We start from the raw sequence: 115,343 nt of genomic DNA on the forward strand, positions 1-115,343 counted from the left end.
CTGCACCAGCGCGCTGGACCCAGCGAACGGCGTGATAGCTCAGCCCACGCCCGTTCTGCTGCGGTGGGTCTTGCAGGTGGGGAGAAACGCGCCGCTTTCACGACCACCGGCCAGGGAAATGGGTCTCCTTGCCGTTTGCTCCCGGCACCGCACAGCAGAATGTGGCTCGAGGCGATGGATGTCCAGAGGCTGCGCCCGGCTGTTTGCCCTGCCTGCCGGCCGCCTGCTCCGGCGTCACGATGTAACTGCTGATGGCCGCACGCCGGGTGGGCCTTCTCCGGCGTATGGTGATCTCTGCGCTGCGGCGCGCCAGAGCCGGAGCAGCAGTCGAGGATCACGGCGAAGTGCGGGCCATTGGCCGCCACTCAGCGATGGTTTCGCGCCAGCCCTTGTCGGCTGCAATCCCAGCCCCCGGCAGCCGGCTATCGTAGCAGACGAGCGTCTCGTTCAGACGGTCCGGACTCGAAATCCCAGAACCCGGCGGCGCGTTCTCCTGCGGAGCCGTGGCCGCTGTAGTAGAACAGCGCCACGTCCTCCGCCTGGCTGCCCCAGATGGCCCGCCAGGCCAACTAAACTCTGGCGTGACCTGCCTGCTGACCAGCAGGCGCGTAAACGGTCGCCGGCGCCGGTCACACGCGCGGCCAGCAGCGTGATGCTGGCTGACATCGTTGACGCAGCCGTTGAGCGGGTTGACTAGCGCCGGGTAAGCGTCAATGCCGGCAAAGAGCGTAAAATGGTGCGGGTCATGACGGTCTCCTCAGATGCTGACTCCAGGGCGTTTGGCCGCTGGAGGCGTCCTGCTGCGCGATCCAGCCGAAGAGAGCGCCGTCGGCTCTCGCCACGCTGACCGGCTACCAGATCATGCTGTCTCGTGTCAGTGGCGCTGGCGATGGTGACACAGGTGCGGCTGGCACTCGGTCCACAGAGCCGCCTGCCGGCCCGCCGCATCCCGCAGATAGACCGTGGTCTGGGTGAAGATCACGTTTGACCTGCGGTAAACAGGCTGGCGGTTCGACGATCTCCGCGGCGTCCTGCGCCAGCGCCGCCGACCGCTCATTCAGCATGCGCCTGAGCTTGCCAGTCTGGCTCGTGCCAGCGGTGGTCCAGGCCTAGTTCTTCGTCGCCGTCGCCGTTGTCGGGCCCCTGCATGAAGCCCCAGGGCATATACCCAACTGCCTGCTTCTCGTCCAGCAGCCTTTGGTAGCTTCCTTGCGCATCTGCAACTGCTGCGGTCTTGCTGGTTGGGGCTGGCTTGATGCCGACCTCCTCGATGAGCAAAGCGGTTTGCCCAGCCGCCCGCATGGTCGTTGCCATCTCTATTGGCAGCCGCGTTCTCCTGGTCAGATCTGTCGCCGGGTTGTCGTCGCCATGATAGGCGTGATTGGTGATGAAGTCCACATTCCGGCGTATCGCAGCCGCTCCCTGCAAGGCCGTTGTCGCCATGTGCGCGTGACGTGCGGCTGATCATACCGGTGGTGATCGAAGTGTTGCCGCCGTCCCACTGGCGCATCTTGCCGCTTTCATGCTGCATGAAGTCCACCAGCGTTTCCTGACGGCCGATGTTGTATCCTTCTGCCGCGCGATTCGGCTTTCCGCTCGTTGCCGATGTTGTGTCAGGATGCGCGGCTGTTGCGGATGGTCGGTCCTGCGTTGGCCTGCACGAAGGGCCGGTAGTTGACCTTGTAGCCCCTCGTGGAACCAATCCACGCTGAGGAGCTTCCGGCCTCTGCCGATCGGTTGATGTGGAACCCGCCGTCCGGATCCCGCTTGTCGCCCGCACGCGCAAATTCAAGATCGTCGTACAGATTGTAGGGGCGACGATCAGGACATGTCGCTGAAGCGTTTCTCCATCAGATCGAGCAGCGGACGATCAGGCGTCGCGTCTCTTCGACCGAAACCTGCGCGGCGGAAGATGCGCACCACGCGCGCCATCTCCTGGTTGCCTGGTAGCCGATCGGCTGCTTGGCCCCACGCACCGGATCGGACAGGCCGTAATGGGCCAACCCAAGCAGGCTGGGACGCTGACGAAGCGGAACCTGCGGCCGCCCACGGCAAAGTGCCGCCCAACGACGCACAAAGGGTCGCCGCGTTCTCTCGATGCTGACCGGCTCCAGGATGAAGACCAGCGACGTATCGCCATCCAGCACGATGGTTTGCACGGTTCGCTGGTAACCAGGCCGAAATCTCGATCCAGGGCGCCAGGCGCCAGGTCGTCGAACGTAGCGACCGTCCACCGCGCTGTACGCCACCGGAGGTATTCCCTGGCCGGCACAGCGGCAGGACGAGGTTTGCAGCCAGGAGAGGGCTGGCCGCGCCGGCCAGGCCGGGATATGCGCCGCCATCCGGCCTGGAATTGCTCCCACTTCACGCCAACCACCTTGCCCTGGACGTGCAACCGCCAGCAGCGCCGCAAGTCGCCCGCAAGCCGCTCAGCAATCTGTCCCAGAGTACGGCGGGCGCACGCCGCGCGGTCCGCATACAACGGTTCTCAGGCAGATAGTAGGTGGAGTCCGCCAACAGCCGGTCGTCGGACTGGCGCAGCGCCGGGTTGAGGCTTCGCGGCAATTCCTCCCACGTGATGCCGGCGACGGCCGGAGCTGGCTGTCGCCCGCCAGCAGTTCAGCGTGCCGGCACAACCGGTCAGCGGTCGGCCAGGTACTGCGCCGTTTGTGCGGGCTGCATGGGGTCGGCGCCTTGGCGTATCCCTGTCGCCGATCAGACGGATGGCTGCCGCCCACTGGCTCGTCGAAGGCGCTGATGACGCGCGGCCGGCAGCACGCGGCTGGGGTTGGATGCCGCGTGGGGCGCAACGGCTCACGGCTTTGCGCCGCCAATTGCCCGATGGCGTCCACGATCCAAATGCGCGCTGCCGCGGTTGTCCGACTGAAGTGGCGGAAGGAGACCAAGTCGCCATGTCCCACCTCGCGCCAGGCAGGCCTGCTACGAAGCTGTCCCGATTCAGGTGTTATTGAGCCAGTCAGCGAGCGCCAGTATCTATCTTGCGTCAGCGGCTGCAGCCCGAACTCCGGCGGTGGGACAAAGAGCCAGCCCTGGTCGCTGCTCTGTGGGGTATTTGTGCATGAAGGTCAGGCCGGCCTCGGTCAGGATCACACCTGGATTCACGGCCCGTCACCGGCGGATGCCGGTCACGACGGCCAGGTGGTTCCGGCGCTGGACACAGCGGTCGGCGCGACTCCACTGAGAGCGCGGGCCAGCCGGTACTCGTGAAAGCCCAGGTAGGTGTAACTGGCCCGGGTGCGCGGAGAATTTCGGGTAATTCCGGCGGTGACAAAGCTGCCCGCGCCAAGTTGAAGCCCACGGCCTCCGATGCGTGTGCTCGATCAGCCTGTCGCAGCCGACCTGGAAGGCATCGTAGGCCGCAGCCGTGCGCCAATTCCGCGGGATCTTGCTGGAAATCCCTGGACGCTGGGCTGCACTGGCTCGTTCAGGCTGATCCAGGCGTCAATTTGCAGCCGGCCATTCTCTTCTTCGCGGCCCCAAATTATCGTTCAGGGATGTGTCTGGCGAAATCGTTTCCCCGACTTTCCGGATCGCCTTTGTCCGATTCAGCCAGTCGTCGAGCGGATCTTCGACCTGGCCGCCTGGCCCTGGCACAGCGTAGTCCATACGACCGATGATGGACCGGTTTCGGCCATGCGGCGCAGTTGATCCACCTGGATCCCAGGATGGATCAGCATTACCGGCGGCTGGATGTCGCCGATGGCCTCGGGAACAGGTCTCCTTGTGTTCACCGATCCCGAAGCTGTGCAGGTAAAATCCCAGTTTATTGGTCATGATCTCACTCTCCCAGCTAAACTTGCGCACTGAACGGCGGAATGCTCTGCACGGCTTCGATGGTCTGCGTCAGTTTGCCGTCCAGCATCAGGGAGTTGTCCCAACAGTTCTACGGAAGACCAGGAGCCTGCCACCCACGCGGATGCTGAGCAAGTAGTCGGGGAGCGGTTCGTCGTTGGCGAGGACGCCGGTGCGCATCCACTGAACATCTCTTTGGTGTACCGCGCGCAGCGGCGTCTGATTTTGGGATACCGCCTGTCCCTGTTCGCCGCCGGGAGCCATCCGCTCTGCCGCCGATCGGCGGCAAGACAAACTGAGCCGCTCTTTCATCCAAAGGCATGCGCCAGGAATTTGACGCACAGAAGTCGTCCATGATCGTACATCCCGGTTTGTCGGCCCGGTTGCGCATCGTAGGGATAGGCCGGCGGATGGTTCTCGCCGTAGTTGTGATGCGCAAGAAGGCGTGCGCGTCAAATGTCCCGATTCATGCTGGCGATAGCATTACCGCGGTGTCGAAGCCTGGCCGGTCCAGCACCTGGATGCCTGGACTGCCGGCGTCGAAGACGCGCACGGCCGCGCGCTCCAGTTTTGCCCGGAAGGTTCTGCCCAACCGACGGATCGTTCCAGGTTGCGCCATCGCGATCGCCCTCGGCTCTGCTGAAAATCTGCACATAAACGGCGGCTGGCTGGGTCGTGCGCGAAACCGCTGCCAGCCAGGGCCTTGCGCAGCGCCTCGACATACGTGGCAGCATCCACGTTGTCGTCAATCGCTTTGCCGATGCGCACCACGGGCATGATGCCGGCGCGGAAGCAGGCGCGCGCTGCGCGCTCGGCCTGCAGCTCGTCCAGCGCGTGAATCAACGTCCAGGTGACGCGAATCGTCTTGAGACGCCCAATCGTGCGTTCGATGAACTCGTCGCGCAAATCGGTGTGAAAGTGCAGGCCGAGGCCGTTGTCGTTGGGCGGCCGCGGGTAGGTGCGCAGTCGCGCCACGTTGTCTGCCGTCAGGCTGACAGTCGGCGGCCGCGTGGTTGCGGGCGGGTTGCGCGGCGGCTGCGGCGGCGTCCCCCCTGCCTCGACCTTCACCGTTGCGGGGAAGTCATGACGGCTGCCGTCGGGCAGGAAAACGCGCAACAGGTAGGTGGTAGTCGCCGTCGGCGCAACGGTGTGCGATTCATGCGCTGTGCCGCCCTGCACTTCCAGAAAAACCTTGCCTACCCCTTTCACGTCCCAACGGAGCGTGGCCGATTCGCCTGGCTTGATCGCGCTCGGCTCAGCCCGGAACTGCACGGTCGCGCCTGCGGGCAGCGGGTTGGCGGGCGGCGGCGGCTGTGGAGGCTGCTGCGGCGGCGGAGGAGGTGGCGGCGGCGGTGCGCCAGTCCCTGCGGCTTTGCGCGTGCGCTGGAAAACCACGTAGAACGAATGATGGAAGACTGAATTCCACAACTCGCCGTTGGCGGCGCGCTCATCTGGATGCGCGCTGTGCAGATTGACCACGCGGTCGCTTTTGTCCGCGGCGTTGGCGCTCTGCCCGGCGATCCAGATCGAGAGCACCTGGCCCTTATCCACGGGGATGTTGCCGGCCGGCTCATTGGCGCCTTTGTCCAGCGGCTGAGGCCGCGCTTCCTCATGGGGCTGGCGGCCTTCCCATGTCCAGCCGGCCCATGCAGGCGGCCCCGCGACGCGCTGACCGCTTTCGTCCAGCGCCTCGATGTAGACGTGATGGTTGAACTGATTTTCTTCGGGCGTCAGATGATGAACGCCGACGGCGCGCCAGTAGGTCTCGCCGGCCGCAATGTCGGCCGGCTGAATGCGTACGCCGTATTTGGGGTCGGCGTCGTTGAACGGCGCGCCTGTCTGCTTGAGATGGTCAAGAAACCGGGTGTTGTACTGTTTCATCACGTGATTCTCCTCTGCATAAATTGCTCAGCGCCAGCCTCATGGCTGGCTATCATGATCTGCTGGCCTGAAAATAGCCCTGTGCCGCAATCCGCCGATTGCGGCGCCACGGAGGCAAGCCGGCGGCTTGCGCACCAGTTCCATCCACGGTTGTGCGCTGACTTGCTTGCTCCATGGGCCGACACGGATAGCCCTGGGTGCATTTCAGAATGGGGGCGCGTCGGGCGATGGAAATCGCTGCAACCCCTGCATAGCTCACCCTGGCGACTTTGGCAGTAGCCAAAGCGCCGGGAGCTACGCCGCGAGCCTGAAATGCGTCCGGTACGAGATGCAAGCCCCTGCCAGGCTGTCAGGCCCGGTAGGGCCTTTCACCTTGTAGCCCGATCCGTTCACGGTCGGGCGGCGTTGGTTGCGCGCACGCCATGTGGCCTCCAACCCCGCCGGAGGCCAAAGGCCATCCGGCTACGAGGTGCAAGCCCCTCCGGGGCTACGCCCCCAATTTGAAATGCACCCGATAGCCCTCTGACGCTAGACACAGATGCAGCTATTGTGCGCAATCTGTCATCTGGGAAAACGCCGAGCTCCAGGCGTCGGCGCGCGTGCAAGGGGATATAACACAGGATCACTCGGAAAGTCTCTAATGATAAATATCACACACCATCGCGCAGGTTGACTTAGCGGGCGCGCTGTGCTATGGTACGGTATCAGCCGTCCTCTTGGCCGAGAAACGAGCGCAGAGGAGGCGGTCTTTCCCCCAGGCGGAAGCGGAGGTAAGTTGCGTGATGTCTGCTTTGTCTACGATTTCTCACCGTCCGTATGTGATTGGGATTGCCGGGGGTACGGCCTCCGGCAAAACGACCATGACGAACACCATCGTGCGTACGGTGGGTCCCAGTCGGGTGGTCATCATTGCCTACGATTCGTATTACAAGGATTTGAGCCACGTTCCCCTGGCCGAGCGCCTGCAAACAACCAATTTCGATCACCCGGACTCCCTGGACACGCCGCTCTTGGCCGACCACCTGCGCCAATTGCGGCGCGGGGAAGCGGTGCAGGTGCCGATGTACGATTTTGTGTCTTGCACGCGACTGGCGGCGACGCGGTTGGTGGAGCCGTGCGATGTGATCATCGTGGATGGTATTCTGGCCCTGGCGGCCGAGGAATTGCGTGCGCTGTATGACCTGAAGATTTTTGTGGATCTCAGCGCGGATGAACGTTTGCTGCGGCGCATCGAACGCGATGTGGCTGAGCGCGGGCGCACCATCGAATCGGTCATTGCCCAATACCGCCAAACCGTGCGCCCCATGCATGATCAGTTTGTGGAGCCGAGCAAGCGCTTCGCCGATTTTATTGTCTCTGGCGAGACCACGCAGAGCCATGCGCTCGAAACTGTGGCTGGTCATGTGCGCGCCCGCATCCTGAGCGCGCGACTGGATGCTTTGCAGCAAATTGGCGCTGCGCTGCTGGCCGCGGACCCCGCCAGTGTGAAGAATGACATTGTGCGCCTGGCCGCGCAGGAACTGTTGGCCGACACGGTGACACTGCACCAGTACAACGCCAGCCAGGGCGAATTCCTGCCGCCGGCTGAGTTCTCGGCCACCTGGCCGGCTGGCGACGGAGAGATGACCCAGCCCCGGCGCCAGGGTCTCAGCGCCTATGTCATCGGGCATGGTACGGTGGTCGTTCCGGATGCGACGAACGATCTGCAGCCCGAGCTGGTGCAGACGGCCCATTTCCAGGCCAGCGGTACGCACGCGTTTGTGGGGATGCGCCTGCAGCAGGGTGAGACGCCGGTAGGCGTCATTTTCTTCAATTTTCGCCGCCCGCGGCCCTTTGGCCCAGACGACATGGCAATTGCCGGCATCCTGGCGACCTACGCCGCGGCCGCCATCGCCCGTGGTCGTTTGAGCACGCGGGCCTAGGCTGCGCCGCCCGCGGCGCGGGCTGAATCAGCAGAATTCCAAGCGTTCCTGATGCCCTCTACGGTCAAAACCCAATGGGCGTCCACACAGGGCTGCCTGTGCTGATGGAACTGCGGGCGAATGAGAGAACGTTTTGACAGGCGCCGGTTATTCGAGTAAAATTTTGTTGTCTGTGGGCGGCTAGCTCAGTTGGTTAGAGCGCTTCCCTTACAAGGAAGATGTCACAGGTTCGAGTCCTGTGTCGCCCACCTCATAGGGATGCTTACGCGAAGGCCGTCGGTGTTGTTCCGGCGGCGTGTTTATTTGAGCAGGCAGGCGAGGCCAGCCTGCGGCCCAGTTGCACGCTGCGCTGGGAGACTTTGCACTGCGGCCGCAGCCTGAGCCGCTCGATGTCGGTATGGAGGAAGTGTTGGCGGTAGGAGAGGAATTGCGCCGTTTGCCGTCGGCGGATCGTCTGCTGCATGCGTTGGCCGCTGATCTCGCGGCGCAGGCGGGGCACGCACAGGCGCTTATCGCTGTCCGTCAGGTGTTGGACCAGGCGCGCCTGGCGATCCAACAGGGCGCAGCCTGCCCGGCTTTCTCTGTGCTGGTTCAGCAGACTGAAGATCACATGCTCACAGCCACGCGGCCCAGCCTGCTGCCAGTCATCAATGCCACGGGCGTCATCATCCACACCAACCTGGGGCGCGCGCCGTTATGTCAGTCGGCGCGCGCGGCGTTGACGACCCTCACCGCTGGCTACACCAACCTGGAATATGACCTGGCCGCGGGCGCGCGCGGCTCGCGTTACGATCACGCCACACAACTGTTGGCTCGCCTGACAGGGGCCGAGGCGGCCTTGGTGGTCAATAACAATGCTGCGGCCGTTTTTCTTGTCCTCAGCGCGGTGGCAGTGGGCCGCGAGGTTGTTATCTCACGCGGCCAACTGGTCGAGATCGGCGGCGGTTTTCGGATTCCTGATGTGCTGCGCGCCAGCGGCGCGCGCCTGGTCGAAGTAGGCACCACCAATCGCACCCACCTGCGCGATTATGCGCAGGCCGTCACGCTGCAAACCGCCGCGCTCATGCGCGTCCATTTTTCCAACTTTCGCCAGCTTGGCTTTACGGCGGAAGTAGGCCTGGCCGACCTGGTCAGCCTGGCGCACAGCCAGGGCCTGCTCGTGGTGGATGACCTGGGCAGCGGCACGCTCCTGGATACGACGCTGTTTGGCTTGTCGCCTGAACCAACCGTGCAGGCCAGCGTGGCGGCCGGGGCCGACCTCATTACTTTTAGCGGGGACAAGCTGATGGGCGGCCCGCAGGCGGGGTTGATCGTGGGCCGCGCGGAGTTGATCGCGCGCCTGCGCAGCCATCCCCTGGCGCGGGCGCTGCGCGTCGGGAAGATGACGCTGGCCGCGCTCAACGCCACACTGCTGCACTATCTGCGCGGCGATGCGCTGACCGCGCTGCCTGTGTGGCAAATGATCGCCGCACGGCCGGTTGATCTGCGTGCGCGCGTTGAAAGCTGGCTTCAGACGTTGACCGCAATCGGCATCCAGGCCAGCGCCGTCGAGGTCGCGAGCACGGTAGGCGGCGGTTCCCTGCCCGGGGAGACATTGGACAGCGTTGCGTTGGCCGTACCGCTGACGCCCGGCCTGATCGAGAGGCTGCGCCAAGGCAGTCCACCTGTGGTGGCGCGGGTGGCCGGGCAGCAGGCGCTGTTCGATGCGCGCACGGTGCTGGCAGAACAAGATGAAGCCCTGCTCTCAGCCATTGCAAAGGCGTTGCTATCATGAACCATGACTCTGTGTCTGCTGCCGCCGCGCCGCTCACCCTGCATGGGCGAGTGATTCGGGCCGGCCAAGCGGCTGGCGTTGCCCTGGTTTCCCCCGCACCCATCGGGTTCCTGGGCGGCGTTGATCCGGACACCGGCATCATCATCGAGCCGAATCATCCTTTGCGCGGCGAGTGTGTGGCCGGCCGCGTGTTGGTTTTTCCTACGGGCAAAGGCAGCACCGTCGGCTCGTACACGATTTTGCGCCTGTCCAAAGCGGGTAAGGCCCCTGCGGCCATGATCAACCGCGAGAGCGAGGCTATCGTCGCCGTCGGCGCAATCATTGGCGACATACCAATGGTAGATCAAATAGACGTAGACCTGATTTCCAGCGGCGATCGCGTGTGTGTGGACGGCGGCGTCGTGACGATTGAACGGGGCTAAGCGCGTGCGCCTTATCTTTCTCAAGTTGGGCGGTTCGCTCATCACCGATAAACGGACGCCGATGACGCCGCGGCTGGCCGTGATTGAACGCCTGGCGCAGGAATGTGCAACCGCGTTGGCGCAGGCGCCCGATCTAGCCTTGCTCCTCGGCCATGGCAGCGGTTCCTTTGGGCATATCCCCGCGCAGCGCTTTCAGACGCGCGCCGGCGTCACGACGGCGGCCGCGTGGCGCGGTTTCGCCGAGGTATCGCGCGTCGCGGCCCAACTCAACCGTCTGGTGGCGGATGCGTTTGGCGCCGCGGGTGTGCCGGTGTGGAGCCTGGCGCCTTCGGCCAGCGCCCTTTGTCGCGACGGGGAACTGATGACCCTGGCCGACCGTCCCATCACCACGGCGCTGGCGCATGGCCTGGCGCCGTTGATTTACGGTGATGTGGCCCTGGATGAGGCGCGCGGGGGAACCATCGTCTCCACCGAGGAGGTTTTTGCCTGGTTGGCGCGGCGCTTGCGGCCCTCGTTCATCCTGCTGGCAGGTATGGTCAATGGCGTGTATGAACGCGATCCGTTGGCTGACCCGGCGGCGCGGCCGCTGCCGCTCATCACCGCAGCTGGCTTGACGCGTCTGGCTGGCGGGCTGACCGGTTCCCATGCCACCGACGTCACTGGCGGCATGGCCAGCAAGGTGCGAGCCATGAGCGCGCTCGTGCAGGAACTGCCCGGCCTGCAAGTACGCTTTTTCAGCGGCGAACAAGCGGGCGCCTTGCAGGCTTTGCTCTTGCAGCCGCAGAGCGCCATCGGCACCTTGTTGCGCGACCGCTAGTGCGACGTTTCTTCCCGGCGCTTCAATCCTTGCGCGCCCAAGCCGAGCGTGTATAATGATTTGGGCGCGGCGACGTCTTCCGGTCGCTAGATCGTAAGAAAGACTGCCAAACGACCGATCCGATCGTCGGATTGTTGCCCGCAGACCAGTTCCGAGGCAAAAAGTCTTCATGCAATGTAGGCATTGTGGCACCCCCTTACGGCGCGGCGTGGGCGTCTGCCCTGTGTGCGGCACTCCTCAGCCGCGCGCCGCGACGACCGTGCGCTGTCGAGCGTGCGGCAGGCGCAGCCATGCAGCGCTGCAGGTATGTCCGCACTGTGGGCGCAATTTGAAACCCGGGCTGCCAATCTCGTGGCAGATGATGGGATTGGGTATCCTGGGCGTACTCGCCGCAGTTTTTCTGATCAGTCGCGTCAACATCGGCAGCGTCGGCGAGGTTCTGTCGGCGCTTGCGCCCACAACGATCTTCCCCACGTCCACGAATACGCCGGCGCAACCGGCGCCGACATCTTCGCAGGATGCACAGGCCGACGCCACGCCAACCCAGGAGATCGAGGGGACAACGCCAGTCGGGGAGGAGAACACGCCGACCGTTGCGGCGATTACGGTTGTCACCGAAACACAAACGCTGACACCCCCCACGCCGACAGTCACCGCGACGCCTACTGGAACGCCTGCCCCCACCGTGACGCCGACCCCAACAACGCCGGCGACGCCAACAACAATTCCGGCCACGAACACGCCCACGCGTGCGCCGGCGACGCCAACGAAGGTCCCGGCCACGAACACGCCTACGCGTGCGCCTGCGACGCCGACGCCAGTCAGCACCCCGCTGGGCACGGTTAGCTACACCATTCGCGCGGGCGACACTCTGGCTGCCATTGCCCAGCGCTTCGATACCACTGTGGCATCCTTGCTGGCGCTCAATCCTGGTCTCAATCCCAGCCGGTTGCGCGTGGGGCAGGTCATTCTGGTCGCCGGCGCGGCGCCAGGCGCCAGTGAAACCCCTGTTCCCAGGGCAACGCCTACGGTGCGCGCCACCAGCACCGCCAGTGTGCAAATGAGCGCACCCATTCTCACCGGGCCCGCTTCTGGCAGCGCTTACAACGGCGACGATGCCATCATCCTCCTGAACTGGCAATCAGCCGGCGCGCTGCCTGACGCGGTCGCCTATCTCCTGGAGATTGGCTACCGCGTGGGTGGGAATTTTGACTGGCGCGCATCAGAGGTGACAACGACAACCGGCTGGCGCGTCTCAAACCTGCTGTATGGACAGGCTGAGCAAGAAACGGGGCGTCGCTACAGCTGGCGTGTAACCATGGTCAGCGTCACGGTTGACAGCGCCGGTCGCGTGACCGCCATCCAACGCATCAGTCCCGCCAGCGAGACACGCGAGTTTTTATGGAATTAGCTTATGGATAAGAATCTGACACAGGCGCTGGAGTTGATCGAGCACGAACCCGGCGCGTTTTTGAAAAAAGTCTTCGTCGGCCTTTCTGACTTGAGCCGCAGCGAGATGGAACTCTTCGCCGCGGCCTGGGATCAATGGAGCCTGGCGCGGCGCCAGCAGCTGATGGCTGCGCTGTATGACTACGCTCAAGACCACATCGAAGCTGACTACACGGCCATTTTTTCGTGGGCGTTGGGCGATGCTGATCCCGTGGTGCGCTATGCGGCGATTGAAGGGCTCTGGGAAGACGACGACGAGCCTTTAATGCAGCGCTTCATCCACCTCTTGCGGACAGACCCTGATGAGCGGGTGCGCGCGGCGGCTGCCGAAGCCCTGGGACGGTTCGTGTTGCTCGGTGAGTACGAAGAGATTCCGAACGCGGCCGCAGCCTACGCCGTGGAAACCCTCTTGGCTGCGCTGACCGCGGAAACCGAGGCCGACAGCGTTAAGCAGGCGGCGCTTGAGACGATCGGCTTTTCTAGCGATAAGCGCGTGCGTGCATTGATCCGCGATGCCTATGACGATGAGGATGAACTGATGCAGGCCAGCGCCTTGCGCGCGATGGGCAACAGCGCGGACAGCCTTTGGAACCCCTACGTGCGCCGCGAGCTTGAGAGCCACTCATCGGCCAAACGGGCGGCGGCCGCCTACGCCGCGGGCGAGCTTGAGTTGACCACCGCGATTCCACGCCTCCTCATGCTGCTGCAAGACCCTGATGTTGCCACGCGGCGCGCGGCTGTGCACGCCCTGGGCGCGATTGGGGGGCGAACCGCGCGCAAGGCGCTGCAATTGGTCATCAACAGCGACGACGAAGACCTGCGTCCCTATGCGGTCGAGGCGTTGGAGATGCTTGATTTCAACGGCATTGGTGTCGCGGTGCATGATGACGATGAACCGGAAGATGAACGAGACGAGGAGGACGACGAGTTCGACCGTGACTTCGATGACGAGTTCGACCCTGACTTCGATGATGATCTCGATGACGACGATTTCGCTGAGGCCGATTTTGACGAAGACGATGACGATACGCACTAAATGGAGCACATGATGGCAACCACCAATCAGCCTCACCGGCCGCAGCCTTCGTCCGCCGCGCCGGATGCAGCGGCCCGCGTGATTGACCTTCTGAACCAGGGCGCGCGACTCCTGGCAAGCCAGCGCCCCGGCGAGGCCCTTGCCCCGCTGCGTGAGGCGCTGCAGTTAGCGCCAGACAACATTGCGGTCGCGATCAACCTGGGCGGCGCCTACATCATGCAGCGTAAGTACCGCCAGGCTGTGCCGATCTTAGAGCGCGCCGCGGAGTTGGAACCAAACAACGCCATGATTTGGACCAACCTGGGCGCCGCCTACCTCGGACGCCTCGAACTCTCGACGCAGACCACGCAGGATCAGGCTATTGCCGCATTCGAGAAAGCAGTGCAAATTGACCCCGATCTGCACAATGTGCATTACAACCTGGGCCTGATCTACAAGGATCGCGGCGAGATCACGCGCGCCTGCGCACATTTCTATCGGGCGCTGGAAATCAACCCTCAAGATCGCGATGCCCGCCAGTGGTTGAAGCGTTTGCAGGCGGGCGACGAGATGGAGCAACCGCCGATCGGCAATGACTAACTTCACTTCGCACGATCACGCGCCTGCTCCAGAGGCTGCGCCTGAGCCGGCCGGACCGGTCAGCGGCGGCCGGCGCATTTCCGCATCCAACGAGGTGACTGGCTGGGGTGTGCGGCGGTTTCGCAGCAACCCGGCGCGCATGGCCTGGATCGTCATGGTGACGGCGTTTGTGCTTTGCTGCTCGCTGGCCATTGCCGCGCCTCTGGCTGGCCGCAGTTTTCTGCTCTATGCCTCCGATCCCCGCCCGCTAGACCTCAATGTCATTGATGGCGCCGTATTGGTGACCTCCATCAAGACGCGCGATACCCAAGCCGTGGTGTCCCACGCGGTCGTCAGTGAAGACCAGCGTGTGGCAACCGACGAAAAGTCCAGCGCCATTTTGACTTTCTACGCTGATGAACAGGGGCAAGATTCGCTGGCGACCATCACTCTCTACAACAACGCCTCGTTTCTGCTGACCACGGCGCGTGTGCCGCGTTTTGGTTACAGCAGCGAAGCTGACCGCCTGACCCTCTACCTGGAACATGGCCGGATTCGCGTCAGCCCGTCGCGCCGCAGCGAGCGGCCGCTTACTGTCGTGGTGGAGACTCCTCACGGCTCGGCGCGCCTACCCGATGGCAATTATTCGGTTGAAGTGCGTAATGAAGAGACGCAGGTGACCACGCGTGGCGGAGAAGCGACCGTGACCGCCGCCGGCCAGGTCATCGTGGTGCCCGCGGGCGAGCGCACGCGCATCGCCGCCGGTCAGGCGCCTGGCGCGCCCCAATCGGTGGAACAGGACCTGCTGGCGAATGGCAGCTTCTCCACCAGCCTGGATGACTGGACCGTCAAGAGCTTTGTGGATGTGCGCGAAGATGCACAGCAGAATGTTGGCATCGGTTCCGTGGAGTTGATTGCGCGCGATGGCCGCCAGGCTGTTCTCTTCGCACGCCGCGGTCAGGAGGGCGTTCATGCCGAGACGGAAATTCGTCAGAATCTCAACGTAGATGTACGCGATTATGACGCGCTCAATGTCACCTTCTACGTGCAGTTGGTATTCCAGAGCCTGCAAGGCGCGGGAATGCAAAGCTCTGAGTTCCCGTTGGCGGTTCAAATTAGCTACAATGACATTTATGGCACAGAGCGCCTGTGGACTTCTGGTTTTTATTACCTTGATCTCGACGCCACACGACCCTGGCCGCTGCGCAATGTGCAGAAAATTCCGCGCGGCGTCTGGTATGCCTATGAATCGCCCAACCTGATCGAACTTCTCAAAGACACCCGGCCGTCGCACGTCAACTGGATTCGGTTCTACGCCTCTGGCTACAATTTTGAAAGCCTGGTGTCTGAAGCCGAACTGCTGGTGCGTTGAACGCGCATGATGAAGGCTGAACTTGGGCGCCGCGCACGTGGGTGGGCGCCCCTCGCGCTGGCGCTGCTGATCTTCTTCCTCTGCGCCGCCTATCAGCTCGATCTGCCTGGCCTCCACTATGATGAAGCCAAAGAGGCCGGGCTGAATGCCATGCAGCTCTTACGCGGCCAGCCGCTGACCCTCTTTCGCGGCGCAGGGCTGCACCTCTTTGGCCTGACGCTGCCCATCATGGTGCAAGATTACATCGGCGCGCTCAATGTATACCTGGCGCTGCCGTTCCTGGCGCTGGGCGGCGTCAGTGTGCCGGCCCTGCGCAGCTTGCCCATCCTCTGCGCTGGGCTGACGCTGGTTTTCCTTTACGTATTTGCCGCGACCGCGTTCAATCGGCGCACGGCCGGCCTGGCCGTCCTCCTGCTGGCCGTCAACCCGTCGTTTGTCTTTTGGAGCCGCCAGGGCATTCTTGTCACCAATGTCACCGTCACCCTGTTTTTCGCCAGCCTCTGGATCGCCCAACGCTGGCGACAGACGCGTCAAGCGCGCTGGTTGTGGCTGACGGGGTTGCTGTGGGGTCTGGGCGTTTGGGCCAAACTGCTCTTCATCTGGGGTATCGGCGCGATGCTGGCGCTGGCGGCGATTGGTTGGCTGCGGAGCCGTTGGCGGTCGCGCGGTCATAGCCAGCGGCCGAGCCGGCTAGTGGCTGGCGCCGCGCTGGCTTTCCTCGTCGGCGTGTGGCCGCTCCTGCTCTTCAACCTGCAAACCGGCGGCACCGTGGCGAGTATTGTCGGCAACCTCGGCACCTCATACTACGGCGTCAGCAATGCCAATTTCGCGGCCAACCTGACGCAGCGGATCGAACAGCTCGTCATTCTCCTGCAAGGGCATCATTTCTGGTATCTGGGCGAAGTGTACGCCAATCCGGCAGCGCCGTGGGCGCTGGCCGCGCTGCTGGCCGCCGCGGCCCTGGTTGGATTCGAGGTCTATCTGGCATACGAGGCGCCGAAGCCGGGTCAGGACGACCGGTCGGCTCCGGCCTGGCTGCGGCAGCTCAGCAGGTCGGCCCCAACTCAGTGGCGCCGTATGCTTGGCTTGACGCTGCTGACTGCGCTGGTCGTCGTACAGAGCTGTTTCACCGTGTCTGACTTGTTCATCACGCATTTTGCCCTGCTGCTGCCGTTGCTGCCGCTGCTAGGCGCCGCCGCCGCCGACCTGCTGGCGCAGCATGGCCGCCGGCCGGCGCTGCTCGTTTTTGTCGCGCTTCTGGCATGGGGTGGATTCGACGCCTGGGACACCTTACAGTACCACGCCATCCTGGCGCGCAGCGGAGGCTATGCGGCGCACTCGGACGTCACCTATCGGCTTGCCGCGTATCTGGAAGCCGAGGAAATCAATGCGCCGATTGTGTTGGATTGGGGTATTGATGCGCCGGTGGCTTTCCTGACGCAGGGCCGCGTGGCGCCGATCGAAGCTTTTGGCTATGCCCGTCTTGATCGCCCAGACGCTGAGTTTGCCCGTCGCCTGGCACCTTTCGTGGCCGATGCGAACACGGTCTATCTTCTGCACACGCCGGAGTTCACCGTGTTTGAAGGGCGCCGCGAGGAATTGGAGGCCCTGGCCGTCGCGCAAGGGCGCCGCGTTGAATCGCTGGCGCTGTTCCGAGAGCGCAGCGGGCGCCCCGCCCTGGAACTAGTGCGCCTGACCGCCGCACCGTGAGGTGAAGGCGGCGCGAGCAAGCGTTCGACCTTCTGCCTCAGCGATGCGAATCAAATTCCCTGCCGTGCGATCGCTAATCGTGCACGGCCGCATGGGTGCGACGACTGGCGGCGATTTCGGGCGCTTCCTTGAATGCGGTCCACAGAATGCCGAACGATCGCCAGAAGGCAGCCAGGCCCGTGCGCTTGAGTTCAGCCGCGGTCTGGCCCACTTGCGGGTAGCCCAGGGCATCGGGCTGTACGGTTTCCCAATTGCGGAACAGATGGCCCCAATCGCTCTCCAGCGCCTCGGCCATCTTCTTCTTACCCAGGAATGGGTACCAGAAGGAGTCGTGGTAGATTACCGACGCCAGGTAGGACCACGGCGCCAGCACTGTCTTCAATGACCATTCGATCGGCTTCTTCAGCGGTCCCCAGTAAATCTTGTGCTGCATACGCGAGGCAAAGGTCATTTTCTTGAACGGACCGTCGAAGTGCCAGTTTTGCTGCGCAGCCGCCAGGTCGCCCACAATCTCGATGTCACGCGGATCACCGCAGCCCAGCCCCAACTCGTGCGCCAGGCGAATGAACTTGATAGAAAGCGGATCAATGCCCATCAGTTTGGCGGCAATGGCATCAATGGCCACCTGGTCATCGCTCGCCAGAATGACATTCTTGGCGTACGGGATCATGCAGCGTGGGCCAGGCCCGTCGCCGGCAAACGTGCCGTCCATGACCGCAAAGACGCCGCGGTGAATTTTCTTCTGAATCATCAGCAAGTCCACCAGCGTTTCATGGATGACCGGATGCGTCCAGTGACGACGTTCGTTGAGCAGGCCGCCAAAGGCGTTTTTCATCGCGCCCGTGGTGGTCGTGAAGATGTGCGTCTTGACCGTGGGCAGGTGAATGATGTTCTCGCCGATGAATCGTTTGGGAATGTTGAATCCACGCGGATAGACATCGTTGAGCACCAAGAATTGGTTCGCCAGGTCGCCGACCGCGTCGCGCACGTTGATCCACTCCTCACCTTCGTACAGGTGAACGTTGCGCAGATTGTGGGCTTCCACGACGTTGATCTGCTTGTTCTCGCGTTCGCCCATGTGCGCATCAATCACCACGGTGCGGTTGTGACAGGCGTGCATCAGGTTGGGGTCGTAGCCATCCTGCTTCATGGCGCGGATCACGCCTTCAAGCTGCCAGGGAGTGGTGGAACTGCCGGGATAGAAGAAATGCCAGGAGATGTTGACCTTCAGCGCCGTATCGGCGTCCTTCGCAATCACATCCTGGTAGCCAGCCAAGTTCATCAGCCGATGATAGTCAGCCAGGACGGTGGCGGGCGTGGTCGTTAGAATGGCAACTTTACTTTTACTCATGCTTGTTTTCTTCGTCTCTATTCTTTCAACGCGGTATGGATTGGTCTGGTCTGAGCTGAGATGACTGCGTGGGGCCTGTGGAGGGCTTGGCCCAGCGTCCATCATCCATCGTAGGCAGCGCCAGCTGCGGGGAAGGCGCCGCGATTTCAGGCGTTGTGGGCGCGGCTGTGGGCGCCTGCGCGCAGTACGGGCAAATCTGCCAGTTCAGATCAAGCAAGCGGCCGCACGATGGGCAAGGCCGGCGCAGCTGCGTCGTGCAATGTGGGCACAACATCCAGTCTGGCTGTGTCTTGTGCTGGCAGTTGCTGCAGACCGGCTGTTCCTCCATGTCGCGCAGCAGGGCCTCTTCTTCAAGCATGCGCTCATACTGTTCCGCCAACGTGTCACGCGGGCGCAGGAGCAGGTAAAGCCCCAGTCCCACCGGACCAAACAGCACAACGAGCAGCGAAGCCAGGAGCGTGGCAAGAAGGTCACGCGAGCGGGCGCGCATGTCTCGAAATGTCCAGATGACGAGGGCAATCCAGAAGGCCGCCAATAAGGCGCCAAAAACGGCCACCACAGTCTGCAGGACTGTGCCGATAGTATTCAACAAATCAGACGACATTCAACAGTCTCCTCAAGCAATTTCAACTAATCGGGCGATTATACCCTAATCTACCCGTTTGGGCAAAGCCCGCGCGCAAACTGCCTGAAATAACGTCGCATTGGGCGCAGTAGTTACAAATCCACCGCGAACGCGGCGGCGCTCATTTCGTTAGGCCGAGCGTATACGCCCAGGTTCTGTCGTGCGTGGTCGCCAACGCACCCTTGAAAAGAAAGGCTGACCCATGTCTGAGTCTGCAACGGTTGAGTACACCCTTCTGATTCGCAACATGCCCGCCAACGAGCGTCCGCGCGAGCGTTTGCAGCATTACGGCGCCGGCGCGCTGGCCTCATCCGAACTGATTGCCATCCTGCTGCGCGTGGGCACCGAGGGCGAGAGCGTCCTGCACGTGGCGCAGCGCCTGCTCGGCAAGTACGGCGGTTTGCCTGGGCTGGCGCGCGCCAGCTTCGATGAGCTGTGCCAGGAAAAAGCTCTTGGCCCTGCCAAAGTGACCCAGCTCAAGGCGGCGCTGGAGTTAGGCAAGCGGCTGCTCGTCGCATCGCCGTTGGACCGACCCCAGGTGCGCTCACCGGCCGAGGCGGCCGAACTGCTCATGGCGGAGATGAGCCTCCTGGAACAAGAGCAACTGCGCACCATCCTGCTCGATACCCGCAACACCGTGCTCGGCATCCCGGTGATCTACCAAGGCTCGCTCAACTCAGCCGCGGTGCGTATCGGCGAGCTATTTCGCCATGCCATCAAGGCCAATGCGGCGGCCATGATCGTGGCGCACAATCATCCGAGCGGCGACCCGGCGCCTTCGCCGGAGGACGTGCGCGTCACGCGCGCCATCGTAGAGGCGGGCAAACTGCTCGACATTGATGTGCTGGATCATGTGGTCATCGGCCAGCAGCGCTTCGTCAGCATGAAAGAGCGTGGGCTGGGGTTCTAGGCGGCTGGGAACTATTCAGTCGGCGCGCCGTAGCAAGAAATCGCGCCTGATGGGCGTTCCGCCGCGCGTTTACCTACGTAGACGCGCGGCGGAACGCCCTTGCGGCCCGAATTCATTCGGCGGCCGTGGTCGGCGCAGGATGCCTGAGAAGGTGCGGCGGCTGCAAAAGAGCCGGGCTTCTGGGGAGAAACCCGGCTTTTTGTCTTGACTCAGATCCTCAGGTTCAGCGCTTGGCTTCGGCCGAGGTGAACATCTGGCTCAATTGTTTGCGCGCGGGCTCGGTCATGCGCCCGGTTTTTGCCTGGATCTGCTTACGCAGGTAATCCTTGAGATCCTTGGCGAAAATCACCGGCACAGACGCGTCATTCAGTGTCAGCTCTGTCTTGTTTGAGACGAAAACAACCACTGGCTGCGGCTCGATTTCGAGATCAGGCTTGACCTGCTTGATCCACTGCTTCACGCGTCCCACTTCTTCCATCACTTCGCGGGCTGGATTGCCCAAGGCCTCCTGCGAGAAGGCGGTGAACAGCCGCACGATACTGAAAGGCTGTTTCCAGTTGTTCTTGGTGACAGTGATCTTGCCTTCCTGGTCACGCGTGACAAAGACAAACAGGCCGGCCGGGCAGAGCAGCACATTGGGCGCAGGCAAGTGCCAGGCAAAGAACTCATAGCGATCATCGAGGCCCTTCAGGCTGCTGGCAATCACCTCATCGGGCCGCGGTTTGCGCACAAAGCGCCGCATATAGAAAGAACCGACATTGGCGCCCACGAAGCCGAGCAGCAGGCAGGCCAGGGCCACAGGCAGCAGGGCGGTATTGCTCATGAAGGAGATGATGCTGCCTGCCAGCAGCACCACGAGCGCCACGCCGGTCGTCCATTTGCCGATCGTGGCGCGGCGTTGAATGTATTTTTGATTCGTATAGACTTGCATCTGGTGTCATGATCCTTAACGAGTGATGGACAGGCTACGCAGCGTATTTTCCAATGACGAGGCATGCGTTTTGCCCGCCCAATCCAAACGAATTCGACAGCGCCACGCGCACGGGACTAAAGCGGGCGACATTGGGAACGTAATCCAGATCGCACTGGGGATCCGGGGTCTCCAGGTTGATCGTGGGATGAATCAGGTTGTTGACCACGCTGTAGACACAAGCCATCGCTTCGATGGCGCCAGCCGCGCCAAAGGTGTGGCCGATCATGGACTTGGTCGAGCTGATCGCCAGGTCGTAGGCGTGTTCGCCAAACACCTGCTTGATGGCCCGCGTCTCTGTCGGGTCGCCGATGGGCGTCGAGGTGCCGTGGGCGTTGATATAATCAACGTCGCGCGGCTGCAGACCGGCATCGGCCAGGGCTGCGGCCATGGCCCGGGCGGCGCCGGCTCCTTCAGGCTGCGGCGCGGCGACGTGATACGCGTCCGCGCTCGCCGATTGTCCCAGCACTTCCGCATAGATGTGCGCGCCGCGTTTGAGCGCGTGCTCCAAGCGTTCCAACACCATAATGCCAGCGCCTTCGCCGATCACGAAACCGTCACGGTCTGCGTCGAAGGGGCGGCTGGCGCGCTTTGGTTCGTCGTTGCGCAGCGAAATGGCGCGCATCGCGGTGAAGCCGCTGAAGAAGGTATGGCCGATCAGCGCCTCGACGCCGCCCGCCAGCATCACATCGGCTGCGCCGCGGCGAATCATCTCCGTCGCTTCGCCGATGGCCTGTGTGCCGGCCGCGCACGCTGTGACTACGGTCGAGAGCGGGCCTTTGCAGTTGAAGGTCTGGCTGAGGTGAAAGGCAGGCATGTTGGGCAAGGTCGCTGTCACCATGTGCGGCTTCATGCGACCGGGGCCTTGCGTGATCAGCAGGCGGAAGAGATCCTCTGCGATGTCGAAACCACCCAGGCCGGTGCCCATGCAGACGCCCACGTGCGCGGCTTGCTCGTCATCCCAGTGAAGGTTAGCATCGCGCAGGGCTTCGGCGCCGGCGGCCAGCGTAATCTGCGAGCAGCGCGCCATCCGCCTGGCATCTTTCGGCGGCACCCCGGCCGCGATGGGGTCGAAGCCCTTGATTTCGGCCGCAATCTGGCATGGGTACGCGCTGGCATCGAACAGGGTCACACGACCGACGCCGGAACGGCCGGCGACCATGGCTTTCCAGGAGGATGGCGCCGTGCTGCCCAACGGCGTCAGCGCACCGAGGCCGGTGATGACGACGCGCGGGCGCACTTCAGGCTGCTCACCCAAAGAGACCAGCGCGGCTTGCAGGGTCTGGTCATCCACGGGGGGCTGATCGTGCAACTGATCGCTGGGCAAATCATCGGCCAGCAGCCGTAAGAGGGCCGCGCGCACGGGCGCGGAAAGACGGCTCACTTGTTGACGTAACGTCGAACTCATCGGTTTTCCTTCTATGACAGCACTCTAGATGGGATGTTGAGACCCGGTCTCGCGCCGAAACCGGGTCTCTCGAAACTGCATGTGCGCGCAGCAAGCCGCGTGGGGCGCCGGGTTGTCTTGCTGTCCGCGATCATTCCTCGCCCACGATGCGCGCCTGGACGCCGGCGCGAATCGTTTCCAGGGTATTGTTTTCGACCGCCTGTTTGGCCGTACGCAAGGCGCCGCGCACCGCCTTGGCATTGGACCGCCCATGACCTACGAGCAGCAGGCCATCCAAACCCAGCAACGGCGCGGCCCCGTATTCGGTGTAATCGAGCTGGCGAGCAACCTTGCGCAGGCCAGGAACTAGCAGCGCCGCAGGCAGGGCCAGCGCGGCCGCCAGTCCAAGCACCAGGCGCAGCAGAAACTCGGGCACGCTCTGCGCCGTGTAGGCAGCCAGCGCCGCCGTTGGCAGGACGCCCAGCGCCACATTGCGCAGCAGATTGGCCTGCAGTTCACGCCGCACCGACGTGAGCAGCAGCTTGACGATGCCTTCGCCGAACTTGATGATCACATTGCCTGTGAATCCGTCGGTGACGACCACATCGGCCACGCCAGCCACAATGTCTTTGCCTTCCACGTTGCCGACAAAGTTGAGGCCGCTGTCGGCTTTGAGGAGCGGCACGGTTTCCTTGACCAGTTCACTGCCCTTGCCTTCCTCTTCACCGTTGGACACAATCGCGACCCGTGGACGCTCGATATGAAACACCTGCTGCGCATACAGGCTGCCCATCACGGCAAACTGGTGCAGGTACTCCGGCTTGACTTCGGTGTTGGCGCCGATGTCGAGCAACAGGCAGAAACCGGCGCCGCTTGGAAAGAGCGTCGTCAGTGCGGGGCGCTTGATGCCCTTGATGCGACCGAGGACGAACAGCCCCGTCGCCAGCGCGCCGCCAGTGTTGCCGCAGGTCACAAAGGCATCTGCCTCGCCCCGTTTCACCATCGCCGCGCCGACAGCCATCGTCGAGTCGCGCTTGCCGCGCGCCGCCGTGGCCGGATGATCAGTCATTTCAATCACCTGGCTGGCGTGCACCACTGTCAGCGTCAGCCCATCCACCTTGTGCTTCGCCAACTCGCGCCGCGTGATGTCTTCCGGGCCAACCAGGATGATCTCGATCCCAAACTCACGTGCGGCCTGCACCGCGCCAGCGACCGTAACAGCCGGCGCATGGTCGCCGCCCATGACATCGAACGCAATTTTCACGATCTTCTCCTATAACCCGCGTGGACGGCAAAAGGTGCGACGCGGCAACTACAAAGCATAGACGGCCAGGCCCATCGCGCCTGGTCCGGCCAATGCAGCCAGCACCGGTCCGATCTCAATGACTTGCACATCTACCACATGCAGCCGTTGGCGCACATCCAGGTTGAAGCGCTCGGCTTCAGGCGCGCAGCGCGCGTTGACGACGGCCACGCGCACAGGCCGGTCGCCAAAAAGTTCTTGGGCGCGGGTCAGAATGTCCTCCAGCGAGCGCTTGCGCCCGCGCACCCGTGCGATGGGCTGAATCGTGCCGTCGTGCATGAAACGCAGAATCGGCTTCACATCAAGCAGATTGCCAATGCTGGCGCTCAAGCGCGGTACACGGCCGCTGGCTGCGAGATATTTGAGCGTTTCCGTGGTGAAGAAGGTGTGCGTATTCTCGCGCACCGTGGGCAGTTTCGCCATGATGGCGGGCAGGTCTGCGCCTTGCTGCGCCATTTCCGCGGCCACCACGATTTGCCAGCCGCTGTCCATGGAAGCGCCCTTGGCATCCCATACCGTGATCTTGCGATCGCGCACCAGTTCGACAGCCGCGGTGGCCGACGCATAGGTGCCGCTGAGCGCAGCCGAAACGGTAATGCAGAGAATATCATCGTCTGCTGGCAGCACACGGAAGGCGTCGGCGAAATGTCCAGGGGTGGGCTGGGAGGTGGTGGGCAGCTTGTCCGCGGAGAGCAGAATCCGGTAGAATTCCTCGATGGGCAGCTCGACTTTGTTACGATAACTCTTGATGCCTTGCGGCGTGGTCACGTTGACCAGGGCGGGGACCTCGACGATATTCAGACGGGCAATTAACTCGTCAGGCAATGAATTGCTGGAATCACAGACAACACGAACCATGATTGTTTCCTTCGCGGGCAAGAGTGCGAACCTGTCGCCGCGCCATGCGCTGAATTGCGCCGTTCGGTCGGGCGCATACAACTGGCCGAGCAGATTCCCGGGCGACAGCAGCGCTCAGTATACCAAAACTGGCGCGGTTGACAACTTTCTTCTTTCTGGTATAATGGAGCCATACTGTTACGCCCCTGTGGTGGAATTGGCATACACGGCAGGTTGAGGGCCTGTGCCCGGTTGGGCGTGTCCGTTCGAGTCGGACCAGGGGCATACAAAGAGTCGTCACTCATTCAGTGACGACTCTTTTTGTTGTTGGATAACGAGCATCTCCTCACAGAGAAAAAAGGAGATGACCGTTAACAGCTCGGTCATCTCCTGAAGCGTTTGACCCTGCGGAAACGGGCCGGCTTTCGGGGAAGAAGACCGGCCCATGAGCGTTGCTAAGGCAGGCGTAGCGTCTGCCCGGCGTAGATGCGGTTCGCGTCGCGAATACCGTTAGCCTGCATCAGGGCATTGACCGATGTTCCGGTGCGCGCCGCAATGCTGCTCAGGGTGTCGCCTGTCTTGACCGTATAGGCGGGCCGCGGTTCCGCGCCCAGGCCAGGCGTCACCGGCTCGCTCGGCGCCGCGGGCGGTGTGACTTTGACCACCGATCCGCTCGAACTGCCGGCTGCGCTGGCGCCGCATGGCACCTTGAGCACCTGTCCTACGAAGATCACGTTGACATTCTTGATGTGATTCAGGCTGGCGAGCGTCGCTACCGTCGTGTGATATTTCGCCGCGACCGTCGAGAGCGTGTCTCCCTTCTTAACCACATACGTGCAGGAGGCTGTGCTGCTGCCGCCGCCGCTGGCCGTGCACGGCACCATCGAAATCGCATCCAGGTCTGCGTTCAACTCACGGCCGCCGGTGGCCCACTTCTTATGCGCCATCACGAACAGCGTAATGGTGTCGGCCGGGGCGACGAACCTCACGCTGTAGGCGCTGTAACTGCCCGGCGCGGTGCGTAGATAGATGGGGTTAACCGGCACGAACTGCTTGAAATCGAGGTTGGCCCAGTTGGCATCGGCCCCGCTGTTGTAACCCCACAGAATTTCGTAGCGGTACGCATCCTCATCTGAGTTGTCCGTGCGTTCCCGCAGCATGCCAGCCACCGACATCTGGTATGTCTTGCCCTTGGTCAGTCCCTTGACCACCTGGTAGATGCCGGCGTAGCGGTCGGGGTCGGTGCCCGCCGTATGATTCAGGGTGTTGATTTCGATCAGCTGGGCGTGTTTGCCTTCGTATACGACCGGCGTCCAGGTTTCATCGTAGAAACCATAGGCCGCGCGACCGCCGTTGCTGAACGCAGTCCAGGACTTGGCGACGCCGGCGCTGCTGAAGCCGCCTTCGAAGTTGCCATTGGCCACCAGGTTGGCGCCTGAGCACGTCAATGCGGCTGTGCTGCCAGAACTCGCGCTGCCGCCGCTGCTGGACCCAGAGCCGCCGCTGCTGGACCCAGAGCCGCCGGCGCTGACGCCAAAGAGGCTGATGCCGTCCAGGTTGAAGTCCGCTTCGCGGTACGGCGTGCCCCACTTCATCCACACTCGGACGAAGACGGTGATCTTTGTCCCGGTGGCGGCCACCTTCGAGCGATACTCACTGAAGGCGCCAGGCCCCGTGCGTGCGTAGATCGTGTCCCAGGGCAGTTCGATCCAGTTTTTAACCGCGGCCCAGTTGCTGCCGCCGCTGTAATCAAAGCCAACCTGCACGCGGTAGCGCCACGGATCCGGGTCTGTATCATCCGCGCGGATCATGCCGCGGATCGAAAAATCATACGTCTTGCCTTTGCTGACAGCGGCTGTCTGATAAATGCCGGCGTAGCGGTCAGGCTCGGACGAATTCTGCTTGGTGTTGATTTCGATCAACTGAGAATGACCGCCATCCCAAACGGTCTTGCTCCACTGATCGTCATAGAAACCATAGGCGGCGCGGCCTCCGTTGGTGAAACATGACCAGCCCTTGCCGACAGCGCCGCAACCGCCGGCTGAACTAAAGCCGGCTTCGAAGTTGCCATTCTTCAGGGCGTCGGTGCTGGTGGCCGCCTGCGGGCTGGATGAAACCAGGCCAGCACTCAGTACGACAGCCAGAATCAACGCTGCACCGAGAACTCGCTGCTTGATACGCATGAGGTGAACCTCCTCCTTCTCACGTCTGTCTAGGAGCCCGAGCTGTCCCTGGAATCATGATGATCGCAACAACGATGTGGGACAACGTCTCGCGTCGTCGTTTTGGTTACGCCGTTGGTGCCGTGGCGGCCGTTTGAGCGTGGGCGCACACCAAAATGGAAGACGCTTAGACGGGGTAATCAGTTGCGCTGTTATTTAGATTGTACCACAATTGGGTATAATTGACAAAAGCGGATTTCAGAAGCTGCCGCCGCTTGACCTGGAATTGTGCGCGGGGTACAGAGTTTTATGAGGATGTCGGTACGATGGTCGCTTCAAAGTCATGGGTGCTGATGAAGGTCTCCAGATCCTGTTGGGCGCGTGCGGCATAAGCGCGGTAGCGCTGCTGTTTGTGGCGCACGGGCGGGTCGAGCGGCGGCAGCAAGCCGAAATTGGCCTTCATCGGTTGAAAGCCGTCTGCCTCACAGTGGGTGACGTACCAGCAGAGCGATCCCATGACGGTGGTGGGCGGTAGAACGAGCGGCGCTGCGCCTTGAATCAGCCGCGCGGCGTTGAGGCCGGCCAATAACCCTGTGCCGGCATTGCCCACATAGCCTTCCACGCCGGTGATCTGCCCGGCAAAGAACAGATCGGAGCGCCCCTTGAACTGCATCGTCGGCTCCAACAGCCGGGGCGCGTTGATGAACGTGTTGCGGTGCATCATGCCGTAGCGCAGGAACTCAGCTCCAGCCAGGCCGGGAATCAGCCCAAAGACGCGCTTCTGCTCGCCCCAGGTCAAATTCGTTTGGAAGCCGACCAGGTTGTAGAGGGTGCCGGCCAGGTTATCCTGGCGCAGCTGCACAACGGCCCAGGGGCGGCGTCCCGTGTGCGGGTCGGTCAGGCCGATGGGACTCATGGGGCCAAAGGCCAGCGCCTGGCTGCCGCGCCGCGCCAGAATCTCCACAGGCAGGCAGCCCTCGAAGAAATGCTCCGATTTCCACATTTCCTGCTCGAACGTGCGCAGCGTAATGGTTTGCGCGGCGGCCAGCGCCTCCACGAATTCAGCGTACTGCGTCTTGTCCAAGGGGCAGTTGATGTAGTCGCCCGCGGCCGATGCGCTGTTGCCGTAGCGCGCGCCACGGAAAGCCAGGCTCATGTCAATCGAGTCGGCCGCGACGATCGGGCTGAGCGCGTCGTAGAAGTACATGTATTCCTGCCCGATCAGGCGCGCCAGGTCGGCCGACAGGGCGTCGCTCGTCAGCGGCCCGCTGGCCACAATCGTGGGGATGTCAGTCGGGATGGTGGTCATCTCTGCGCGCACCACGGTAATGTGGGGGTGCGCGCTGACCAGCGAAGTCACCAGATCGCCGAATGCCTCGCGGCCGACAGCCAGGGAGCCGCCAGCCGGCACGGCCGTGGCTTGTGCACAGGCCAGGATCAATGACCCCAGCCGGGTCAGCTCAGCCTTCTGGATGCCCGGCGCGCGTTCGGGTTGCACGGAGCCAAGCGAGTTCGAACAGACCAATTCGGCAAAGCGATCGCTGACGTGCGCCGGCGTCTGCTTGATCGGCCGCATCTCATAGAGCGTGACACGTACGCCGCGCTGCGCAGCCTGCCATGCGGCCTCGCTGCCGGCCAATCCGGCGCCAATCACAATCAATTCAGGTTCGCGCACCTTCATCCCATCCAACTCATTGATCCGACTCACTGCGCATCGAAAACGGCGCTGACATCCGCCTGCAGACCTGGACGAAGCGCCGAAGTCAAAGTCTCCTCGCGACCGAACTTGCCGTGTTGTTGGTAGGTCTGGCCCTGTAAGACCAAGACGGTTATGCTCTTGTCCCGGGGGTCCACGATCCAATACTCTGGAATTCCAGCCTGTGCATATTCCAGCCGTTTGGTCAGCAGATCGCGCTGCGGGTCATCGCTGCTAATCACTTCGATCACCAAGTCTGCGCCGGTCCACCACATTTCCTGCCGGCGTGCGTCGGCCGCATCGGCCACGAACAGCAGATCTGGCTCGCGAATCTTGCCGGGCCAGAGACGGAGGCGCAGTGGTGCAAAGCGAATCGTGCCACCATGACGCTGCACGAACGCCAAGAATAGCGCGTAGAGATAACCGACGATGGCTTGATGTTGATCGCTCGGCATCGGGAGCACCTCCAGGCGTCCATGCGAGAATTCTACCATGCGATTGGTGTTGATCGCCAGATAGTCTGTTTCGCTCCATTGACCTTGCGCTGGGTAGAGCAGGGCAACTTCCCACGTGGGTTCCGTCCACGGGTCAGGTTGTACGGTGGTACTGCGCGCAGCTAACATGAGATGCACTCCTTGATCCTGGCATCCGTTCAAGTTTGTCGGCGAGCGTATTGGCCTGCAAACCCATTGATTCCTATTTGGTCGCGTCGTTCCCTGACCTTAATCTGGCTGCATTGTACCATAGGGTTGACTTGATGGTGAAACTCATGTCTTAGGGCTTTCGTCCCTGCCGCCTTAGCTACTTCGAAGGTTGTCCCTTTGAGCCTTGTCCTTAGATCAGCGACTTGCAGTTGCCTGCATCGTTCCAATCCTGAGATACACCTTTTGCGTGGTCACGCGTTGTATTTTCCATGAGTTCATGCTACAATTGTGTGCAGAAAGGAATTCCTCCCATGCTCTTTGGCTATCAAAACCCATCCTTCCTCTGGCCCGACAGCGACCCGCACGCCATCTTCGAGCGCACGCGCGCAGCCGCGCAGAAAGCCGAGGCGGCCGGGTTCGTCTCTTTCTGGTTGATGGATCATCTGATCCAACTGCCCATGGTGGGTGCGGCCGATGAGCCGTTCCTCGAAAGCTGGACCACCCTGGCCGCACTGGCCGCGGTGACCAACCGCATCCGCCTGGGAACGATGGTCAGCTCGATCGGCTATCGCAACCCTGCCTTGTTGGCGAAAATGGTGGCCGGCGTTGACATCATCAGCGGCGGCCGCGCCATCCTGGGCATTGGCGCCGGCTGGTTCCAAACGGAGTATCGGCAGTATGGCTATGAGTTCCCAGAGCAGCCGGCCGTGCGCATCCGCCAGCTCGATGAGGGCATTCAGTTGATCAAGGCGCTGTGGACGCAGCCTCGCGCCACGTTTGCTGGCAAGTATTTCCAGGTCAAAGAAGCCATCCTGGAGCCGAAGCCGGTGCAAAAGCCGTATCCACCGATCCTGGTAGGCGGCGGCGGCGAGCAGTTGACGCTCAAGGTGGCCGCGAAGCAGGCCAACATGGTCAACTGGTTCGGCGCGCCGGACGTCATCAAGCACAAGCTGGAGGTGCTGGCTCGTCACGGCGACGCCGTGGGCCGCGACGTGCGCGAGATTCACATCACCAAGCTCGACAGTGTCCTCATCGGCCGTCAGGAGAAGGACGTACAGCAGAAGCGCATCAAGCTGCACTTGGGCGACCGTCCCTTCCTGGCCGGCACCGTGCGCCAGGTCATTGACCAGATCGCGGCGTTCCAGGCCGTAGGCGTGCAGGAGATGATCCTCAACATCCCACGTAACGACCCGGAGACCTTCGATCTGCTGGGCAGCGAGGTCATCCCCGCGTTTTGAGGGCGCATAAGACCATCCAAACCTACCGATGAACAAGGAAAGAACCCACTATGACCACCCAGCGCTATTCTGTTACGCCGCATCCCATCGAAACCTTGCTTACTTGGGTCAAGTCGGACGAAATTGCCGTCCCCGAAATTCAGCGACCATTCGTCTGGGAAGCCACCAAAGTACGCAATCTGCTCGATTCGCTCTATCGAGGTTACCCAGTTGGTTATCTTATCGTCTGGCGCAACCCTACCATAAAACTCAAAGACGGCACGCCTTCGGCGGGTAAGCGCATTCTAATTGACGGGCAACAGCGTCTTACGGCGCTCATGGCGGCCTTGCTGGGGCGCAAAGTTATAACCAAAGATTACGAAACGGTGCGCATTCGTATTGCTTTCAATCCGCTCGAACACAAATTTGAAGTTACTAACCCGGCCATCCAAAAAAATGCCGCCTGGATTGCCGACATTGCAGAAGTGTTTGCGCCAGAGACTAGCATCACCGAAATCACAGACGTGTATTTTGAGAAAAATCCCGACTCGGATAGAAAGAAGATTTCACGGACATTGGAAAACCTGCGAAAAATCACCAACAACCACGTGGGTGTCATTGAACTGGCTGAAGACTTGGATATTGAGCAGGTTACCGAGATTTTCATTCGTGTTAACTCAGCGGGGAAAGAACTTAGCCAAGCCGACTTCGCCATGTCCAAAATCGCCGCCAACGAAACCTATGGCGGCAATCAATTGCGCAAGGCTATTGACTACTTCTGTCACTTGGCCGTCGCGCCTGAATTTTATGGACGCATCGAAGAAGGCGACCCGGTTTTCGCCGCCTCTGAGTTCTTCCCGAAAATGGCGTGGCTCAAAGATGTGGATCACATCTACGATCCATCGTATACCGACATGCTCCGCGTAGCGTTCACGTCAGAATTCGGGCGCGGGAAACTGCAAGACCTGGTCGCGTTACTTTCTGGTCGCAACTTTGAAACCAAGGAATTTCAAGAAGCCATTGCTGAACAGTCGTTCACCCGTCTCAAGAAAGGTATTCTCAACTTCATCAACAAGACTCATTTCGACCGACTGACCATGATTCTGCGTTCGGCTGGCTTCATCACCAGTTCGCTGATTGGAGGCCAGAACTCGGTCAACTTTGCTTACATTCTATATCTACGCGCCCGCGCTGAAGGGCTGCCTGCTGACGACATCGAGCATGTCGTGCGCTGCTGGTTCGTTATGTCCATGCTTACGGAACGTTATTCCGGAAACCCAGAATCGCAAATAGACCTGGATATTCGCCAAATCGAAACACAGGGGGCGTTGGCTTATGCCACAGCCGTTATTAAGGCTGAATTATCTGAAGGGTATTGGGACTCACTTCTGCCACAACAGATGGAGACTTCTTCCAGCATCAGCCCGTATTTCTTGGTCTACCAGGCTGCGCAGGTGAAACTCAACGATAAAGGCTTCCTTTCGCGCGATATTACCGTACAGGATTTGATTAAGAATCGTTCGGACGCGCATCATCTCTTCCCGCGCCAGTATCTCAAAGGCCAGGGCCTCAGTCGCGGCCAGTACAACCAGATTGCTAATTTTGCACTGGCGCAGAGCGAAATTAACATTGCCATTGGAGCCAAAGCGCCTAAAGTTTATTTCGCCGAATTATTGAGCCAATGCGATGGTGGCAAGAAGAAATATGGCGGCATTACCGACCTAGACGAATTGAAAGAGAATCTGCGCGACCACTCGATTCCCGAAGGCATCTTCAGTTCATTGGCCGATGACTACCCCCAGTTTTTAGAAGCACGTCGAAAATTGATGGCCGCTAAAATCAAGAAATACTTCAACAAGCTCTGAGTTAAGTCATGCCCAAGCCCAGCGAACACAAAACCGTCCAAGCTCGCATTCTACTGTATGCCCAAGACATCGGCTGGCGTATTGTCACTCGCGAAAAAGCTGAGTAGCCACGCGCGATGCACAGGAAAAAACGATGCAAACCGACCAACGCAAAGAGAATCCCTACGGTAATCGTCCGCTTAGTCCCTTAGAACGGTATCGGCTATATCTGGACGAGTCAGGCGATCACGTCTTTCGTGATTTTAGTCAGTTGGCGCACCGGTTTCTCTGCCTGCTGGGGTGCTGGTTCAAGACCGAGTCGTATCTGCAATTCCAGCGCGAATTGGAGAATCTCAAAGCGATCCATCTCCCTCATCATCCCGATGAGCCGGTGGTGCTGCACCGGGAAGACATGCTCAATGCCCGGGGCGCGTTCAAAGACCTGCGTGACATGGCCAAGCGTGCCGCCTTCGACGATGACTTACTTGCTTGCATCAAGAAGGCTGATTTTTGGGTGGTCGCCGTCTTGATTGACAAACAGGCTCTGCTGCAAGCCTACGGCGAAGGCGCCGCGCATCCTTATCACCTGGCGTTGGGGTTCATGTTACAGCGCTATGCGGGCTATCTCAATCATATTGGGCGCGCCGGCGATGTCATGGCAGAATCTCGTGGCAAGGTTGAAGACAGGTTATTGGCTGACTCGTATGAGCGTGTTTTCAAGCAAGGGGTATGGATGACGAACGCACAGGTGTTTCAGGCGGCGCTCACTTCAAGCCAACTCAAACTGAAATCCAAATCCGCAAATGTTGCGGGATTGCAGTTGGCAGACTTGCTGGGTCATCCTGTCAAACAATGGGCATTGAAGCGGTACAGTTTTAGCACCGACGAGTTGGCGCCGTTTGCCCAACGCCTGCTGACTGTTGTGGAGCCGAAGTTCAATCGGCATTTGTCTGACAATCGGCTGGACGGCTATGGCATTGTCATCTATCCCAAAAAATAAAAGAGCCTCTTGCGAGGCTCCTCTACGCTCGCCCCTGCGGGCGATCCAGCTCCGTTAAAACGGATTGACTCTATTATACTAGAAACAGGGACGAATTTCAAGTCCCAAACTGCTTGGGATGGAGAGCAATTTCGGCAATTACGTCATCGTGCATGAATCTTGGCAGGCGCTGATCTCAACGATGAGAGGAGAACACCATGCGAGCAACGGATATCATTGTACACAAGCGCGACGGGCATGAACTGAGCGCGGAGGAACTACAGTTTTTCATCCAGGGCTACACCCGCGGCGATATTCCCGATTACCAGGCCGCGGCGTGGGCCATGTCGGTCTACTGGCGGGGGATGACCCCGCGCGAGACGGCCTCGCTGACGCAGGCGATGGCCTTCTCCGGCCAAACGCTCGACATTCACGATGTCGCGCCGTTTGTGGTGGATAAGCACTCCTCCGGCGGCGTCGGTGACAAGACGAGCCTGGTGGTCGGCCCGCTCGTTGCCAGCCTGGGCGTACCGGTCGGCAAGATGTCCGGCCGCGGCCTGTCGTTTTCCGGCGGCACCCTGGACAAGCTGGAGTCTATTCCCGGCTGGCGCGCGGACTTGACCTTGGATGCCTTCAAGCACCAGCTCGCAACCGTGGGCATGGTCATCGCCGGGCAGACGCACGACCTGGCCCCGGCCGATGGCAAGCTGTACGCGCTGCGCGATGTGACGGGCACGGTGCCCGCGCTGCCCCTCATCGCCAGCTCAATTATGTCCAAGAAAATCGCCAGCGGCGCGGATGCCATCGTGCTCGATGTCAAGACCGGCAGCGGCGCGTTCATGAAGACCCTCGCCGAGGCCGAGGCGCTTGCCGCCCTGATGGTGCAGATTGGCCGGGAACTGGGGCGCCACATGAGCGCGGTCATCAGCGACATGAGTCAGCCGCTGGGCCGCGCCGTCGGTAATACGTTGGAGGTCAAAGAGGCCATCGAGACGCTGCATGGCGTCGGGCCGGCCGATTTCACCGACCTGGTGTTGACGGTGTCCGCGGAGATGGTGCGCTTGGCGGATGTGGGGCTTGGACGAGCGCTGGGCGACGAACGCGCGCGCCTGGAAGAATCACTGCGCAGCGGCGCAGCCTGGCGCAAGTTCCGCGAGTTCATCCGCGCGCAAGGCGGCGATGTGGCGACGGTGGATGATCCGGAGCGACTGGCGCAGGCGGCCATTGTGGCGCCCTGCCTGGCGCCCGTCGCCGGCTACGTCGCGGCGATCAACACGGAAGAAGTGGGGCTGACGGTGGTTGACCTGGGCGGCGGACGCGCCAAGAAGGGCGATCCGATTGACCCGGCCGTCGGTCTGATCTTTCGCGCGCGCCTGGGCGATTGGGTGGAGGCCGGCCAGCCATTGGCCCTGGTTCATGCACAGACGCCCGCGGCGCTGACAGCCGCGCAGGCGCGCCTGACCGCAGCCATTCACATCCAGGCCGAGCCGGTAGCCGCGCCGCCGCTGGTGCACAAGATCATCCGCGGTTGAGATCAGCTTCGGCGTGCGTGGGTCATACTGCCAGTATGCTGCACGGCCTGTCTACGCGCTGGGCGGGGCCGCCGGTTCGCTGCCCACGACACGCTGGGCCAGGGCCTGATAAGCCTGGGCGCCCTGGTGTTTGACCGCGTAGTCAAGCATCGCCTGGTTGGCGACGGTCGCTTCAGGAAAGCGAATGCTCTTTTGAATGACGATATCGAAGACCTGGTCGCCAAACACGGCGCGCATTTCTTCCACCACCTCACGGGCGTGAATCGTGCCTGTCGAATACATGGTGGGCAGAATGCCGAGGATGCGTAATTCGGGGTTTAGGCGCGCCCTGATCTTGTCAATCGTGCTGAGCAGAAGCCGAATGCCGCGCATGGCAAAGTATTCGCATTGCAGGGGGATCAACACTTCTTGACTTGCACACAGTGAGTTGGCCGTGAGCAAACCCAGGCTGGGCGGGCAGTCAATCAGGATGAAATCGTACCATGCCCCCAGTGGTTCCAGAATGTGGCGCAGAATCAATTCACGGCGGATTTCCGCAATCAGCTCAATCTCTGCGGACGACAGATCAATGTTGGCCGGTATCAGGTCAATGTAAGCCTGATAGGGGCGGATGACCCGACTGATTGGCATCTCAGGCGTCAAGAGGGCATTGTAGATCGTCAGGTCCAGGCTTTCCGGCTCCAGGCCCAGCCCGGCCGCCAGGGAACCCTGTGGATCCATATCCACCAACAGCACCTTCTTCTTCATGCGCGCCAGCGCGACGCCCAGGTTGATGACGGTGGTCGTTTTGCCGACCCCACCTTTTTGGTTGGCGACTGCGATCGTTCGAGCCATGTGATTCTCCTCAGTCTGCGCGTGGATTGGATGGTGTTCCATTCACGGGGGGAGTCAGGGGCGGCAGTTGAGCAACGATATCAGCCAGTTGGGCATAATCGGCGGCGCCCCGGCTGCGCGGCGCGTACTCGAAGATCGTCTTGCCTTTGCCAGGCGCTTCCGACAGCGATGTGTCAATGCGAATGGGAAAGGTGACCTTGTCGCCAAAATCGGCCTTGAGCGACGATAGAACTTCGGCGCTGACGCGGCGGCGAGCGTCGAAGAAGGTGGGAATGATCAGGCGAATGGCGGCGCCGCGCCCAAGCAGGCGGCTGATGGAGCGCAGGTAGGCCATGAACTGGCGCGCGCCGGCCAGGGCCAACATTTCCATGGAGACGGGGATATACACTTCTTCCACATAGGCCACCGCGTTGATAGTCAACAGCGAGGCTGACGGCGCGCAGTCCAAGATTTGATAGTCATAGTTGACCAGATCGCTGAACAGCTCTGTGAAAATTTCCTCGCGCGCCACTTCAAGCACCATGCGCTGCTGCGCTTTGAACAGGCCGAGATCGCTCGGAATCAGATCAAGGTTGGGGCGCGCGGGCAGCACACATTCGGCGGCCGTCGCCTTGCGCATGAGCACATCTACCAACGATTTCTTAACTTGAGTGACGCCCAAGGCCAGAGAGACATTGGCCTGTGTATCAGTGTCAATCAGCAGCACGCGCTGCCCGCGCTGCGCCAGGGCGGCGCCCAAATTGACGCAGGTGGTTGTCTTGCCGATACCGCCCTTGAGTCCCAGAATGGCAATTTTGCGCATACGATTTCCTGTAGACAGGGTCGAGTGGTTGCGTCAGGCTGTGCGGTCCTGCGCGCTGTTGATCCTTCACGGCGCCTAAGCGAAGCGTACACGCGCCTGCGGCGGCAGAATGAGTGCCGCCGCAGGCGCAGCAACGCCCGGCTGACCGCAGTTGCGTACGGCCCAGGCTGCGCGGCTTACGCTGCGGGCGCGACCTCGCGGTAGACCGCCATGGTGGATTCGGCGATCACATCCCAGGAATAGATTTCTTGCACCATGCGGTACGCATAGTCAGCCCGCAGGCGAGCCGTTTCTGGCTCGCGCAGCACTTTGCTGATGCCCCAAGCCAGCGAGCCGGGGTCGTCAGGAAAGACCGTAATCGCCGTCTTGTCATGCGCCACCACTTCCGCCAGTCCGCCCACGCTCGCCACCACCAGGGGAGTGCGCGCGGCCATTGCCTCCAGCGCGACAAGGCCAAACGGCTCGTAGAGCGATGGAAAGACGGCTACGTCGGCCATGCAGAACATGCGCACGGCCTCCTCGTCGGTCACGAAACCAGGAAACATCACCTTGTCGCCGATATGCAGGGCCGCGGCGCGCTGCTTCAACTGTTCGAGCAGCGGCCCGCGTCCAGCAATGACGAAACGCGCCTGCGGGAAGGCATTGAGGACGAACGGAATTGCTTCAACCAGGACCGATGCGCCCTTTTCGTGCACCAAGCGGCCAATGTGAAAGACAATGTGTTCGTCAGGCTGCGCATACCTTTGCCGCTCCACGGTATTGTCTCGGCCGCGCTGCTCATCGAAGGCCGCCGTGTTGACGCCATTCGGGATGACGCGAATCTTATCAGGATTCACGTCAAAAAACGACTGCACTTCATGGCGCATGTAGTCGCTGACCGTGATGATGCGAGTCGCCGTATGCGCCAGTTCGATTTCGGCGTCGTGGATTTTCTGCGACAGGGCATTGGGCAACCAGCCGCGGTTGCGACCACGCTCCGTGGCATGGAAGGTAACGACGAGCGGCGCCCCATGCGCCCGATGCACGGCCGTGGCCACAAAACCCACCAACCAGTCGTGCGCATGGATCAGATCGAATCCGCCGACCTCCTGCCACAGCGTTTCGATGTATTGCTCCATGACCCTGTTGACCTGTTGGGCGCCGCCAAAAATATCGCCGGAATCAGGCAGGGGCGCCTCCACGCGATGCACAGTCAGGTTGCCTAACGCGTGGTAAGGGTCCCCGCCGCGATGCCGTGGCGTAACCAGGTGCACAATCAAGCCAGGATGTTGACATAAGGCGGGCAGCAGGTCTGAGACATGCCGACCCAGGCCGCCTTGCAGATTCGGTAGATATTCCCATGAAATCATCAGTAGACGCATGAGTGATTTCTCCTCTACGGGCACTCATCTTTGAGCTTGCTCACGCGACTGCCTGGGGTTCAGCGGAAAACCGTGCGGTTTTCTACGCGGTACAACCGGGCGGGAGCTTCTTCCCAGGATCGCTGGGCATTGAATCGAATCTTTCCTGACACGCCTTGTCGTTCGACCTTACGTAAGGTCGCCAGGACAGTGACGCGCTGCGGCTGCTCGCTGTCCTCGATCGCAGTGAGCAGCGTCATGGTCGCATCGTACGCCAAAGCGGCGTATGCGCCGGGGGCGGCGCCTGTTGCGGCTTGATAGGCCTGGCAAAAATCACCTGCCTGCCCAGCACAATCAGGTAACTGCAGCGATGTCGTCCAGGTCAGGCCGTTGGCAGCATCGCCCGCGCGGGCCGTCACTACGGATTCTGCCACGGACGGCCCTGCAAAACAGAGTGTAATAGTACGCACACAAGGAGAAATTGTCAACTGGCGGGCTACGGCTTCAGCATCGCCCGTCAAGACGATCACCTGCGCGCCCGCGGAACCTGCTGCTGGCAGTAAGGCGATCAGGCGCGTGGCCCAAGCCGCGGTTGCGCCTCTGATTTCCACATCGGCGCCAGGTGGCACGGCAGTCAGCAGCGCCTGCGCCAGCGCGTCATCCCCCGCGAACAAGCGATAGGCGTTTGGCGCCAGCGCCAGGTCTGCGTCCGGCAAGGCCGCGGGAATGATGGCCGCCAGACCGGCGCTTTGCAGGGCCGGCGCTGCGGCTTGCGCGGTTTCCGTCTGCCACGGACCGATGATGGCAACAACCCCTGGATCAGCAGCCAGCGCGGCCACCTGACGCGCGGCCGTTGCGGGCACGCCATCGTCATTCAGCGCGACCAGCTCGATGCCGTAGCCGGCTGCGCCGCCGGCCGCATTACGCTGCAGCAGGGCCAGCTTGACCGCGGCCAACACCTCGTATCCCAGCGAGCGATGGACGCCTTCGAACGGCGCGATCAGACCGATTTTCAGTGTCGGACGCGTGGCGGTGCAGCTCGTGAGCAGCGTCACGCATGCGATCGTCACGAGCCAGCCAGCAAAGCGAAATCGGAGCCAGTGCGCAAGGGAGGAGTTCATGGGCATGTTACGGGTTCGGCAATGACAAGGCGGGCGGTCGTCGCATGACCGTCCGCCCTGAAGACTACTTGCGATTTTCGTAGGCTTTGACATTGGCGGCGTGTTGTTCAGCGGTGACTGCAAACACGTGCCCGCCATCGCCCGTGGCCACGAAGTAGAGATATTCCGTCGTCGCCGGGGCGATGACCGCTTCGATCGCCGTGATTCCTGGGCTACAAATCGGCCCAGGCGGCAAGCCGGTGTAGAGATAGGTGTTATAGGGCGACTGAACGGTCTGGTACTCCTCCAGCAGCACGGGCGACTTCCACCACTGGCCCGTCGCCGGCTGGTAGCCCATGGCATACTGAACGGTGGGATCAGCGTTCAGCAGCATGCCCTTGGCGACGCGGTTGAGATACACGCTCGCCACGATCGGCCTCTCGTCGAGGCGCGGGGTCTCGCGTTCCACGATTGCGGCTACGGTCAGCAGTTGATGGAGCGACAGGCCGCGTGTTTGCGCCTGGGCGATCATTTCCGGCGTGACCTTGTCCGCGAAATTGTCGAGCATGCGCCCGATCAAGTCTGCCGGCTTGGCGTTTGCTGGCAAGCGGTACGTGTCGGGAAACAGATAGCCTTCGAGGGACGCGCCGGGCGGGCGGTTTGCCAGGAAAGGATATGTCTTCGTCAAGCCAATCAGTTTCAGGTCGGTGGTGCGCACCGCGGCCAGGAATGCAGATCCATCCATGATCTTCTGCTCAGTCAGCAGATCCGCAATCTCTTCGGCCCGCAAGCCTTCGGGAATGGTGACGCTGACTTCGATGAAGCGCGCTTTTTGCAACGCCGCGGCAATTTCAGGCATCGTCATGGAGGGTGAGAGCAAGAAATCGCCAGCTTCCAGACTCAGATCAATGCGGTTGTAACGCATGTAGAGTCGAAACAGGGCCTCATCAGTGATGAAACCGGCCTGCAGCAGCCGGTCAGCCACCACGGTGGCCGGCTCGCCAAGGTTGACTGTAAATGGCACCAGGGCGGTGGCCTTGGGGTTGGCGGGCCGTTCCACATCGGCCTGGCGCATGCGCAGGTAGAAGCCGATGAACGTGTTTTCCAGGTTGTCAAGGCTGAGGGCCTGGCTCAGGCCTTGCTCGTCAGCCTGAATGAACTGCGCATTGGCGGTCGCTACCTCGGCGTGCAATTGGCTGCGCAGGTGGGTCAGGATCGTCTGGCCGATGAACACAAGCGCAATGACAACGCCGGCAAAGCCCAGCAGACGTACGATGTTGCTGACGTTGAGCGCCCGACGCAGTTGATAGCGCCAGTCTCCGCGGCGATGAGCCTGCAATTCGGCCAATTGACGTTGACGCCGCATGAGCTGCTGACGTTGTAGATTATCTTGATTCGGCATGATTCAAATAGCTCTGTAATATGATGGCCGCGGCCACGGCATCTACGCCTGGCGCGTCTCGCCGGCGGCGTCCCATGGCGCGCAGGCGCTCTTCCGCTTCGAAGGTCGAGAGACGCTCGTCCCAAAGCATCACCGGCACGGGTACCACGGCGGCCAGGCGCTGCGCGTAGCGTTCGGTCTGTTGAGCCTGTGGTCCCACCGTGCCGTCATCGTTGAGCGGATAGCCCACCAGGAGCCCTACGGCCCGTTGTTCTGCGAGCAGGCGTATGACGCGCGCTTGATCTTCCGCGCGCGCGCCGCGTTCAAAAACGGTCAGCGGGCGGGTCAGCATCCCCCGCTCATCGCACACCGCCACGCCCACGCGGCGGTCGCCCACATCCAGGGCCAGCACGCGGCCGACCGGTAAGGCTTGCGCCAGGATGGCGCGGGGCGCTTCGTCTGTTGCCATGACATTTCCTTCAGTTGCCCGGCTCGATTGCACGATGATCCCATCAGTTGCTGGCCAGGGCATGGGCATAGTCCACCTGGACATGCACGCGGAAGGGGATCGCCGGCAAATGCCCGAGCCAGTTTGGCTCCACGGTGATGCGCGGCGCTTCTTCCAACTTCCACTCGCGCATCAGCAGTTCGGTGGCGGCCGCGGGCGTCAACCCGGCCACGGCGGCGCGAATGCGCGCCTGATCGAGATCTCCCACCACCACGCCCGAAGCCGTCACGTTGAACGTCACGACCTTGAGGGTGTTTTCCTCCAGGACAGTGAAATTGCTCGTGTTGTACTGAACCGAGTTTGCCAGCAGGTGGCTGCCGGGCGTCATTTGCCCTTGCAGGGCGCGCAGGGCCAACGTCTTGCCGCCCTGATCGTTCACGGCAATGGCGCGAGCCAGGATGCGCATGGTGACACCCAGGGTATCCCTGGCTTCGTCTGTAAACGAGTCGAAAACCAGAGACATGACGAAAGTCTCAACGGATTCGGGCGGCACAAATTCGCCCTCTTTCAACTCCTCGCTCAAGCGCTGGTAGGCTTTCTGTTCCAACTGCTGCTGCAAGGTCACACGCAAGCGCTCTTTGTCAGCCGCAGTCACGGTGCCGCCCTGGCGCACGGTGCCGCCGCCCAGGCCGCGCTGGTTGATGACCCGCAAGCTAACGCCCAGACCACCATCAATACGGCTGATCGCGCCCGCGGCGACGTTGCCGGACGGGCCGGGGTCCACGGCTTGCACCGCGACCGTGGCTTGCGCGCCCACAGCCCCGCCGACGGTCACATCGGACAGGGTCTTGAAACGGACGTTGCTGCCCGAGGAGGTGCGCACGATGGTGCCCGCTGGTACGACGACCGACTGGCTGCGCAGGTTGACGAACGTGACGCTGCCCGATGCTGCCTGGTCTGGCACATCGCGCTTCCCCGTCGTGGGCGCCTTGCGCGACTCTTCCACGAGAACCTCGATCCGTCGCGCTGGCACCAGGTTGTTCGTGAAGTCCACTTGTTCCGTAGCCGCACTGGCGCGCACGTTAATGCTGGCGATGACCGACTGCCGCGAGGGGATGACGGTTACCGTGCCAACTGGGATCGTCAGGAGCACCGCGCCGATCACGGCGACGCCCAGGATGCCGATAAAAAGGAACATGCCTGCTGCGCGCAGCCAGGGGGCGCCGTCGCGGCGCGCGCTGATCGCCAGGATTTGGCGGTTGCGCGCGCGCGCCGCGCTCCGCTGCTGACGCCAGGTGAGCCAACGCTTGGCTGCGCGCGCCGGCGGCATGGCCGACTGATCACGTGCGGGCGCGGCCAGGCGCAAGGGCGGCTGGGGCCATGTTTCGGCCGCAGCCGCCTGTTCCAACCGCGGAAACACGGGCAGCCCACACGCACGGCCTGCGTCTTGTGTGGGCAGATGACGCGTCACCAACGCTAATTCGACGCCCTGACGTTGTCCCTGGCGCATGAGCAGGTCGAGGCGCACGGAATTCGCCAGTTGATGCGCGCCGTCCGCCACGACCAAAGCGACACGTCCGCCATGGATGGCCTCCAGTCGCTGCTGCAGCGTCGCGATTTTGTCGTCAGGGAGAACTGAAATCGTCTCGATCATGCTTATGGATTCGCTCAACTCAACTTTGTCTTGACCCAGGGCAGCACCAAGGCCAGCGCGTCCGGCAGCTTGCTGGCATCCTTGCCGCCGGCCTGCGCCAGGGTGGGACGCCCACCGCCGCCGCCGCCGATCACCGGCGCAATGGCGCGGATGATTTGTGCAGCATCTACGCCGCGCGCAGCCAGATCAGCCGTCACGGCCGCGAGCAGGTTCGGGCGACCGCTCAACGTCGCGCCCAGTACAACGACCGACGGGCCGAGGCGGTCGCGCAGCCAATCGCTCATCTGGCGCAGGGTGTCTATGTCGGACACCGCGACTTGCGCGGCCACGACGGCCGCGCCGTTGACGGCGGTTGCTTGGGTGAGAATCTGCTCGATATCGCGCCTGGCGATCTGTTGGCGCAGGCGCGCAACTTCACGCTGCAAATCTTGCACGGTTTGCTGCACATCGGCCGCTTTGGTTTCCACGGCTTCTTCGTTGGCGCCCAAGATGCCGGCTGTGTGACGCAAGGCCATCATACGCTGCTGTGCATACTTCTGGCTGCCGCGGCCCGTCAGCGCCTCGATGCGCCGAATGCCTGAGCCAATGCTGGCTTCACTGACAATGGTGAACAGCCCGATGATGCCAGTCTCCGGCAGGTGCGTGCCGCCGCACAGCTCCTTGCTGACGGCCGTGTCCGGCGTTTGCCCGATGCGAATCATGCGCACCTCGTCGCCGTACTTTTCACCAAACAGCGCCATCGCGCCTGCACTAACAGCCTCCTTGTAGGTAGTCACCGTGGCCGTCACCGGGTAATTGGTCAGGATGGCATCGTTGACGCCCTGCTCGATGCGCAGGCGCTCGTCCTCACTCAACGCGGCGTTGTGCGTAAAGTCAAAGCGCAGACGATCCGGCGCGACCAGGGAGCCGGCCTGGTGGACATGCGTGCCCAACACCTGACGCAGCTGCGCGTGCAGGAGATGGGTCGCCGTGTGATTGCGCATGATATCCAGCCGTCGTTCTTCATCAATGCTGACCAGCGCGCGCACGCCCACGTTGACCGCGCCCACCAGCACTTGCCCAACATGCACAGTCAGCCCAGGCACTGGACGGCGCACGTCGTTGACCTGCACCTGCCACGCACCGTCATCTGCGCTGATCCAACCGGTGTCGCTGACCTGGCCGCCCTGCTCGACGTAGAACGGGGTGGCCGGCGCAACGACCTCAACGTTCTCCCCGGCTTGCGCGCTGTTCACCGCCTGGCCGTTGACAAACAAGCCGGCCACATACGTTGGCACGCGCGTCGTTTCATAGTAAAGATGCTCCACGCCCTGGCTGTCTAAGACGGCTTCTTCGCGCAGGTGTTCCAGCAGATCAACGTAGCCCTGCAGCGCGGCATTATCGGCCGCGACGAAGCGCGTTGCGCTGCGTGCGCGTTCCTTTTGGTCACGCATGGCCTGCTGGAAACCGCGCTCGTCCACACTGAAACCGGCATCGTTGGCCGCGTCGCGCGTCAGGTCCAGCGGAAAGCCGAAGGTGTCATACAACTTGAAGGCTTCGTCTCCGGGCACCAGGCGGCTGGCTGCCACGTCGGGGCGGGTCATGATCTCTTGCAGCAGTTCCTCGCCGGTAACTAACGTGCGGCGGAAGCGCTCTTCCTCCAGGCGCACCACGCGCAGGATGAAATCGCGCCGATCCAGCAGCTCGCGGTAATGCGGCCCCATCGTCTGGATGACCACATCCACGGTGTCGGCCAGGAAAGGCTGCTGAAAGCCGAGCTTCACCCCAAAGCGCGCCGCGCGGCGCAGGAGCATGCGCAGAACGTAGCTGCGCCCCGCGTTGCCGGGCAGCACGCCGTCGCCGACCAGGAACGCAATTGCGCGGCTGTGGTCGGCAATCACGCGGTAGCTGACGTATTTCTGCGCGCGTTCCTCCGCGCTGTGATGCAGCGCCGCTTGCACCTGATCGAAAATCGGCTGGAAGAGATCGGTGTCATAGGTATTTTGCTTGCCCTGCAGCACCAGGCACAACCGCTCGAAACCCATGCCGGTGTCAACGCTCGGCCGCGGCAGCGGCGTCAACGCGCCCTGGCTGTCGCGATTGTACTGCATGAAGACCAGGTTCCAGATTTCGATGTAATCATCGTCTACGTTGACGCCCGCGGCCGTCTGCTGCGTCAGGTCACCCAGGTAGTAGTGAATCTCAGAGCAGGGTCCGCACGGCCCGGTGTCGCCCATGGACCAGAAATTGTCTTTCTCGTCGAAGCGCAGCACGCGGTCGGGCGCCGCGCCGGTCTCCACCCACAACCGCGCCGCCTCGTCGTCCGTGCGATAAACGGTGAACCAGAGGCGGTTGATGTCCAGACCCAGTTCCGTGACCAGGAAGCGCCAGGCAAAGGCGATCGCCTCTTTCTTGAAGTAATCGCCAAAGGAAAAATTGCCGAGCATTTCAAAGAATGTGTGGTGACGCGGCGATGGGCCGACATTTTCCAGGTCGTTGTGTTTGCCGGAGACGCGCATGACTTTCTGCGCGGTCACCGCGCGGCGGTAGGGCCGCTTCTCCGTGCCGAGAAAGGTGTCTTTGAACTGCACCATGCCGGCATTGGTGAAGAGCAGCGTGGGGTCGCCCACCGGCACCAGCGACGAACTAGGCACCAGGGTATGGTCGTTTGCCACAAAGAAATCAATGAATTTTTGCCTGATCTCGAAACTCGTCAACATCGTCAGCCCTCCATTCCAGCAAATCCAACAAAAAAGCTCGCCCTGACAAGGACGAGCGCAATGACCCGTGGTACCACCTTTGTTGAGCGCCAGCGCGCTCCGCTTCACGCCCTGGTAACGGTGGGATGCCGGCGACCCATACTCACGGCCCAAGCGCCGCTTTTACGGTCGCGTCTCAGGAGGGGCTGGCAGTTCAGGATAACACCGGTCTTGCACCATCACCGGCTCGCTGTGGTCAGGGCCTGCCCTGCGCGTCTCCGTCACAGACATTGAATTATCGTGCATGATTGTAACATCACCGGCGAGGGTTGTCAAAAACAACCACTTTCAGCCCTTGTCATGCTCTGCGCACTGGCTGTCGTGTTGTCTTCCTCATGATCGCCGCATGGCTTCTTAACAAGTTCTAAAAATCTTCCTGCTATGATCGCTGCATGACGTAGAATACTACGCATGAAACAAGAAGGGAATCAATCATGTCACGTTTCTGGATTTTGACCGCCATGGCGGCGCTGCTGGCGCTCTCCCTGGTTGGCTGCGGATCAAGCGCAACCAACGCGCCCGCATCTGTGATCGTCACGAATACGCCGGCTGCTGCGAGCCAGGCTACGCCGACCGCCGCAAGCCAGGCTACCCCAGCCGCTGCGAGCCAGGCTACGCCGACCACGCCCGCCGCCGAGGCCGCGGCCGCCAAACTCAATCTCAATACCGCGTCGAGCGACGAACTCCTGGCGGGCGTGCCTGGTGCGGGCAGCCGCATGGTGCGCGAGTTCCTGGAATACCGGCCCTATGCCAGCATCCTACAGTTCAGGCAGGAACTGGGCAAATACATCAGCGCCGAGCAGATTGCCGCCTATGAACAGTACGTCTACGTTCCGATTGCGGTCAACACGGCGGATGCGGCGACCTTGCAGCAGATTCCGGGGTTGGATGCTGCCGCGGCGGCTGCGCTGATTGCGGCCCGGCCCTACGCCTCCCACGCGGACTTCCTGGCCAAACTGGCCGGCTATGTCTCTGAGACACAACTGGCTGCGGCCAGCGCCTATCTGAGCGCCCCATGAGCGCTGACGCTGTTCTGGCCCGCCTGCGCCGCTTTCTGCTACTGCTCTCCGGCCTGCTGCTGGCGGCCACGGTGGTGGAATTGATCTTCATCGGTCATACCGATGGGATTCAACTGCTGCCGTTTGGCCTGTGCGCGCTTGGTTTGATTGCCGTTGTCTTGGCCTGGCGACGACCGGAGAGGCGAGTGCTGATGGCGTTGCGCGTCTGCATGGCGCCGGTAGCCCTCGGCAGTCTGATTGGCGTCTATGAGCACATCGCAGGTAACATCGGCCTGCTGTTGGAGGTCACGCCGAACGCGACCACGGGCAAGATCATCACCAAAGCCTTAGGCGGCGCCAACCCCCTCCTGGCGCCCGGCATGTTGGCGCTCGCGGCGGTGCTGGCCGTGGCTGCCACCTACTACCACCCATCGCTGGCCGATGCAAAGGGCGCCAGCGTGCGGAAATAGCGAACGAATGATGCACGAGCCGCCGCCTGGTTTGTCGCCAGCGGCGGTTCGGGCGATAATGCAAGCACTATGCCACAAACGATTTTATTGGTTGATGATGAAGCCCGGTTGCGCGCCATGCTGCGCGTTTACCTGGAGCAGGAAGGCTACCGCGTGGTCGAAGCTGGTCATGGCCGCGATGCGCTGTACGTCGCGCGCCACGAAAAACCCGATCTGATTATCCTCGACTTGATGATGCCAGAGATGGGCGGCTACGAGTTCATGCGGGTCTTTGCCAAAGAGGCGAACACGCCCGTCATCATGCTCACGGCCAAGGTGGAGGACACGGACAAGATCCTGGGCCTGGAGTTGGGCGCGGATGATTATGTGACCAAACCGTTCAATGTGCGCGAGTTGATCGCGCGCGTGCACGCGGTGCTGCGACGGCTGCAAAAATCACAGGCCGAGCCGGACATCCTGCGGGTGGCTGATGTCACCCTCGATCGCACCGCCTGCACCGTCAAAGTGGGCGAGCGTTACGTTGATCTGACTCCATCGGAGTTTGGGCTGTTGGCCGCGCTGATGGCCGCGCCTGGCAGGGTCTTCTCGCGACTGGATTTGCTCGACCTGGTCTCAGGCGATGCGTACGAAGGTTACGAACGCACGATTGATGTGCACGTGCGCAACCTGCGCACCAAAATCGAACCGGACCCCCGCCGTCCCAGATACGTGGAAACGGTATACGGCATGGGCTATCGTTTTGCACCCGAACGCCCGCCCGGTTCGGCTGAAAATCAGCCGTAGCGCGGCGCTACTCGCACAGGATTCGGACTGCTGATGCGCTCACTCACCTGGAAGCTCACACTGGCTTTTCTCCTCGTTGGCCTGATCGGCGTTCTGCTGGTCGCACTGCTGGTCTCTCAACGCACGCGCTCGGAGTTCGACCGTTTTCTGTCCACGCGTGATCGCACCGTCCTTGTCAACGCGCTGGCCGATTACTACGCCGGGCACAATTCCTGGGATGGCGTGGGTTCTATGTTGGCTGCGTCGCCGCCGCTCTCACTCTACATGCGCGGCGTTGCTCTGCTTGACGCTCATGGTGTTGTTGTGCTCGCCAACCAGGGGTATGAGGAAGGGGAGCGCGTGCCTGGCAGTCAACTGGGTGCCGCCGCCCCGATCACTGTGAACGGTAAGATAGTCGGCCTGGCGCTGTTTGGCGCATCCAGCGATGAATCAGAACGGCCGAATCCTGTCTTTTCACCGGAGGCCGACTTTTTGCAGCGGATTGCAGGAGCCACCATGGCCAGCGCCGGCGTGGCCGCGCTGATGGCGCTGCTCTTGGGCGGCCTCCTGGCGCGCACGCTGACGCAGCCGCTGCGTGAGCTGACCGCGGCCACGAAGGCAATGGCCGGCGGGCAGTTCGAACAGCGCGTCCGTGTGCGCTCGCAAGATGAAATTGGCGCGCTGGCGGCCTCGTTCAATCAGATGAGCGCCGATCTCCAGCAAGCCAGTCAGGCGCGCAAACAGATGACGGCTGACCTGGCGCATGATCTGCGCACGCCGCTGACCGTCTTGCGCGGCTATACCGAGGGCTTGCAGGATGGGCGTTTGCAGGGTTCGGCCAATCTTTACGGCATCATGCATGGTGAAGTGGTCCACCTGCAGCGCCTGGTGGAAGATCTGCGCACGCTCTCGTTGACCGACAGTGGCGAACTACCGCTCAACCGCCGCGCGGTGGATCCCCGCGCCCTGCTTGAGCGCACCGGTCTGGCCTACATCGTACAGGCCGCACAGCAAGGCATCGCCCTGCGCGTCGAAGCGCCTGAGTCGCTGCCTTCGATCCATGTAGATACTGATCGCATGACGCAGGTGCTCAACAACCTGGTCTCGAACGCCCTGCGCCACACGCAGCACGGGGAAATCGTCCTGTCCGCCAAAGCGGTGGGCGCGGCGGTGCAGATGATGGTCAGCGATACCGGCATTGGCATCGAAGCCGCAGACCTGCCCCTCATTTTTGACCGTTTCTACAGCACCGACAGAGCGCGCCAGCGCAACGACAGCGACGCCACGGGGCTGGGCCTGGCGATTGCCAAGGCGATTGTCGAAGCGCATGGCGGCAGTCTGACTGTGGCCTCAAGCCCCGGCCAGGGCACCACGTTCACCATGACCATCGCCGCGGCAAGCGCCTGATCGGCGCAAACTGGAATTCAAGAGGAAACGTTTCGTCTGCAAGACAGCCGCCGGGGTTTTAACGTGCGGCCGCGCGGGCTGTTCGCCTGACCACGGCCGCGAGCTGGCTGAACACGGTCATGATGCCAACGGCGATCAGCAGTTTGGCGGCCACAGCCGACGGCAGGTAGTAACGCGGCCAGTTCAAGCGCACAAAAAAGAGGATGAAGAGGTAATTGACGCCCAAGAAGACGAGCGGCGCCGCGATAGGCGCTGTCTTCTGTTGCTGCCAGGCTTTGAGCACGCGCCCGGTCGCCGCTGCACAGCCAACGATCAAGAAAACCCAGTCGAAAGGGAACGCGGCCAAATCCACGAAGAGCGAACGGTGAATGGCCAGCAGCCGCGGCTGCGTCCAATTGCCGATCGGGAGCTGAGTCTGCATGAAGTCGCGCCAGCGCACAAACATCTGCGGGAATTCAATCAGGTGCGCCAGGTTGCCCACCTGGGGATAAGACCGCGAGATTGGCCCAGCGGCCAGCTGTCTAGTCGCGGCTGCGGTCAGCAACGCGCGGGTCTCGGCCAGCAGCGCCGTGGCGTTGAACTGCTGCCAATTGGGCCAGAAAAATGGATTCAGCAGATAGACAGTGATGACGGCCACGACCGTGAAGAGTGCGGCATAACGCAGCGCGGCGCGCCCGCTGATGCGGCCCTGGGCAAAAATGTAGGCCAGCAGCGCCAGGAAAACCAGTCCACCGACGATGATCCCGGTCACTTTGACAGCCGCGGCCAGGCCTGCGCACAGCCCGGCCAATGCGCTGGCCGCGAGATAGGCGCGCCGGCTTGAGCGTTTCACCAGCAGACCGGATGCAAGGCAGCCAGCCAGTAAGAAACTGACGTAGTGAACATCGGTCATCGCGCGAGTGGCTTGCGTCACAAACCCGCTGGTGGACAGGAGGAGCGCAACCGCCAGCAGGCCCGCGGCTCCATTCACCCACCAGTATCCCAGGCAAAACAAGAGCAAGCAGCACAAGACGCCGAACGCGGCGCAGGCCAGGCGGGCCACGCGCAGCACATCGGCTGGCGGCACTCGTCCTTCGGCCTGGTTTTGTTCCAGCGAATGGTCGAAATTGTAGAAGCGCAGGAATTCGGCGCCGCCGCGCGCGGTTTCGTAATAGACTTTGAGCGGAGCGCCGATCAACCACTTCCCGAGCGGCATGTTCAGCCCGCCCCAGGGGCCGCAGGCCTGGCATTGCCACTTCTCCCACGTCAAATCTCGCGCCAGCACCAGGTCCGTGTAATAAGCGCCTGAGGAGATCCAACCGGTCTCATCGCCGTCGAACGGCGTCCGCGGCGTCTGGCGGTAGAGGACAATCGTCGCCAGAATCGTTACGGCCAGTAGGCCTGCGCAGAACGTAACATAACGGTGATGCAGCCATGATGGCACGGTCAAGATTCACTCCAGCAACGAATAGACTGTAGTTCACTTTTGTCCCTTGCCGCTTGTCGGTATAGGACGAACCAGCGCGGAGCTGTCACACAGAGCATCTTGACATCACGGCCTTAACAGTCGAGCAAACCCAGCTTGCTCAAAATGATGGTCGGTGGTTAGAGCTTCGACGATGCCTCGCTGTTGCATAACAACGAAACTTGCACAATCCACGAGGCTCCATTCCTTGTCCGGTCGCTGCTTCAGCAGTTGCCAGGCAGTTCTGTCCAGAATGGGGTCGACATGAATAACTTCGAAGTAGGGAGAAGTCCGTATCCCATCAACCACCGCAATGATCCGCGTTCGGGGAAGTCGCAGCGGACTCGTCAGGAGGGCAACGAGTTCGATCATCACGTAGTTGGTCGTGACCATCTTGAATCCCCGCTGGCGAATGTCGCGATACACTCTGGCCGCAGTTTCGAATTGTGGCTGAGTCTTGTCCACAAGATTGGCCCACCCGGACGTGTCGGCAAAAACCTCAGGAGTTGGCACGGTCTTGCCCTTCGGAGTCGCGCAGTTCTACCAGCAGCGCCTTGCCGATGTATTCATCGTGGTGATCTGCCCAATCAGGGAAATCGCTGCTAAAGGCGCCGATGAATGGCTCAAACGGATCATCTGAGAGACTCTGTGTGGCGGTTACCAACCACTGCACCGCCACAATTTCGGGGCGTTGGCTTTGTTGTTTGGCGGTCTTGGTGAGGGTTTCGTACAACTGCTCGGGCAGTTCCAGCAACAGTGTGTGGGTCATTGTTCACACCTCCTATTTCCGTTTCATATCTAGCGCGATTATAGGGCAACTGCCTTGCCAGGTCAATTGTTTGCGTAAGCGAACCCTGATGAAGTTCAATGGGTGGCTGCACATTGGGCACCTTGACCGCGGCGCCGGGGCATTTGAGGTCTTTACATCGGGCGCCGGATTTCTAGCAGAAACCCCGGCGCCTGGCTGTTTAGTGTCCGAGCAAGGCCACGCTTTCCTCGCGAGGATGGTAGTTCAGCGCGGCGAAGCCGAACTGCTGCAAGAGCGCGCGCACCTGGTTGCAGCGCGCTTGCAGCGGCGCCTTGTTGATCTTCCAGGTGCCATTGACCTGGTTCACCACCAACTGGCTGTCGCCCCAGATGTCTGCAAAGAGCTGGGCGGGAGTTCCGCCGGCCGCCTGCACGCGACCAACCAGGTCTTGCAGTGCGTTGATCAGGGTATCGTACTCGGCTTCGTTGTTGGTCACGCGGCTGCCAAACGTCAGTCGGATGATCTCTGGCTGCGCTTGGCCCGGCCACAGCAGCGCATAACTGCCGTAGCCTTGCCCTGGATTGCCCTTGCTGCCGCCGTCGAAGACCACGCGTACGCGAATCTCGGCCGGGGCTGCCGCCGCTTTGGCGGCTGCAGGTTTTTGTGTGCGCGACGCCGGTCGCGCGGGAGACGCAGCCGACACAGGCGGCGCCGGTCGCAGGTCAATCAACCGCGGCGTTTCCGGTGCAACAGGCGCGTTGGCGCGTGCTGGCGCCGAAGGCAGTGGTGGTCTTGCTGGCGTTTCGACGGCCGGCGCTCGCGGCGGCTCCATTGGATGAGGCGCCGCGGCGGCTGCGCTCTCCAGCCCGTCGCTGCCCTCCAGGTCATGTGCGCTCAATAGTCCCATGCGCTGCGCGCGCCGAAACAGGCGGCGCCGGTCGGCCGCAGACAGGGTCAATATCTGCGCCAGCAGGTCATCCACGCTCATTCGATTTCCTGATCCTGTTCGACGGCGCTGTGCGGACCTTGACGGTAGACGTCGTACAGATAGGCCAGGTTGGCCTGGTGGAACCGCTGCACGAGGCCGCTGAGGGGAATGCGTGACTTGCCGCAGGCCTCGATGTCAATGGTCAGCAGCTCCTGACGCGACAGCCGTTCGCGTACGTATTGCCGCGCCAGGCTGTCAATTTTGTGCAAGTACGCAATGTTGCTCGAAATGATCTCATTGATCTCGCCGCGCAAGAGAACTTCGCCATGCCCCTGCACAATGTTCTCCAGGCCCAGGGCCGCAATGACCTCTAGCGACTTGATCATCGCATGAGCATCGCCGCCCACAATGTAAGGCACAGGCATGACGGTGTCGCTGGCAAACAAGACCTTGTCTTCTTTGACAAAAACGCTAACCACGTCCGCGCTGTGTCCCGGCGATTCACTGAGCACAATCGTGCGTCCGCCCAGCCGAATCGTCAATTCCTCTTGAAAGACCAGACCCGGTAGGCGAATCTGCACCTCATTCAACTCTGGCGTGTGCTCACGCGCATCGCGCAAACCCTGCTCTGCATGGCGTCGCATCAGATCGCGGCAGCGCCGATGCGAAATCACTTCGGCTTCGGGATAGAGATAAGCGCCATAGATATGATCGGCATGGGAATGGGTCAGCACGACGTAGCGAACGCCATGACTGCTCAGCGAACGACTGCGCGCAAAGTCACGCATCTCGCGTGATTCGCTCGGATAGGGTAACGTGTCAATGACAAGGGCGCCCTCACTGGTGAAGACAACACCCCCAGTGACCTGGGCAAAAAGGCTGCTGGTGAAGACCCAAATGTTGTCGGCTACACGTTCTCGCTGCATGGCTTCTGACGCTCCTGACTTTCAGTCTCAAGATAAGCAGAGAATAGCATAACCGTGGTGTCATGTCAAGGAGATTATTGCTCTGGCAACAAAAAACGGTCACTCTCAGGCGAGAACGACCGTTGATGAGGGCAAAGTGCCCCGCCGTGCCGTGTGCCAAAGGGCCTGAACCTGCTTGCGCAGGTGGGCGCCTGTCCAGGGACATCAACCTTGCTCGCAAGGAGCTAACGCCTAGCCCCCAGAACATCCGGCACCCGATTATCAGGTGTTGGCTCAGAGCGCTTGGATGACATCACGCACACCGCAGGGTACTCTAGCGCTAGTTTAGCACATCCGACAATTTCTGGCAAATTAGGGTGATTTTTTGGGCGCGCTCGCCTGCTGTTGCAGATAATGTTCTTGCAGGCTGCGCACTTTGAGCTCTTTGGCCTGCAGCGCGCGGATGCCGTTGACGGCCGCCTGCGCGGCGCTGAGCGTCGTCATGAGCGGCACGCCGTGGCGCACCGCTTCTGTGCGAATGGACTTGCCGTCATCGAACGCGGTTGGGCCAAGCGGGGTGTTGACAATCAGGTTGATTTTGCCAGCTTTGATCAAGTCCACCACGTGCGGCGATCCCTCTTTCACCTTGTTCACGGGGGTGGCGGGCAGCCCGGCGCGCACCAGGGTTGACGCCGTGCCGCGCGTCGCCAGCAGGGTGAAGCCCAGGCGATGCAGGTCACGCGCAATTTTGAGAATGCTGCCTTTGTCGAAGTCGTTGACCGAGAGGAACGCGGCGCCTGCCAGCGGCAGACGTTCGCCGGCCGCCATCTGGGCCTTGGCAAACGCATGACCGAAACGGCTGGCGTGGCCCATGACCTCACCGGTGGACCGCATTTCCGGCCCCAGGAGCGTATCCACGCCGACGAACTTCTTGAACGGCAGCACGGCCTCTTTCACGAAGAAGCCGTCAATCGTCGGTTCGGTGGTGAAATGCAATTCAGTGAGGGATCGCCCCGCCATGACCTGCGCTGCGATCTTTGCCAGCGGCACGCCGGTGGCCTTGCTCACAAAAGGTACGGTGCGGCTGGCGCGCGGGTTCACTTCCAGCACGTAGACGATGTCATCCTTGATCGCGTACTGAATGTTCATTAGCCCGCGCACGCCCAGCGCCAAACCCAACTTCTCGGTATACTCGCGCATGATGCTCAGATGATAGTAACTGATCTTGTACGGAGGCAAGACGCACGCGCTGTCGCCGCTGTGAACGCCAGCCTCTTCGATGTGCTGCATGATGCCGCCAATGACCACGCGCTCGCCATCGGCCACGGCATCTACATCCACCTCGAATGCGTCCTCCAGGTACTGATCAATCAAGATCGGGCGTCCTTCGCTCACCGCGGCCGCTTCCTGCACAAAGCGCGCCAAGGAGTCGTCGTCGTAGACGATGGCCATGGCGCGGCCGCCTAAAACGTAACTGGGGCGCACCAGCACTGGATAGCCAATCTGTCGCGCCACGCGCCGCGCCTCGGCCACGGAGACCGCCATGCCATTGGCCGGCGTAGGAATGTCCAACTCGGCCAGCAGATTGCCAAAGCGTCCTCGATCCTCGGCCAGATCAATCGCATCCCACGTGGTGCCCAGGATCGGTACACCCATCTCGGCCAGCCCGCGCGCCAGGTTGAGCGGCGTCTGCCCACCAAATTGCACAATCACGCCAGAGCGCAGCCCGCCAGTCGGCGCACCGGTTGGCGTGTTGTCGTTTTCGCTAGGCGTCAAGTCGGATAGGTTTCGGGTCTCAAGATTCAGCGTCTCCCCCAACTCTCGATCCACGATGTTCAACACATCTTCCAGCGTCAGCGGCTCGAAATAGAGACGGTCAGAGGTGTCATAATCGGTGCTCACGGTTTCCGGGTTGCAGTTGACCATGATGGTTTCGTAGCCGAGATCGTGCAGGGCAAAGGCCGCATGGCAGCAGCAGTAATCGAACTCGATGCCTTGCCCGATTCGGTTCGGCCCGCCGCCGAGGATAATCACTTTAGGGCGGTTGCTGGCAGGCGCTTCGTCATACGTCTCATAGCTGCCATAGAGGTAGGGCGTGAAGGCTTCAAACTCGGCCGCGCAGGTGTCCACACGCTGGTAAGTCGGCGTCAACCCCAAGGCTTTGCGGCGCATGCGCACGACCTGCGCTGGCGTCGGCGGCGAACTGCCAAGCTGGGGCGCCTGGCTTACCGGTGTTGCCTTTGAGTGATTGGGCGCGATTCCTGGGCGCTCTGCGCCAGCCGTCAATTCGGCAATCTGCTGATCAGACAGGCCAAAGCGCTTCGCCTGCCGCAGCAGCTCCACCGGCAATGCATCCAACGTATAGCGCGCCACGCTTTTTTCCATCTCAACAATCTGGCCCATTTGCGCCACGAACCACGGGTCAAAACCGGTCCAGGCTGTGATCTGCGCTTGGCTAACGCCCTGACGAAGCGCCGCGAACGTGATGAAGATGCGATCTCGGGTGGGCGTGCTCAGGCGCACGGGCAGCGACGCCAGCGACTCGGCGCTTCCGCGGGCAGGTTTCCATTCGAGCGCACGCAGCCCTTTGAGCAGCGCCTCTTTGAAGGTGCGGCCGATCGCCATAACCTCGCCGACCGATTTCATCTGCGGCCCCAGGGTGGGGTCCACGTTGGCAAATTTTTCGAACGCCCAGCGCGGAATTTTCACCACCACGTAATCAATGCTCGGCTCGAACGCAGCCACTGTTTCGCGGGTGATATCGTTCTTGATCTCATCGAGCGTATAGCCCACGGCCAGCAGCGCAGCCATTTTGGCAATGGGAAAACCGGTGGCCTTACTGGCGAGCGCGCTGGAGCGGCTGACGCGCGGGTTCATTTCGATGACGATGACGCGGCCATCAACCGGATTGGTGGCGAACTGCACGTTGCTGCCGCCCGTTTCCACGCCCACCGTGTCCATCACGATGCGCGCCTGGTCACGCAGCCGTTGATACTCTTTGTCGGTCAGGGTTTGCGCTGGCGCCACCGTGATGGAGTCTCCCGTGTGCACGCCCATCGGGTCGAGGTTCTCAATCGAGCAGACCACAACGAAGTTGTTGGCGCTGTCCCGCATCACTTCCAGTTCGAATTCCTTCCACCCCAAGACCGATTCTTCAACCAGGCAGGTATGCACGGGGCTTTCACGCAGGCCAAATTCCATCTTTTCGACGAAGTCGTCGCGATCAAAGGCCGTGGCTGCGCCGGAACCGCCGAGGGTAAAACTGGGCCGAATGAGCAATGGAAAGCTGCCAATTTCCTCCGCAATCGCCAGCGCCTCGTCCACGGTGGCCGCCAGACCGGAGCGGGGCACGCTCAGCCCGGCGCGGATCATCGCCTCTTTGAAAAGCAGACGGTCCTCGGCTACTTTCATCGCGTTCAGGCTGGCGCCGATCAACTGCACGCCGTGAGCTGCCAGAATTCCCTGTTCGGCCAGGGCCACGCCCAGGTTGAGGGCCGTTTGCCCGCCGACGGTTGGCAGAAGGGCATCCGGGCGTTCGCGAGCGATGATCTTCTCCACGATCTCGATCGTCAGCGGCTCGATATAGGTGGCATCGGCCAGGTCTGGGTCGGTCATCACGGTGGCGGGGTTGGAGTTGACCAGGATCACGCGGTAGCCCTCGCGCCGCAGCGCCTTGACTGCCTGTGTGCCGCTGTAGTCGAACTCGGCCGCCTGGCCGATGATGATCGGGCCGGCGCCCAAGATCAAGATGGAATGAATATCGGTTCGTTTTGGCATGGTCTATCCCGTACGCATCATCTTCGACCGCGATGAATGTTGATCACATCGCGCAGCATGGCCGCGGCGGTTGGGATGGGGCCTCGCTCGTCCACTTTGGCGAATTGCACGCCCATGATGTCGGTGTGCCAGACAACGCCCATCTCCCAACCGTTGACGCCGGCCAGAGGATGGGTCAGGGGGAGGCGCGCCGGGTGAACGCTGAGGCGATAGCCGTCGCCCAACGGCAGCGCCACCGCCAGCAGCTTGATCACCTCGCCCTGCGCGCGGGCGCGGCGCAGATCGTCGAGGCCAATACCGCGGATACCGCGCACCTCGACGTCGCGCAGCGCGCAGGGGAATTCCAACACGCTGTTGGCAATAATGGTGAGTTTATTCGCGGTATCCCAACCGTCCACATCGAGCGAGGGATCGGTCTCGGCCACACCCTCCACCTGCGCTTCGTGCAGGGCCTCCGCGTAAGTCTTGCCGGCTTCCATCGCGGTCAGGATGAAGTTGCTGGTGCTGTTGAAAACGCCTTCGATCTTGGTATATCGCACGGCGGTGTGATCGCGCTGCCCGATGTTGACCACGGGCAGGGCGCCGCAGACCGTGGCGCTGAAGGCCAGGCGCTTGCCTTGAGCGGCCGCCGCGGCGCTGAGCTCCTGGTAGGCCAACACCAGCGGCGCCTTGTTGGCGAGCACGGCGTGCCAGCCCTGGCTGAGAGCCAGGCGCAGGCAGTGCAGCGCCGGCTGACCGCTTTGCAGGTTGACGGGCGAGGCTTCCAGCAGGACATCGGCCTTGGCGCGCTTCACCATGTCGGGCGCGGCCAGGCCAGGCTTGCCGCCATAGGGGAAGGCGCCGATGCCGCCGTGCGTCACCTTGTGCTGGAGGAGCAGCGCAGGGTCAATGCCGTGGGCATCGAGCACAGCGCCGGAGCTGTCAGCCGCCGCGGTCAGCTTGATGTGCAGGCCGTAACGCGCGGCAAGAATCTCTTTCTTGTCAAGCAAAAGCGTCAGAAAGCCCCGGCCGACATGGCCGAGGCCGATGAGTGCAACCCGAATCGTCGGCGCCATGGCATGTTCCTGTCTTCGGTGCGTAGATAACAGAAAGAGCAGCGGCAACGCTGCTCTTTTGACGGATGGGTAGGCTCCTCGACTTGGACTCGAACCAAGAACCTTGCGGTTAACAGCCGCTTGCTCTGCCTATTGAGCTATCGAGGAACGACTTGACGGCATTATACTCACATGCCAGGGGCTGTCAAATTTGCGGCGTGTGGCCTTTTTTGGGCGGACGGCCTGCTAACTCCAACGCAGGCGGCGGCCGCCTGAGCGAAGCCTGGCGGGCGTTGCAGGCTTGGGCCTCAGGAGTTCAGGTAGTCGCGCAAGCGGCGGCTGCGCATGGGATGACGAAGCTTACGCAGCGCTTTGGCTTCGATTTGGCGGATGCGTTCACGCGTCACACCGAACTCCAGCCCCACCTCCTCCAGGGTATGGCTATTGCCGTCATTGAGCCCAAAGCGCATCTCCAGCACACGGCGCTCGCGGTCTGTCAGCCCGGTGAGGATGTCGTGCATCTGTTCACGCAACAACTGCCGGTTCGCTTCATCGGCAGGGCCAGGCACCCCGTTGTCCTCGATGAAATCGCCGAGATAGCTGTTCTCGTCGCTCCCCATCGGCGTTTCCAACGACATTGGTTCTTCCGAGACGCGTGAGATGTCGCGCACACGCGCGATGGCGCGCTGCCAGCGCTGCTCAAGGGTAGGTGGTAGGGCGGCGCCAGCGGCCTGCGCCACTTGGATGGCGGCCGCATCCTCGGTCGAGAGGAACTCCATCGCCAGGGCAATTTCCTCTGCGGTGCCCTGGCGCCCAAGCTGCTGCATGAACTGATACTGCAGTCGCGCCTGGCGGTTGATGCTCTCCACGACGTGCACAGGGATGCGTATGGTGCGCGATTGATCCGCAATGGCGCGCGTGATAGCCTGCCGAATCCACCACGTGGCATAGGTGCTGAAACGATAACCAAGCGTCTGATCGTACTTCTCCACGGCGCGCAGCAGGCCAATGTTGCCCTCTTGAATCAGATCGAGAAACGACATGCCGCGGCTCAGATAGCGCTTGGCAACGCTGACTACCAGGCGCAAATTGCCTTGCACCAAATGCCAGCGCGCGGCGTTGCCTGTCTGCACAAGCTTCTCCAGCCGCGGCCGATCGTCGAACGAGCACTGACCCGCGCGCAGACGCGCCGCCGCTTCCACGCCCGCGTGGAGCTCCTCGGCCAGGGATATCTCCTGGGCAGTCGTCAACAACGCATGGTGACTGATCTCATTCAAGTACATGCGCACCGGATCGCCTGCCACCGAAGGATCGCGCGTCTCTTTCAGAATTTGTTCCACCGCGTGGCGCGCCTCCGCCGTCACCTCCGTGGCGAAGGCCTCATCTACCTCAATCTCAAAGGGCGCCCTGTGCGACGCATACGCGCCAGCCTGGTCAGCCGCTCGTGCGCTGTGGAGTATGTGTGTAGGAGCTTCGGCTGGCGCCGGCGGCTGCGCGGCCGGTTCTGGCAGCGCCTGCAGTTTGGTCGGGTGGGCGGTTGGCGGTCGCCCACGCTTTGCCTTTGCGGGCGCGGCCGTAGACTCCGACTCTGAGGCGGGTGGAGAGGGTGGAACGGTTCGGGGAGGTCGGTTCTTCTCTGTCATCGCGGCTAAATCCCTGTCGCGGCTGCGGTGGGGGGAGACGGACGTTGACTGCTCTGTGATAGGAGCGACCGACGGCTCAATGCCACCTGGAGTCTGCCCAATTCCTGGCGCTGCGTCTCGACCAGCAGCCGGTAGTCATTCTCGCTGCTGTTCGCGCCCTCTGCGCCGCCTCCATCGTTGGCCTGTAAGTAACGTAGCTCCTGCAAACGCTGCTGCAAATTCACCTGGCGCAGGCGCAGGACGGCGTTCACCAGGTCGTGCGCGGCTTGATCGGCCGCCAGCGAGGGTCGTGTGGGCAGGCCACGCACGAGATCGGCCAGATAGGATTGTAAAAACGGCGGAACATCTTCTGCCAGGGCGGGCAGCTGCCAGGTCTCCCCCCGTCCCTGCAAATCAGTCAGAACTTGCAGCAAGGTGCGCTGTTCGCTGCGCCCGAAATCGGCATCACGCAATGGCTCGAACCCCAACTCTTGTAGTTGACGATCAGCCTCACCCAACAGACGCGGCTGCAGGAGAACCTGCTGCAGGACGTAGCCTGCCATCCCTTCACTCGGCCTGGGCGCGCTGACCGGCGCAGCCGCCCCGGCGCCCGGATGGCTGACGCGCGGCTGCCGATCGGCGCTGACAGCCAATTTGCTGGCTGCGGCTTGCCGTTCGATCTCGCGCTGGATGGTGCGCTCGTCCACTTGAGTCAGGCGCGCAAGGCGCTGCACGTAGTGTGTACGCTCGATCGGGTCGGCCAGTTCCTGAATGAGCGGCACCAATTCACGCACCACGGTGGCTTTGCCCTTGGCGGTACTCAGATCATTCTCCTGCACCACGACGCCGAACAGAAAATCAACCAGCGGCGCGGCCGCTTTGACCAACGCGTGCCACTGATGCACGTCGTGGCGGATCAGATCATCGGGATCGAATCCCTGGGGTAGGGTCATCACGCGCACATTGACCGCCAGGCGGGCCTCTTGACGCACCATGCCGCTGGCAGTTGGCACGGCGACCGATTCCTTTTCCAGCGCCTGCCGGGCCATGTGGACGCCTCGAATGGTGGCATGACTGCCGGCGTCGTCGGCGTCTAGAGCCAGGATGAACTCGTTGGTGTACCGTTTGAGTTGACGCAGCTGCGTCTCTGTCAGCGCCGTGCCCATCGAAGCAACCACGTTGCGCTCTCCAGCCTGGTGTGCAGCCAGCACATCCATGTACCCTTCCACAATGACCACGTGCCCGGTGTCACGAATTGCGCGCCGCGCCTGGTCAAGCCCATACAGCACGCGACCCTTGTCGAATACCAGGGTCTGCGGCGAGTTCAGGTATTTGGGCGGCGTGTCATCGAAGGCACGCGCGCCGAAGCCGATCACGCGTCCCTGGACGTCGCAGATGGGAATCATCAGACGCTGTCGGAACCGGTCGTAGGTTGAACCACGTTCCTCGTTGTGAATCAACAGCCCGGCGGTCAGTAAGTGATCTGTCGTATAGCCTTGCGCCAAGAAGGTGCGTTTGAGAGCCTCCCAGTCATTCAGCGCGTAGCCGAGCTGAAAGCGAGAGATGGTGTTATCATCCAGACCGCGCCGGCTCACGTAGTCGCGCGCCATCTGCGCAGCCGGCGAGCTGAGCAAGAGGTTGTGGAAATAGGCGGCCGCGGCTTGCAGCACTTGACGCGTCTGCTCACGAACTTGTTCTTCTGGCGATACTTCCTCGCCGCGCGCGGTCAGCTCAATCCCTGCGCGCTGCGCCAGGACTTGTAGAGCTTCGCCAAAGTCGAGTTTCTCCTTCTGCATGATGAAAGAGAAGAGATCACCGCCTGTGCCGCAAGAGCCAAAGCAGTGCCAGCTCTGATTGTCAGGGAAAACCACGAACGAGGGCGTCTTCTCGGTGTGAAATGGGCACAATCCTTTGAAATTGCGCCCAGCCTTCTTCAAGGAAACGTAGGCCGAGATGACGTCCACGATGTCGAGGCGGCCCTTGATGTCGTCTACCACACTCATGCCCAGTACCTCTGCCAGCCGCGCCCTCTTGGATGCCGCGCGTAGGGAGCTTCAACGTCATTATATCGGTGATGACGCAAATCGCCAAGCAATGGGACGTTGCAGACGCCAGGCGCCGCGTAGGTTGTCGCCATCAACGGATCGTACGCATGCCGGCGCCGCTGACGATGCGCTGGCGGCCAGCGTCCAATGCCAGGCCAAACGGCGTCGTGACCAGCGGCGCAGGTTGGCTGCCCAGAAAGCGGCCGTCCGCGCCGGCAAAGCGCTGCAGGCCCGCGCGATCGCTGATGATCAGTTCGCCCGCCCCAGGATCAAACACCAGCGCCTGCGCTCCGGGTAGCGGATGGGCCAACGTCGGTGCAATACTCCCGACAACCGCGCCGGTGAGACCATCGAGCCAGGTGACTTCGCCGTAGTGGGGGCTGCGCCAGAAGAGCACGGCCGTGCGGGAGCCAGCCGCGTCCACGGCCAGCGCCACAGGATGGCCGTAGCCGCCGATCTGCACCCGAGTGACCAGTGCACCGCTGGTCGCATCGAGCAGCGCTACCTCATCGGCGCCCGCGAGGGCCACGAACACACGCTGGCTGCTGGGGTTGACGGCTACCACCCACGGCGCCGGCGCCAGATCAATGCTCTGAACCACCGCCAGCGTCTGCGCGTCCAGCAGGAGCAGGTGATCGGCGCCAGTCTCGGCAACCCACAAACGGGAACCATCCAGGGCCAATCCTCCCAGCCGCGCCAGCGGCGCTGAGACGGCCTGAACCGCGCCTGACTGGGCATCCAGGCGCAGCACGCGTCCTCCTGTGCGCAGGTCAGTCGCTCTCTCTGGCGCGGCCCAGGTGCTGACAAGAACGGCTTGTCCGGCGTCGTCTACAGCCAGGGCGACGATGGCGCCCGGCAGTTCCACCTGCTGCCGCGTCGCGCCGCCGGCATCTTCGATGGTCAGCGTCTGTGCTTGCCCCAGGATACGGCTGCCATCGCGCAGGTTGACAGCAACCGCCGCGTCGCTGAAGGCAGGCTCGTCATTCGCCTGCGCCAGGTCATTGGCGGGGGGCGGTTCCGGCGTGTTGGCGACCGGGGTCATCTGCACTGCGGCCAGGGACTGGCTGCTGGACTCATTGGCCATCAGTGCCGGTTCGGCGTCGGCTTGGCCGACCGGCGCCTGCATGACCAGCGGTATGAAGCTCGGCGTCATCCGTGTGACCTGGAAGGTGTAGTCGCTGTGGCATCCCCCCTGCCCATGCGCCTGCGCCACCTGTACATACACGACGCCGTTCGCCGGCGCGGCCCATTGGATCATGGAGTCAGGCGAAGACGGATCCCAGTTGTCGTTTTCGGCCAGCAGCACGGTCAGGCTTTGGTTCCACAATTCCAGCCGCGTGTCGCCCAGCGCGCCATGCACGTCGGTCTGCAAACGATAGATCGCTCCCTTCTGTACTTCGATGCGCGCCCAGTCTGCGTCGCCGGGGCGATGGAAGTTGTGCAGTTGGGCGTACGGACCGGGAATGAGCGGCGGAGCCTCAGACGGCTGGTTGTCCGGCTCGAACGTATCGGCTTGCGCCGTACATGCGCCTACGGGCGTCGGGGTGGGCGTCGAGGTGCTGGTGCGCGTGGGCGTCGGCGTCGCCGTTGGCCCAGGCGTACGCGTGGGGGTCATGGTGGCCGTTGCGGTGCGGGTCGGTGTGACGCTTGGGGTGGGCGTAAGCGTTGGTGTGGCCGTTGGCGCCGCCGTGCGGGTCGGGGTGAGGTTTGGTGTTGGCGTGCTCGTTGTGCTCGGCGCGGCGGTCGGATAGGGAGTCGGGGTAGCAACCGGGCCTTCGTCCTGCAGAATGGTGACGGTGTCATCGGCGCGGTTAGCGACATAGAGCCGGTTCGTGGCCGGATCGAGGAGAATAGCGCTTGGATCGTTGCCTACCGGCAGCCAATATAGCCAGGCGTCGGCTCCACCCTGGAAGAAGTGGACGGCGCGCTCGTCGGGGCAGACAACGAAGAAGCGCCCGTTGTTGGGATTCGCGGCCACCGCGGTGGGCATGCAATTGAGCGGCACCGTGTTCATGACCTCTGAGTTGACCAGGTTGATCACCGCCACGGAGAAGTCGTCAGGTTCAACCACGTACGCGCGTTGACGCATGACATCTACAGCTACGCTGGCGGGGCCGCCGCTTACGGGAATGAGGAAGCGCAGGAAGCCAACATCGTCATAAAGGCCCACAGTGTTGTCAAGGCGATGAGGAATCAGGAAACTGAGGGCCGGGTCGTTGCGTATGATGGCCATCGGCGCGCTGCCAATGCGCCGAATATCGGTCAGGACGGCGGCAGGGCCGTTTACCATCGCCAACGAATCGTCCCCGTTCCCTACCACCAACACCTGACCGCTGAACACCTGCACGGCCACGGCAATCGGTTGATGGCTGACGCCTACCAGAGCGCCGCCGCTGGTCTCGCCCGTGACGCCTGGCGGCGCATCCAGGGCCACCAGGGAATCGCTCAAACGAGCCGCCACATAGAGGCGTTGGCGGGCCGGGTCATAATCCAGACCCACTGGCCCCGCCGCGCCGTTCAGGCCCAACGTGGCAACGACCTCGTTTGTGTCGAGATTGGCCACGGAGACGTTGCCGCTGAGGCCGTTGGCCACGAAGAGGCGGCGCCCAGCGCTGTCCAACGCCAGGCCCTGCGGCTCCTGACCCACGCGGATGATGCCGAGCACACCGACTGGCGTCGCTGTGGGAGTCGGCGTGGGGGTAATCGTCGGCGTCGGCGTCGGCGTGCGTGTACGCGTCGGTGTACGCGTGGGCGTTGCGGTTGGCGTTGACGTGTTCGTTGGCGTGATTGTCGCGGTTGGCGACGCCGTTGGGCTGTTGGTGGGAGTGAACGATGGTGTTGCACTCGGCGTGACGGTGTTGCTGGCCGTGGGAGTCGGCGTCTCTGTCGGCAGCGGCGTCGCGGTGGCGGTCTGAGTGGCTGTCGGTGTGGCCGTCGGCAGGGGCGTTGCGGTGGGGGTCTGAGTCGCTGTCGGCGTGGCCGTTGGCAGCGGCGTCGCCGTAGGGGTCCGAGTAGCCGTCGGCGTCGCGGTAGGGGTCGGCGTCATCGTTGCCGTGTCGGTGGCTGTCGGCGTTGCCGTTGGCGTTGGCGTCATCGTTGCCGTGTTGGTGGCTGTCGGCGTGTCGGTGGGCGGCGCTGTCGGCGTGAACGATGGGGTGGGGGTGGCCGTGGGCGGCGTTCCCGTAATGACCGGGGTGATCGTTGGCGTTGGCGTCAGTGTGGCGGTTGGGGTGGCCGTGGGCGTGCGCGTGGGGGTCACGGTTGGGGTTGCCGTTGACGTTCGCGTTGGCGTTGCGGTTGGGGTCGGGGTCGGTGTTAGGGTCGCCGTTGGGGTCGCCGTCGGCGTGCGCGAAGGCGTTCCAGTGGCGGTCGGAGTACGGGTGGCCGTGTCAGACGGGGTCACGGTGGGCGTGCTAGAGGCCGTCGGTGTGGGCGTAGGGGTTCCTGTCGGCGTGAAAGTACGTGTGGGCGTTGGCGTCGCCGTGGCGCTTGGGGTACGCGTGGGCGTGCTCGTACTGGTCGCCGTTGGCGTTGGCGTCGAGGTGCTTGTGTTCGTTGGCGTTGCCGTGGCCGTCGAGGTGCTCGTGCGCGTTGGCGTCGGCGTGGGGGTGGCTGTGGGCGCCAGGGTAGGCGTGCGGGTGGGCGTGGCTGTCGGCGCTGCGGTTGGCGTGCGCGTGGGCGTCGCCTGACGAACGATGACTGGCGCCACCTGGTTGTGCGGCGCGATCGTGGTGTTGGAACTGGTTGCGCTCACATCATTGTAATAGGTGCCCCCGCTGCTGGCCGCGTTGGCTTGAAAGCTGATGACCAGGCTGCCGCTGGTGAATGGGCTGGCTTTGTCCAGGCTGCGCACGCTGGTGTACTGCGCATGCGGCGCGCCATTCGCCGCGATCCAATCCCAGGCGCCCCAGCCGCCGCTGGGATCGCTCAACTCAAAGGGAGCAACGGCTTGCACCTCGGCCCAACCTTGCCAATAATCCCGAAACGCGCGCGTGATGTAATCCGCGCGGTTGCTTTCGATGATGATCGGGTAGCCTTCCCACGTATACAAACCGTCGCCGAGCTGGTAACCGGTCTCTGACAAAATCACGTCCACATCTCGGCGGCCCCAACTCGCCAGCGCGTTGAGTTCACGCAGGTAGGTGTCAATGGCCGCCTGCGGTTGCGAGGCCGTGCCGCGGTGCAGGTTGTATTCTGGCGGATGGTTCGACGGGTAGGGATGAGCGCCCCAAACATCGAAAGCCCAGCGCGCGTTCGGCGCAGCATTGAACATCTGGTTGATGAACGTCAGCGGGCTGATGTTGCCGCCAGGCGACAGCGGCCCGTTGATGATGCGAATGCGGCTGTCGCCGATACTGCGAATGGCGCTGGCTGTTTGCTCCAGGAAAGGCGCATATTCGGCGGCATTGGCGCTGCCGCTCCATTCCAGGTTCAGATTCGGCTCATTCCAAATTTGAATGTAGAGTGTAAAACCGTTCCGTCGCGGCAGTCCTGCCACCACACGGCGAAAGGCCTGCGCGGCGCTGCTGTAGTTGCCGGCCCAATCCGCTTGCGGTTCGACCCAGTTCGCACCGTCGTGCGGGCCTTGCAAGCGCAGCAGGACATTCAGGCCGCGATCATAAGCGGCATTGACATAATCAACCCAGCACGAATCTGGTCCGCCGGTATTGTTGGTAACGCCATAGAAGAATTGCTTGGCCAGTGCGTGATACCCCATCAGTTCGCGCGTGCGATCGAGCTGCCACGTGATGTTGCTAATGTTGCAGTTTTCCTGGATGAAGGTGTTGATGCCATAGAAACTGTCGCCGCGCCGCGCCGGCGCCGTCAGCCCATCCCAACTGAGGCTGCGGCCGCTGACGCTGGGGTCTGTGGAGCGAATCAGGACGCCATTGCGATAGATGCGCGTCGTGCCCGTGCGGTAGCTGAAGCCAGCCGGCAAGTAATCTGTCACGCGTACATCGTTGGCAGCCACGTCGCCGGCATTACTCAACGTGATGCTGTAGGTCACGGCGCCCCCTGGCGTTGTTGAACTCGGCGAGACTGTCTTGCTCAGCGTTACGACTGGATAGGGCACGCCAGCATTGACATCTGTTTGGAGTCCCAGGAGCGATGTCGCCAGGAAGAAAAGAATAAGGTTACGCATGGAATCTTCTCATTGATTTGGGTCAGCCTATTATACCACACATTTTGACGTGCTACGCTTACCCGCGCCGCTTTGCACGCCGCCTCTCAGCCAAACGGCGTAGACGATGCTGAATAATCTATCGGATGTGATCAAGCCGCAACGGTGGCACACTATACGGCAAGCGGGCATGAATGGCGCCTGTTTGCTGCGGCGGAGAAGTGGAGTCTATTCCCGCTTGCAGCATCGTATGGACATGTTGATTCAGCGCGACCTTTGACCCTCCTGATGAAGATGCGATGTCCGCTTCCATGATTCTGATGTTATCCCGCGAGTATGGCATATGTTAGACGAACAAACACTCATCATATCGGCGCGTGGCGGTCAGCTTCACGCCTTCAACCAACTGGTGATGGCTTATCAGAGCCTTGCCTACGGTGTGGCGCGGCGAGTGGTAAGCGATCCCGACGTAGCGGCCGATGTCACCCAGGATGCGTTTGTGAAAGCCTACCGTAAGCTCGACCAGTACCGGGGTGGTTCGTTCAAGGCGTGGCTGCTGCGCATTGTCATCAACACCTGTTATGATCGCCTGCGCGCAATGCGCCGACGCCCGTCCACTTCATTGGAAAACCTGCTCGATCAAGCGGATCGCACTTCGATCATGATTGATCCCGCTGAAGGCCCCGAACACTACGTGCTGCGTGTTGAGCTCCGCCATCAGATCGAAGCTGCGATTGCTGATCTGCCTGCCGATCAACGCCTGGTGATTGTTTTGTGCGATGTCGAAGGCTACAACTACCACGAAATCAGCGATTTGGTTGGCATTCCACTCGGCACGGTCAAATCGCGCATTGCCCGTGGTCGCGCGCGCCTGCGTGATCGCCTGGTTCTGCCAGCCTTCAACCTGGCCCCGCAAATGGCCTATTCCTGACGGGGGCAGACCGGCAGCGGCTGCGGCTGCCCGCCGCAACCCGGTTTGCCGTGGCGGAGACGCACATCGGCCCAGCCCAAGTTGGCGGCATCACCGCGCTCTGATCCCCTGCCCTTGCACCACACCTCGCTGCCATTGTTTGGCAACTCTCGGACTTTGGCGTACAATGCACCAATTGAGTTTTGTCGCAAAGGCCTGGTATGACGCCAACGTGGCTGCAATCCCAAACCAATGCCTTCCTGGTTGTTTCGGTAGGTCTGTTAGCTCTGGCGCTCCTGGTCGTTTGGTGGCGTGAGCGCACCCGCCGCTGGGTCTATTTCCTGTTGGCAACGTTCGTGCTGGCTGCGATCTTAACCTGGTCTGCCGGCCAGTTGTTCGAGGTGCCTGACTACCTGGTCGGGTGTCCTAGCCTGTGCCAGGGTTGGCGCGGTTACCCGGCGCCAACCGCCATCAGCACGGCGCACGGCGCGTGGACGCTCAGCCTGCCGGGACTGCTCGTCAATTTCCTGTTTCATTGGCTGCTTCTGCTCGTCTTGGCTGCGATGTGGAGCGCCTTGCAGCAGCAGTGGCAAACGCCTCCAACCGCGGCGCTGCGCAAGACGCTGGTGATGGGATTCGTGCTCGTGAGCCTGTGGGCGCTGATCCCGCGCTATGCCTCGCCGCCAGAGCCGGCCGTGCAAGGTGATCCACAGCGCCTGGCAATCAACGCAAAACGCCTGACCGCGCGTGCGCTTGGCGGCCTGGATTGGCGGATTCAGCGCCTGGCCCTGGAGGATGTGCGGCGGCTGCCGCAGCGCTCTCAGCCAGACGCGCCCGGCCTGCCGTTGTCCGCAGGGCCGGAATGGCGGGTTTGCTTACGTGGATACACTTTTTTCTATGCACCCTGGCGGCGCATCTACGTGGACTTGGATACGACCGGCGCCCTGGCGATTGGCGGCGGCATCTTGCCTCTGACTCAGGAATGTTGGTCGGCGCCATTTCCAAAGTCGCCTTACCCATTCGCTGCGAGACAGCCAGTGCCGTAGGGAGTGCTCATGAGGACTGATTTGTGAAACGACGCGTTTCTTATGACGCCGCGGGCGGTGTGGTCTTGGGGCCGGATGGTCGCATCCTGGTGCTGCATCGCGTCCGCAATAACGAAATCCGCCTGCCCAAAGGACATGTCGAAGCGCGCGAGCTGCTTGAGGACGCCGCGGCCCGCGAAATTCGCGAGGAATCTGGGTACGCTGATTTGCGGTTGATCACAAGCCTGGGCATGCAGGTGGTTGAATTCGATCTCCCAGAGAAGAACCAGCATGTCACACGGCAGGAATTCTATTTTCTCTTTCGACTGGACAGCTTGCGACAGGTCGAGCGTGATCCCCATGAGTTTCAATTCGAGCCTGGCTGGCTCACGCTGGATGAGGCCCTGTCCCAGCTAAACTACGCCACTGAACGAGAATTTGTCCGGCGTGCTCGCGCCTGGCTCGACCGTGGGGATGAGGGGCTGCTGCACTCGACGTGACGACTACGGCGCCTGATTCTCTTTCGCGGTGTTCTCATGATCCTATTTCTGATCGTAACCACCTATGTTTTTTGTGAGGAGAGTTCAACTGTATGAGCGAAATTTCGCAGCTTGAGCCATCGCCGGGTACATCGTCATCAAACCGCACGCTCTGGATCATCCTCGGCGTCGTGGCCCTGTTTCTTTGCTGCTGCTGTTTGGCATTGTTCGCCGCTGGCGGTTTCTTTCTCAATATGGCAAGCCAGGCCAATCTTGATCAAAATCCCACACCCGCAGTTCGCATCACCCTGGTGATCGGCACACCGACGCCGCGCACGCCGCGCCTGACCTCCACGCCGTCGACGCGGGCAACGGCGGCTGTGACTCCGGACGCCACGCCGCTGGAAACGACGCCCCGTCCCCCCGCCAGCGACTCCGGGGCCGGCTCTGAGACGGAGCGCCTGCTGCGAGAAGTCAATGTGCCGCAGCGCGACCTGCGTACATTGTCCATGCAGCTGCGCCCCGGCATTGGTGAGATTCCGCCGACCGTTAATCCAACGCCGCCTTCTTTCAAGGTGGGTGATGTGATCACATTCACCGTGAGCAACGTGGATGATAATCGCCACTTTGAGATTGAGGCCGAGCTGCGCTACCAGACGCCTCACCTCTACATGTGGGTTGAGAAGGGTCAACGGGTAAACCAGGCTGCCTTGAAGCGTTCGGCAGACTTGTTCGAAACCAGCACCTACCCCACCAACCGTGAATTCTTTGGCAGCGAGTGGACGCCCGGCGTTGACAACGATGTGCATCTGCATATTCTGCATGCCACCAATCTCGGCAACAGTATTGCGGGCTATTACTCTTCGGCCGACGAATTCTCACGCCTGGCGCAGCCTTTCTCCAACGAGAAAGAGATGTTCTACATCAACCTGGATAACAACGAGCCGGGTACTGATTTTTACGATGGCACCCTGGCGCACGAGTTCCAGCACATGATTCACTGGTACAACGACCGCAACGAAGAGACATGGGTCAATGAAGGTTCGTCTGAACTCGCCTCGGCGCTCAACAAATTCGATCCAGGCGGTTCCGATGCCGCCTTCATGGCCAATCCGGATACGCAGTTGAATACGTGGGGCTCGCAACCGGGCGCCAACGCACCTCACTATGGCGGCGCCTACCTCTTCATGACCTACTTCCTGGAGCAGTTTGGCGAAGAAATGACGCGCGCGTTGGTGGCGTCGAGCCTGAATGGCATTGCCGGCTTCAACGATGTGCTGGCCAAGAACAACACCGGCACGAACTTCGACGCCGTCTTTGCCGACTGGGTGATCGCTAACCTTCTCGGCGGGGATAACCCGCAAGATGGGCGCTTCGCCTACAAGACGATTGACCCTGGCAGCGTCACCCAAGAAGCGACCTTCCGCCGCTATCCGGCCATCGAAGAAGGCGGCACGGTCTCGCAATATGCCACTGATTACTTTGCGCTGAAGGGCAGCGGCGATGTGACGATTGACTTTACTGGCAACACCCAGGTAGGCCTGGTGGATGCGCAGGCGCACAGTGGGGCCTTTGCCTGGTGGGGCAATCGCACCGATGACAGCGACGCTACATTGACGCACGACTTTGATCTGAAGGGCGTCAAGAACGCGTCGTTGAACTTCTGGACCTGGTACGACCTGGAAGAGGATTTTGACTATGCCTATGTCGAGGCTTCCACCGACGCGGGCAAGACGTGGACCATCCTCACAGGTCGCTACAGCGTCACCACCAATCCCAACGGCAACAGCTTTGGCCCCGCCTTCACCGGCGTCAGCGGCGGCGGTCGCTCACCAGAATGGGTGCAGGAGACTATTGATTTGAGCGCCTATGCCGGGCAGCAGGTGCAAGTGCGTTTCCAGTATATCACCGACGACGCAGTCAACGGGCCTGGTATTCTGCTCGACGATATCAGCATTCCCGAACTCAATTACAGCAGCGATGTCGAGGGCGCCGACGGTGGCTGGGTCAGCCAGGGCTGGTTGCGTACGGACAACATTCTCGCGCAGCGCTGGTTGGTGCAAGTCGTCGAACAGGACCGTCAGGGCGTCAAGGTGTCGGTGATCGAGGTCGGGCCGGATGGCAAGGGCTCGCTTGATGTCTCGGCGATTGGCAACAACGGCAAGATAGCTTACCTGGCTGTCAGCGCTATTGCTCCCGTCACGACGGAGACGGCTACCTATAGCTTCGAGATCCGTAAGCGATAAGGCCTGCCGCAGCGAGTGAAATTCCTGGGAAAACAGCCAAAAAATCTCACGCAGGGTCGCCAAGATGCAAAGTCGCAAAGCGTTTTCTAGCGTCTTTGCACCTTGGCGCCTTGCGTTGAAGCATTCGGCTTTGGCTTGTGCGGGTCAGGCCACGACGATGTCGTCGTCAGGCGGCAGGCTATCGTCACGCTCTGCATCCACCGCCAGGGCCTGCGCCGCCAGGCGTCCCGCATAGCGTTTTTGTTGTCGGGGCCGCCAGCGTTGAGCCTCACCGGCCGCCAGCTTGCGCGCGAAGATCAGATAGCCGGTATGGGCAACCATGCGATCCGCAGGGCGTAAGCGGTCAGGCACTGGTTTGTAGCTGCGCAGCAGCAGCTCCTCCACCGTAATGTCGCTAAAGTCGTGTGTCTGCAAGGCGCGCAGCATCGCTTCGACCTGATTCGTGGTGGGAACCAGGCTGCCGAAGATGCCCCCGGTCTTGAGGGCGGCCGCGGCCCACGGCAGCACCGCCCAGGGTTCCCGCAAGTCGAGGAAACACGCGTCCACGTCACGTTCATCGAAACCGGCTGCGGCCACGTCGCGTTGTTGAAGGGCGACGTAGGGCAGAAGGCCGATGCTATCCAGGTTGCGCCCAGCCAGTGTGAACGTCTCTGGTTTCATCTCATACGTGTAAACATGACCGTCAGGCATCACAGCCCGCGCCAGCGCCAGTGTCAAGCCGCCGCTGCCGGTGCCTGCCTCTACCACGCGACGTCCAGGAAACAGGTTGAGACGCATGACAATGTGCGCCACATCTTTGGGAAAAATGATCTGGGTGACGCGTTTGAGCAGCGAGATCAAGTCGTAAGTTGTTGGCTCCAACATGAGAAGCGGCCGCCCAATGAGTGTCTGTACGGTTTGGCCGAAGGGTTGACCGATCAACGCATCATGGGGAAGGCGTCCACGGTTGGAATGCCAGATCGAGCCTGGTTTGAGACGCACCAGGTAACGCTTTTCGTCTTCGCTCACCAGCAAGACGAGATCACCGGGTTGGGCAAGTGCAGACAATGTGTTTGCTCCGTCGTTAGTCCTGCGTAAAACGAGTCGTGACCGAACATAAAGGCGTGGCATCAAACATGATGCCACGCCTTTGATTGATTGCTGATCGGCCGTTAAGCCAATCGAGCGAATCGGTTAGCGGGCCAGACGGCGGCCCACGGTGATGCTCAGGGCAGTTGCGAACAGGATGACCAGGGCAAACGGCAGCCAGGGCGTGCGCATGGCGTCGCTCTGCAGGCTGCTGAGTTCAACCGCGGTCGGCGTGACCAGGGTGCCTTCGATGATAAAAGGCGCACCCAGCGGAGTCTGCAGGCCAGCATCTACCACAGGCTGCCAGACACCGCCCACCATCTGCTGTGCGTCGCCGGTGGAGGTCTGCCCATCAATCGTGACTGGCGGTTGCCACGGGCCGGTGTAGTTGATGTCGCCGTCCACCTGCCAGTCAATCCAGTAATGGCCGGGCGGCAGGATCACGCCTGCGCTGTTGTCGAGCACAAACACCGGCCGGGTGTAATCGGTTGGCGTGGACTCTTGGCGGCGGTACATGTTGGCCCAGGTCGAGCTGACCAGGCGATTGGTAGCGGTGTCGCCAAATACTATGTTGCTGCCGGTGGCGTTGGGCACACCATCCCATATTTGGTAGTTGACCGCCGTGAATGGGCTGGGTGAGGTTGGCGAATTGCCCATGTAGACATAAAGATGCACCGCAGTCACCTGCCAGCTTGCCGGGCCGGTGATCGTGAAATCATCGGTCATGCGGAAATCACCGCCGAGCGACACATTGAAGCCGCGGCTGGTGAGGCCTACGGTGACATTGCGCGCAATGCTCTCGTCGCTGCCGCCGGGGCCTGTGCCCGGGCTGTTGACCAGGGGACCGTTGTCCCACAGGATCGCGTTGGGGTTGACTGGTTTGTAATTGCCGCCGTAGATCGGCGGTGCGTTGACTCCCCCAAAGGTGGGGCCGTCGTCCGAGGCGGGCGCGCTCGGCTGGGCTGCCGTCAGCGAAGCGCTGAACACAATCAGCAGCAACGCCAGGCTCACGAGCAGCAGATAGTGGGTTGTCTTACGCATTTGCATACCTCCTTGAGTGAACGCAGGGGGAAATTGACGAGTGGACGATATTTTAGCACACGAATGCAAATGTGCCTAGTTGCGTGAATTGCCTTTGCGACTTGCCGCGGCCCGTGTTATCAGGTTCTCCCTTCTCCCAAACAAAACGGGAGATCAGCACCCAGGCTGATCTCCCGCTCTTTCGGTCACAAATTGTTTCGCGCAGCGCCAACTTCATGCCAGCGCCGCGTCCGTCGCTCAGTCAGGATCTGCTTCCACGTCGCCGTGTTCCGAGGCCAGCCCACGCTCAGCCAGGGCGGCTTCCTCGCGGCCCACGTCGTGCCCTTCGCTGCGCACACGCTGGCGGCGCTTCTCGAAGCCGGTGCCGACCGGAATCAGCTTGCCGATGATGACGTTCTCCTTCAGGCCGCGCAGATCGTCCTGCGCGCCGCGCACGGCCGCTTCGGTCAGCACACGGGTAGTCTCTTGGAAGGAGGCCGCGGCCAGGAAGCTCTCGGTGTTCAACGACGCTTTGGTCACACCCAGGAGCACCGTGTCGCCGCGGGCCGCCGTGCGACCACGCTCGATCAAGCGCCGGTTCACCTCGTCGAACTTGAAGCGATCTACCAGTTCACCGGGCAGGAACTCGGTGTCGCCGGTGGCGCGCACGCGCACCTTGCGGATCATCTGGCGCACGACCACCTCGATGTGTTTGTCGTGAATGTTCACACCCTGCGATCGGTACACCTTCTGCACTTCTTCCATCAGGTAGAGCTGGCAGGCCTCGCGACCCTGGATGCGCAGCACTTCCTTGGGGTTCTTGGCGCCTTCGGTCAACTGTTGACCTGATTTCACCACGTCGCCCTTGTCCACACGCAGGCGTGCGCTCGGTGGAATCGGCTGTTCCCAGACGCTGGTCTCTTCGCGTCGCGCTACGGCCAGCCAACCATCTTCGGTTTCTTCGATGAAGACATGGCCGTCCATGCCCGCGGTGATGCTGATCGGCTCGCCGGTCTCTTCGTTGAAGGCCGTCGCTAACGGCGTGTCGGCCTGTACGCGATCGCCATCGGCCACGGTCAGGCGGAAGTGTCGCGGAATCTGGCGTTCCTGCGACAGCAGCTTGGTGTTGGTCACTTTCAGCTTGCGCTGCTCACCTTCCCAGTAGATGTCCACCGTGCCGTCAATCTCGGCAATGACGGCTTCACCCTTGGGCGTGCGCGCTTCGAACAACTCTTCGACGCGCGGTAGACCTTGTGTGATGTCCTCCGTGCCCGCCACACCGCCGGTGTGGAAGGTGCGGAGGGTCAATTGGGTGCCTGGTTCGCCGATGGACTGAGCTGCGATGATGCCAACCGCTTCGCCTTGGCGGATGATGCCGCCGCGGGCCAGGTCGCGTCCATAGCAGGTGGCGCACAGGCCAAAAGTCAGCGTACAAACCAGGGGTGAACGCACATACGCGCGGGCAACTTTCGCCGCCACGATCGCGGCCACGGCCACTTCGTCAATCATCTGGCCTTTTTCGACGATCACCTCGCCGGTCTGCGGGTGCAGGATGTGCCCGGCCGCATAGCGGCCCACCAGGCGTTCGCCGAACGCTTCGCCGATTTGCTTACTCACCGAGGCTTCAATCCAGATGCCGGCGTCGGTGCCGCAGTCGTCCACCGTAATGATGACATCTTGGGCCACGTCAACCAGGCGCCGGGTGAGATAACCCGCATCGGCCGTGCGCAGCGCGGTGTCAGCCAGACCCTTGCGCGCGCCGTGTGTGCTCAAGAAGTATTCCAACGCGGTCAGGCCCTCGCGGAAGTTGGAGCGAATGGGCAGCGGAATGATGCGGCCCGAAGGGTCAGCCATCAAGCCGCGCATACCGGCCAACTGGCGGATAGGCGTCACACCGCCCTTGGTCGCGCCGCTGATCGCCATCGCGCCCAGCCCCTCCAGCGGGTCGAGCTGCGCCTTCACCGCCTGCGTGAGGTCATCGGTGGCGCGTGTCCACAGTTCCACGATGCGGTTGTACTGCTCTTCCTCGGTGATCAAGCCACGGCGGTATTGCCGCTCAGCCTTCTCCACCTCAGACGTGGTGTCCTGAATGATCTGTTGTTTGATTTCCGGCACCTTGATATCGCTCACGGCAATGGTCATGCCGCTGCGCGTGGCGTAGATGAAGCCCAGCTGCTTGATCTTGTCCACCAGGTCGGCTGTCTTCTGCACGCCCAGGCGTTGGTAACAGTCCGCGACCACCGTGTTGACCGAGCCTTTGTCCATCACCTTGTTCACGAACTGGATTTCCCGCGGCAGGTTCATGTTGAACAGGGCGCGGCCGACCGTGGTGTTGATCATGCCGTCCAGACGCGGGGCCTCCGCGGACACGCCGATGCGCAACAGGCGTGCGCGAATTTCCTCGGTGTGGCCCGCCACCGGCGATGGCGCGCCCAGGGCGGCCTGGTGCATCTTCTCAACTACCTCAGCGGCCGTTTTTACGCCGGATGCTTCCAACGCAGCATGAGCCTTTTCGCTGAGGTGCAGGTCGCTGAGCGAGACGTCGCGCAGCCAGTCGTGGTAGCGCAGTCGAATAGGCGCGCGCAGGTCAACTATGCCCAGTTCATAGGCCAGCTTGACCTCGTCCATGTCGCCAAAGGCCTTGCCGTCACCCTTCGCGCCTGGTTTTTCTGTTGTCAGCCAGTACATACCCAGAACCATGTCCTTCGACGGTCCGACGACCGGTTCGCCGCTGGCGGGCTTGAGCAGGTTGTGCGACGACAGCATGAGATCACGCGCCTCGCGCACCGCTTCATCGCTCAGCGGCACGTGCACGGCCATTTGATCGCCGTCGAAGTCGGCGTTGAACGCCGAACAGACCAGCGGGTGAATCTGAATGGCGTTGCCTTCAATGAGCACGACTTCGAAAGCCTGAATGCCCAGGCGGTGCAGGGTGGGCGCGCGGTTGAGCAGCACCGGCCGATCACGCGTGACCTCTTCCAGTACGTCCCATACTTCGGGGCTGAGGCGGTCCACCAACCGCTTGGCGCTCTTGATATTGTGCGCGTAGTTGGCTTCCACCAGCTTGCGCATGACGAAGGGCTTGAACAGCTCCAGCGCCATCTTCTTCGGCAGGCCGCACTGGTGCAGGGCCAGCGTGGGGCCGATCACGATGACCGAGCGGCCAGAGTAGTCTACGCGCTTACCCAGCAAGTTGCGGCGGAAGCGCCCCTGCTTGCCCTTGAGCATGTCGCTCAGGCTCTTCAGCTTACGCTTGCCGCTGCGACTGACCGCGCGGCCGCGACGGCCGTTGTCAATCAGGCTATCCACCGCTTCTTGCAGCATTCGCTTCTCGTTGCGCACAATCACATCAGGCGCGCCCAATTCCAGCAGGCGGCGCAGGCGGTTGTTGCGATTGATCACGCGGCGATACAGGTCGTTCAGGTCGCTGGTGGCAAAGCGTCCGCCATCCAACTGCACCATGGGGCGCAGATCAGGCGGGATGACGGGCAGCACTGTCAGAATCATCCATTCTGGCCGATTGCCCGACTTGCGGAACGATTCGACCACACGCAGACGCTTGGCCGCCTTCTTGCGGCGCTGCTTCGACTTACTAATCCGAATTTCATGCCGCAGTTCCTTGGCCATCTTGTTCAGGTCAATGCGCGCAATGACATCACGAATGGCTTCTGCGCCCATCGCGGCCTCGAACAGACTGCTCCAACGCTCTTGAAGTTCTCGATAGCGCGTTTCGGTCAGCAGATCGAGTTCTTTGATGCTCTTGATCTCAGCCACGTCCGCGTCATGGGTGACGCGCAGTTTTTCCTTCTCGCGTTCCACGTCGCGACGCTGACTCTCGCTTTTTTCAGCCACTTCATGGCGGAAGCGGTCGCGTCGCGACGCCGCCTGCAAACCAATCTGCGCCTTGTCTTGGTTGCCAGACTCCTGCAGCTCGCTCAAACGCTTCTGCATGCTGTCATTCAGCCGCGTCAACGACTGACGGTCAATGGTCTCACCGGCGGCAATCAAAGGATCGCTGAGCCAGGGCAGCTGCACCGCCGCGGCCGCCACTTTGCCAATCTGGCCTTCCAGTTGGCGCTGAATTTGGCCGGCCGTGCTCATGGCCTCATTCGTCTTGCGCGACATTTCGTCATCCACATCGCCCACGCGTCGCGCTTCTTCTCCGTCGAGGCGGGCCAGGGCATCGGCCAGGCGGTGTTCGTAGTCGGCCAGCTTTGTCTGCAGGTCATTTTCCATGCGCTGCAGCTTGAGATTCAGATCTCGGTCGCGGCGCTGAACCATGCGCGCGCGCGCCTCTTCATCTACGTGCGTAATGATAAACTGCGCAAAGTAGAGCACGCGCTCCAGGTTGCGCGGCGAGATGTTCAGCAGGAGACCCAGGCGGCTGGGAACCCCCTTGACATACCAGATATGGCTCACTGGCGAAGCCAGCTCGATGTGCCCCATACGCTCGCGACGCACACGGCTGGGCAGCACTTCGACGCCGCACTTATCGCACTTGATGCCCTTATAGCGTACGCGTTTATACTTGCCGCAGTAACATTCCCAGTCCTTCGTCGGCCCAAAAATCTTCTCGCAGAACAAACCATCACGTTCGGGCCGCAGCGTCCGGTAGTTGATCGTCTCTGGCTTCAGAACTTCCCCATGTGACCAGGAGCGAATCTGCTCCGGCGACGCCAGACTGATCCGAATCGCATCAAAATCGTTAACTTCCACGGTTTCCCCCTATCGAAATGCGGAACGATGAACGCCGCGTGCGAAGCTAATCGCTCAGCGCGCGGCCTTCAGCATTTCTTAGTCGCGTCCGGCCATTGGCCCTGGCAAACTCAGGCTGAATCCCAGCTTGGGCAGACGCTCGTCAGTGTCTTCCTTACCAAACTGGATGACCTCGTCCTTCTCGTTGATGACTTCAACCGCCAGACCAAGGGATTGCAGCTCTTTCACCAGCACGCGGAACGATTCCGGAACGCCTGGCGCGGCAATTGGCTCGCCCTTGACGATGGATTCATACGTCTTGACGCGCCCGGTCACGTCGTCAGACTTGACTGTGAGCATTTCCTGCAAGATGTGGGCCGCGCCGTAGGCTTCCAGCGCCCACACTTCCATTTCACCAAATCGCTGACCGCCGAACTGCGCCTTGCCGCCCAACGGCTGCTGGGTCACCAGGGAGTATGGACCGGTGGAGCGAGCATGGACTTTGTCTTCAACCAGGTGCGCCAACTTGAGCATGTAGATGATGCCTACCGTCACTGGGCGGTCGAAGCGTTCACCCGTGCGACCGTCGCGCACCACCAGTTTACCGGTCGTCGGTACGGGCCAGCCAACTTTGAGGCTGATCTTCTCCGCGGCTTCAAGCAGCGCCAGGTCGTTCAAGGCCAGGGTCTCCTGAACGGCGTCTGGATCGTAGTACTTGATCCATTCGTGCAAACAGGTGTCAATGGCCAGGCTGTCTGCACGGTCGCGATCCTCGCGATGATACGGAATATCTTCGAACACCAGCATCGCGTCGGGATCATAACCGCGATCCACCAGCCATTCGCGCAGGTTGGCGCGACGGGCATACGTTCGATCCCGGAAGATCTGTTCAGGGTCGTAGCCGCGGTTCGATAGAAAATCAATCAGGAAGCGCGTGCGGGCATCGGCGTCATCTTCGATTTCTTCCGCCGGAATGCCCTGCGCGGCGACCCATGGCCACGCGCTCTGCGATGCATCGCGCCAGGCCAGGTCAATCAACCACGCGCGTGCCAGTTCGGCTTCGATCTCGCGCTCTTTTGCGCCGTCGAACACGGGCGTATTGGTGCGGAAGCCCAGCCGTTCAGCCGCGTAGCCCAGGTGTGTTTCAAGCACCTGTCCAATGTTCATACGTGCAGGCACGCCCAGTGGGTTGAGAATGATGTCCACTGGCGTGCCATCTTCGAGATACGGCATGTCTTCCACCGGCACGATCTTGGAGATGACGCCCTTGTTGCCATGACGGCCGGCCATCTTGTCGCCTTCCATGATCTTGCGGCGCTGCGCCACGCTGACGCGCACCATCTTCTCCACGCCGGCCGGCAGATCGCGGTAGTCATCGCGGCCAAAGACCTTGATGTCCACAATTTTGCCTTTTTCACCGTGCGGCAAACGCAGCGAAGAGTCCTTGACTTCGCGCGCCTTTTCGCCAAAGATCGCGCGCAGTAGTTTCTCCTCTGGGGTCAACTCAGTTTCGCCCTTAGGCGTGATCTTGCCAACCAGGATGTCGCCAGGCCCAACTTCCGCGCCGATGCGAATCACGCCTTCTTCGTCCAGATCTTTCAAGGCGTCTTCGCCCACGTTGGGGATGTCGCGGGTAATTTCTTCAGGCCCCAGTTTCGTGTCGCGCGCTTCCACTTCGTGTTTTTCAATGTGAATGGAGCTGTACTTGTCTTCCATCACCATGCGTTCGCTGATCAGGATGGCGTCTTCATAGTTGCCGCCGTCCCAACTCATGAAAGCCACCAGCACGTTTTGGCCCAGGGCCAATTCACCGACCTCGGTGGAACTGGAATCGGCCAAGACCGTGCCCTTGCGCACCCATTGGCCCTTGCGCACAACCGGCCGCTGATCAATGCAGGTAGACTGATTGGAGCGGTTGAACTTGCGCAGCGAATAGACGCGACGGGAGCCGTCTTCCTCCAGGATCGTTACATCACGCCCGGTGACGCTGGCAACCTCACCCGGCGCGCGCGCAACTACAACCTGGCCGGAGTCCACGGCAGCCTGGTATTCCATGCCCGTGCCCACAATCGGCGCTTCTGGGCGCAGCAGCGGCACGGCCTGGCGCTGCATATTCGATCCCATCAGGGCGCGGTTGGCGTCATCGTGTTCGAGGAACGGAATCAACGCCGCGGACACACTGACGCTCTGCTTGGGCGACACGTCCATCAGTTCAATGCGTTCTGGCGTTTCGAACAAGAAGTCCTTGCTGTGGCGCGCAGACGCACGCGGGTTTTGAAACTCGCCGCGACTGTTCAGCGCCGCGCTGGCCTGCGCAATGGAGGAATCCTCTTCCTCATCCGCCGTGGCGTACATGACCTCAGTCGTCGCGTGTGTCTTGACGCGCACTTCCGGGTAGGCGTCGCTGTAGGTGGCGATCAATTCGGCCAGCTCTTGGCTAATTTCCGTCTCCGGTTCGGCGATCACCTCTTTGCTCGTCGGATCCACCAATCGTTCGCGCAACGTGCGGCCCACCAGGCGGTCTGCGCTGTTGAGCACGCTGCTGATTACCCGGCGGTAAGGCGTCTCGATGAAGCCATACTCGTTGACGCGGGCGAACGTTGCCATCGAACCAATCAACCCGATGTTGGGTCCCTCTGGCGTTTCGATGGGACAGATGCGGCCATAGTGGCTGTGGTGCACGTCGCGCACGTCGAAACCGGCGCGCTCACGGCGTAGTCCACCGGGCCCCAGGGCGCTCAGGCGGCGCTTGTGCGTCAATTCAGCCAGCGGGTTGGTCTGATCCATGAACTGGCTGAGCTGGCTGCCGCCAAAAAACTCACGCGTCGCAGCCACCACCGGCCGGATGTTGACCAGAGCCAGGGGGGTGATCTGCTCCGGGTCGCGCGTGCTCATGCGCTCGCGCACCACCCGCTCCATGCGCAGCAGGCCGATGCGCAGCTGATTCTGAATCAGCTCGCCAACCGTTTTTACGCGCCGATTGCCCAGGTGATCAATATCGTCTTCAGCATACACCCCGTTGTTGACCTGGATGATCCGCTTGATCACGGCCACCAGGTCTTCTTTGGTCAGGATGCGGGTTGCCAACGGCACATGCGTTTCGGCGCCCAGGCGCTTGTTAAGCTTATAGCGCCCCACTTTGCCCAGGTCATAGCGCCGCGGCACAAACAGCAGGTTCTGCATAAAACTGCGCGCATTCTCTTCGGTTGGCGGATCGCCGGGGCGCAGTTTCTTGTAGAATTCCAGCAGCGCATCGCGCACACCTTTGTCTGCATCTGCCCGATTTGGCGTCGAGGTTGGATCGCGTTCCAGGGTGGCGTTGATGTACGGATGATCGGGCACCGTGTCCACATCTTGGAACAGTTCATAGATTTCTTCATCGCTGCCAAAGCCAATGGAGCGCAGCAGAATCGTTACCGGCAGCTTGCGCTTGCGGTCAACCTTAACCGAAATCACATCGCGCTTGCTGGTTTCGAATTCGAGCCAGGCGCCGCGGCTAGGAATCAGTTTGGCCGCACACAGCTCGCGCCCGGTGGTGCGGTCTTCATCCACCTTGAAATAGACGCCGGGTGAGCGAATAAGCTGGCTCACCACCACGCGCTCCGCGCCGTTGATGACAAAGGTGCCATTTTCGGTCATGAGCGGGAAATCGCCCATGAAAACGTCCTGTTCAGGAATCTCCCCCGTCGCTTTATTGATCAGACGCACCTTGACCCACAGCGGGGCCGAGAAGGTCATGTCGCGATCACGACAGTCTTTTTCTGAATACTTTGGTTCACCAAACCAGAAATCACCAAAATGCAACTCTAATTGCTTATTGAAACTGACAATCGGCGAAATCTCTTCGAGTAATTCGCGTAATCCCTCTGACTTGAACCATTCAAACGCTTCCAACTGGACTTCAATCAACGGTGGAAGGGGATGAACATCATGGATGCGACCATAGTTCTTGCGAAAAGCCGGTGTGCTCTGGCGACCAGTGGCGAAGTTCGTCATGCGCTCTCCACTCCTTAACTCAGGCTTGCAGCAACCGATGCAACGGTTGTGCAATCGGTCAATCAATTAGCAGGATATTCGGGAGGCAATACTGGCCTGCTTTTGTCCTTGATATTGCCCACTTAACAACAAATAACCCATCTTGCGGATAGGTCTTCGTGACCCAATTCCTCCGCGGATGGGTTTCTCTTGACAACCATGTCAGCAAATAGGTCATGGACAACGTGCAGGTACATCACGTGCAAGCTGCAATTGTAACACGAACGACGCGCTGTGTCAAAAATGGCGCACATCCTGCGCATCCTGCACAGCAATCAACCCGCAAGGCAATCGGCGATCAGCGCCGACACATCGCCGCCGCCGTTGCCCGGGCGCAGCCAAACCAGGAACTCGATATTGCCAGCCGGCCCCGTGATGGGCGAGCGCATCAGCCCCAGAATGTCCAACCGTTGGCTCTGCGCCCAGGTCAAAGTCTGTTCAAGCACGGCGTGGTGGACGCGCGGATCTCGGACGACGCCTCCCTTACCCACCTGCTGCCTGCCGGCCTCGAACTGCGGCTTGACCAACGCGATCACGCTGCCGTGCGGAACCTTGAGCCAGGGCAAGACGGCAGGGATGACGAGGTTGAGGCCAATGAAAGAGACGTCAATCGTGACCAAATCCACCAGGCCGGCGCCCGGCAGTTCGGTCAGGTAGCGCACATTGGTGCGCTCCAACACGGTGACGCGCGCATCCTGGCGCAGTTTCCAAGCCAATTGCCCATAACCGACGTCAATCGCGGTCACGTGCGCGGCCCCTCGCTGCAGCAAGCAGTCGGTAAAGCCGCCGGTCGAGGCGCCCACGTCAGCGCAGGTCATCCCGTGCACATCAACGCCGAACTGATCGAGCGCCGCCGCCAGTTTTGCGCCGCCGCGACTCACGAAGGCCGGTCCTTGCTGCACAGTCACGCGCGCGGTCGTTGGCACCAGGACGCCAGCCTTATCGCTGACGCTGCCGTCAACCAATACTTGTCCGGCCAGAATCAGCCCACGCGCCTGTGTGCGGTTGACGGCCAGGCCCGCTTCGACCAGCAGACTGTCCAAACGCTGCTTACTCACGCACTTTCATCTCGCTTCAGGGGGAAATGATGCGGCAAAAAAAGATAGCGCTGCGCCAGGTTGGGCTGCCACATGGTTTGACGAAGCGGGCGCTTTCGGGTAAGATGTTGCCCTATGTCTGAAGTCACCACAACGCATGTCAGCGGTAATCTAGGCGCAACCCTGCGTCATCTTCTCAAGGCAATGCGGCCCCGACAGTGGACAAAGAACGTCTTTGTTTTTGCCGCCTTGGTTTTCGATGGACAGCTCTTTGGCCTCGATTCATTCTTGCGCACCCTGGCGGCCTTTGCCTGCTTTTGCCTTATTTCCAGCGCTGGCTATCTGATCAACGACCTGGCCGACATCGAAAAGGATCGGCAGCATCCGACCAAACGCCTGCGGCCGTTGGCGGCCGGCACGCTGCAGCCCTGGGTAGCCGTTGCGGCCGCGGCGATCTTTGTTCTCGTCTGTTTACCAGCTGCCTATGTGCTCGATGGCCGCTTCAGTCTCATTCTGTTCGGTTACCTGGCTCTTACCCTTGCTTACACCTTCTACCTGAAGCATATCGTCATCGTTGACCTGATCGTGGTGGCGGCCGGTTTCGTGCTGCGCGTCGCTGGCGGCGTGGCCGTCATTCGGGTGGCCCGTTTCTCGCCGTGGATGTATGTGTGCATGGCCCTGCTGGCATTGTTCATGATCATGGGCAAACGTCGCCACGAATTGAGTCTGCTGGCCGAAAGCGCTTCTTCGCATCGTGCGATTCTGGAAGACTACACCGTGCGCTTTCTCGATGAGATGATTGCCATGGTCACCGCGTCGTTGGTGATGGCCTATTCTCTCTACACTTTCTCCGCGCCCAACATGCCAGCCAATCATGCCATGATGCTGACCATTCCCTTTGTGCTGTACGGGCTTTTCCGTTATCTCTATCTGATTCACGTGCAGGGCAAGGGCGGCGCGCCGGAAGAACTTCTCCTACGTGACTGGCCGCTGCTGATGGATGTCGTCCTCTGGGCTGGCGTTGTCGTGGCCGCGCTCTATTTCATGCGCTAGTACATCGGTTCAGCTTTGTCGAGACAAGCCGAACGACGGAAGTTGACGAACGCGTGTTCGCCCGAACTTCCGTCGTTCACAACAAGTCGTTTACGCGCCTCGCTCGCCGGCGCCATTCTCTTGCACGAATTGACGCCACGGCCCGCTCATGCCATCATCGGTGACGCCATAGTAAACATGCAGTGTATCGCCGACGCGCTGCACGAGGTCGTAACGCATCTTCCCCGCACGTTTGCTGGCCTGCCAGAGGCCGATGTCGCCAATCCACTTCACCATCTCTACCTGCAGCGGATTGGTTTCATGTTGGGCGATCGCGTAACTCCACAACTTGCGCGCAGATTTCGGCGTGACGTTGCGGATGACCCCGCCATTCCGCAGGTCCTTAATGACATAACTGGTGGTGCCGCGTCCGACTTCGATTTCCAGGATCTCTACACCGACCCGAGGCGGCCGTAAGCTGCCGTCTTCGGGCGCTGACAGTTCTGGCAGCGTCCCTGCCATCTCCTCTGTTTCATCGTAGGGGGGCGGCTCGGTCTCTGGCGCAGACGGCGCCTGATGTACTGCTGCGGGCGGCGGCGTTGGTTCTGCCGCGGCGGCAGGTGCGGTCGTTTCAGCGGCCGCCTTAGCCCGGCGGCGCGGGGTTTTGGCTGGCGCGGCTTTGATCGCCGCAGCTTCCACGAGCAGCTGCGCGCGCAGTTGATCGCTCAGCGTCGCGCGCACAAGCTGGAAAATCTCATCACGCACCGCCATGCTGGTTTCGGCTTCCTGGCGCACATAGATTTTATTGTCATCCAGGCAGTAGGGCTTCTCTTTGCCCTCCGCAACCATCACCCGCAGCACAGGGCGCCCTTGCGATTCCAACACGTCAACGTTGGCGTCAAGCGGCGGTACAATTTTGCGCTGGATCTCGGTCTTGAGCGTCGCGATCGCCTCTTCGGCTCCTTCGACGCCCGTGGGCACACCCTTGCGCGTCGCGCTGACGCCTACGTAGACTGTGCCGCCGTTGGTGTTGGCAAAAGCCACCACATCGCTCAGAATCGCCGTCAGTCGTCCTCCCGAACGCGTCCAGGTTTCATGGAACGACTGTACGATGTTGGGGCCTTGTTCGCGTGCCGCGGCAATGTAGTCGAAGGGCTCTTTCTTCGGGCGATAGGGCCGCGTGAGAGCAAAGTCGTTCCCTTTGAGCACCTCGCAGATGGCTTCATAGGCGATCTCGGGTAAGGAAATCTCCGTCGTGCGATCGCCAATGCCCAAGACGTGCTTGTCGCCTGAGGAACGGTGCAGCCGATGCGCATCCGATCCCTGGATGCAGTGCATTCGTCGTGGATATTCCGGCTTGGAGCCGTTGTAAAAGCTGTCGGTTGCGCGCCGGCTGCGGCTGTCCAGATCGGTCACTTCCAACGCATGCAGGTGTACGTCCTGGGTGTAGGCGATTTTGGTTTGGCCCCCAAAGGGGAAATCGCGCATGGCAACGCCGTGCGTTGAATTGGCATGCGCTGCAATGACCAGGCCCCCCGCTTCATCAATCAGTTTGTAGGCGGTCAAGACATCGGTAGTAGCGCCGACCTCCGTGGAGCCGACATCTAGTTTGGAAGGCGGAACATTGAGGCGCAGCAGGAGCAGTTCCAGTTCGCGCACCGAGGTTTCTGGCCGAAAAATGGCGAGGACATGAAAGCCGAACGTGGCCGTAAATTCAAAACCGGGCAAGACCAAGAGCTTGTTGCCGATGCGCCGGTATTCGTCGAGCGTACGTTTTTCTTGCGGGCGTAGGCGTCCCTCTCGCTCCAGCCAGTCCAGGCGCTCGATGTCCTGGCGCAGATGAGCGATGCCCGCTACGGTATTGTGATCGGTAATGGCGACAATATCGAGGCCGCGAGCCTCGGCTTTTTGCAGCCAATCAAGATAGGTGGCGCTTGGCTCCTGCCAATCGGCCGAGGCCGGTGTGTGCAGGTGCAAATCCATTCGCCACCACTGACGTTTAGCATTCTTTTTAGTTGCCAAATTGAACAAACCTCTCCTTCTAGGTCAAACGCAACACGCGTTCTCCTGAAGAAGGGCTATCCGGCCTGGTCACCTGGCGCACTGCGCATGACAACGGCTGTGACAGCGTGCTGCTCCCAATCTCAACCGCCGGTCGTCGCGAACGCGTGATGCGTCGCGACCGCCGCCGGTGATGGCATCAATGGTCGCAGACTACCGCTGACGATGACAGCCAGCGCGCAACAAAGACTACAGTCAGTTTACGTAACAGAACTTACGCGACCTGAGGGGGAGGCCGGGCCTGCACTCCGCTGCGGTTGGCAGCGATGCTGGCCCAGGCGCAAGGCAGTGGTTCGCGACGACTCGGCCGGGCTCTCCCTAAATCAACTATTTGGGATGGCCGGCCCGCGCGCCGCGCAACTGCCTTGTGCAGTTGGCGCTCTTAACCGATCAAATCACGGTGTAAGCAGGTTAAATAAACGATGATGTTCGATACTCGCTGCCAGGGTCCAATATCGCTTAAAATACGAGTCTCCGGCAACAAATCGTGAACACCCTGCGGGTCTGTGGCAGGTGCCCAACAGCGGGCGGAAGGCCACTTCTTCAAATATCCCACATGGTCATGCCGCGCATGTACCGCGTGGGCTTAAATACAATCCTTCTTATGATGCATGGTTTGATCAAAAAATGTTGTTGGCATGGTTCCCAAAATTCGTCATCCATACCTCGTTTTTCACTATTCGGCGCTGAATCGGTCCTGCGCATCGGTCTAGACTGCGATTTCGCCGACAACGGTCTGGTCTGGACTGGCATCATGGTCACGCGTACCTGCCGGCTCCAGCGCGGCGTTGAACACGTCGGACACCGATTCGACCAACACAAAGCGCATCTTTTGGCGCACCTCGTCTGGCAGTTCATCGAGGTCCGGCTCATTGCGCTTGGGCATGATCACCGTATCCAGCCCAGCGCGTGATGCGGCCAGCGCCTTCTCCTTCAATCCGCCAATGGGAAGCACTTGCCCACGCAGCGTGATCTCGCCGGTCATGGCCACATTGGAGCGCACGAGACGCCCAGTCAGCAAAGACGCGAGGGCCGTGGCCATGGTCACGCCGGCCGACGGGCCATCTTTGGGGACCGCGCCCGCCGGAATGTGCAGATGGATGTCGCTCTTGCTAAAGAAATCCTCGTCCACGCCCAGTTCGCGACTCACGGAACGAACGTAACTCAGCGCAGCCTGTGCTGACTCCTTCATGACCTCTCCCAGTTGTCCGGTCACGGTGAAGCCCTTGGTGCCTGCCATGCGCGTGGCTTCGATGAACAGAATGTCGCCCCCTACCGCCGTGACGGCCAGGCCAGTCGCCACGCCAGGGCGATCGGTTCGTTCCGCCACTTCGTTGTAGAACTTGGCTTTGCCCAGGTGCTCAGCCAGGTTCTCCGCCATAATAGTCACACTGGGCAATGTTCCATTCCCGTTAGAACCTTGTTCGGCCGCGCGGGTGGCGATCTTACGACAAATCTTGCCGATCTGGCGTTCCAACGAGCGTACGCCGGCCTCGCGCGTGTGATCCGAGATCATGCGGTGCAGGGCGCCCTCGTCGAACGCCACTTCGCTGGCGTGCAGACTGTTCTCGCGCAGCTGCCGCGGGATCAAGTAGCCCTGCGCGATTTTCACCTTTTCCAACTCGGTGTAACCAGAGAGCTGCAGGATCTCCATGCGATCGAGCAAAGGCTCCGGAATGGTTTCCAGCCAATTGGCCGTTGTGATGAAAATCACCTGCGACAGGTCGAACGGCACATCCAGGTAATGGTCGCGAAATTCGCTGTTTTGCTCTGGGTCCAGCACTTCCAGCAGGGCGGCCGACGGGTCGCCGCGGAAGTCGCGCCCCAGCTTGTCAACCTCGTCGAGCATGAACACAGGATTACGGCTTTCCACGCGGCGCAGCATCTGCAAGATACGCCCCGGCATGGACCCGATGTAGGTGCGGCGGAAGCCGCGCACCTCGGCCTCGTCGTGGATGCCGCCGAGCGCCAGGCGCACGAACTTGCGTCCGAGCGCGCGCGCGATCGAAAGGCCGAGGCTCGTTTTGCCCACACCTGGCGGGCCGACGAAGCACAGAATGACGCCCTCGCGCTGCTTACGAATCAGGTCTGGGTGTTCATCCTCAAGTGTGAACTGGCCTTTGCGTTCCACGCGCAGCTTGCGCACGGCCAGGAATTCGAGAATGCGCTCCTTGATCTCTTTGAGATCATAGTGATCCTCGTCCAACACCTGGCGCGCATGCACAATGTCCAGGTTGTCTTCCGTCACCTGCTGCCAGGGCAGACTGACAATCCAATCGAGGTAGGTCTTGATGACGCCATACTCTGCGGCCTGCGGCGGCATCTTGCGCAAACGATCCAACTCCCGCTTGGCTTCTTTCTGCGCCTCCTCTGGCATGCCCGCCTTGGCAATACGTTCTTCCAGGTCCTTGACCTCGGCCGCCTGTTCATCCTCTTCGCCCAATTCTTTCTGGATGGCCTTAAGCTGCTCGCGCAGATAGAACTCGCGCTGCATCTTTTCCATTTCGTTCTGAGCTTCGGATTGAATCTTGCGCCCCAACTCCAACACTTCCAACTCTTTGGAGAGGAGGGCGTTGAGCTTGGTCAATTTGTCGCGCACATGGTTGATTTCCAGGATTTCCTGGGCGTCAGCCAGATCGAGGCGCAGGCTGGATGCGATCAGATAGACGAGCTGGCGCGCATCTTCCACATTCATGGCCGCCATTTCCAATTCGTCTGGCAAATGCGGCACCAACTGGATCAAGCGTCGGAACAGGTCTTGCGCGTTGCGCGACAGCGCCTCGATTTCTACCGAGTCTTCTTCTTCATCCACTGCGGCCATGACCCGCGCGCGCAGGAAAGGCTCTTCCTGAATATAACGCGTGACTCGAATGCGCTCCAGGCCCTGCACAATCAGGCGGATGGTGCCGTCTGGGGCGCGTAGGAGTCGGTGCACCACGGCCGCCGTTCCAATCTCATAGAGATCGGCGGGCGTTGGCTCCTCTTTTTCGGGGTCACGGCTTGTCACCAGGCCAATCACACGACTGTCGTCGGCAGCCGATTCGATCAATCGAATCGAACGCTCCTGACCGATTGTCAGCGGCAGCCACATCATGGGGTAGACCACCACCCCGCGCAAGGGTAGAATCGGCAAATCGTTCGGAATATGGCTCTCGTCATCAATCCCGTTGACCCGCGGCGGGGAAACAGGCTCGATCACGGTATTATTTTCATCAACTGATTTCTTGCGTCCACGATCGCGTCCAAATAACGGCACGATCAACCTCCTCATTTGGCAACAGAGTACAAAGGTGAATTGTACCACAAGGCGCGGTGGGCGGCAATCACGGTTGGAGAGCTTGATAATTCTGAGCGATGGCCCCGGGTGTGAAGCCGGGCTGGGAGGCAATCAAAAGCCCCTGGGCGATTCGGCGAAACCGGTTACATCGGGTAAAATCACGACTTGAGCGCAAGGCCGGCCCAATGTACACGACACAGCAAGGAGCAAAGAGATGGAGAAGATGAGCGAATCCGCGACAAGGCGCCTCACGGAGGAGAGCCTCGCCCAGTTTGCAGAAGACCTGGCGGCGGACAGCGCCGCCCCTGGCGGCGGCAGCGCGGCCGCCCTGGCCGGGGCCTTGGCGGCCGCGCTGACCGCGATGGTGGGCCGATTGACAGCCGGCCGACCAAAGTTTGCAGGCGTGGATGCCGCGATGCGCGCGATCATACCCCAGGCCGATGCGCAGCGCCGCGCGCTGTTGGCTCTGGTGGATGCCGACGCCGCAGCGTTCGAGGAGGTGATGGCCGCCTTCCGCTTGCCTAAGGAGAGCAGCGAGCAGAAAGCCGCGCGCACCGCCGCCATTCAGGCGGCCTACCGCCGGGCCGTGGACGTACCGCTGCAGACGTTGACTGCCGCAGCCGATCTGCTGCGTTTGCTGGTGATCGTGACTGAGGTTGGCAATCCCAATGCCATTTCCGATGGCGGAGTAGGCGCCTTGCTGGCTGAAGCTGCGGCGCAGGGCGCAGCCCTCAATGTGCGCATCAACTTGACCAGCATTCAGGATGAGTCCTTCACCACGGCGACCGCCGCCCGCGTGGATGACCTGCTGGCTCAAACGGCGCAGCTGCGCGGCCAGGCCCTGGCGCAAGTGATGCAGAGGCTAACCTCTTGACGCGTGCCGAGCCTGGCATGACGCAGCGGCCGCCGCGCGCGGCCCTGGTCTTCCTGCTCTATCTCGTCATCACCCTGGCGCTGACGTTTCCCCTGGTCGTGCACCTCGGCGATGCGATTCCGGGCGACAGTTTCGATGGCTGGCAGAACTATTGGAACTTCTGGTGGTTGAAGCAGAGCCTGGTTGATCTGCCGCGCAATCCGTATGTCACCGACATGCTGTACCATCCCACGGGGGTCAGCCTCTATTTTCACACCCTCAATCCGTTCAACGGCGTCGTGACCCTCCCGCTGCAACTTGCCGGTAACCTCTTCTTGGCGTACAACAGCGCCGTCCTGCTGGCTTTTGCTGCCGGCGGGCTGGGCGCGTATCTATTGACTCTGGCAACCTTCGCGCGTGGGGCTGTGTTTTCTGTCCCCAGGCCGCGGCCGTTCTGGCCGGCTTTTGTGGCGGGACTGATCTTCACCTTTTCGCCCTATCACCTGGCGCACCTGCTCGGCCACATGCAGTTGATCTCGTTGCAGTGGATTCCGTTTTATGTGCTCTACGTCGTGCGTGGACTGCAGCGCGCGCCGCGCGGCCCTCTCAGCCGCGCCGATCTGCTCAAGCCTGGTTTCTTCCTGCTTCTGGTCGGTTTGTGTGACTGGTACTATGTCCTCTACTGCCTCATCTTCACTGCCCTGGCCTTGCCCGCGGCCTGGCTGGCGCAATGGCGTGATCCGCGCCGCTCTGCCCGCAAGTTCATGACTGCGCTGCGCATGCTGACGGTGCCGCTTGCGTCCGGTCTTCTCTTCGCGCTCCTGGCCAGCCCCCTGTGGCTGCCGATGGTGCGCGAGGCGCGCGTTGCCAGCTTTATGGTGCCGCAGCGCAGCGAAGCGGTGCGCCTGTCGGCTGATCTCCTGGGTTTTCTGACCCCGCAAGGCTTTCATCCGTTGTGGGGGCAAGCCGTGCGCGCCTGGGCCGATCGTACCTTCACCAGCAGTTTCAGCGAATACACCATCTTTGCTGGCTTCGTTCCCCTACTTCTCGCCGGCCTTGGCGTCTTGTTCGACTGGCGCCGCGCGCGTTTTTGGCTGTTGGTCATGTTGACTTTTGGCATCCTGGCTCTCGGCCCCGTGCTGCACATCGCTGGCCGCGCCGACATCATGCCCGGCGGAAGCGCGCTGCCCTTGCCGTATGCCTGGCTCTACGATCATGTGCCCTTCATGAGCATCGCGCGCAGCGTGAGCCGTTTCGATGTGATGGTCATGCTGGCCCTGGGCTTGCTCGCCAGCCGCGGGACGGCTGCACTCGTGGCGCGCCGACATTGGTTGGGGCCATTGGCAGCCGTGTTGGTGTTGTTTGAATTTTGGCCCGCGCCTTATCCCCTGTCGCCGCCAGACACGCCCGCCTGGTACAACACCCTGGCGCAGACGCCCGGCCACGGCGCGGTGCTCAATCTGCCCATGAACTGGGATCGGCCGGGCTATTTGCTCTATCAGACAGTGCACGGCCGCCCATTGACCGTAGGTTACATCAGTCGCGATGACCCGCGCACACTGACCACGCGAGCGCCTGTCTTGCAATCGCTGCGCGCGCTGGGGCCTGATATTTTGGATGTTGACCTGGCGCGCGTGGGGCCAAGCGTTTTGAATTGGCTTGATGTGGAATGGGTGGTGCTCGATTTTTACAAAATGCCGGGTGAACGCGAACGCGCGCCTACGGTCATGATGGCCGAGGCTATTGTGGCCCATGAGGCGCCCGCGTATGAGGATGAACGGCTGAAGGTGTACCAGGTCACGCGGCCGGCGCAGCCGGCGCCTTTTGCTGTCCTGGGCGAAGGTTGGGGCGAACGCGTGACCAGCGGGGACGACGTGTGGCGCGTCCTTGCGCCCACCGCCACGCTGCAGATCGTGCACGGCGCGGCCGCCGCAGCCCTGCAGGTCACCGTCAGCGGCCCGGCTGGGGCCACGCTGCGCATACACGGGCCAGATGGCGGGGTGGTCACGCAGATAGCATTGCATGCGCCCTGGCAAACCATCACGGCGCCGTTGGCGTTGGCCGGCGATGCTGTTTTGACTCTCCAGCACGATGCGCCCACGGGCGCTGTGCGCGTGGCCCGGCTGGCCGTGCTGCCTGCGCGTAGGAATTGACGGTTTCACCGCCGGACAAAATCAGGCCGACGCGTCTTCGTTGGTGATTTCAAGCTCGCTAAAGACCCGTATCAGGTCTGTATGCGAGATGATGCCAACCAAACGACCGTTTTCCACCACCGGCACTGGATTGACGTTCTTTTCCACCATCAGGGTGGCCACCTCTTCCACGTCGGTATCAGGGTGGCAGGTCTTAACAGGCGTGGACATAATGTCGCGAGCGGTCGTGCCAAAGATGCGACGCACAATTTCCTGGTACTCGCGTTGGCCGCCGAGGGGGATTTGCGCGTCGAGCAAGGGCAAATAGCGGGGATAGTGCGGTCGGGCATGGCGCGCAATCAGATCTACTTCTTTGACAATGCCCACCATCGTATCGCCATCCATCACCGGCACGCCGCTGATGCCCAGCGTACGCAGGATGCGGGCAATTTCAGCAATGGGGGTGTCGGCTTGTACGATTACTACCTTGGTCGTCATGACGTCGCGGGCTTGCATGAGGCCCTCCTTGGGTATGATGCACCTTGATCTGCCAAATAGTCTACTACAACTATCTTACCAATCAATCGTGATTTGTGCAAGGCCATTAGCGCCCGTCCGGCCCACGCCGTTGGATTGCGCCCAGATTGCCGAGCCTGGCAGTCGCCTGATCCGTCGCCAGGCAGCGTTTTGCACTCTTCCCCCATCGGCGCGCCGTTTGACAAAACTGAAATCGGCGGGTACGATGAACGAAAAGGGATGATCATGCGACGAACCGTACGATGGATGACCTGCCTGCTGGCGCTGCTCGTGCTGGCTGCATGCAGCAACGATGACAAGACAGCCACGCCCTCTCCGCTCCCAACGCCCACACAGGCGATCACCGCAGCGCCTACGGCGACCATGACGCCGGATAGCGCGGCGGACACACCTGCGCTTGAGTTAGCGCCTGATGTCCAGGCCGCGATTGACGCCATGGGCCGCCTGATCAGTTACCGCACGCACACCCGGTACGATTTTTCCGAAAAGTCGAGCGCCAGCGTTGTCACTTCGGGCACGATCAGTATCACGGTGGAGTATGTGCAGCAGCCACAGGAAGCCCAGCGGATTCTGATGGAAGGCACGGGCCTGGGCGCTGAAGACGGCGACGCCGGTCGCATGGAGGCCATTCGCATCGGCGCGACGACCTGGACGAACCTGGGCGACGGTAATTGGATTCAATCGAGCGAGGATCCGGCAGCGCCCTTTCAGTCCGCCGGGCTGATCTATGACACGCCCGAGATGTTGGTCAGCATCGCGGATGCGCGTGCATTGGGCGCTGAAACGATCAATGGCCTGGTGAGCGATCACTATGAGTTCGATAAGCGCCATCTCAACATTGCTGCCATTGGCGAGATGGACGATGCCCAGGGCGAGTTTTGGCTGGCGCGTGAGGGCGGGTTCATCGTGCGTTATCGTTTGCAAGCGCATGGCAGCGACATCGAGTTGAGCGAGGGTGAGCGCGGGGAAGGCACGATCGCGTTGTTGTATGACGTGCTCGAAAGCAACGGGCCGGTGCACATCAGCGCGCCGCAAGCTGAGCTCGGCCCGCCCGGTTTTGCCGCCGGCGAATTTCCCTTGCCGACCGACGCGGAAACGAAGCTGACCAGCCGCAATTTCTCCTCATTTCTGACCGCGCAACCGCCCGCCCAGGTTGTGACTTTCTATCAGGACAGGCTGCCAGCCATCGGATGGCGTTTGCTGCCCGATGAAGGGTTTGCCTCGGCCGAGATCACCAGCCTGGTGTTCCAAAAGGCGAGCGACAAAATTGCCATCAGCATCACCCTGGATCAAGATACTGGTCATACCCAGATCCTGGTGTCAGCCGAAGACGCGCCGTAAATCGGCGTTCCACCCCCTCACGTCGGCGACTTGCTAAAGTCAAGTTTGCCTGGTAAAGTATCAGATAAAGGAGGCCGGTCGTGCCAATGATGTCACCGCGGCGCACCAAACATCGCGTCCCTCTTGGGCTCTATCGAAGCAAATGGGTGTTCACTGGCTGCCCGCATCAGGCGGGCGCGCTAAAGATGGAATGAACTTTGGTTTTCGATTTGGACAGAAGAGGAGAAGCAGATGACAACAGCAACATTACCCGCAACGACCACCGCGTCTGTCAAAGGCCACGTAACGCACGTGCTGCCGGGCGCGAAGTCAGCCATGTTTGTGGCACGCGACCACCTGGCGCTTTCGCCGTCTTATACACGGTCGTACCCTTTTGTGATTGATCATGGACGCGGGGCCGAGGTATGGGACGTAGACGGCAACCGTTTCATTGATTTCAATGCCGGCATTGCCGTGAACGCCACCGGCCACTGCCACCCGGCGGTGGTCGAAGCGATCAAGGCGCAGGCAGAGAAGTTCTTGCACTATTCGGGCACCGATTTTTATTACCCGGTGCAAATTGAGCTGGCGGAAAAGCTGGCGCAATTGGCGCCGATTAGCGAACCGTCGCTGGTGTTCTATACGAATTCCGGCGCTGAGGCGGTGGAAGCGGCGATCAAGCTTGCGCGCTACACCACGGGACGGCAGCGCCTGCTGGCGTTTCGCGGCGCGTTCCACGGCCGCACCATGGGCGCGCTGTCGCTCACGGCGTCGAAATATGTGCAGCGCCAGGGCTTTGCGCCTTTGATGCCCGGCGTGGAACACGTGGACTATGGTTACTGCTATCGCTGCCCGGTGAACTTGACCTATCCAGGCTGCGGTATCGAGTGCGTGCATCGGATTGACACCGAGGTATTCCGCACCAACGTGCCGCCGCAAGAGGTGGCCGCTATTTTTGTGGAGCCCGTGCAGGGTGAAGGCGGCTATGTCGTGCCGCCGCTGGAATGGATGCAGGCGCTGCGCGCGCTGTGTGACAAACACGGCATCCTGTTGGTGGCCGATGAGGTGCAGAGCGGTTTTGGGCGCACGGGCAAAATGTTTGCCATGGAGCACTTTGGCGTTGAGCCGGACATCATCTGCCTGGCCAAGGGGATTGCCAGCGGCATGCCCCTGGGCGCGATGGTGGCGCGCAAGCGCCTGATGACCTGGCCGCCGGGCGCGCACGCCAGCACGTTTGGCGGCAATCCGGTCTCGTGCGCTGCGGCCATGGCAACGATCCAGTTGATCGAAGATGAATTCCTGGAGAACAGCCGTGTGCAAGGCGAATACCTGAAGGCGCGTTTGCAGGAGATGGCTGAGCGTCACCCCACGATCGGGGATGTGCGTGGCCTGGGGCTGATGGTGGGGGCGGAATTGGTGAGCGATAAGCGAACGAAGGAACGCTATGGAGAACTGCGCAACGAGTTGGTGGATCAGTGTTACTTCCATGGCCTGCTCATTCTCGGTTGCGGTCCGAATACGATCCGTTTTGCGCCGCCGCTCATGATCCCACGTGATGTGATTGACGAGGGACTGGTCATTTTCGAGCGCGTGTTGAGCGAGCTTGAGGAAGTACACGGATTGGCGTAACGCCACTATACGGCAGCATGGTGCATGCTGACATAAGACAGAGATGGAACGCGAAAGGACGAACGAAGTGAACAATAATCACAATCATGATCACGATCATGATCACGAGCACGACGAGGATGAAGAAGGTGTGGAAATCATCGTGCTGAGCGATGAGGATGGCAACGAGGAGGAGTTTGCTCTCGTGGAGGTCATCACGGTGGCCGATCAGAACTATGCGGTGTTGACGCCGCTGGATGATGAAGAAGGCGACGAAACCGACGATGAGGGCGATTCCGTGGCCGATGAGTCGCCGTTGATGATTCTGCGCATCGAGCAAGAGGACGGTGAGGAAATTCTTGTCGAAATCGAAGACACAGACGAGTTCGAACGGGTGGTAGCCGCCTGGGAAGAGCAGACCGAGTAGCAAAAAGAGACGCCAGCTTGAGCTGGCGTCTCTTCTTTTTAGCTGGGGGATAGGGACTCGAACCCCAACACGCAGATCCAGAGTCTGCTGTCCTGCCTATTAGACGATCCCCCATTGCCGACGGCAGTGGGGGAATTTTAGCACAAGGGCCGCGCTGTGACAAATCTGTGGGGCGCGGCCAGAAATCAGGCGCGGCTCAGGCGAAGCGCCCCATGAACTTCTCAATCACGGTCACAAACTGGATCGGGGTCTCGTGCATGGGGTAATGGCCCGCATTGGACATCACATGCAGTTCTGCGTTGGGCAGCCATTGCATGATGGTGGCCTGCACGAATGCGGTCGGCACGCCGCCGTCATATTCACCCGTCATCGCGAGGAATGGCGTCTGGCAGCCAGCCACAGCGGCGGCAAAATCCTCGCCTGCCCACATGGTGAAATAGTCGCGATAAGCCTCTGGCGTGGTGGTGCGCAGCGATTCGCGAATCATGTGCTGTTCCCAAACCTTCGTATTGCGGTTGCCCGTCGTGACCATGCAAATCGTGCCGCGGTTGGCTGGAATCTCCCAGGCGGTCGAGAAAAGTTGATACCCGCCCTCATCCAGGTCAATGCGACAGGCCGGCACAGGGCAGACGCCCACCGCGGCCTTGAGGCGATCGCTGTGGTGCGCGCAGAGGTACTGCGCGACCTTGCCCATCATCGAGTGCCCCACAAAGAAGAACCTGTCCCATCCCAGGCTGTCAGCCAGGGCAATGACATCGGCCGCGACTTCGGCGTTGGTGTGCTGGCCGGCGATCGCCCTGGAGCCGCCGTAACCACGGGGGTCAGCAAAGCAGTAGGTAAATTGCTCTCGATCTAGCCAGTTATGAATCGGCTGAAAAACGCCGCGATCGCCCAACCAGCCGCCCATGACGATGACTCGTTGGGCGCCTTCCCCGATAGTCTCGTGCGCCAGAATCGCTGCTGCAGTCATGTTGAACCTCCCTTGAAGAAAACGGATGCAGGTTTGATGTTGCCAATCGGGTCACTGCGGTTTGGCCGCAGAATTTGCTTCGTTACGCCTGCGCCTTGGGCGCGCCTAATCTCCAGCTAAGGCAGCCAGCTTGCTCAGCGCAATATCTACCCGCGCCAGCACAGCCGCGATGCCCAACGCCTGCATGCTGGTGAAGAGCGGCGGCGTCACCGCTTTGGCGCTGATGGCAATGCGCAGGATGCCGAACAATTGCCCGGCGCTGAGATGCAAGGTTTCTGCCAGCTCGCGCAATGTGGACTCGACATGCTCAGGATCGTCCAAATCACCCAGGCTGACCAAGGCCGCGCGCGCAGCGGTCAGCGCCTGGTGCGAGGCGGCGGCATCGAGCTTTTTGGCCACCAAGAGCTTGCTGTCGTAGTCCGGCAGCGCGTCTAGCAGAGCAAAGTCGAGCATGGCCGCAGCCTCAGACAGCGTTTTGATGCGCTCTTGCACATCCACGAGCAGGATGTCCAGCGCCGGGTTGGCGTCCACTGCGGCGGCGTCCAGGTGAAGCGCCGCCGCCAAGAAAGGCACGAGCCGCTGCTTGAAATCGGCGGGCGCCAGGTTGCGCATGTAAACGCCGTTGAGCCATTCCAGCTTGCCATAGGGCAGCGCGGCCGGCGCGGGGTTGATGCCGGTCAGATCGAAGCCGGCAATCGCCTCCTCTTTCGTGAATACCTCACGGTCGCCGCCCATGGACCAGCCGACGTTGGTCAGCAGGTTGAAGACAGCCTCAGGCAAATAACCCTCGCTGCGCAGCTCCTCGACGAACACGGGGTACTCCTTGTCGCCCACGCGCACTTTGCGCTTGCTCATCTTGCCCTTGCCGCTCGGATCCAGAATGACCGGCAGATGGGCCATGATCGGAATTTCCCAACCGAAGGCCTGGTAGAGCAGCACATGACGCGGGGACGACGCAATCCATTCGTCGGCGCGCAGGATGTGACTGATCTCCATGAAATGATCGTCCACCACCACGGCCAGGTGATAGGTCGGCAGGCCGTCGGACTTGAGCAGCACGACATCGTCGAGGGTGTTGTTGCTGAACACCATCTCGCCGCGTACGGCGTCGTGCACACTGGTGGAACCATCCAACGGCGTGGCAAAGCGAATGACGAACGGCGCGCCTGCCGCTTCGATGACCGCGCGTTCGTCCGCGCTCAGGTAACGGCAGTGGCGGTCATAACCAGGCGGCTGTTTGTTGGCCGTCTGCTCCGCGCGCATCGCCTCCAACCGCTCGGCCGAACAGTAGCAGTGATAAGCGTGTCCCTGATCTACCAGCCAGGCAGCCCATTGCCGATACAAGGCTGCGCGCTCGGTTTGCGTGTAGGGGCCATACGGTCCGCCCACGTCCGGGCCTTCATCCCAATCAAGGCCTAACCAGCGCAGGTTGGTCATCAGGTTGGTCACCGAATCGGCCACGAAACGCTTTTGGTCGGTGTCTTCGATGCGCAGAATGAATTGGCCGCCGTGGTGACGAGCAAAGAGATAGTTGAACAGCGCGGAGCGGGCGCCGCCGATATGCAGATAGCCGGTGGGGCTGGGGGCGAAACGAACGCGAACGGGACGATCAGTCATGCGGAAAATTCCTCCCTGAGAGTTCAAGCAGAGATTGTAGCATAGGCAAGGTAAGTGGCAAGTTTGTTGGCGCGTGTTTGAGCGCGCAGGGAGCAAAAAGGCCAGGTCATGGAAATGACCTGGCCCTGAGAGACGAAATCGCCTGCATTGTTACCCTTGTTCGGCCGCTATGACCGCATCACGGCGTCCCAGCAAGAGCACCGCCGCCATGAGTGACGTACCTGCCAGGCTCAGCGGCGCCAGCGGCGGCGGCGCGCTTTCCTCACCACCGGGAGGGCCGAACCGTTCGCTGCGCCCGCCGCCTTCCTGACGGCCCTGCGCGATGCGGATCGTCGTATTCCCTGAAGGAGCTACCAAAGCGGCCTCCCGCCTGTCCTTGTTGCGCGCTTCTTGGTGTTCCACTACCCCAATAACGCCTGTCAGGCTCAATGCCAGGAAAAGCACGGCCAGCGCGCGGCGCCATGACGACGGCGCCAACAGGCTCAGCCCGGCCAGGATCAGACCGATGGCGCTGGCCCCGACGCCCACAAGCTGAATGCCGTCCGTGTGCTGGGTCACGATTAGCTCCACCAGCAGCAGCGCGAATGCGCCCGCGATCAGAAGCATCAGCAGCGACCAGACATGGCGCTGAACCAGAGTTTGTAAAGACTTCACACAGAACCTCCACATCATCCAAATAATGCTGGCATGGCGCCGCGTCGGCCATCTCTGCGGTGGCGTGCAATGCTCCCTGCCTGTCCTTATCATAGCATACGCAACCGGGCAGATGGTTAAGTCCAATGCAACTCTTTGTTAAGATTTTGTAAAGTGGGAGAGGTCTGGATTGATCAATGGCGGCTGGCCTGCTACAATCGCGATTGCGAACGAATACGGGGGAGTCCAAGCATGAACTTTCAATGGTTGAGGATGAATCGCGCCGCACATGCAAACGGCGCGCGGCGCTTCTGCGCCGCGGCGAGTGCAGCTCTGATGATGGCCCTGGTGTTGAGCGCGTGTGCGGCGCGCGTCGCGCCGCCGCCTGACCAGGCGGCCCCCGCGCCGCCGATCGCCGCCGTCACGCCGCTGCCCCTGCCCGCGGCGGCCCGCGTCCGCCCATTCCCGATGCAGGCCGTGCCAGCCGACAATCCGACCACCGCGGCCAAGGTAGAGCTCGGCCGGCAGTTGTTTTTCGATCCCGTTCTGTCGGCCAGCCGCAGCATGTCGTGCGCGACCTGTCACCATCCCGATCTCGGTTTCTCCAATGGGCAGCCGGTCAGTACGCCGCGGCCGGGCGCCCCTGGTCGTAACGTACAGACGCTTTGGAACACCGGCTTCAACCGCTTTCTGCTGTGGGACGGCCGCGAGACTTCGCTGGAGTCGCAAGCGCGGCTGCCCTTGACTCTCCCCAACGAGATGGCTGAAACGCCCGCGCAGTTGGAAACGACGCTGCGCGCAATTCCGGGCTATTTGACGTTGTTCGTGCAAGCGTTTGGCGGCGGGGAAGAGGCGGTGACCTTCGATCATGTGACGCGCGCGTTGGCCGCGTTTCAACGCACCCTGATCAGCGACAACAGCCCGGTGGACCGCTACCTGGCCGGGGAAACCGGCGCGTTGACTGCCTCGCAGCAGCGCGGATTGGCGCTGTTTTTTGACGAGCGTACGCACTGCGCAGAGTGCCATCAACCGCCGACCTTTGCCGCGGAGACCTTTCGCGTGGTTGGGGTGGAGAGCGAGGACGCCGGGCGCGCAGGCGTCAGTCCCAACGGTCTGCGCGGCGCGTTCAAAGTGCCAACGCTGCGCAATGTGGCGCGCACCGCGCCATACATGCACAACGGCTCCCTGGCGACGCTGAACGATGTGATTGCGTTTTATGCGGCGGGCGCGGGCCGGGCGCGCGGCCTCTCCGGCGTTGATCCGCTGCTGAAGGGATTCGATTTGAGCGATCAGGAGCAGGCTGACCTGGTTGCGTTTCTGCAAGGGCTGACCGACGAGAGCCTGCTGCCGGTCGTGCCGGCGCAGGCGCTTTCCGGCCTGCCAACCGTGGCGCGCCAGCCGCGGCCTTGATAGGCGCTGTTCTCAGAAAAACATTGCGAGCGCAGCCAGCGCAAATCTGCGTCCAACTCCAACAAGGCGGACGCAGATCAACGCAGATAAACGCTGCACGGTCAATAGGGGTGAAGGTGCACAAAACCCCAACAAGTTCGGGATTCCCGCACGGCTTCGCCTGGACGGGGGCGCGGAGGCGAATCAAAAAACGAGCGTGGTCGCAGCGGCCACGCTCGTTTCGTTTCTTAATCCCGGCGGTCGCGGCGTTAGGGCCGCAGGCGCGCCTGGAAGCGCCAACCGACGATGGCGCCCAGCAGAAGCGCCAGCAGCGCAGCGGCTGCAACCGACTGGGCCGCGGGCGATGAGGCGGCCGCGGCGACGCCGGTCAACTGGACGGCGGTTGGATTGACGACGTTGACGGTCAACGTGGTGTTGGCGTGGCGATCGCCGCCAGGCGTGTCGTCCAGGTTGACGGAGTTGCCCGCGGCGTAGAGTATAACGGCCTGCGGCGCAGAAGCCGGGGCGGTCCACTGAAAGCTGAAGACAGCCACGCCTGCGCCGTTATTGGCCTTGGGGCTGACGTGCGTAATTTCGCCATCTATGATCTGCGTGTCGCCGCCCAGGCTGGAAATCACGCCGTCGGTGGCGGATACATTGAAGCCAGCCGCCGTCTGCGAGGCTACAGCTTGACTCTGGATGGTGAGCGCGTAGATGGCGCTCTCGCCAGGGCCGAGGGTTGCTGGCCCACTCAGGGACACGATGGGCTGCACGCCGCCGCCGTGGCAGGCGTTGCATGACATACCGAAGTTCGTCGCCGGGTTGCCAGAATGGCCGACGATGCCGGTATCGAAAGCCCAGATGGGCGTCGCCAGCCACAGCACGGCGACCAGGCCGGCCACAATCAGAACTGCCAGGACAAAGGTTTTTTTCATACCTTCCTTCCCTTCCCGCTTGAAGCCTGCGTCGTTGCAGGCTCCAAGTCATTGCCATCGAATTTGCGGCACGGGACCGCGGCATCCTTGCTTGCAAGCCAGGCTGTTACTGCGTATAGCAAGCCTGGCCCAGGGCACAACCCCAATGCGCGGCATCCATCATCACATCGCTCACATCAATGACGCCGCTGCCATCCAAATCGAATTGACTCTCATAACAGGAATCCTGCACAGCAGACGAGCAGTTCCAGTGACTGGCGATCGCGACGATGTCATTGGTGTCAACCGTGTGATCGCAGTCCAGATCGAACCGTGAGCAGGTGGTAAGCGTCGTCGGCACGAACATGGGGCCTGAGAAACAGGGCCACGTATTCGCCGTGTTGTCTGTCCAGCAGTACTGCGCAGGATAAGGCGGCTGATTGTGTCTCCAGGTGGTAATGGTCACGCTTTGCGGCACGTACCAGAGCACGATGTTCTGGTTGCTCACCGATTCGCCATTGATGAACTGCTCTGGGCCTTGCACGTACGTGCCGGTGCAGCACTGACCCAGCGCGGGCATGTCCGCGTCGCCTTCGGAAACCTTGTGCTGCGTGACGTAAAGCCAGGCATTGTCGCCCGTGCCTCCATCATCGAACTGACCCTGGCCTGGCTCGATGTAGTAACCAAAGCCGGCCTGGTCCATCACACGGTAGCGATACCCTTCGGTGGTGTAAGGGCCGCTTTGCAGCCACCAGGCCTCCGTGGCCTGATCCACCCACTGCGAGCCGTTCCAGAGGGACAGGGTGTCGTTACTATCTCCGTTCACGGCGATGTCAATGCGCACCACCGGGCGATAGGTCGCCTCCTGATCCTGGTCATTGCCGCAGCCCTGGCCGAAGGCCGCCGTGACGACGCGGAAGCGGCCATCGGTGAAGAACTGGAAGTGCTGTTCATAGCGATAGTTGCAGGACGCGCCCCAGTTGGACATACGGAAATCTTGCACGACCTCGAAACCGACGACATTGTTCAGATGATCGTACAGGTTGCGCACTTGGGTCACGCCGTAGGGGTAGATAGGAAAGCCGCCGCCGCTGCCGCCGCAGCCGGTGTAGTCACGGTAGCCCCAATTGCCTGGATAGTGCGCGTGCCATTCGATCAGCTTCATGCGGGTGGCGACCGCCTGCGGCGATCCCCCAACGTCGTAGGTCAGACTAGTGATTTCAAGGGCATCGGTTGGGGTGGTGCGGTAGTCAAGGTTCCAGCCGTTGCGTGTGACATGGATCGTGGTGTTGCAGTCCTCAGGCTTGACCTCAGGCTTGGGAGCATAGAGCGCACTTTGCATGTCCTGCGGCCGCTCTGACCACCATATCTTGGCAATTTTGTCCTCGGTCAGGTCTACGAGCACCCACACGGCGCCGCTGTCCGTGAAGAAGGTCGCGCCCGCGCAGAGATGGCTCCCATCGCACTGTGTGTCCATGTGATTCTGATCCATCAAGCGAATCTGCGCTGGATCGGGAACGAAGCCCAGGGCTGCCTGCACGTCCGCGCTGGTGCGAATCAGTTCGATGGCGCGGCGATAGAAGCGTTGATTGATGAGCGGGAAGGTATTGGCGAGCTGCCAGGCTTCCAGCACCTTGCCCTGCCCCTGGTGAACGATGGCTGTCACGGTTGCGTTCTGGTCAAGGTTGTAGATGTCAACCTGGTAACAACGGCCATCGGCGCACGCGCTGAGGCTTGGTGCATAGGGGCCGACGAAGGGGTAGACCTCGAACACTTCGGCGCGATGACCACCGACGAGGTTCTGCACCTGGGACGACGCCAGCGCCACGTCTTGGGCTGCCTGCTCCGGCGCTGTCATGGCCTGCTCGGCCGGGTTGAGGGGGGTGATGGGGCCGCTGGCGGCCGCGGGCAGCCAATAGCTGCTCAACATAGCCAGCACCGCGACAAAAGCCGACAGTTGGGCGCGGAACGATAGACGATAGTGGATCCTTCTTTTCATTCGATTCTCTCTTCCACAACACAGCGAGACACGAAGCGATGGGACAATCACCTGACTAGAACGACCGCCAGGTGCAGCGGGCCAAGACCGGTGGTTCAGCGTCTGGAGCAGCGAAGGCGGCCAAGCAAACGCCAGTCTTCGTCTTGCCGCCAGCCCACAAGGTATCGCAGGGCGTGTAGTTTAGCACATCAGCTTTTGACCTGTCAAAGATGTGCGGCAGCGTCCCAAGCGTTTGCCGTTTGAGCGCGGCCATGCTGTCATGCTATACTGAAGGAGTCAGCGTCAGCGGGGAGAGGAACAGCCATGAGGCGAGTTTGCTCCGGTCGGCGCCGTCACAAAACAAGCAAGAAAAACAGGTGAAACCTATGCCAGACTTTCTCAAGACCGTCCGCAACCAGGTGCGCCGCAAGCCGCAGCGCGCAGACTATCAGAAGGAAACCATCTATCAAATCATTGACGAGGCGCCGATCTGCCATGTCGGTTTTGTCGTGGATGGTCAACCGTATGTCATTCCCACGCTGCACGCGCGCCAAGATGATGTGATTTTTCTGCACGGCGCGCCGGCGAGCCGTCTGCTCAAGGTGATCGAGACCGGCGCCGAGGTGTGCATCACGGTCACGATCGTGGATGGCATTGTGCTGGCGCGCTCCGCCTTCCATCATTCAATCAACTATCGTTCGGCGGTGCTGTTCGGCCGCGGCGCGATCATCACGGAGCCAGCCCAGAAGATGGCGGCGTTGGCGGCGATTACGGAGCATATCGCGCCCGGTCGCTGGCGCGAGGTGCGTCAGCCCAGCCAGCAGGAACTGGACGCGACCACAGTCGTGGCGGTGTCTATCGCCAGCGCGTCGGCCAAGATGCGCAGCGGTCCGCCGCTGGACGACGAGGCGGATTATGCGCTGCCGATTTGGGCCGGGGTGCTGCCGCTGGCGCTGGTCAGCCGCGCGCCGGAGCCAGACCCGCGCCTGCCGGCGGGCATTGCCTTGCCACCTTCTCTGCGCGATCCGGCCCATCAGCGGCGCTAAAATGTTCAGTAACCCGCTTTTGTGATAAAATGCATTAGCGGTCAACGCTGCCGTGCCGGCTTGACAGCACGTTGAAAACTTCATGCGCGCCCATGATCAAAGGAAAGACAGTCAGAGGAAAAAAGCGATGAATCCTACAAAACCTCGTCTGTATCCACGTGGCGCGGACTTGCTGCACAGCCCGCTCCTCAATAAGGGTACCGGTTTCACCGAAGCTGAACGCGAAGCGCTCGACCTGCGCGGGCTTTTGCCCTCGCGCGTGGCAACGCTGGCGCAGCAGGAAGAACGCGTGTTGCGCAATGTGCGCGGCCAACCCACCGCGTTGAGCAAGTATCGTTATCTCACCGGTCTCCTCGATCGTAACACCACGCTGTTCTACCGGCTGGTGATTGACAATCTGGATGAGATCATGCCGATCATCTACACGCCCACCGTCGGTCAGGCGTGCCAGCAGTACGGCCATGTTTTTCGCCAGGCCCGCGGCCTCTTCATCAGCATCAACGATCGTGGTCACGTCGTAGACATTCTGCGCAATTGGCCGTACACCGACGTGCGCATCATCGTCGTCACCGACGGCGAGCGCATTCTTGGCCTGGGCGACCTGGGCGCCAACGGCATGGGCATTCCCATTGGCAAACTGGCGCTCTACACCGCGTGCGCCGGCGTGCATCCGGCCTCCTGTCTGCCCATTACCCTGGACGTCGGCACCAACAACCAGGCCCTGCTCGACGATCCGCTCTACATCGGCCTCGCGCAGAAACGTGAGCGCGGCGAGGCCTATGATGCCTTCGTCGAAGAGTTCATTCTGGCGGTGCAGTACCTGTACCCCCGCGCGATTGTGCAGTTCGAGGATTTCGGCAACATGAACGCGTTCCGCCTGCTGCGCAAATACCGCGACCGCATCTGCACCTTCGATGATGACATTCAAGGCACCGCGTCCGTTGCCCTGGCTGGCGTCTACTCCGCGCTGCGGTTGACCGGCGGCCGCCTGGCGGATCAACGCTTCCTCTTCCTGGGCGCAGGTGAAGCTGGCATCGGCATCGGCGATCTGATCGTGACGGCCCTTGAGAATGAGGGCTTGTCAGAGAGCGAAGCCCGGCGCTGCTGCTGGTTTGTGGACTCGAAGGGCCTGGTCGTCGCGTCGCGCAGCGACCTGGCCGAGCACAAGCGTCCCTTTGCGCATGACCATGCGTTCCTTCCCGATCTGCAAGCGGCTGTGGAGGCGCTCAAGCCCACGGCTTTGATCGGCGTGTCCGGCGTTGGCAACACCTTTACGCAGCCGATTGTCGAGGCCATGGCGCGCCTCAATCCGCGGCCGATCATCTTTGCCCTCTCCAATCCCACGTCGAAGGCCGAATGTACGGCCGAACAGGCCTACACCTGGACCGAAGGCCGCGCCGTGTTTGCCAGCGGCAGTCCGTTCGACCCGGTGACGTACGCGGGCAAGACCTTCGTGTCAGGACAGGGTAACAACGCGTATATCTTCCCCGGCGTTGGCCTGGGCATTATTGCCTCTGGCGCCACCCGCATCACCGACGACATGTTCTACGCGGCCGCCAAGACCCTGGCCGGCCTGGTGAGCGAGGACGACCTGGCGTTGGGACGCATCTACCCGGCGCTTGACCAGATTCGGCAGGTGTCAGCGCATATCGGCGCGGCCGTGGCGGCCGTGGCCTATGCGCATGGCCTGGCCACGATGCCCGAACCGGAGGATTTGTTCAAGGCTGTCCGCGGCCAAATGTACGACCCAGTCTACGAATCGTACGTCTGATCCGAAAAATGGGCCGTGGATGAACACGGATCGCCGAGGATTGTCTGTTTTCATTCACGGTCGCACCGCGGGGCAGGGTAACTGACCTCTAGCCTGCCTAGATGAGGAAAAGCCGAAGACACAAATGCCATGCATGCGCATTTGTGTCTTCGCGGCCTTTGAGAAGCTCTGGGCTTCATCCGGCATGCACTGACAAGCATCTCGTACTGCGCTGTGTTTAGCCTGGCAAGGGATGACACGCCCCCTTGTCGCGCCGATATCGAACATGGAGGCACTATGTCATCAAAACCTTTAGGGATGACGATGGTCTTGGTGGCGGTGTGCGTCGCACTCGGCTCTGCCGGGTCGGGCGCAGAAAGCTTGCCCACCGCCATCCTCTACAGCCAGCCACCCAGCTCGAGCGGCGCCTTGTACCACTCTTCCTGGATGGACCCTGACGGCAGCGATTGGGATCAATGGGTCTGGGACAGCTTCATCTTGCCGTCAACCCAGGCAATCACCGAGATTCAGTGGCGCGGTGGGTTTGATCCCGCCTATCTTGGCTCCGGAGGCCCGGTGATCAACTTCACTGTCGCCATCTATCCCTCCATCGCAGCCGGCACGGAGCCCGCCGTGGCCGGTCCGCCCCTGGTGGAGTATGAAACCGGCGGAAACGCGGGCCAAACGCTGGCCGGCGTCTTTGGCGGCGCCACGCTGTACGACTACCAGTTTACCCTACCCGCGGCCTTTGTGGCTACGGGGGGGACGAAATACTGGGTGCAGATCGAGGCGTGGCAGCACGGCATCCCGGACTGGGGCCTGGCGCAGGGGACCGGTGGTAACGGAGCTCATTTCCGAAGGGTCTACGTCAACTACCAATCGGCGCCGGGCGATGCGGCGTTCACACTGTTGGGGCCACTGACCGCCTGCACCGTTGACTTCGATGGTAGCGGCCTGGTTGATGCGGCCGACATCACCAGCGTCGCCAGTCGCTGGCACAACGTCGCCCTCTATGATCCGCGCTATGACGTCGTCGAGCCGTTTGGCGTGATTGACATAGGCGATGTGATCACCACAACCGGTCATTGGGGCCAGAGCTGTCCGTAGGCCGCTTCAGCCCTGCACGGTGCGCTTGAACGAACCTGCTTCTAGGTTAACCGAAAAGCGGCGCGGTTTGCGTTCGACATCGGCTTGCTGGGTTGCAGGAAGTGCAGCTACTGTGGATTGATCATCACCCAGACCAGGCCACCTTTGGCTGCTTCCAACGCCACGCCAACCACCGGCGCACCTTCAGGCAGGTCGGCCGTGCCTGCGCCGCCTGCGAGCTGCAACTTGATCGTGCCCAGCGGCCGCGCCCGTCCATGGGCTCCGATGGTAAGGCGCTGACCGATTTCGATGGGCGTCGCGCTGTCCACTTTGACTTGCGCTGCGCCCAAGACCGTGAGCGCCACGTAGTCGCCAGGCTGGGCCGGCCCTTCGACGCTGCGCAGTTCGGATGCGGGCGCTTCGGTACGAGTTTCGCCTTCCGCCGACTGCGCACCGCTGGGCTTTTGGGTGAGGGCCAGGTGGCTTTCGACGACGCCGACCACATTGGTGAAGGTTCCGCCCGCCAGGCGCACCAGGGGCGTGTGCACCGTGCTGCCGGGAACAGGATCAGTGACGCCCGCCACGGCCACGATGTCGCCGGGAGTCAGACCGTCTGGACCGCTGACCTGCGCCACAAGAGAGAGGGAATGCATGAGCACGTTGCTGCCGTGGATGGCGTCCGGTGTGTACAATCCCCATTGGCCATTGGCCTGGGCCGTGTTGGCGTACACCCCGGTCGTGCCTGCCTGGTTCACATAAACGCCGTTGTTGCCCGTGAAGCCCACGGATACGCCGTCGTCGCCCGTCGAGTATATGTTCATACCGTCGTAGACTGTCGAGTCCACCACAACGCCTTGGCTCGCGGAGACCACGTACACGCCATTGCGGTCAGCTCGACCAACGTACAGGCCGTCACCCTGGGCGCCTGCGACCTCGAAGCCGTTCGAATAAGGTGAAGCCGCCGAGGATGACGGGCTGCCTGCCGCGCCCACGTGCACGCCGTCGCTGCCCGCCGAGTCTATGTACACGCCGTCGAAACCGGCCGACAGCACACGCACGCCGGCCCCGTCCGCCCGACCGACGTGCAAACCGTTGCCCTGGGCGCCCGCAACTTCGAAGCCATTCGAATAGGGTGAAGCCGTGAAGGAGGATGGGCTGCCTGCGAGCCTGACATAGACGCCATCTACTGCGCTGGCCACGGCCAGGCCGGTGGTGCCCGCCGAGTCCACGTAGATGGCCTCCATGCCGGACGAGAGGATGCGGAGGCCGACGCCCGTGCTGCTGCTGTTGCTCAGCACGAGCCCCGCGTAGTCCGACGCGCCGAAGGCCCCCTGGATCTTGAGCGGATTGTTGCTGCCCGTCCACGTCTGGCCCAGGTGAGTGTGGTTGTTGTCGCTGGTATATGCGCCGTTCTGGTTCCAGTGCCCGGCTGCGAGCTGGATATCGGCAATGGTGATGTGTCCGTCCTGGTTGGCGTCGCAGGCCGGATCGTAGGCCGCCCCGGGCGTGCAAGGGCCAGTCAGGGGCGCGGCCGTGATGCGATGGGGTGCGGCTGCCGTGGCTGCGGCCGCCGTGAGCAGGCCCAACAGCAGGGCCAACGTGAACAGTCTGCGCATGGTCATGAGAATCCTCCGTGGCTCACAGTCGAACAAACGAGGCACAAATCGGCCAGGAGGGTTGTAGCACACAGTGGGCAATTGTCAACCCGACGCACCCCACGCTAGAGGCAACCCATGCCCCATACTGACTTAACCGAACTGGCTCTGCGCCATGATGGCCCTGACGGGTACTGCCCACGCTGATACGAATAGGGGAGCAATACTATCCATCCAGTGGCGGATGCCACCCGACGTTGGTCCAAAAAAGGCGGGCCTGCACGATGTCGTCATTGTAGAGCTTGAGTGCAACAACGGTCGCACGCCCGATTGGTGTTCGTCCGATGGTGTGCGTACCGCTGGCTGACCAGGCAAAATGCTGGTGCCAGGGTTGGGTGCGAGGGTTAAACAGAGGCACGATGGCGCCTGTTTCAGGATCGGTCGCTTCAACCTGATCGCGTTTGAACTCGTTGCAGCGCCGGCACGACAACCAGAGGTTCTGTTCGTCTGATGTGCCGCCCTGCGCCGTGGGTAGAATGTGTTCAACGGTCAGCGGTTGGCCGATAATCTTGGAGGACGTACGGCAATAACCACACCGGGATCCGACAAGCTGGTGGAGGCGTTTGAGAAGTGAATCGGGGATTTTGGCGCTCATGGCTCGCTGTCCAGCTCGGCCAGGGAAGGGATGCGCTCACCCCGCCACTTGAGCAGCAGCGCCGCATAGGCTTTGCGAAACATTAGTTGGTCTGCTTCTGCGCGGAGGTGCGCAAGCTCTTTCTCCCCAGCAGTGTCCAGGGTTTTCGTGGCGTGTTGGCTCAACAAGGCATCGTATCGCGCGACCTGGGGGGCAGGGAGCGCAGCGTGCATTTCCTGCCAGAGGTCCGCAGTTGAACGAGTTTCGAGCTGCACCAGGGCAGCACGAAACGCAGGCGGCACATCCTCAAGGCCGGGTGGGAGCGTGACGCGCAGTGTTTCAGTCACAACCTCATCAATGGGCCGTTGGGATATCTCAGCGACGTGTCGCAAACGACGTGCGGCCGCAAGCGGAAGCCTGATCGTAAACATCTCCGTGGTTGCTGTCATTATCCATCTCTCCGGTTAGCCTGCGGTAGTATCCATCATTGATATTATAGCCTCAATGAGATGCTAGTACCAATCCTGGCCCAACTAGTCGTCCGCCGGTTTCTTCGTGTCCTGGTGGATACCATCCAATCCTTACGCGTCGCGCCCACCACGATAACAGGAAGTTTACTGCCGAAGACGCCGAGGATCGCTGAGGAAAAACAACAATGACCTGCGGTGAAGCACGCAGTCTGGTTGTTGTGCAATATCCATGCAGGTTGGCGCGCAGACACGAATCCGCCAAACGTCTTCGCGTCTGCGCCATCTTCGCGCCTTCGTGATCACTACTGCGGATTGACCAGCACCCAGACCAGGCCATCTTTGGCGGCTTCCAACGCCACGCCAACCACCGGCGCGCCCTCGGTGACAACCATACCCTCGACCGTGCGGGTCTGCAGCGGCCGTACGTGGCCGTCACTGCCAACCGTCAAACGCGTCCCGGCGGCGATGGCGGTGTCGCCTGGCGCCGTCCTCACCTGCATCGGCCCGCTGTAGACGATGGTGACGTACTCACCGGGCTGCGCCGCGCCGTCGCGTGGCACCAGGCGTTTGCCCGTTTCCATGGGCCGGTGTTCTTTCTCGGTGACCAGTTCAGCTCGCCCGGCGACGACGCCGACGACAGCCTGGCCCGGCTGGGCCTGCGTGACTTGCCACAAGGCCGGCCCGGTGTCGAAGTCGGTGGACGCGATACTTTGGACGCTCACCACATCGCCCGGCTGAAGCGCGTGATCGCCGGCATTGATGCCGAAGTTGGCCTGCAGGCAGCCAATGCAGTTGCCTGTCACATTGATGTCGCCAACGAAATTGCCGGCATAGGCGGCGCCGTACGCGTTGATGCCATCATACCCGGCTGCGCCTACGTAAACGCCGTAGCTGCCCGCTGAGTGTACATTGAAGCCGACAGTTCCCGCCGTGTACACGGTAAAGCCAGTATAGCCAGTCGAGTCCACGTAGACGCCATTGTAACCCGCCGAATTGACGTGTAGCCCTTCCCGGTCAGCGCGACCAACGAACAGTCCGTGACCCTGGGCGCCGGCGACCTCGAAGCCATTCGCTTCGGTCGACGCGGAGTTGGAGGATGGGGTGCCCGCGGTGCCCACATAGACGCCGTCTTGACCCGAATGATTTACGACCATCCCGTAGGCGCCCGCGCTGCCAACATAGATGCCGTCAATGCTGGCCGTGGGTATACTCAAGCCATGCCCCGCGCTGTTGCTCAGCACGAGCGGCGCATAGTCCGGCGCGCCGAATACACCCTGGATTTTCAGCGGGTTGTTCGCGCCTGTCCAGGTCTGGCCCAGGTGGGTGTGGTTGTTGTCGCTGACGAAGGCGCCGTTCTGGTTCCAGTGGCCGGCCGCAAGCTGGATATCGGTGATGGTGATATGCCCGTCCTGGTTGGCGTCGCACGCGGGATCGTACGCGGCGCCGGGCACGCAGGGGCCGGTTAGAGGTGCGGCGATGGTGCGATAGGGGGTGGTTGCCGTGGCGCCGGCAGTCGTGAGCAGGCTCAGAAGCAGGGCCAACGTGAACAGTCTGCGCATGGTCATGAGAATCCTCCTCGGTCTACAGTCGAACAAATGATGCACAAATTAGCCAGGAGGATTGTAACGTACAATTCGTGTCTTCGCCACGTTCGCGCCTTCGTGATAACTACTGTGGGTTGACCATCACCCAAACCAGGCCGTCCGTGGCGGTTTCCATAGCCACCCCGATCACCGGCGCGCTCTCGGCCAGCAACACGCCCTGGACCTCAACGGTCCTGAGGCTGCGTGCGTAGCCGGGTCGGGCCGCGACGGTGAGGCGCTGACCGGCCACGATGGGCGTGGCGCTGGTGGCCTTGACCTGGGCGGCGCCGAAGATGGTCAGCGCCACGTAGTCGCCGGCATGGGCGGGGCCATCGGCGCTGCGTAGCTCTGGCGCCGCGGGCTCGCCTGACATTTCAGTCTCAGTCGTTGGCGATTGGCTTGGGTGGGCGGTCAGCACCAGGCGACTGGCAACCACGCCAATGACGCCGGTGAAGGTTGCGTCAGCCAGGCGCACGAGTGGCATGTGCACTGTGCTGCCGGGCGGAGGATTGGCGACCCCCACCACGGCCACGATGTCGCCGGGGGTGAGAGTGTCCGGCCCGCTAACCTGCGCCACCAGGGAAAAGGACTGGGCCAAGACGTTGCTGCCATGGATCTTGTCGTCCGTGTAGAATCCCCATTCACCTGAGGCTTGGGCTGTATCAGCCACCACGCCGCTGTAGCCCGCCGAGGTCACGAGCAGGCCGTTGTAGCCCGCCGAGTCCACGCGCACACCAAATTGGCTCGCCGAGCCTACGTAGACGCCATTGGAGCTGGCCGAGTTCACGTGCACACCATTGCCGGTCGCTGAGTTGACGTACAGGCCATTGATCGCCGAGTTCACGTATACGCCGTTGTTGACCGCATTGGCCACGTACAAGCCGTTGGTGCCCGCCGAGTTCACGATCAAACCGTTAGCATCTGCACTCTGCACCCAAACGCCGGTCCCCGCGTGGTCAATCACCGCGCCGATGGCGCCATCCAGGATGCGCAGACCGTAGCCGTAACTGTTGGTTTGGGTGGGCAGGGTGTTCTGCAACACCAGCGCCGCGCCGATGGGCTGGCCGGGCACGTAAGGCCAGGCGTCGAACGGCCCGCTGATGACTAGTGGGTTGTTGCTACCGGTCCACGTCTGGCCCAGGTGATTGTGGTTGTTGTCGCTGACATAGGCGCCGGTCTGGCTCCAATGGCCGGCAGTCAGTTGGATGTCGTTCACGGTGATGACGCCGTCCTGGTTGGCGTCACAGGCCGGATCATAAGTCGCGCCGGGGGCACACGGTCCAGCCAGGGGTGCACTGCTGGCCGCACCGGTCAGGGTGGCCAGCAGGGTCAGGACGAGAATCAGAGAGAATAGTTTATGTACGTTCATGATTTGTTCCTTCTCGATCAGTTGAACTTCGTGCCTTCGCCACCTTCGCGCCTTCGTGATGGTTACTGCACGTTGACCAGCACCCAGATCAGCCCTTCGCCGCTGGCCAATGGCTCCAGCGCCGTTCCGATGACCGGCGCCCCCTCGGTGACCACCATGCCGTCGAGGGTACGCATGCGCAGGGCGCGCGCGTGGCCGGCCAGGTCCGCGGCCGTCAAACGTTGGCCGATCGTCACCGGGCCATTCGCGGTGGAAACCTTCACCCGCGCCGCGCCCATCACCGTGAGCGCCACGTAATCGCCGGGCTTAGCCGGGCCGTCCGCGCTGCGTAATTCGGTATTTGTTTCACTGCCTGCCGGCTGCGGATGGCTGGGCAGCGGGGTGACGACCAAGCGGCTTGCGACGACGCCGACGACACTGGTAAAGGTTCCGCCCGCCAGGCGCACGAGTGGGGTGTGCACCGTGCTACCGGGTGCAGGATCGGTGATGCCTGCCACGGCCACGATGTCGCCGGACGCCAAAGCGTCTGGGCCGCTGACCTGGGCTACCAGAGAGAGGGAATGAAGGAGCACGTTGCTACCATGGATGGCGTCGGGCGTGTAGAGCCCCCATTGGCCACTGGCCTGGGTCGTGTTGGCGTACACGCCGGTCACGGCTGCATTGTCCACAAGCACGCCGAGGGTGCCCGCCGAGAGTACCTCCATGCCGATATTGCCCGCCGACCACACGAATAGGCCGTTATTTTCCGCGTTGCCAATCTCCACCCCGTTGTTATAAGACGTTTGGTTACAGGTGCTCTGGGATCCCGTATGGCAGACGAAGATACCGTCATGGCTCGCCGAGTTCACGTACACGCCACTGCTGGTCGCCGAGTTCACGTACAGTCCGTTGATGGCCGTGCCCAGGTACAGGCCGTTGTTGACCGCGCTGCCCACGTATACGCCGTTGGTGCCCGCTGAGCTCACGTGCAATCCATCGCCGTTCGCCGAGTCAACCAACACGCCGTTGTTGCCTGCTGACTCCACCCACACGCCGCTGCCGCCGCCTGCGTTCACACGCAACCCAGGGCCAGCGCTGTTGCCCAGGAGAAGCGGAGCCCAAGAGGGACTGCCAAAGGATCCCTCGAGTATCAGCGGGTTGTTGTTGCCTGTCCAGGTCTGGCCTAGATGGGTGTGGTTGTTGTCGCTAACATAGGTGCCGGTCTGGCTCCAGTGCCCGGCAGTCAGTTGAAGGTCGTTCACGGTGATGACGCCGTCCTGGTCAACATCACACGCGGGATCGTAACCGGTGCCGGGGACACATGGCTCAGCCAGGGGTGCACTGCTGGCCGCACCGGTCAGGGTGGCCAGCAGGGTCAGGACGAGAATCAGGGAGAAGAGTCTATGTGCGTTCATGAATTGTTCCTTCTGTTTTGTGGCGCAGGATGGTCTTGTGGCCGGTCGGATGGGGTAAGCGAGCCGCCTGCGCGGGGCTTGCTTACCCAAACGGGGCGGCCGTTCATCGCCGGCCGGGAGCTGGCTCGCCGCAGGCTGCGTCCTCAAGAACGCGCGCGGGTAGCTGCCTGACGCCGGCGGGCGGCTCGGGCGGCCAAGGCCGCCCGGGATCGGGACTGGTGCGTGAATATCAGTTGAGCGTGATACAACCGATGTGCGGAAGCCGGCGTTGATGCCGGCTTATATGACAGAGGTAAAAACGGAGGCTGGTGGATGACGATCTGTCGCGGGTCAACAAGACTCGCAGCAGGTATGCCTAGTCGCTCTTCTTCCTTTCAGTGCTGCCTATGGTATCTCAACCCTTTGTATTGTATCACAATCTGAGGTTGTTTGCACTTTCCCGCGCCCTCGGCCAGGAATTTCAAATGTAGCACACATTCAACCACAAGGAGCACAGAGAAACGGCAGATCAGACGCAAATCGGCAACTTCTCTGCGCTCTTTGTGATCTCTGTGGTCAAAAACCCGGCCACACTTAGAATTGCTGGCCCTCGGTGGTGAAGCCGCGGGTTTGGTGGGGACGCAGAAGCCTTCTTACCGGCGGATGCGCGCGATCCACGAAGGCCGGCACGAAGAGACGAATCAGGCCCAGCGTCCTTCGCGCCTTTATTCCCTTCGCGCCTTCGTGATCACTACTGCGGATTGACCAGCACCCACACCAAGCCATCTTTGGCGGCTTCCAACGCCACGCCAACCACCGGCGCGCCCTCGGTGACAACCATACCCTCGACCGTGCGGGTCTGCAGCGGCCGTACGTGGCCGTCACTGCCAACCGTCAAACGCGCACCGGCGGCGATGGCGTTCTCGCCCGGCGCTGCCTTCACCTGCATCGGCCCGCTGTAGACAATCGTGGCGTACTCACCGGGCTGCGCTGCGCCCTGACGCGGCACTAGGCGCTTACCGGTTTCACTGGGCCGGGGATGCTCTTCCGTCGCCAGCTCAGCTCGCCCGGCCACGACGCCGACGACGGTCTGGCCTGGTTGCGCTTGAACCACCTGCCACAAGGCGGGCGCGGTGTCGAAAGCGGTTGGCGTGATAGCCTGGATACTTACCACGTCACCGGGTTGCAGGGCGCGATCGCCAGCGTTGACGGCGAAGTTGGCCTGCAGGCAGCCGACGCAGTTCCCCTGGACGAAGATGTCGCCCCAAAAGTAGCCGCCATATAGGTCCCCATCGGCATTGACGCCATTCCCTGCCGTGCTCCACACTTCTACACCGTCGCTGCCCCCATAAGCTACGTATACGCCCTGGTGGGCCGATGTGCTCACGGACAGGCCAGTGCCGC

The 115,343-nt window shown here is 61.6% G+C and carries 82 protein-coding genes, 3 tRNA genes, 1 other RNA gene and 2 pseudogenes (1 of these 88 only partly in view); 35 read left to right on the forward strand and 53 right to left on the reverse strand.

Going from position 1 to position 115,343, the window contains the following annotated elements; translation table 11 throughout:
* Positions 1-1,053: 1,053 nt before the first annotated feature.
* The 3 genes from ACPQ6D_RS11335 to ACPQ6D_RS11345 form a co-directional block, all read right to left on the reverse strand.
* Positions 1,054-1,443 (reverse strand): hypothetical protein, encoded by a 390-nt coding sequence (locus ACPQ6D_RS11335; protein ID WP_423224439.1) that lies wholly within the window; start codon positions 1,441-1,443, stop codon positions 1,054-1,056.
* Between the two features lie 407 nt (positions 1,444-1,850).
* Complete coding sequence (locus ACPQ6D_RS11340; RefSeq protein WP_423224440.1) at positions 1,851-2,363, reverse strand: hypothetical protein; 513 nt, start codon at positions 2,361-2,363, stop codon at positions 1,851-1,853.
* A 1,933-nt stretch (positions 2,364-4,296) separates the two neighbouring features.
* Positions 4,297-5,697, reverse strand: coding sequence for a hypothetical protein (locus tag ACPQ6D_RS11345; protein ID WP_423224441.1), 1,401 nt, complete (start codon positions 5,695-5,697; stop codon positions 4,297-4,299).
* A 779-nt stretch (positions 5,698-6,476) separates the two neighbouring features.
* Here ACPQ6D_RS11345 and udk point away from each other — a divergent pair.
* The 12 genes and pseudogenes from udk to ACPQ6D_RS11405 all read left to right on the forward strand — a co-directional run.
* Positions 6,477-7,112: pseudogene (gene udk, locus ACPQ6D_RS11350) on the forward strand (uridine kinase); the annotation flags it as partial.
* Between the two features lie 81 nt (positions 7,113-7,193).
* On the forward strand, positions 7,194-7,616 hold the full coding sequence (locus ACPQ6D_RS11355; RefSeq protein WP_423224582.1) for a GAF domain-containing protein: 423 nt from the start codon (positions 7,194-7,196) through the stop codon (positions 7,614-7,616).
* A gap of 174 nt (positions 7,617-7,790) precedes the next feature.
* A tRNA-Val gene (locus tag ACPQ6D_RS11360) sits at positions 7,791-7,864 on the forward strand.
* 89 nt (positions 7,865-7,953) lie between these two features.
* Positions 7,954-9,390, forward strand: a complete 1,437-nt coding sequence (selA, locus tag ACPQ6D_RS11365; RefSeq protein ID WP_423224442.1) for an L-seryl-tRNA(Sec) selenium transferase — start codon at positions 7,954-7,956, stop codon at positions 9,388-9,390.
* Entirely contained in the window at positions 9,387-9,812 is a 426-nt protein-coding gene (locus ACPQ6D_RS11370; protein WP_423224443.1) for a DUF126 domain-containing protein, read from the forward strand. The genes selA and ACPQ6D_RS11370 overlap by 4 nt, the downstream gene beginning before the upstream one ends.
* A 4-nt stretch (positions 9,813-9,816) precedes the next feature.
* A complete protein-coding gene (locus tag ACPQ6D_RS11375) occupies positions 9,817-10,629 on the forward strand; it encodes an isopentenyl phosphate kinase (RefSeq protein ID WP_423224444.1) in 813 nt (270 codons plus the stop codon).
* Between the two features lie 169 nt (positions 10,630-10,798).
* Positions 10,799-10,939, forward strand: a pseudogene (locus ACPQ6D_RS11380) (zinc-ribbon domain-containing protein); the annotation flags it as partial.
* Positions 10,940-10,987: 48 nt separating this feature from the next.
* Positions 10,988-12,040, forward strand: coding sequence for a LysM peptidoglycan-binding domain-containing protein (locus ACPQ6D_RS11385; protein WP_423224588.1), 1,053 nt, complete (start codon positions 10,988-10,990; stop codon positions 12,038-12,040).
* Between the two features lie 3 nt (positions 12,041-12,043).
* Positions 12,044-13,114, forward strand: a complete 1,071-nt coding sequence (locus ACPQ6D_RS11390; RefSeq protein ID WP_423224445.1) for a HEAT repeat domain-containing protein — start codon at positions 12,044-12,046, stop codon at positions 13,112-13,114.
* 9 nt (positions 13,115-13,123) lie between these two features.
* A complete protein-coding gene (locus ACPQ6D_RS11395) occupies positions 13,124-13,693 on the forward strand; it encodes a tetratricopeptide repeat protein (RefSeq protein ID WP_423224446.1) in 570 nt (189 codons plus the stop codon).
* Positions 13,686-15,044 carry a FecR family protein gene (locus ACPQ6D_RS11400; protein WP_423224447.1) on the forward strand — a complete coding sequence of 453 codons (1,359 nt, stop codon included), beginning with the start codon at positions 13,686-13,688 and terminating at the stop codon, positions 15,042-15,044. The genes ACPQ6D_RS11395 and ACPQ6D_RS11400 overlap by 8 nt, the downstream gene beginning before the upstream one ends.
* Before the next feature lie 6 nt (positions 15,045-15,050).
* Positions 15,051-16,754, forward strand: coding sequence for an ArnT family glycosyltransferase (locus tag ACPQ6D_RS11405; RefSeq protein WP_423224448.1), 1,704 nt, complete (start codon positions 15,051-15,053; stop codon positions 16,752-16,754).
* Positions 16,755-16,827: 73 nt separating this feature from the next.
* Here ACPQ6D_RS11405 and ACPQ6D_RS11410 read toward each other — a convergent pair whose 3' ends face one another.
* Positions 16,828-18,105 (reverse strand): DUF362 domain-containing protein, encoded by a 1,278-nt coding sequence (locus tag ACPQ6D_RS11410; protein ID WP_423224449.1) that lies wholly within the window; start codon positions 18,103-18,105, stop codon positions 16,828-16,830.
* 25 nt (positions 18,106-18,130) lie between these two features.
* On the reverse strand, positions 18,131-18,709 hold the full coding sequence (locus ACPQ6D_RS11415; RefSeq protein WP_423224450.1) for a zinc ribbon domain-containing protein: 579 nt from the start codon (positions 18,707-18,709) through the stop codon (positions 18,131-18,133).
* Between the two features lie 223 nt (positions 18,710-18,932).
* Between ACPQ6D_RS11415 and radC the strand changes: the two genes are divergently transcribed.
* The gene (radC, locus tag ACPQ6D_RS11420; protein WP_423224451.1) at positions 18,933-19,640 is read left to right on the forward strand and encodes a RadC family protein; all 708 of its coding nucleotides are present in this window, start codon (positions 18,933-18,935) and stop codon (positions 19,638-19,640) included.
* Between the two features lie 223 nt (positions 19,641-19,863).
* On the opposite strand, the gene ACPQ6D_RS11425 is transcribed toward radC, so the two are convergent.
* From ACPQ6D_RS11425 to ACPQ6D_RS11455, 7 genes are all read right to left on the reverse strand, one after another.
* On the reverse strand, positions 19,864-20,571 hold the full coding sequence (locus ACPQ6D_RS11425; protein WP_423224452.1) for a hypothetical protein: 708 nt from the start codon (positions 20,569-20,571) through the stop codon (positions 19,864-19,866).
* Between the two features lie 34 nt (positions 20,572-20,605).
* Positions 20,606-22,018, reverse strand: a complete 1,413-nt coding sequence (fabF, locus tag ACPQ6D_RS11430) for a beta-ketoacyl-ACP synthase II (RefSeq protein WP_423224453.1) — start codon at positions 22,016-22,018, stop codon at positions 20,606-20,608.
* Between the two features lie 130 nt (positions 22,019-22,148).
* Complete coding sequence (gene plsX, locus ACPQ6D_RS11435; RefSeq protein ID WP_423224454.1) at positions 22,149-23,261, reverse strand: phosphate acyltransferase PlsX; 1,113 nt, start codon at positions 23,259-23,261, stop codon at positions 22,149-22,151.
* 48 nt (positions 23,262-23,309) lie between these two features.
* The gene (locus ACPQ6D_RS11440; RefSeq protein ID WP_423224455.1) at positions 23,310-24,158 is read right to left on the reverse strand and encodes a DegV family protein; all 849 of its coding nucleotides are present in this window, start codon (positions 24,156-24,158) and stop codon (positions 23,310-23,312) included.
* Positions 24,159-24,592: 434 nt separating this feature from the next.
* A complete protein-coding gene (locus ACPQ6D_RS11445) occupies positions 24,593-26,320 on the reverse strand; it encodes a LysM peptidoglycan-binding domain-containing protein (RefSeq protein ID WP_423224456.1) in 1,728 nt (575 codons plus the stop codon).
* A gap of 286 nt (positions 26,321-26,606) precedes the next feature.
* On the reverse strand, positions 26,607-27,980 hold the full coding sequence (gene trmFO, locus ACPQ6D_RS11450; protein ID WP_423224457.1) for a methylenetetrahydrofolate--tRNA-(uracil(54)-C(5))-methyltransferase (FADH(2)-oxidizing) TrmFO: 1,374 nt from the start codon (positions 27,978-27,980) through the stop codon (positions 26,607-26,609).
* A gap of 23 nt (positions 27,981-28,003) precedes the next feature.
* Positions 28,004-28,618, reverse strand: a complete 615-nt coding sequence (locus ACPQ6D_RS11455) for a Uma2 family endonuclease (protein WP_423224458.1) — start codon at positions 28,616-28,618, stop codon at positions 28,004-28,006.
* Positions 28,619-28,950: 332 nt separating this feature from the next.
* On the opposite strand from ACPQ6D_RS11455, the gene ACPQ6D_RS11460 reads away from it, so the two are divergent.
* From ACPQ6D_RS11460 to ACPQ6D_RS11475, 4 genes are all read left to right on the forward strand, one after another.
* Complete coding sequence (locus ACPQ6D_RS11460; RefSeq protein WP_423224459.1) at positions 28,951-29,877, forward strand: TIGR03560 family F420-dependent LLM class oxidoreductase; 927 nt, start codon at positions 28,951-28,953, stop codon at positions 29,875-29,877.
* A 50-nt stretch (positions 29,878-29,927) separates the two neighbouring features.
* Positions 29,928-31,721: a GmrSD restriction endonuclease domain-containing protein gene (locus ACPQ6D_RS11465; protein ID WP_423224460.1), complete on the forward strand. Its 1,794-nt coding sequence runs from the start codon at positions 29,928-29,930 to the stop codon at positions 31,719-31,721.
* Between the two features lie 133 nt (positions 31,722-31,854).
* Positions 31,855-32,700, forward strand: coding sequence for a DUF3800 domain-containing protein (locus ACPQ6D_RS11470; RefSeq protein WP_423224461.1), 846 nt, complete (start codon positions 31,855-31,857; stop codon positions 32,698-32,700).
* Between the two features lie 197 nt (positions 32,701-32,897).
* Positions 32,898-34,211, forward strand: coding sequence for a thymidine phosphorylase (locus ACPQ6D_RS11475; protein WP_423224462.1), 1,314 nt, complete (start codon positions 32,898-32,900; stop codon positions 34,209-34,211).
* Positions 34,212-34,262: 51 nt separating this feature from the next.
* Here ACPQ6D_RS11475 and ACPQ6D_RS11480 read toward each other — a convergent pair whose 3' ends face one another.
* From ACPQ6D_RS11480 to alaS, 8 genes are all read right to left on the reverse strand, one after another.
* A complete protein-coding gene (locus ACPQ6D_RS11480) occupies positions 34,263-35,045 on the reverse strand; it encodes a ParA family protein (RefSeq protein ID WP_423224463.1) in 783 nt (260 codons plus the stop codon).
* Positions 35,046-35,055: 10 nt separating this feature from the next.
* On the reverse strand, positions 35,056-35,847 hold the full coding sequence (locus tag ACPQ6D_RS11485; protein WP_423224464.1) for a ParA family protein: 792 nt from the start codon (positions 35,845-35,847) through the stop codon (positions 35,056-35,058).
* Between the two features lie 176 nt (positions 35,848-36,023).
* Positions 36,024-37,208 carry a glycosyltransferase family 4 protein gene (locus ACPQ6D_RS11490; RefSeq protein ID WP_423224465.1) on the reverse strand — a complete coding sequence of 395 codons (1,185 nt, stop codon included), beginning with the start codon at positions 37,206-37,208 and terminating at the stop codon, positions 36,024-36,026.
* 59 nt (positions 37,209-37,267) lie between these two features.
* Positions 37,268-38,242 carry an ABC transporter substrate-binding protein gene (locus ACPQ6D_RS11495; protein ID WP_423224466.1) on the reverse strand — a complete coding sequence of 325 codons (975 nt, stop codon included), beginning with the start codon at positions 38,240-38,242 and terminating at the stop codon, positions 37,268-37,270.
* A 130-nt stretch (positions 38,243-38,372) separates the two neighbouring features.
* Positions 38,373-39,689 (reverse strand): endolytic transglycosylase MltG, encoded by a 1,317-nt coding sequence (gene mltG / locus ACPQ6D_RS11500; protein WP_423224467.1) that lies wholly within the window; start codon positions 39,687-39,689, stop codon positions 38,373-38,375.
* A complete protein-coding gene (ruvX, locus tag ACPQ6D_RS11505; protein ID WP_423224468.1) occupies positions 39,673-40,137 on the reverse strand; it encodes a Holliday junction resolvase RuvX in 465 nt (154 codons plus the stop codon). Before ruvX ends, mltG begins: the two co-directional genes overlap by 17 nt.
* A gap of 43 nt (positions 40,138-40,180) precedes the next feature.
* Entirely contained in the window at positions 40,181-41,770 is a 1,590-nt protein-coding gene (locus ACPQ6D_RS11510; protein ID WP_423224469.1) for a baseplate J/gp47 family protein, read from the reverse strand.
* 14 nt (positions 41,771-41,784) lie between these two features.
* The gene (gene alaS / locus ACPQ6D_RS11515; RefSeq protein WP_423224583.1) at positions 41,785-44,475 is read right to left on the reverse strand and encodes an alanine--tRNA ligase; all 2,691 of its coding nucleotides are present in this window, start codon (positions 44,473-44,475) and stop codon (positions 41,785-41,787) included.
* Positions 44,476-44,942: 467 nt separating this feature from the next.
* Between alaS and ACPQ6D_RS11520 the strand changes: the two genes are divergently transcribed.
* The 4 genes from ACPQ6D_RS11520 to ACPQ6D_RS11535 all read left to right on the forward strand — a co-directional run bounded on the left by ACPQ6D_RS11520 (position 44,943) and on the right by ACPQ6D_RS11535 (position 48,145).
* Entirely contained in the window at positions 44,943-45,527 is a 585-nt protein-coding gene (locus ACPQ6D_RS11520; protein WP_423224470.1) for a hypothetical protein, read from the forward strand.
* Positions 45,524-45,976, forward strand: coding sequence for a hypothetical protein (locus ACPQ6D_RS11525; protein WP_423224471.1), 453 nt, complete (start codon positions 45,524-45,526; stop codon positions 45,974-45,976). Before ACPQ6D_RS11520 ends, ACPQ6D_RS11525 begins: the two co-directional genes overlap by 4 nt.
* A 69-nt stretch (positions 45,977-46,045) precedes the next feature.
* Positions 46,046-46,759 (forward strand): response regulator transcription factor, encoded by a 714-nt coding sequence (locus ACPQ6D_RS11530; RefSeq protein ID WP_423224472.1) that lies wholly within the window; start codon positions 46,046-46,048, stop codon positions 46,757-46,759.
* Between the two features lie 33 nt (positions 46,760-46,792).
* Positions 46,793-48,145 carry a sensor histidine kinase gene (locus tag ACPQ6D_RS11535; protein ID WP_423224473.1) on the forward strand — a complete coding sequence of 451 codons (1,353 nt, stop codon included), beginning with the start codon at positions 46,793-46,795 and terminating at the stop codon, positions 48,143-48,145.
* A gap of 58 nt (positions 48,146-48,203) precedes the next feature.
* On the opposite strand, the gene ACPQ6D_RS11540 is transcribed toward ACPQ6D_RS11535, so the two are convergent.
* The 12 genes from ACPQ6D_RS11540 to ACPQ6D_RS11595 form a co-directional block, all read right to left on the reverse strand.
* Positions 48,204-49,568, reverse strand: a complete 1,365-nt coding sequence (locus ACPQ6D_RS11540; RefSeq protein WP_423224584.1) for a phospholipid carrier-dependent glycosyltransferase — start codon at positions 49,566-49,568, stop codon at positions 48,204-48,206.
* 108 nt (positions 49,569-49,676) lie between these two features.
* The gene (locus tag ACPQ6D_RS11545) at positions 49,677-50,102 is read right to left on the reverse strand and encodes a type II toxin-antitoxin system VapC family toxin (protein ID WP_423224474.1); all 426 of its coding nucleotides are present in this window, start codon (positions 50,100-50,102) and stop codon (positions 49,677-49,679) included.
* A complete protein-coding gene (locus ACPQ6D_RS11550) occupies positions 50,089-50,358 on the reverse strand; it encodes a BRCT domain-containing protein (RefSeq protein ID WP_423224475.1) in 270 nt (89 codons plus the stop codon). Before ACPQ6D_RS11550 ends, ACPQ6D_RS11545 begins: the two co-directional genes overlap by 14 nt.
* Positions 50,359-50,557: 199 nt before the next feature.
* Positions 50,558-51,325 carry a reverse transcriptase-like protein gene (locus ACPQ6D_RS11555; protein ID WP_423224476.1) on the reverse strand — a complete coding sequence of 256 codons (768 nt, stop codon included), beginning with the start codon at positions 51,323-51,325 and terminating at the stop codon, positions 50,558-50,560.
* On the reverse strand, positions 51,322-52,191 hold the full coding sequence (locus tag ACPQ6D_RS11560; protein WP_423224477.1) for an MBL fold metallo-hydrolase: 870 nt from the start codon (positions 52,189-52,191) through the stop codon (positions 51,322-51,324). The genes ACPQ6D_RS11555 and ACPQ6D_RS11560 overlap by 4 nt, the downstream gene beginning before the upstream one ends.
* A 134-nt stretch (positions 52,192-52,325) precedes the next feature.
* A non-coding RNA gene (gene ssrS, locus ACPQ6D_RS11565) (6S RNA) lies at positions 52,326-52,504 on the reverse strand.
* A 38-nt stretch (positions 52,505-52,542) separates the two neighbouring features.
* A complete protein-coding gene (gene carB / locus ACPQ6D_RS11570) occupies positions 52,543-55,947 on the reverse strand; it encodes a carbamoyl-phosphate synthase large subunit (protein ID WP_423224478.1) in 3,405 nt (1,134 codons plus the stop codon).
* 17 nt (positions 55,948-55,964) lie between these two features.
* Entirely contained in the window at positions 55,965-57,002 is a 1,038-nt protein-coding gene (locus ACPQ6D_RS11575; RefSeq protein WP_423224479.1) for a homoserine dehydrogenase, read from the reverse strand.
* Positions 57,003-57,076: 74 nt separating this feature from the next.
* Positions 57,077-57,149 (reverse strand) — tRNA-Asn (locus ACPQ6D_RS11580).
* Between the two features lie 140 nt (positions 57,150-57,289).
* Positions 57,290-58,624 (reverse strand): sigma-70 family RNA polymerase sigma factor, encoded by a 1,335-nt coding sequence (locus ACPQ6D_RS11585; RefSeq protein WP_423224480.1) that lies wholly within the window; start codon positions 58,622-58,624, stop codon positions 57,290-57,292.
* Positions 58,625-58,629: 5 nt separating this feature from the next.
* Positions 58,630-60,606: a DNA primase gene (gene dnaG / locus ACPQ6D_RS11590; protein WP_423224481.1), complete on the reverse strand. Its 1,977-nt coding sequence runs from the start codon at positions 60,604-60,606 to the stop codon at positions 58,630-58,632.
* Positions 60,607-60,739: 133 nt separating this feature from the next.
* A complete protein-coding gene (locus ACPQ6D_RS11595) occupies positions 60,740-65,791 on the reverse strand; it encodes a hypothetical protein (protein ID WP_423224482.1) in 5,052 nt (1,683 codons plus the stop codon).
* A 322-nt stretch (positions 65,792-66,113) separates the two neighbouring features.
* On the opposite strand from ACPQ6D_RS11595, the gene ACPQ6D_RS11600 reads away from it, so the two are divergent.
* The 4 genes from ACPQ6D_RS11600 (at position 66,114) to ACPQ6D_RS11615 (ending at position 70,430) form a co-directional block, all read left to right on the forward strand.
* Positions 66,114-66,701: an RNA polymerase sigma factor gene (locus ACPQ6D_RS11600; RefSeq protein ID WP_423224483.1), complete on the forward strand. Its 588-nt coding sequence runs from the start codon at positions 66,114-66,116 to the stop codon at positions 66,699-66,701.
* 200 nt (positions 66,702-66,901) lie between these two features.
* Positions 66,902-67,726, forward strand: a complete 825-nt coding sequence (locus ACPQ6D_RS11605; protein ID WP_423224484.1) for a hypothetical protein — start codon at positions 66,902-66,904, stop codon at positions 67,724-67,726.
* 23 nt (positions 67,727-67,749) lie between these two features.
* Entirely contained in the window at positions 67,750-68,205 is a 456-nt protein-coding gene (locus ACPQ6D_RS11610; protein ID WP_423224485.1) for an NUDIX domain-containing protein, read from the forward strand.
* 92 nt (positions 68,206-68,297) lie between these two features.
* Complete coding sequence (locus ACPQ6D_RS11615) at positions 68,298-70,430, forward strand: choice-of-anchor J domain-containing protein (RefSeq protein ID WP_423224486.1); 2,133 nt, start codon at positions 68,298-68,300, stop codon at positions 70,428-70,430.
* A gap of 144 nt (positions 70,431-70,574) precedes the next feature.
* On the opposite strand, the gene ACPQ6D_RS11620 is transcribed toward ACPQ6D_RS11615, so the two are convergent.
* The 5 genes from ACPQ6D_RS11620 to ACPQ6D_RS11640 form a co-directional block, all read right to left on the reverse strand.
* Positions 70,575-71,477 (reverse strand): tRNA (adenine-N1)-methyltransferase, encoded by a 903-nt coding sequence (locus tag ACPQ6D_RS11620; RefSeq protein WP_423224487.1) that lies wholly within the window; start codon positions 71,475-71,477, stop codon positions 70,575-70,577.
* Between the two features lie 126 nt (positions 71,478-71,603).
* Positions 71,604-72,539 carry a hypothetical protein gene (locus ACPQ6D_RS11625; RefSeq protein WP_423224488.1) on the reverse strand — a complete coding sequence of 312 codons (936 nt, stop codon included), beginning with the start codon at positions 72,537-72,539 and terminating at the stop codon, positions 71,604-71,606.
* Between the two features lie 237 nt (positions 72,540-72,776).
* Positions 72,777-77,234, reverse strand: coding sequence for a DNA-directed RNA polymerase subunit beta' (gene rpoC / locus ACPQ6D_RS11630; RefSeq protein WP_423224489.1), 4,458 nt, complete (start codon positions 77,232-77,234; stop codon positions 72,777-72,779).
* 78 nt (positions 77,235-77,312) lie between these two features.
* Complete coding sequence (locus ACPQ6D_RS11635; protein WP_423224490.1) at positions 77,313-81,209, reverse strand: DNA-directed RNA polymerase subunit beta; 3,897 nt, start codon at positions 81,207-81,209, stop codon at positions 77,313-77,315.
* A gap of 314 nt (positions 81,210-81,523) precedes the next feature.
* On the reverse strand, positions 81,524-82,306 hold the full coding sequence (locus tag ACPQ6D_RS11640; protein ID WP_423224491.1) for a TlyA family RNA methyltransferase: 783 nt from the start codon (positions 82,304-82,306) through the stop codon (positions 81,524-81,526).
* Positions 82,307-82,420: 114 nt separating this feature from the next.
* Between ACPQ6D_RS11640 and ACPQ6D_RS11645 the strand changes: the two genes are divergently transcribed.
* Positions 82,421-83,338: a decaprenyl-phosphate phosphoribosyltransferase gene (locus ACPQ6D_RS11645; protein WP_423224492.1), complete on the forward strand. Its 918-nt coding sequence runs from the start codon at positions 82,421-82,423 to the stop codon at positions 83,336-83,338.
* Positions 83,339-83,428: 90 nt separating this feature from the next.
* Here the strand turns inward: ACPQ6D_RS11645 and ACPQ6D_RS11650 are convergent, their stop codons facing one another.
* Complete coding sequence (locus ACPQ6D_RS11650; RefSeq protein ID WP_423224493.1) at positions 83,429-85,339, reverse strand: RNA-binding domain-containing protein; 1,911 nt, start codon at positions 85,337-85,339, stop codon at positions 83,429-83,431.
* A gap of 748 nt (positions 85,340-86,087) precedes the next feature.
* Positions 86,088-88,577 (reverse strand): endopeptidase La, encoded by a 2,490-nt coding sequence (gene lon / locus ACPQ6D_RS11655; protein WP_423224585.1) that lies wholly within the window; start codon positions 88,575-88,577, stop codon positions 86,088-86,090.
* 292 nt (positions 88,578-88,869) lie between these two features.
* Here lon and ACPQ6D_RS11660 point away from each other — a divergent pair, with 292 nt between their 5' ends.
* Positions 88,870-89,529 carry a cyclodeaminase/cyclohydrolase family protein gene (locus tag ACPQ6D_RS11660; protein WP_423224494.1) on the forward strand — a complete coding sequence of 220 codons (660 nt, stop codon included), beginning with the start codon at positions 88,870-88,872 and terminating at the stop codon, positions 89,527-89,529.
* A complete protein-coding gene (locus ACPQ6D_RS11665) occupies positions 89,526-91,661 on the forward strand; it encodes a hypothetical protein (RefSeq protein WP_423224495.1) in 2,136 nt (711 codons plus the stop codon). Before ACPQ6D_RS11660 ends, ACPQ6D_RS11665 begins: the two co-directional genes overlap by 4 nt.
* Before the next feature lie 21 nt (positions 91,662-91,682).
* On the opposite strand, the gene ACPQ6D_RS11670 is transcribed toward ACPQ6D_RS11665, so the two are convergent.
* Positions 91,683-92,156 carry a CBS domain-containing protein gene (locus ACPQ6D_RS11670; protein WP_423224496.1) on the reverse strand — a complete coding sequence of 158 codons (474 nt, stop codon included), beginning with the start codon at positions 92,154-92,156 and terminating at the stop codon, positions 91,683-91,685.
* 246 nt (positions 92,157-92,402) lie between these two features.
* On the opposite strand from ACPQ6D_RS11670, the gene ACPQ6D_RS11675 reads away from it, so the two are divergent.
* From ACPQ6D_RS11675 to ACPQ6D_RS11685, 3 genes are all read left to right on the forward strand, one after another.
* Entirely contained in the window at positions 92,403-93,518 is a 1,116-nt protein-coding gene (locus ACPQ6D_RS11675) for a hypothetical protein (protein WP_423224497.1), read from the forward strand.
* A gap of 231 nt (positions 93,519-93,749) precedes the next feature.
* Complete coding sequence (locus tag ACPQ6D_RS11680) at positions 93,750-95,126, forward strand: acetyl ornithine aminotransferase family protein (protein WP_423224498.1); 1,377 nt, start codon at positions 93,750-93,752, stop codon at positions 95,124-95,126.
* Positions 95,127-95,193: 67 nt separating this feature from the next.
* On the forward strand, positions 95,194-95,532 hold the full coding sequence (locus ACPQ6D_RS11685) for a DUF1292 domain-containing protein (RefSeq protein ID WP_423224499.1): 339 nt from the start codon (positions 95,194-95,196) through the stop codon (positions 95,530-95,532).
* A 42-nt stretch (positions 95,533-95,574) separates the two neighbouring features.
* On the opposite strand, the gene ACPQ6D_RS11690 is transcribed toward ACPQ6D_RS11685, so the two are convergent.
* The 4 genes from ACPQ6D_RS11690 to ACPQ6D_RS11705 all read right to left on the reverse strand — a co-directional run bounded on the left by ACPQ6D_RS11690 (position 95,575) and on the right by ACPQ6D_RS11705 (position 98,773).
* Positions 95,575-95,646 (reverse strand) — tRNA-Gln (locus tag ACPQ6D_RS11690).
* An 82-nt stretch (positions 95,647-95,728) separates the two neighbouring features.
* Positions 95,729-96,502, reverse strand: coding sequence for an alpha/beta fold hydrolase (locus tag ACPQ6D_RS11695; RefSeq protein WP_423224500.1), 774 nt, complete (start codon positions 96,500-96,502; stop codon positions 95,729-95,731).
* Positions 96,503-96,607: 105 nt separating this feature from the next.
* Positions 96,608-98,119, reverse strand: a complete 1,512-nt coding sequence (gene gltX, locus ACPQ6D_RS11700) for a glutamate--tRNA ligase (RefSeq protein ID WP_423224501.1) — start codon at positions 98,117-98,119, stop codon at positions 96,608-96,610.
* A 150-nt stretch (positions 98,120-98,269) separates the two neighbouring features.
* Positions 98,270-98,773, reverse strand: a complete 504-nt coding sequence (locus ACPQ6D_RS11705; protein WP_423224502.1) for a hypothetical protein — start codon at positions 98,771-98,773, stop codon at positions 98,270-98,272.
* A 231-nt stretch (positions 98,774-99,004) separates the two neighbouring features.
* Between ACPQ6D_RS11705 and ACPQ6D_RS11710 the strand changes: the two genes are divergently transcribed.
* On the forward strand, positions 99,005-100,162 hold the full coding sequence (locus ACPQ6D_RS11710; protein WP_423224503.1) for a cytochrome-c peroxidase: 1,158 nt from the start codon (positions 99,005-99,007) through the stop codon (positions 100,160-100,162).
* A gap of 248 nt (positions 100,163-100,410) precedes the next feature.
* Here ACPQ6D_RS11710 and ACPQ6D_RS11715 read toward each other — a convergent pair whose 3' ends face one another.
* Together ACPQ6D_RS11715 and ACPQ6D_RS11720 are read right to left on the reverse strand one after the other, a co-directional pair.
* On the reverse strand, positions 100,411-101,076 hold the full coding sequence (locus tag ACPQ6D_RS11715; protein ID WP_423224504.1) for a choice-of-anchor V domain-containing protein: 666 nt from the start codon (positions 101,074-101,076) through the stop codon (positions 100,411-100,413).
* A gap of 106 nt (positions 101,077-101,182) precedes the next feature.
* Positions 101,183-103,054: a hypothetical protein gene (locus ACPQ6D_RS11720; protein WP_423224505.1), complete on the reverse strand. Its 1,872-nt coding sequence runs from the start codon at positions 103,052-103,054 to the stop codon at positions 101,183-101,185.
* Positions 103,055-103,419: 365 nt separating this feature from the next.
* Here ACPQ6D_RS11720 and ACPQ6D_RS11725 point away from each other — a divergent pair, with 365 nt between their 5' ends.
* From ACPQ6D_RS11725 to ACPQ6D_RS11735, 3 genes are all read left to right on the forward strand, one after another.
* Positions 103,420-104,079, forward strand: a complete 660-nt coding sequence (locus ACPQ6D_RS11725) for a pyridoxamine 5'-phosphate oxidase family protein (protein WP_423224506.1) — start codon at positions 103,420-103,422, stop codon at positions 104,077-104,079.
* Positions 104,080-104,206: 127 nt separating this feature from the next.
* Positions 104,207-105,850: an NAD-dependent malic enzyme gene (gene maeA, locus ACPQ6D_RS11730; protein WP_423224507.1), complete on the forward strand. Its 1,644-nt coding sequence runs from the start codon at positions 104,207-104,209 to the stop codon at positions 105,848-105,850.
* 276 nt (positions 105,851-106,126) lie between these two features.
* Positions 106,127-106,936, forward strand: coding sequence for a DUF7901 domain-containing protein (locus ACPQ6D_RS11735; RefSeq protein WP_423224508.1), 810 nt, complete (start codon positions 106,127-106,129; stop codon positions 106,934-106,936).
* 107 nt (positions 106,937-107,043) lie between these two features.
* On the opposite strand, the gene ACPQ6D_RS11740 is transcribed toward ACPQ6D_RS11735, so the two are convergent.
* From ACPQ6D_RS11740 to ACPQ6D_RS11770, 7 genes are all read right to left on the reverse strand, one after another.
* Entirely contained in the window at positions 107,044-108,537 is a 1,494-nt protein-coding gene (locus tag ACPQ6D_RS11740) for a hypothetical protein (protein ID WP_423224509.1), read from the reverse strand.
* Positions 108,538-108,736: 199 nt separating this feature from the next.
* Positions 108,737-109,165, reverse strand: coding sequence for an HNH endonuclease (locus tag ACPQ6D_RS11745; RefSeq protein ID WP_423224510.1), 429 nt, complete (start codon positions 109,163-109,165; stop codon positions 108,737-108,739).
* Positions 109,162-109,491 (reverse strand): hypothetical protein, encoded by a 330-nt coding sequence (locus ACPQ6D_RS11750; RefSeq protein WP_423224511.1) that lies wholly within the window; start codon positions 109,489-109,491, stop codon positions 109,162-109,164. Before ACPQ6D_RS11750 ends, ACPQ6D_RS11745 begins: the two co-directional genes overlap by 4 nt.
* Before the next feature lie 425 nt (positions 109,492-109,916).
* Positions 109,917-111,179: a hypothetical protein gene (locus ACPQ6D_RS11755; protein WP_423224512.1), complete on the reverse strand. Its 1,263-nt coding sequence runs from the start codon at positions 111,177-111,179 to the stop codon at positions 109,917-109,919.
* Between the two features lie 103 nt (positions 111,180-111,282).
* Complete coding sequence (locus ACPQ6D_RS11760) at positions 111,283-112,566, reverse strand: hypothetical protein (protein WP_423224513.1); 1,284 nt, start codon at positions 112,564-112,566, stop codon at positions 111,283-111,285.
* A gap of 62 nt (positions 112,567-112,628) precedes the next feature.
* Positions 112,629-113,960: a hypothetical protein gene (locus ACPQ6D_RS11765; protein WP_423224514.1), complete on the reverse strand. Its 1,332-nt coding sequence runs from the start codon at positions 113,958-113,960 to the stop codon at positions 112,629-112,631.
* 730 nt (positions 113,961-114,690) lie between these two features.
* Positions 114,691-115,343, reverse strand: partial view of a hypothetical protein gene (locus ACPQ6D_RS11770; RefSeq protein WP_423224515.1) — the 3' end only. Its footprint extends 697 nt past the window's final position; the window shows 653 of its 1,350 coding nt (coding positions 698-1,350); the start codon falls outside the window, past its right edge — the gene reads right to left on this strand; it ends in the stop codon at positions 114,691-114,693.

The sequence above is a fragment of the Candidatus Amarolinea aalborgensis genome, assembly GCF_900491745.1.
Lineage (GTDB): Bacteria > Chloroflexota > Anaerolineae > SSC4 > Amarolineaceae > Amarolinea > Amarolinea aalborgensis.

Coding starts and splice junctions, on each gene's coding strand:
- ACPQ6D_RS11335 (WP_423224439.1), bottom strand. CDS start 1,443: ATGGCGACAACGGCCTTGCAGGGAGCGGCTGCGATACGCCGGAATGTG.
- ACPQ6D_RS11370 (WP_423224443.1), top strand. CDS start 9,387: ATGAACCATGACTCTGTGTCTGCTGCCGCCGCGCCGCTCACCCTGCAT.
- ACPQ6D_RS11385 (WP_423224588.1), top strand. CDS start 10,988: ATGATGGGATTGGGTATCCTGGGCGTACTCGCCGCAGTTTTTCTGATC.
- ACPQ6D_RS11390 (WP_423224445.1), top strand. CDS start 12,044: ATGGATAAGAATCTGACACAGGCGCTGGAGTTGATCGAGCACGAACCC.
- ACPQ6D_RS11395 (WP_423224446.1), top strand. CDS start 13,124: ATGATGGCAACCACCAATCAGCCTCACCGGCCGCAGCCTTCGTCCGCC.
- ACPQ6D_RS11400 (WP_423224447.1), top strand. CDS start 13,686: ATGACTAACTTCACTTCGCACGATCACGCGCCTGCTCCAGAGGCTGCG.
- ACPQ6D_RS11405 (WP_423224448.1), top strand. CDS start 15,051: ATGATGAAGGCTGAACTTGGGCGCCGCGCACGTGGGTGGGCGCCCCTC.
- ACPQ6D_RS11410 (WP_423224449.1), bottom strand. CDS start 18,105: ATGAGTAAAAGTAAAGTTGCCATTCTAACGACCACGCCCGCCACCGTC.
- ACPQ6D_RS11415 (WP_423224450.1), bottom strand. CDS start 18,709: ATGTCGTCTGATTTGTTGAATACTATCGGCACAGTCCTGCAGACTGTG.
- radC (WP_423224451.1), top strand. CDS start 18,933: ATGTCTGAGTCTGCAACGGTTGAGTACACCCTTCTGATTCGCAACATG.
- ACPQ6D_RS11425 (WP_423224452.1), bottom strand. CDS start 20,571: ATGCAAGTCTATACGAATCAAAAATACATTCAACGCCGCGCCACGATC.
- fabF (WP_423224453.1), bottom strand. CDS start 22,018: ATGAGTTCGACGTTACGTCAACAAGTGAGCCGTCTTTCCGCGCCCGTG.
- ACPQ6D_RS11440 (WP_423224455.1), bottom strand. CDS start 24,158: ATGGTTCGTGTTGTCTGTGATTCCAGCAATTCATTGCCTGACGAGTTA.
- ACPQ6D_RS11445 (WP_423224456.1), bottom strand. CDS start 26,320: ATGCGTATCAAGCAGCGAGTTCTCGGTGCAGCGTTGATTCTGGCTGTC.
- trmFO (WP_423224457.1), bottom strand. CDS start 27,980: ATGAAGGTGCGCGAACCTGAATTGATTGTGATTGGCGCCGGATTGGCC.
- ACPQ6D_RS11455 (WP_423224458.1), bottom strand. CDS start 28,618: ATGTTAGCTGCGCGCAGTACCACCGTACAACCTGACCCGTGGACGGAA.
- ACPQ6D_RS11460 (WP_423224459.1), top strand. CDS start 28,951: ATGCTCTTTGGCTATCAAAACCCATCCTTCCTCTGGCCCGACAGCGAC.
- ACPQ6D_RS11465 (WP_423224460.1), top strand. CDS start 29,928: ATGACCACCCAGCGCTATTCTGTTACGCCGCATCCCATCGAAACCTTG.
- ACPQ6D_RS11470 (WP_423224461.1), top strand. CDS start 31,855: ATGCAAACCGACCAACGCAAAGAGAATCCCTACGGTAATCGTCCGCTT.
- ACPQ6D_RS11475 (WP_423224462.1), top strand. CDS start 32,898: ATGCGAGCAACGGATATCATTGTACACAAGCGCGACGGGCATGAACTG.
- ACPQ6D_RS11480 (WP_423224463.1), bottom strand. CDS start 35,045: ATGGCTCGAACGATCGCAGTCGCCAACCAAAAAGGTGGGGTCGGCAAA.
- ACPQ6D_RS11485 (WP_423224464.1), bottom strand. CDS start 35,847: ATGCGCAAAATTGCCATTCTGGGACTCAAGGGCGGTATCGGCAAGACA.
- ACPQ6D_RS11490 (WP_423224465.1), bottom strand. CDS start 37,208: ATGCGTCTACTGATGATTTCATGGGAATATCTACCGAATCTGCAAGGC.
- mltG (WP_423224467.1), bottom strand. CDS start 39,689: ATGCCGAATCAAGATAATCTACAACGTCAGCAGCTCATGCGGCGTCAA.
- ruvX (WP_423224468.1), bottom strand. CDS start 40,137: ATGGCAACAGACGAAGCGCCCCGCGCCATCCTGGCGCAAGCCTTACCG.
- ACPQ6D_RS11510 (WP_423224469.1), bottom strand. CDS start 41,770: ATGATCGAGACGATTTCAGTTCTCCCTGACGACAAAATCGCGACGCTG.
- ACPQ6D_RS11520 (WP_423224470.1), top strand. CDS start 44,943: ATGTCACGTTTCTGGATTTTGACCGCCATGGCGGCGCTGCTGGCGCTC.
- ACPQ6D_RS11525 (WP_423224471.1), top strand. CDS start 45,524: ATGAGCGCTGACGCTGTTCTGGCCCGCCTGCGCCGCTTTCTGCTACTG.
- ACPQ6D_RS11530 (WP_423224472.1), top strand. CDS start 46,046: ATGCCACAAACGATTTTATTGGTTGATGATGAAGCCCGGTTGCGCGCC.
- ACPQ6D_RS11535 (WP_423224473.1), top strand. CDS start 46,793: ATGCGCTCACTCACCTGGAAGCTCACACTGGCTTTTCTCCTCGTTGGC.
- ACPQ6D_RS11550 (WP_423224475.1), bottom strand. CDS start 50,358: ATGACCCACACACTGTTGCTGGAACTGCCCGAGCAGTTGTACGAAACC.
- ACPQ6D_RS11555 (WP_423224476.1), bottom strand. CDS start 51,325: ATGAGCGTGGATGACCTGCTGGCGCAGATATTGACCCTGTCTGCGGCC.
- ACPQ6D_RS11560 (WP_423224477.1), bottom strand. CDS start 52,191: ATGCAGCGAGAACGTGTAGCCGACAACATTTGGGTCTTCACCAGCAGC.
- carB (WP_423224478.1), bottom strand. CDS start 55,947: ATGCCAAAACGAACCGATATTCATTCCATCTTGATCTTGGGCGCCGGC.
- ACPQ6D_RS11575 (WP_423224479.1), bottom strand. CDS start 57,002: ATGGCGCCGACGATTCGGGTTGCACTCATCGGCCTCGGCCATGTCGGC.
- ACPQ6D_RS11585 (WP_423224480.1), bottom strand. CDS start 58,624: ATGACAGAGAAGAACCGACCTCCCCGAACCGTTCCACCCTCTCCACCC.
- dnaG (WP_423224481.1), bottom strand. CDS start 60,606: ATGAGTGTGGTAGACGACATCAAGGGCCGCCTCGACATCGTGGACGTC.
- ACPQ6D_RS11595 (WP_423224482.1), bottom strand. CDS start 65,791: ATGCGTAACCTTATTCTTTTCTTCCTGGCGACATCGCTCCTGGGACTC.
- ACPQ6D_RS11600 (WP_423224483.1), top strand. CDS start 66,114: ATGTTAGACGAACAAACACTCATCATATCGGCGCGTGGCGGTCAGCTT.
- ACPQ6D_RS11605 (WP_423224484.1), top strand. CDS start 66,902: ATGACGCCAACGTGGCTGCAATCCCAAACCAATGCCTTCCTGGTTGTT.
- ACPQ6D_RS11615 (WP_423224486.1), top strand. CDS start 68,298: ATGAGCGAAATTTCGCAGCTTGAGCCATCGCCGGGTACATCGTCATCA.
- ACPQ6D_RS11625 (WP_423224488.1), bottom strand. CDS start 72,539: ATGCGTAAGACAACCCACTATCTGCTGCTCGTGAGCCTGGCGTTGCTG.
- ACPQ6D_RS11635 (WP_423224490.1), bottom strand. CDS start 81,209: ATGACGAACTTCGCCACTGGTCGCCAGAGCACACCGGCTTTTCGCAAG.
- ACPQ6D_RS11645 (WP_423224492.1), top strand. CDS start 82,421: ATGTCTGAAGTCACCACAACGCATGTCAGCGGTAATCTAGGCGCAACC.
- ACPQ6D_RS11660 (WP_423224494.1), top strand. CDS start 88,870: ATGGAGAAGATGAGCGAATCCGCGACAAGGCGCCTCACGGAGGAGAGC.
- ACPQ6D_RS11670 (WP_423224496.1), bottom strand. CDS start 92,156: ATGCAAGCCCGCGACGTCATGACGACCAAGGTAGTAATCGTACAAGCC.
- ACPQ6D_RS11675 (WP_423224497.1), top strand. CDS start 92,403: ATGCGACGAACCGTACGATGGATGACCTGCCTGCTGGCGCTGCTCGTG.
- ACPQ6D_RS11680 (WP_423224498.1), top strand. CDS start 93,750: ATGACAACAGCAACATTACCCGCAACGACCACCGCGTCTGTCAAAGGC.
- ACPQ6D_RS11695 (WP_423224500.1), bottom strand. CDS start 96,502: ATGACTGCAGCAGCGATTCTGGCGCACGAGACTATCGGGGAAGGCGCC.
- gltX (WP_423224501.1), bottom strand. CDS start 98,119: ATGACTGATCGTCCCGTTCGCGTTCGTTTCGCCCCCAGCCCCACCGGC.
- ACPQ6D_RS11710 (WP_423224503.1), top strand. CDS start 99,005: ATGAACTTTCAATGGTTGAGGATGAATCGCGCCGCACATGCAAACGGC.
- ACPQ6D_RS11715 (WP_423224504.1), bottom strand. CDS start 101,076: ATGAAAAAAACCTTTGTCCTGGCAGTTCTGATTGTGGCCGGCCTGGTC.
- ACPQ6D_RS11720 (WP_423224505.1), bottom strand. CDS start 103,054: ATGAAAAGAAGGATCCACTATCGTCTATCGTTCCGCGCCCAACTGTCG.
- ACPQ6D_RS11725 (WP_423224506.1), top strand. CDS start 103,420: ATGCCAGACTTTCTCAAGACCGTCCGCAACCAGGTGCGCCGCAAGCCG.
- maeA (WP_423224507.1), top strand. CDS start 104,207: ATGAATCCTACAAAACCTCGTCTGTATCCACGTGGCGCGGACTTGCTG.
- ACPQ6D_RS11735 (WP_423224508.1), top strand. CDS start 106,127: ATGTCATCAAAACCTTTAGGGATGACGATGGTCTTGGTGGCGGTGTGC.
- ACPQ6D_RS11740 (WP_423224509.1), bottom strand. CDS start 108,537: ATGACCATGCGCAGACTGTTCACGTTGGCCCTGCTGTTGGGCCTGCTC.
- ACPQ6D_RS11745 (WP_423224510.1), bottom strand. CDS start 109,165: ATGAGCGCCAAAATCCCCGATTCACTTCTCAAACGCCTCCACCAGCTT.
- ACPQ6D_RS11755 (WP_423224512.1), bottom strand. CDS start 111,179: ATGACCATGCGCAGACTGTTCACGTTGGCCCTGCTTCTGAGCCTGCTC.
- ACPQ6D_RS11760 (WP_423224513.1), bottom strand. CDS start 112,566: ATGAACGTACATAAACTATTCTCTCTGATTCTCGTCCTGACCCTGCTG.
- ACPQ6D_RS11765 (WP_423224514.1), bottom strand. CDS start 113,960: ATGAACGCACATAGACTCTTCTCCCTGATTCTCGTCCTGACCCTGCTG.